This window comes from Janthinobacterium sp. FT14W (assembly GCF_009208755.1).
GTDB lineage: Bacteria > Pseudomonadota > Gammaproteobacteria > Burkholderiales > Burkholderiaceae_D > Janthinobacterium > Janthinobacterium violaceinigrum.
In genome coordinates this window covers 1-110939 of the sequence record NZ_WFLL01000009.1, presented here as the reverse complement: position 1 = coordinate 110939, position 110939 = coordinate 1, and the positions used below count along the sequence as shown (strand labels likewise).

At 64.3% G+C, this 110939-nt stretch carries 107 protein-coding genes; 53 read left to right on the top strand and 54 right to left on the bottom strand.

The genetic code is table 11. From position 1 onward, the window contains the following. The first annotated feature begins 155 nt into the window (after positions 1–155). Positions 156–716, top strand: a complete 561-nt coding sequence (locus tag GCN74_RS09020; protein WP_319633456.1) for a TetR/AcrR family transcriptional regulator — start codon at positions 156–158, stop codon at positions 714–716. 3 nt (positions 717–719) lie between these two features. Here the strand turns inward: GCN74_RS09020 and GCN74_RS09015 are convergent, their stop codons facing one another. Next, complete coding sequence (locus tag GCN74_RS09015) at positions 720–1190, bottom strand: GNAT family N-acetyltransferase (protein ID WP_152256345.1); 471 nt, start codon at positions 1188–1190, stop codon at positions 720–722. 51 nt (positions 1191–1241) lie between these two features. Next, complete coding sequence (locus GCN74_RS09010) at positions 1242–1679, bottom strand: XAC2610-related protein (protein ID WP_152256344.1); 438 nt, start codon at positions 1677–1679, stop codon at positions 1242–1244. On the opposite strand from GCN74_RS09010, the gene GCN74_RS09005 reads away from it, so the two are divergent. Further along, a complete protein-coding gene (locus GCN74_RS09005; RefSeq protein ID WP_152256343.1) occupies positions 1662–1880 on the top strand; it encodes a hypothetical protein in 219 nt (72 codons plus the stop codon). The two genes, GCN74_RS09010 and GCN74_RS09005, sit on opposite strands and share 18 nt — an antisense overlap. 185 nt (positions 1881–2065) lie before the next feature. Further along, entirely contained in the window at positions 2066–2722 is a 657-nt protein-coding gene (locus tag GCN74_RS09000) for a tetratricopeptide repeat protein (protein WP_152256342.1), read from the top strand. Here the strand turns inward: GCN74_RS09000 and GCN74_RS08995 are convergent. The 7 genes from GCN74_RS08995 to GCN74_RS08965 all read right to left on the bottom strand — a co-directional run bounded on the left by GCN74_RS08995 (position 2709) and on the right by GCN74_RS08965 (position 11918). Further along, a complete protein-coding gene (locus GCN74_RS08995; RefSeq protein WP_152256341.1) occupies positions 2709–3689 on the bottom strand; it encodes a ribonuclease Z in 981 nt (326 codons plus the stop codon). The genes GCN74_RS09000 and GCN74_RS08995 overlap by 14 nt on opposite strands. A gap of 46 nt (positions 3690–3735) precedes the next feature. Then, complete coding sequence (locus tag GCN74_RS08990; protein ID WP_152256340.1) at positions 3736–5229, bottom strand: metal-dependent hydrolase family protein; 1494 nt, start codon at positions 5227–5229, stop codon at positions 3736–3738. A 142-nt stretch (positions 5230–5371) separates the two neighbouring features. Continuing rightward, on the bottom strand, positions 5372–6217 hold the full coding sequence (fdhD, locus tag GCN74_RS08985; protein ID WP_152256339.1) for a formate dehydrogenase accessory sulfurtransferase FdhD: 846 nt from the start codon (positions 6215–6217) through the stop codon (positions 5372–5374). Positions 6218–6232: 15 nt separating this feature from the next. Beyond that, the gene (locus GCN74_RS08980) at positions 6233–7153 is read right to left on the bottom strand and encodes a bestrophin family protein (RefSeq protein WP_152256338.1); all 921 of its coding nucleotides are present in this window, start codon (positions 7151–7153) and stop codon (positions 6233–6235) included. Between the two features lie 12 nt (positions 7154–7165). Next, positions 7166–8146 (bottom strand): cytochrome d ubiquinol oxidase subunit II, encoded by a 981-nt coding sequence (locus tag GCN74_RS08975; protein ID WP_193317016.1) that lies wholly within the window; start codon positions 8144–8146, stop codon positions 7166–7168. Between the two features lie 48 nt (positions 8147–8194). Then, a complete protein-coding gene (locus tag GCN74_RS08970; protein WP_152256337.1) occupies positions 8195–9592 on the bottom strand; it encodes a cytochrome ubiquinol oxidase subunit I in 1398 nt (465 codons plus the stop codon). 13 nt (positions 9593–9605) lie between these two features. Next, the gene (locus GCN74_RS08965; RefSeq protein WP_152256336.1) at positions 9606–11918 is read right to left on the bottom strand and encodes an FdhF/YdeP family oxidoreductase; all 2313 of its coding nucleotides are present in this window, start codon (positions 11916–11918) and stop codon (positions 9606–9608) included. Between the two features lie 196 nt (positions 11919–12114). On the opposite strand from GCN74_RS08965, the gene GCN74_RS08960 reads away from it, so the two are divergent. After that, the gene (locus GCN74_RS08960; RefSeq protein WP_152256335.1) at positions 12115–12390 is read left to right on the top strand and encodes a helix-turn-helix domain-containing protein; all 276 of its coding nucleotides are present in this window, start codon (positions 12115–12117) and stop codon (positions 12388–12390) included. A gap of 113 nt (positions 12391–12503) precedes the next feature. Continuing rightward, on the top strand, positions 12504–13586 hold the full coding sequence (moaA, locus tag GCN74_RS08955) for a GTP 3',8-cyclase MoaA (protein WP_152256334.1): 1083 nt from the start codon (positions 12504–12506) through the stop codon (positions 13584–13586). 6 nt (positions 13587–13592) lie between these two features. On the opposite strand, the gene GCN74_RS08950 is transcribed toward moaA, so the two are convergent. Next, positions 13593–15014, bottom strand: coding sequence for a PLP-dependent aminotransferase family protein (locus tag GCN74_RS08950; protein WP_152256333.1), 1422 nt, complete (start codon positions 15012–15014; stop codon positions 13593–13595). Positions 15015–15173: 159 nt separating this feature from the next. Here GCN74_RS08950 and GCN74_RS08945 point away from each other — a divergent pair, with 159 nt between their 5' ends. Both GCN74_RS08945 and GCN74_RS08940 read left to right on the top strand, forming a co-directional pair. Then, on the top strand, positions 15174–16136 hold the full coding sequence (locus GCN74_RS08945) for a Dyp-type peroxidase (protein ID WP_152256332.1): 963 nt from the start codon (positions 15174–15176) through the stop codon (positions 16134–16136). A gap of 58 nt (positions 16137–16194) precedes the next feature. Then, positions 16195–16578, top strand: a complete 384-nt coding sequence (locus tag GCN74_RS08940) for a hypothetical protein (protein ID WP_152256331.1) — start codon at positions 16195–16197, stop codon at positions 16576–16578. A gap of 68 nt (positions 16579–16646) precedes the next feature. Here the strand turns inward: GCN74_RS08940 and GCN74_RS08935 are convergent, their stop codons facing one another. Beyond that, positions 16647–17009: a hypothetical protein gene (locus GCN74_RS08935; RefSeq protein WP_152256330.1), complete on the bottom strand. Its 363-nt coding sequence runs from the start codon at positions 17007–17009 to the stop codon at positions 16647–16649. Between the two features lie 238 nt (positions 17010–17247). Here GCN74_RS08935 and msbA point away from each other — a divergent pair, with 238 nt between their 5' ends. The 3 genes from msbA (at position 17248) to GCN74_RS08920 (ending at position 20942) form a co-directional block, all read left to right on the top strand. Next, positions 17248–19083 carry a lipid A export permease/ATP-binding protein MsbA gene (gene msbA / locus GCN74_RS08930; RefSeq protein ID WP_152256329.1) on the top strand — a complete coding sequence of 612 codons (1836 nt, stop codon included), beginning with the start codon at positions 17248–17250 and terminating at the stop codon, positions 19081–19083. 159 nt (positions 19084–19242) lie between these two features. Then, positions 19243–20367, top strand: a complete 1125-nt coding sequence (locus GCN74_RS08925) for a toxin-antitoxin system YwqK family antitoxin (RefSeq protein ID WP_193317015.1) — start codon at positions 19243–19245, stop codon at positions 20365–20367. Positions 20368–20447: 80 nt separating this feature from the next. Next, the gene (locus tag GCN74_RS08920) at positions 20448–20942 is read left to right on the top strand and encodes a MarR family winged helix-turn-helix transcriptional regulator (protein WP_152256327.1); all 495 of its coding nucleotides are present in this window, start codon (positions 20448–20450) and stop codon (positions 20940–20942) included. Here GCN74_RS08920 and GCN74_RS08915 read toward each other — a convergent pair. Together GCN74_RS08915 and nhaR are read right to left on the bottom strand one after the other, a co-directional pair. After that, complete coding sequence (locus GCN74_RS08915) at positions 20932–22266, bottom strand: chloride channel protein (RefSeq protein ID WP_152256326.1); 1335 nt, start codon at positions 22264–22266, stop codon at positions 20932–20934. The genes GCN74_RS08920 and GCN74_RS08915 overlap by 11 nt on opposite strands. Before the next feature lie 183 nt (positions 22267–22449). Next, positions 22450–23349, bottom strand: a complete 900-nt coding sequence (nhaR, locus tag GCN74_RS08910; protein WP_152256325.1) for a transcriptional activator NhaR — start codon at positions 23347–23349, stop codon at positions 22450–22452. 162 nt (positions 23350–23511) lie between these two features. On the opposite strand from nhaR, the gene GCN74_RS08905 reads away from it, so the two are divergent. Further along, positions 23512–24462: a TerC family protein gene (locus tag GCN74_RS08905; RefSeq protein WP_226938946.1), complete on the top strand. Its 951-nt coding sequence runs from the start codon at positions 23512–23514 to the stop codon at positions 24460–24462. Between the two features lie 65 nt (positions 24463–24527). After that, complete coding sequence (locus tag GCN74_RS08900) at positions 24528–24929, top strand: TerB family tellurite resistance protein (RefSeq protein WP_226938945.1); 402 nt, start codon at positions 24528–24530, stop codon at positions 24927–24929. Positions 24930–24935: 6 nt separating this feature from the next. Here GCN74_RS08900 and GCN74_RS08895 read toward each other — a convergent pair whose 3' ends face one another. Beyond that, entirely contained in the window at positions 24936–25289 is a 354-nt protein-coding gene (locus GCN74_RS08895; protein ID WP_152256324.1) for a YnfA family protein, read from the bottom strand. Between the two features lie 88 nt (positions 25290–25377). Here GCN74_RS08895 and GCN74_RS08890 point away from each other — a divergent pair, with 88 nt between their 5' ends. Then, the gene (locus GCN74_RS08890; RefSeq protein WP_152256323.1) at positions 25378–26664 is read left to right on the top strand and encodes a glycerate kinase; all 1287 of its coding nucleotides are present in this window, start codon (positions 25378–25380) and stop codon (positions 26662–26664) included. Positions 26665–26783: 119 nt separating this feature from the next. Here the strand turns inward: GCN74_RS08890 and GCN74_RS08885 are convergent, their stop codons facing one another. Beyond that, entirely contained in the window at positions 26784–27797 is a 1014-nt protein-coding gene (locus GCN74_RS08885) for a zinc-binding alcohol dehydrogenase family protein (protein ID WP_152256322.1), read from the bottom strand. Between the two features lie 105 nt (positions 27798–27902). On the opposite strand from GCN74_RS08885, the gene GCN74_RS08880 reads away from it, so the two are divergent. The 4 genes from GCN74_RS08880 to GCN74_RS08870 all read left to right on the top strand — a co-directional run bounded on the left by GCN74_RS08880 (position 27903) and on the right by GCN74_RS08870 (position 32946). Then, on the top strand, positions 27903–28817 hold the full coding sequence (locus GCN74_RS08880) for a LysR family transcriptional regulator (protein WP_152256321.1): 915 nt from the start codon (positions 27903–27905) through the stop codon (positions 28815–28817). 87 nt (positions 28818–28904) lie between these two features. Next, positions 28905–30470, top strand: a complete 1566-nt coding sequence (locus GCN74_RS29250; protein WP_226938944.1) for a DUF1800 domain-containing protein — start codon at positions 28905–28907, stop codon at positions 30468–30470. Positions 30471–30485: 15 nt separating this feature from the next. Further along, on the top strand, positions 30486–31676 hold the full coding sequence (locus GCN74_RS29245) for a DUF1501 domain-containing protein (protein ID WP_226938943.1): 1191 nt from the start codon (positions 30486–30488) through the stop codon (positions 31674–31676). Between the two features lie 133 nt (positions 31677–31809). Beyond that, the gene (locus tag GCN74_RS08870; RefSeq protein ID WP_152256320.1) at positions 31810–32946 is read left to right on the top strand and encodes an AI-2E family transporter; all 1137 of its coding nucleotides are present in this window, start codon (positions 31810–31812) and stop codon (positions 32944–32946) included. A 213-nt stretch (positions 32947–33159) separates the two neighbouring features. Here the strand turns inward: GCN74_RS08870 and GCN74_RS08865 are convergent, their stop codons facing one another. After that, positions 33160–33384: a hypothetical protein gene (locus tag GCN74_RS08865; RefSeq protein ID WP_010396348.1), complete on the bottom strand. Its 225-nt coding sequence runs from the start codon at positions 33382–33384 to the stop codon at positions 33160–33162. Positions 33385–33549: 165 nt separating this feature from the next. Between GCN74_RS08865 and GCN74_RS08860 the strand changes: the two genes are divergently transcribed. The 4 genes from GCN74_RS08860 (at position 33550) to GCN74_RS08845 (ending at position 37481) form a co-directional block, all read left to right on the top strand. After that, positions 33550–34284, top strand: a complete 735-nt coding sequence (locus tag GCN74_RS08860; protein ID WP_152256319.1) for a phosphatase PAP2 family protein — start codon at positions 33550–33552, stop codon at positions 34282–34284. After that, positions 34211–35209 (top strand): diacylglycerol/lipid kinase family protein, encoded by a 999-nt coding sequence (locus tag GCN74_RS08855; RefSeq protein ID WP_226938942.1) that lies wholly within the window; start codon positions 34211–34213, stop codon positions 35207–35209. Before GCN74_RS08860 ends, GCN74_RS08855 begins: the two co-directional genes overlap by 74 nt. A gap of 4 nt (positions 35210–35213) precedes the next feature. After that, entirely contained in the window at positions 35214–36032 is an 819-nt protein-coding gene (locus GCN74_RS08850) for a metallophosphoesterase family protein (RefSeq protein WP_152256318.1), read from the top strand. Positions 36033–36296: 264 nt separating this feature from the next. Then, positions 36297–37481: a M23 family metallopeptidase gene (locus GCN74_RS08845; protein WP_152256317.1), complete on the top strand. Its 1185-nt coding sequence runs from the start codon at positions 36297–36299 to the stop codon at positions 37479–37481. Between the two features lie 24 nt (positions 37482–37505). Here the strand turns inward: GCN74_RS08845 and cls are convergent, their stop codons facing one another. Continuing rightward, positions 37506–38882 carry a cardiolipin synthase gene (gene cls / locus GCN74_RS08840; RefSeq protein ID WP_413541534.1) on the bottom strand — a complete coding sequence of 459 codons (1377 nt, stop codon included), beginning with the start codon at positions 38880–38882 and terminating at the stop codon, positions 37506–37508. An 11-nt stretch (positions 38883–38893) separates the two neighbouring features. After that, positions 38894–41005, bottom strand: coding sequence for a site-specific recombinase (locus GCN74_RS08835; protein ID WP_152256315.1), 2112 nt, complete (start codon positions 41003–41005; stop codon positions 38894–38896). A gap of 366 nt (positions 41006–41371) precedes the next feature. Here GCN74_RS08835 and GCN74_RS08830 point away from each other — a divergent pair, with 366 nt between their 5' ends. After that, positions 41372–42433: a porin gene (locus GCN74_RS08830; protein ID WP_319633455.1), complete on the top strand. Its 1062-nt coding sequence runs from the start codon at positions 41372–41374 to the stop codon at positions 42431–42433. On the opposite strand, the gene GCN74_RS08825 is transcribed toward GCN74_RS08830, so the two are convergent. The 3 genes from GCN74_RS08825 to GCN74_RS08815 all read right to left on the bottom strand — a co-directional run bounded on the left by GCN74_RS08825 (position 42421) and on the right by GCN74_RS08815 (position 44967). Beyond that, positions 42421–42996 (bottom strand): DUF3617 domain-containing protein, encoded by a 576-nt coding sequence (locus tag GCN74_RS08825; RefSeq protein ID WP_152256313.1) that lies wholly within the window; start codon positions 42994–42996, stop codon positions 42421–42423. The two genes, GCN74_RS08830 and GCN74_RS08825, sit on opposite strands and share 13 nt — an antisense overlap. Before the next feature lie 65 nt (positions 42997–43061). Next, positions 43062–44609, bottom strand: a complete 1548-nt coding sequence (locus GCN74_RS08820; RefSeq protein ID WP_152256312.1) for a TerC family protein — start codon at positions 44607–44609, stop codon at positions 43062–43064. A gap of 70 nt (positions 44610–44679) precedes the next feature. Continuing rightward, positions 44680–44967, bottom strand: coding sequence for a hypothetical protein (locus GCN74_RS08815; RefSeq protein ID WP_152256311.1), 288 nt, complete (start codon positions 44965–44967; stop codon positions 44680–44682). 286 nt (positions 44968–45253) lie between these two features. Here GCN74_RS08815 and GCN74_RS08810 point away from each other — a divergent pair, with 286 nt between their 5' ends. Next, the gene (locus GCN74_RS08810) at positions 45254–48100 is read left to right on the top strand and encodes a M16 family metallopeptidase (RefSeq protein WP_152256310.1); all 2847 of its coding nucleotides are present in this window, start codon (positions 45254–45256) and stop codon (positions 48098–48100) included. Between the two features lie 72 nt (positions 48101–48172). Here the strand turns inward: GCN74_RS08810 and GCN74_RS08805 are convergent, their stop codons facing one another. From GCN74_RS08805 to GCN74_RS08790, 4 genes are all read right to left on the bottom strand, one after another. Next, positions 48173–48853, bottom strand: coding sequence for an OmpA family protein (locus tag GCN74_RS08805; RefSeq protein ID WP_152256309.1), 681 nt, complete (start codon positions 48851–48853; stop codon positions 48173–48175). A gap of 156 nt (positions 48854–49009) precedes the next feature. Then, positions 49010–49156, bottom strand: a complete 147-nt coding sequence (locus tag GCN74_RS08800; protein WP_010396376.1) for a lmo0937 family membrane protein — start codon at positions 49154–49156, stop codon at positions 49010–49012. A gap of 179 nt (positions 49157–49335) precedes the next feature. Beyond that, positions 49336–49635: a hypothetical protein gene (locus GCN74_RS08795; RefSeq protein ID WP_152256308.1), complete on the bottom strand. Its 300-nt coding sequence runs from the start codon at positions 49633–49635 to the stop codon at positions 49336–49338. 164 nt (positions 49636–49799) lie between these two features. Then, positions 49800–50486 (bottom strand): glycine zipper 2TM domain-containing protein, encoded by a 687-nt coding sequence (locus tag GCN74_RS08790; protein WP_152256307.1) that lies wholly within the window; start codon positions 50484–50486, stop codon positions 49800–49802. 177 nt (positions 50487–50663) lie between these two features. Between GCN74_RS08790 and GCN74_RS08785 the strand changes: the two genes are divergently transcribed. Next, positions 50664–51440 carry a Crp/Fnr family transcriptional regulator gene (locus GCN74_RS08785; RefSeq protein ID WP_152256306.1) on the top strand — a complete coding sequence of 259 codons (777 nt, stop codon included), beginning with the start codon at positions 50664–50666 and terminating at the stop codon, positions 51438–51440. 133 nt (positions 51441–51573) lie between these two features. On the opposite strand, the gene GCN74_RS08780 is transcribed toward GCN74_RS08785, so the two are convergent. Together GCN74_RS08780 and GCN74_RS08775 are read right to left on the bottom strand one after the other, a co-directional pair. Then, complete coding sequence (locus GCN74_RS08780; protein ID WP_152256305.1) at positions 51574–51792, bottom strand: glycine zipper 2TM domain-containing protein; 219 nt, start codon at positions 51790–51792, stop codon at positions 51574–51576. Positions 51793–51974: 182 nt separating this feature from the next. After that, a complete protein-coding gene (locus tag GCN74_RS08775; RefSeq protein ID WP_152256304.1) occupies positions 51975–54017 on the bottom strand; it encodes an AsmA family protein in 2043 nt (680 codons plus the stop codon). 253 nt (positions 54018–54270) lie between these two features. Between GCN74_RS08775 and GCN74_RS08770 the strand changes: the two genes are divergently transcribed. From GCN74_RS08770 to GCN74_RS08740, 7 genes are all read left to right on the top strand, one after another. Then, positions 54271–54675, top strand: coding sequence for a DUF4398 domain-containing protein (locus tag GCN74_RS08770; RefSeq protein WP_152256303.1), 405 nt, complete (start codon positions 54271–54273; stop codon positions 54673–54675). 15 nt (positions 54676–54690) lie between these two features. Further along, positions 54691–55590: an OmpA family protein gene (locus GCN74_RS08765; protein WP_152256302.1), complete on the top strand. Its 900-nt coding sequence runs from the start codon at positions 54691–54693 to the stop codon at positions 55588–55590. A gap of 192 nt (positions 55591–55782) precedes the next feature. After that, entirely contained in the window at positions 55783–56319 is a 537-nt protein-coding gene (locus GCN74_RS08760) for a ferritin-like domain-containing protein (RefSeq protein WP_070224913.1), read from the top strand. A gap of 58 nt (positions 56320–56377) precedes the next feature. After that, positions 56378–56680 carry a DUF883 family protein gene (locus GCN74_RS08755; RefSeq protein ID WP_034786336.1) on the top strand — a complete coding sequence of 101 codons (303 nt, stop codon included), beginning with the start codon at positions 56378–56380 and terminating at the stop codon, positions 56678–56680. 18 nt (positions 56681–56698) lie between these two features. Beyond that, the gene (locus GCN74_RS08750) at positions 56699–57085 is read left to right on the top strand and encodes a phage holin family protein (protein ID WP_070224915.1); all 387 of its coding nucleotides are present in this window, start codon (positions 56699–56701) and stop codon (positions 57083–57085) included. Positions 57086–57160: 75 nt separating this feature from the next. Further along, the gene (locus GCN74_RS08745) at positions 57161–57499 is read left to right on the top strand and encodes a hypothetical protein (protein ID WP_071078646.1); all 339 of its coding nucleotides are present in this window, start codon (positions 57161–57163) and stop codon (positions 57497–57499) included. A 131-nt stretch (positions 57500–57630) separates the two neighbouring features. Beyond that, on the top strand, positions 57631–58785 hold the full coding sequence (locus tag GCN74_RS08740) for a patatin-like phospholipase family protein (RefSeq protein WP_152256390.1): 1155 nt from the start codon (positions 57631–57633) through the stop codon (positions 58783–58785). Positions 58786–58934: 149 nt separating this feature from the next. Here GCN74_RS08740 and GCN74_RS08735 read toward each other — a convergent pair whose 3' ends face one another. From GCN74_RS08735 to GCN74_RS08725, 3 genes are read right to left on the bottom strand one after another with little or no spacing between them, the layout of a single operon-like run. Beyond that, positions 58935–59240, bottom strand: coding sequence for a hypothetical protein (locus GCN74_RS08735; protein WP_152256301.1), 306 nt, complete (start codon positions 59238–59240; stop codon positions 58935–58937). Between the two features lie 44 nt (positions 59241–59284). Beyond that, positions 59285–59437 carry a DUF3309 family protein gene (locus tag GCN74_RS08730; protein WP_152256300.1) on the bottom strand — a complete coding sequence of 51 codons (153 nt, stop codon included), beginning with the start codon at positions 59435–59437 and terminating at the stop codon, positions 59285–59287. Between the two features lie 59 nt (positions 59438–59496). Further along, the gene (locus GCN74_RS08725; protein ID WP_152256299.1) at positions 59497–59949 is read right to left on the bottom strand and encodes a glycine zipper 2TM domain-containing protein; all 453 of its coding nucleotides are present in this window, start codon (positions 59947–59949) and stop codon (positions 59497–59499) included. A gap of 265 nt (positions 59950–60214) precedes the next feature. On the opposite strand from GCN74_RS08725, the gene GCN74_RS08720 reads away from it, so the two are divergent. The 3 genes from GCN74_RS08720 (at position 60215) to GCN74_RS08710 (ending at position 62432) form a co-directional block, all read left to right on the top strand. After that, positions 60215–60769 (top strand): hypothetical protein, encoded by a 555-nt coding sequence (locus GCN74_RS08720; RefSeq protein ID WP_152256298.1) that lies wholly within the window; start codon positions 60215–60217, stop codon positions 60767–60769. Between the two features lie 82 nt (positions 60770–60851). Continuing rightward, positions 60852–61163 carry a BON domain-containing protein gene (locus GCN74_RS08715; RefSeq protein WP_046682432.1) on the top strand — a complete coding sequence of 104 codons (312 nt, stop codon included), beginning with the start codon at positions 60852–60854 and terminating at the stop codon, positions 61161–61163. Between the two features lie 72 nt (positions 61164–61235). Continuing rightward, positions 61236–62432, top strand: a complete 1197-nt coding sequence (locus GCN74_RS08710; RefSeq protein ID WP_413541533.1) for an AI-2E family transporter — start codon at positions 61236–61238, stop codon at positions 62430–62432. Positions 62433–62487: 55 nt separating this feature from the next. On the opposite strand, the gene GCN74_RS08705 is transcribed toward GCN74_RS08710, so the two are convergent. Both GCN74_RS08705 and GCN74_RS08700 read right to left on the bottom strand, forming a co-directional pair. Then, positions 62488–63435, bottom strand: a complete 948-nt coding sequence (locus GCN74_RS08705; RefSeq protein WP_152256297.1) for a YihY/virulence factor BrkB family protein — start codon at positions 63433–63435, stop codon at positions 62488–62490. A gap of 70 nt (positions 63436–63505) precedes the next feature. Beyond that, positions 63506–64531 (bottom strand): OmpA family protein, encoded by a 1026-nt coding sequence (locus GCN74_RS08700; RefSeq protein WP_152256296.1) that lies wholly within the window; start codon positions 64529–64531, stop codon positions 63506–63508. A gap of 471 nt (positions 64532–65002) precedes the next feature. Between GCN74_RS08700 and GCN74_RS08695 the strand changes: the two genes are divergently transcribed. Beyond that, positions 65003–70753, top strand: coding sequence for an alpha-2-macroglobulin family protein (locus GCN74_RS08695; RefSeq protein WP_226938941.1), 5751 nt, complete (start codon positions 65003–65005; stop codon positions 70751–70753). 17 nt (positions 70754–70770) lie between these two features. Further along, positions 70771–72867 (top strand): penicillin-binding protein 1C, encoded by a 2097-nt coding sequence (gene pbpC, locus GCN74_RS08690; protein WP_152256387.1) that lies wholly within the window; start codon positions 70771–70773, stop codon positions 72865–72867. Here pbpC and GCN74_RS08685 read toward each other — a convergent pair whose 3' ends face one another. From GCN74_RS08685 to GCN74_RS29525, 10 genes are all read right to left on the bottom strand, one after another. Continuing rightward, entirely contained in the window at positions 72868–74490 is a 1623-nt protein-coding gene (locus GCN74_RS08685) for a DUF2875 family protein (RefSeq protein ID WP_193317014.1), read from the bottom strand. Between the two features lie 101 nt (positions 74491–74591). Continuing rightward, positions 74592–76907 (bottom strand): DUF3274 domain-containing protein, encoded by a 2316-nt coding sequence (locus tag GCN74_RS08680; RefSeq protein ID WP_152256294.1) that lies wholly within the window; start codon positions 76905–76907, stop codon positions 74592–74594. 92 nt (positions 76908–76999) lie between these two features. Then, on the bottom strand, positions 77000–77659 hold the full coding sequence (locus tag GCN74_RS08675) for a hypothetical protein (RefSeq protein ID WP_152256293.1): 660 nt from the start codon (positions 77657–77659) through the stop codon (positions 77000–77002). Between the two features lie 96 nt (positions 77660–77755). Further along, positions 77756–78064 carry a hypothetical protein gene (locus GCN74_RS08670; protein ID WP_152256292.1) on the bottom strand — a complete coding sequence of 103 codons (309 nt, stop codon included), beginning with the start codon at positions 78062–78064 and terminating at the stop codon, positions 77756–77758. Positions 78065–78168: 104 nt separating this feature from the next. Further along, positions 78169–79515: a sigma-54-dependent transcriptional regulator gene (locus tag GCN74_RS08665; protein ID WP_034758888.1), complete on the bottom strand. Its 1347-nt coding sequence runs from the start codon at positions 79513–79515 to the stop codon at positions 78169–78171. Next, a complete protein-coding gene (locus tag GCN74_RS08660; RefSeq protein ID WP_152256291.1) occupies positions 79502–81418 on the bottom strand; it encodes a sensor histidine kinase in 1917 nt (638 codons plus the stop codon). Before GCN74_RS08660 ends, GCN74_RS08665 begins: the two co-directional genes overlap by 14 nt. Positions 81419–81478: 60 nt before the next feature. Further along, positions 81479–82270, bottom strand: a complete 792-nt coding sequence (locus tag GCN74_RS08655) for an ABC transporter ATP-binding protein (RefSeq protein ID WP_152256290.1) — start codon at positions 82268–82270, stop codon at positions 81479–81481. Positions 82271–82281: 11 nt separating this feature from the next. Further along, entirely contained in the window at positions 82282–83091 is an 810-nt protein-coding gene (locus tag GCN74_RS08650) for an ABC transporter permease (RefSeq protein WP_405002788.1), read from the bottom strand. 27 nt (positions 83092–83118) lie between these two features. After that, complete coding sequence (locus GCN74_RS08645) at positions 83119–84120, bottom strand: ABC transporter substrate-binding protein (protein WP_152256288.1); 1002 nt, start codon at positions 84118–84120, stop codon at positions 83119–83121. A 416-nt stretch (positions 84121–84536) separates the two neighbouring features. Next, positions 84537–84773 (bottom strand): hypothetical protein, encoded by a 237-nt coding sequence (locus GCN74_RS29525; RefSeq protein ID WP_152256287.1) that lies wholly within the window; start codon positions 84771–84773, stop codon positions 84537–84539. Positions 84774–85255: 482 nt separating this feature from the next. Here GCN74_RS29525 and GCN74_RS08635 point away from each other — a divergent pair, with 482 nt between their 5' ends. Together GCN74_RS08635 and GCN74_RS08630 are read left to right on the top strand one after the other, a co-directional pair. Then, positions 85256–85756 carry a winged helix-turn-helix domain-containing protein gene (locus tag GCN74_RS08635; protein WP_226938940.1) on the top strand — a complete coding sequence of 167 codons (501 nt, stop codon included), beginning with the start codon at positions 85256–85258 and terminating at the stop codon, positions 85754–85756. Positions 85757–86038: 282 nt separating this feature from the next. Next, complete coding sequence (locus GCN74_RS08630) at positions 86039–86911, top strand: zinc-dependent peptidase (protein ID WP_152256286.1); 873 nt, start codon at positions 86039–86041, stop codon at positions 86909–86911. Between the two features lie 27 nt (positions 86912–86938). On the opposite strand, the gene GCN74_RS08625 is transcribed toward GCN74_RS08630, so the two are convergent. Beyond that, a complete protein-coding gene (locus GCN74_RS08625) occupies positions 86939–87640 on the bottom strand; it encodes a LytR/AlgR family response regulator transcription factor (RefSeq protein ID WP_152256285.1) in 702 nt (233 codons plus the stop codon). Next, complete coding sequence (locus tag GCN74_RS08620) at positions 87637–89289, bottom strand: histidine kinase (RefSeq protein ID WP_193317013.1); 1653 nt, start codon at positions 89287–89289, stop codon at positions 87637–87639. Before GCN74_RS08620 ends, GCN74_RS08625 begins: the two co-directional genes overlap by 4 nt. A gap of 173 nt (positions 89290–89462) precedes the next feature. Between GCN74_RS08620 and GCN74_RS08615 the strand changes: the two genes are divergently transcribed. From GCN74_RS08615 to GCN74_RS08585, 7 genes are all read left to right on the top strand, one after another. Beyond that, positions 89463–91574 (top strand): serine hydrolase domain-containing protein, encoded by a 2112-nt coding sequence (locus GCN74_RS08615; RefSeq protein WP_193317012.1) that lies wholly within the window; start codon positions 89463–89465, stop codon positions 91572–91574. Between the two features lie 119 nt (positions 91575–91693). Continuing rightward, complete coding sequence (locus GCN74_RS08610) at positions 91694–92524, top strand: transporter substrate-binding domain-containing protein (RefSeq protein ID WP_152256282.1); 831 nt, start codon at positions 91694–91696, stop codon at positions 92522–92524. A gap of 20 nt (positions 92525–92544) precedes the next feature. Continuing rightward, positions 92545–93222, top strand: coding sequence for an amino acid ABC transporter permease (locus GCN74_RS08605; protein WP_152256281.1), 678 nt, complete (start codon positions 92545–92547; stop codon positions 93220–93222). Continuing rightward, on the top strand, positions 93222–93914 hold the full coding sequence (locus GCN74_RS08600; RefSeq protein ID WP_152256280.1) for an amino acid ABC transporter permease: 693 nt from the start codon (positions 93222–93224) through the stop codon (positions 93912–93914). Before GCN74_RS08605 ends, GCN74_RS08600 begins: the two co-directional genes overlap by 1 nt. Continuing rightward, complete coding sequence (locus tag GCN74_RS08595) at positions 93911–94654, top strand: amino acid ABC transporter ATP-binding protein (RefSeq protein ID WP_152256279.1); 744 nt, start codon at positions 93911–93913, stop codon at positions 94652–94654. The genes GCN74_RS08600 and GCN74_RS08595 overlap by 4 nt, the downstream gene beginning before the upstream one ends. Before the next feature lie 126 nt (positions 94655–94780). After that, positions 94781–95347, top strand: a complete 567-nt coding sequence (locus GCN74_RS08590) for a glycine zipper domain-containing protein (RefSeq protein WP_152256278.1) — start codon at positions 94781–94783, stop codon at positions 95345–95347. A gap of 196 nt (positions 95348–95543) precedes the next feature. Further along, positions 95544–95903, top strand: coding sequence for a hypothetical protein (locus tag GCN74_RS08585; protein WP_152256277.1), 360 nt, complete (start codon positions 95544–95546; stop codon positions 95901–95903). Between the two features lie 2 nt (positions 95904–95905). Here GCN74_RS08585 and GCN74_RS08580 read toward each other — a convergent pair whose 3' ends face one another. Together GCN74_RS08580 and GCN74_RS08575 are read right to left on the bottom strand one after the other, a co-directional pair. Further along, positions 95906–96772 (bottom strand): universal stress protein, encoded by an 867-nt coding sequence (locus GCN74_RS08580; RefSeq protein WP_152256276.1) that lies wholly within the window; start codon positions 96770–96772, stop codon positions 95906–95908. Between the two features lie 87 nt (positions 96773–96859). Continuing rightward, complete coding sequence (locus GCN74_RS08575) at positions 96860–97222, bottom strand: hypothetical protein (RefSeq protein ID WP_152256275.1); 363 nt, start codon at positions 97220–97222, stop codon at positions 96860–96862. A gap of 190 nt (positions 97223–97412) precedes the next feature. On the opposite strand from GCN74_RS08575, the gene phbB reads away from it, so the two are divergent. Further along, positions 97413–98159, top strand: coding sequence for an acetoacetyl-CoA reductase (phbB, locus tag GCN74_RS08570; RefSeq protein WP_152256274.1), 747 nt, complete (start codon positions 97413–97415; stop codon positions 98157–98159). Positions 98160–98394: 235 nt separating this feature from the next. Here the strand turns inward: phbB and GCN74_RS08565 are convergent, their stop codons facing one another. From GCN74_RS08565 to GCN74_RS08535, 7 genes are all read right to left on the bottom strand, one after another. Then, a complete protein-coding gene (locus tag GCN74_RS08565) occupies positions 98395–98766 on the bottom strand; it encodes a TraR/DksA family transcriptional regulator (protein ID WP_152256273.1) in 372 nt (123 codons plus the stop codon). A 110-nt stretch (positions 98767–98876) separates the two neighbouring features. Next, the gene (locus tag GCN74_RS08560; protein WP_152256272.1) at positions 98877–99296 is read right to left on the bottom strand and encodes a VOC family protein; all 420 of its coding nucleotides are present in this window, start codon (positions 99294–99296) and stop codon (positions 98877–98879) included. 80 nt (positions 99297–99376) lie between these two features. Then, positions 99377–99838 (bottom strand): hypothetical protein, encoded by a 462-nt coding sequence (locus GCN74_RS08555; RefSeq protein WP_152256271.1) that lies wholly within the window; start codon positions 99836–99838, stop codon positions 99377–99379. Then, positions 99823–100623, bottom strand: coding sequence for a hypothetical protein (locus GCN74_RS08550; protein WP_152256270.1), 801 nt, complete (start codon positions 100621–100623; stop codon positions 99823–99825). The genes GCN74_RS08555 and GCN74_RS08550 overlap by 16 nt, the downstream gene beginning before the upstream one ends. Positions 100624–100711: 88 nt before the next feature. After that, on the bottom strand, positions 100712–101512 hold the full coding sequence (gene otnI, locus GCN74_RS08545; protein ID WP_152256269.1) for a 2-oxo-tetronate isomerase: 801 nt from the start codon (positions 101510–101512) through the stop codon (positions 100712–100714). Positions 101513–101749: 237 nt separating this feature from the next. Beyond that, positions 101750–103105: a DEAD/DEAH box helicase gene (locus GCN74_RS08540; RefSeq protein ID WP_152256268.1), complete on the bottom strand. Its 1356-nt coding sequence runs from the start codon at positions 103103–103105 to the stop codon at positions 101750–101752. A gap of 236 nt (positions 103106–103341) precedes the next feature. Then, entirely contained in the window at positions 103342–103584 is a 243-nt protein-coding gene (locus GCN74_RS08535) for a hypothetical protein (protein WP_152256267.1), read from the bottom strand. Between the two features lie 215 nt (positions 103585–103799). On the opposite strand from GCN74_RS08535, the gene GCN74_RS08530 reads away from it, so the two are divergent. From GCN74_RS08530 to GCN74_RS08515, 4 genes are all read left to right on the top strand, one after another. Beyond that, positions 103800–104453, top strand: a complete 654-nt coding sequence (locus GCN74_RS08530; RefSeq protein ID WP_152256266.1) for a hydrolase — start codon at positions 103800–103802, stop codon at positions 104451–104453. A gap of 68 nt (positions 104454–104521) precedes the next feature. Further along, positions 104522–106372 carry an amidohydrolase gene (locus GCN74_RS08525; RefSeq protein WP_152256265.1) on the top strand — a complete coding sequence of 617 codons (1851 nt, stop codon included), beginning with the start codon at positions 104522–104524 and terminating at the stop codon, positions 106370–106372. A 14-nt stretch (positions 106373–106386) separates the two neighbouring features. Beyond that, positions 106387–106578, top strand: coding sequence for a DUF1427 family protein (locus GCN74_RS08520; RefSeq protein WP_152256264.1), 192 nt, complete (start codon positions 106387–106389; stop codon positions 106576–106578). Next, the gene (locus tag GCN74_RS08515; RefSeq protein WP_152256263.1) at positions 106575–106733 is read left to right on the top strand and encodes a XapX domain-containing protein; all 159 of its coding nucleotides are present in this window, start codon (positions 106575–106577) and stop codon (positions 106731–106733) included. The genes GCN74_RS08520 and GCN74_RS08515 overlap by 4 nt, the downstream gene beginning before the upstream one ends. A gap of 66 nt (positions 106734–106799) precedes the next feature. Here GCN74_RS08515 and GCN74_RS08510 read toward each other — a convergent pair whose 3' ends face one another. Then, positions 106800–107582, bottom strand: coding sequence for an inositol monophosphatase family protein (locus tag GCN74_RS08510; RefSeq protein ID WP_152256386.1), 783 nt, complete (start codon positions 107580–107582; stop codon positions 106800–106802). Between the two features lie 195 nt (positions 107583–107777). Between GCN74_RS08510 and GCN74_RS08505 the strand changes: the two genes are divergently transcribed. From GCN74_RS08505 to GCN74_RS08495, 3 genes are all read left to right on the top strand, one after another. After that, a complete protein-coding gene (locus GCN74_RS08505) occupies positions 107778–108551 on the top strand; it encodes an RNA methyltransferase (protein ID WP_152256262.1) in 774 nt (257 codons plus the stop codon). Further along, positions 108548–109450 (top strand): LysR substrate-binding domain-containing protein, encoded by a 903-nt coding sequence (locus tag GCN74_RS08500; protein WP_152256261.1) that lies wholly within the window; start codon positions 108548–108550, stop codon positions 109448–109450. The genes GCN74_RS08505 and GCN74_RS08500 overlap by 4 nt, the downstream gene beginning before the upstream one ends. 90 nt (positions 109451–109540) lie before the next feature. Next, the gene (locus tag GCN74_RS08495; RefSeq protein WP_226938939.1) at positions 109541–110749 is read left to right on the top strand and encodes an MFS transporter; all 1209 of its coding nucleotides are present in this window, start codon (positions 109541–109543) and stop codon (positions 110747–110749) included. Positions 110750–110939: the final 190 nt, after the last annotated feature.

The window sequence follows — 110939 nt, the reverse complement described above, 5'->3', positions numbered from 1 at the left end:
TACATATATATCGATCGGTATAAATATAGGCGAGTGCGCACCGCGTTGTCAATGACTTCTGTATCGAGTAGTATGTAAGTAGGTGAAGAGGAGGATGGATGGCGCAAATGGGACGGCCGCGTACGTTCGACCGGCAGGCTGCGGTCGAGCAGGCCATGTTTTTATTCTGGCAGCAAGGGTATGAATCGACGTCCTTGAGCCAGCTCAAGGCGAGCCTGGGCGGCGGCATTTCCGCGCCCAGCTTTTATGCGGCGTTCGGCTCGAAGGAAGCGCTGTTCCGCGAGGCGGCGCAATGCTATCTGGACACGTATGCGCGCGTGACGGAATGCCTGTGGGACGATGGCCTGGCGCCGCGCGCAGCCATCGAGCTGGCCTTGCGGCAGTCGGCCAGCATGCAGTCCGATGCGGGCCATCCGCCCGGTTGCATGGTGGCGCTCGGCTGCATGAGCGCGCCGACGGCCGAGCATGCGGCCGTGGCCGCACCCCTCACGGCTTCGCGCGCGCGCACGCGCGCCGGCTTCGTGCGCTGCGTGGAGCGGGGCATGGCCGGCGGCGAATTGCCCGCTGGTACGGATGCAGCGGCGCTGGCGGCCGTCTTCGACAGCTTTCTGTCGGGCGTCTCCATCCAGGCGCGCGATGGCGTGGGCTACGCCGTGCTGGACGCCGCGATCACGCAGATTCTGCGCGTGTGGGATGCCAGCCGCGTGCCGGGCTAGGCGCTAGGCCGTAAAGCGAAACTCCAGCATGTCGTCGCCGTATTTGTCCCTCTCTCCCGTCGAGGTCCAGCCCAGGTAGCGGTAAAAGCCGTACGAACGCGAAGCGGGGTCGTCGGAGCAGCCGAGGAACAGCCGCTGGTGGCCTTGCGCGCGCAGTTCCGTCATGACCCGTTCCAGCATGGTCTTGCCGATGCCCCGGCCTTCGAATTCCGGCAGCAGGGCCAGGACGACGATTTCGCCCGTGTCGCGCGCGCCAAAGCAGTAGCCGACCAGCTGGCCGTCGTGATGGCAGACGTGGCCAGGCAGGTTGCCCGAGCGCATCATGCCGGCCCAGGATTCTGCCGTGATGCCCACTTCCGCCAGGCGTTCCGCAGACACGGCGTTTTGCCGCGTCTTGCCGCGCAAGTCGATGAAGGCGGCCGTATCGTCCGCATTGGCGGCATGGAAGGTGATGGAGGCTGGATGTGTCGTCATGTGATTACTCGCTGGTGTCGTGTCTGTGGCGGGTATGGGGTTGGATAAACCTCATTCCCAGGATTTGCGCATGGTTTGCGCATGGCGCTGCCAGTCAAAGACTTTGCTATTTTCGCTTGCCTGCTGGCCGGGATTGCCGCTATCGATGATTTCATCCTTGACGATAATCAATTCGTTCTTGTCATTCAATCCGTATTCCCGGTAACGCTCGCAATCCTGGGCGCGCCGGGCGATGGCGATTAATGTATTGGCCCGCCACGCATAGCTGTCTTCGTAAAAGCATTGCGCCGCGCAGCCGCAATTGGGGATGCCCCCTTCGATTCTTTGACCGGCTATGTCGATGTTCAGATTCGGAATTGCCGATAATGCTTGATTGAAACTGTATTTTTTCGCTGGCGCATCCCATAACCACACGTCGGAACAGCGTATGCGTCCCTGGCTATCCGTATAGCCGGTCACCCACAGGTCGGCATGGCCGTCGAAATTCATGTCCAGCAGCAGGGCGTGCAAATTGCCCGTGCCGCTGCTGCTGCAACTGCCCTTGATCCACTGGCTGCCGATTTTCAGCCGGTACGTCTGTTTTTCATCGTGATTCGCATAGCGGATATCGGCTGCTTGCCGTACTTTGCCTGTCGCGGCTTTATCCAGATGCAAGGTGCCGCCATAAGCCGAAGTGGAAATCAGGGATAAAAGCAGAGCAATCAGTTTCATGGACATATTCTTGGGCTGGCACGGGGGGACAATGCGCGGATTGCATCGAGCGGAGAATGATCATAACGCATGATTTGGGCTATGCGCCACACCATTTCCTATCGTGCATTCGCGCGTAACAGGGCTGTGTACAATGCGAAAAAATCCCCGAACAAGGAATCTTCATGACGGTTTCCAGCGCATCTTTTAATGAAGCGGGCATTCTCGCTTATAACGACGGTAATTACGCCGAGGCATACAAGCAATTCGACGCGGCCGCCCGCACGGGCGATCCCGCCGGCCAGCATTTATTGGCCAGCCTGTATTACCAGGGCCATGGCGTGGCGCAGGACTTGCCGAAGGCCGTGGAATTATTCACGGCCGCCGCGCAGGCCGGCTTTCCGCCGTCGCTGGCCAATCTGGCCCTGATGTATGCGAGCGGCGATGGCGTCGTGCAAGACATGGCGCAGTCGCTGGCCTACGGGCGCCAGGCGGCCGAGGCGGGCGATGGCCAGTCGCAATTCAACCTGGCCCAGGCTTACCGCAAGGGGATTGATGTAGCGCAAGACTATGCCGAGGCGGCGTTCTGGTACAAACAGGCGGCCGAGGCCGGTTCCCTGTCGGCGCAGAACGAGTACGGCTTGCTGTACGCGCAAGGGCAGGGCGTGGAACTCGATTACGTGCAGGCGTACGCGTGGATCGCCATGCCGGCCGAGGCGGGCAGCGAGCAATCGGTCAAGAACCGCGACCAGTTGCTGGAAATCCTCACGCCGTCACAGCAGCAGGCAGCGCGCGCGCTGGCCGCCGAGTATGCGGCGCAGTACGGCGTCAATCCCCACTGAGCGAGGATTTCGCGGGCAGCCTGGTCAGCGCGCCGGCCGCATCGAGTTCATAGCTGTCGAAATCGCGCGCGAGGAACAGTTCGCCCGAGTAATGCCGCCGCGCTTCCCCTTCCAGCTCGGCCATGCCGTCCGCATGGTGATAGCGGGCGCTGAAGTGGGTGAGGATCAGGTTCGGCAAGCGCACCGCTGCGGCAAACTGCGCCACGCGCTGCACGGAACTGTGCGTGGGACCGGGGCCCACCTTTTGCAGCATGGCTTCCGTGTACGTGGCTTCGTGCACGAGCAGCTGCGCGTCCGCGCAAGCGTCGGCCAGCAAGGCGGGCGTGTCGTTGTCGCCGCCGATCACCACCGTGGCGCGCTGCGTTTCCATCTGGCGGAAAGCGGCGGCGCTCAAGACGCTGCCATCGTCGAGCAGCGCATCCTGGCCCGCCTGCAAGACGCCCCAGGCGGGACCGGGCGGCACGCCCGCCGCCTGCAGGGCCGCTTTGTCCAGCTTCCACCGGCTTGTTTCCAGCGTAAAACGATACGCGACGCTCGGTGCGCGGTGCGACAGCGCGTGGCGCGAGACGCTCAAGCCCGCTTCCTCGTGCACCACCGGCGCGCTGTCCACGTCGATGTGGATCAGCGGATACGTCAAAAACAGTTCCGTGTGCAGCAAGGTGGCGTCGATCCACGCCTTGATGGCGGCCGGGGCGATCAGCAGCAGGGGCTTCTTGCGCCCCGTCATGGAGGCGCTGGCCAGCAAGCCCGGCAGCCCGTAGCTGTGGTCGCCATGCACGTGGGTGATGCAGATGCCCACCAGGTCGTGCACGGACAGGGGCAGGCGCTGCAGCCGGTGCTGCGTGGCTTCGCCGCAATCGATCATCCACCAGTCGCGGTTGTGCGTCGTTTGCAGGGCCAGCGACGTGACGTTGCGGTAGCGCGTGGGCACGCCGGAAGACGTGCCGAGAAAAGTCAGTTTGAACATGCGCGCATTATGCGGCAAGCCACCGTTGTTGCCAACGCGCCAGTCTTCAGCCGGCCAGCGGTACGCTTAATTTATCTTTGTAGATGCGGCCGTTCTTTATGATCAGCAGCAGGTTTTCTTCCGGCCGGGCGAGGAAATCGAGGTTTTTCACGGGGTCGCCATCGGCCACCAGCAAGTCGGCCAGCGCGCCCGGGGCCAGCTTGCCCAAGGTGCCCGGGTAGGGCGCGCGCTGGCCGGACAGGGCCAGCAGTTCGCCATTTTGTCCCGTCGCCTGCGCCAGCAGAATCAAAGGGTCGTAAAAGCGCGTGAGCTTGGCCAGCTGGCGGCCTTGCGTGTGCGTGTTTTTTGCGTTGAACAGGATGTCCGTGCCCCAGCCCGTGCGTATGCCGTACTTTTGCGCCAGCGCATACGCCTTCACCGTGCCTTCGGAGACGATTCTCTGGCTGGCCTTGCGCGCCGCATCCGGGTACACATTCGCATCCGCGTCTTGCAGGAAGGGCTGCAGGCTCCACCACGTGCCCGTGTCGCGCATCATGCGCGCGGATTCGTCGTCCGCCAGCTGGCCATGCTCGATGCTGCGCACGCCCGCGCGGATGGCCCGCTGTATGCCTTTCGGCGTGTACACATGGGTCATCACATAGGTGCCCCAGTCGGCGGCCGCTTCCACGCCGGCGCGCAGTTCGCGTTCCGAATACTGCGTGCTGTCGAGCGGGTCGTACATGGATGCCACGCCGCCGCCCGCCATCATCTTGATTTGCGTCGCGCCCAGCATCAGCTGCTCACGCACGCGGCGCAGCACTTCCGCTTCGCCATCGGCGATCATGGCCATGCCCGCCGTTTCCGCCATGCCCAGCGGCGCATGCGCGGCACGGGGAATGTCCGAACGCAAACGGAAATCGCCATGGCCCGAGGTCTGCGAAATCATGGCGCCGGACGGGAAGATGCGGGGGCCGTCGACGATGCCTTCATCGATGGCGCGCTGCAAGGCAAACGCGGGGCCGCCCGGATCGCGCACGGACGTAAAGCCCCGCAGCAGGGTGCGCTGCGCTTCCTGCGCCGCCACCAGGTACAGATAGCCGATATCGGAGGTCATGGCCGTCACCTGGTTGATGGCGGCCAGCATGGTGTGCCAGTGGGCGTCGATCAGGCCCGGCATCACCAGCTTGCCCTGGCAATCGATCACTTGCGCGCCTTCCACCTTTTCGCCGGCCGGCAGCAGGGCGGTGATCGTCGGGCCCGTCACCAGCACGTGGATGCCGGAACGGGGCGCCTTGCCCGTGCCGTCGAACAGGCGCAGATTGGTCAGCAGCAACGGCCGTTGCTGCACTTGCGGCTGCTGGGCGATGGCGCTGCTGGTGGACAAGCCGATGAAGGGCGCCAGCATGGCGGCCGCGCCGCCCAGGAATTGCCGGCGCCGCATGTCCGCCATCACGCGCTGGTGCAGGATGGTGAAGACGGTGCCGCCGCAGTCGCAGGTGCGCGGCTTCAAGCCGCCCGTCTGCCAGGTGTCCGCCAGATGCTGTTCCTGTGCCAGGGCCATCGCGCCATCCTTTCATCGCTGCCGCGCCGCGCGCTGGCACGGGGGCAATGTTAATAAGTGGAAACAATGGCCATTGAAAGCCTGCCGTGGCGCCAAGTCAAGCGTGCACTTGCTTTACGGCAAAGAATGTAGCATCGGCCGTTCAGGGTGCATGCTGGCCCTTGTTTTCCCCATCTTCCGCCGTGTATTCGACAAAGCCGTCGCGGCGGCAAAAGCTGGCCAGCTGCATGCCGGCCTGGCGCGCGATGCGGATGGCCAGCGAGGTGGGCGCCGAGATCGTGGCGACGAGCCCGATATGCATGCGCGCCGACTTGCGCACCAGTTCATAGCTGGCGCGGCTGGACAGGAAGACGAAGCCGTCATGCATGGCGATGCGGTGCAGGGCCAGGTAGCCGATCAGCTTGTCGAGGCCGTTATGCCGGCCCACGTCCTCGAACACTTTGACGATGGCGCCCTCGGCCGTGCACCAGGCGGCTGCATGCACGCCGCCCGTCTTGTGCATCAGCTCCTGGTAAGGCAGCAGCTCGCGCGCGGCGCGGCCGATGATGGCGCTGCTGGCGACCAGCGGCGGCAGGGGCCGCGTGATCTTTTCCGGCACCAGGTCCAGCAGGGCCAGGCTTTCGATGCCGCACACGCCGCAGCCGGTGCGGCCGGCCAGGGTGCGGCGGCGGCTCTTGAGGCGCAGCAAATCGGGCTGGGCGATGGTCAGCCGCACTTCCGCGCCATCCTCGCCGCAGCACACGTCGAGGTCGTAGATGTCGCGCACGCTGCCGACGATGCCTTCGGTCAAGGTAAAACCGACGGCGAATTCCTCGAGGTCGCGCGGCGTGGCCATCATCACCGCGTGGGCGATGCCGTTGTAGACGAGGGCCACGGGATACTCCTCGGCCGCCATGTCGCGGCCCGCCGTGGCTTCGCTTCCCTGGTGGCGCACGATGGGAACGTCCAGGTAGCCGTCGCGTTCGATGGTGGTGATGTCGCATTCCATGATTTTTTCCTCCGGTTAATCGATCTGATAGCGCGGGCAGGGCCGGATCGAGGGCGGCAGGGGCTCGCCATGCAATTCCAGCAGCGAGCGTTCCGTTTCCCGCGTCATGGCATTGAGGGCCAGGCAGTTGGGCGCCAGGCCGAACGGTTCGGCGATCTGCTGCGCGATGGCTTCCAGCGCAAACAGCGTGTAGGCAACAAAGACGGAAATGAGGGGCGTGGCCACGCCGATGGCATCCACCAGGCCCAGCGGCAGAAGGAAGCAGTACATGTACACGGTGCGGTGCACGAGCACGCCGTACGGATACGGGATCGGCGTGTTCTTGATGCGTTCGCAGCCGGCCACGGTGGCGGCCAGGTCGTTGAGCTGGTGGTCGAGCATCCACAGCAGCTGCGTCTGGCCGCCCTGGCGCAGCGCGGCGTCGTGCAGCATGGCGCGCACCGTGTGCAGCACGGCGACGGGCTTGAAGGTCATGCCCTGCAGCTGCTGTACTTCGGCGGCGGGCAGGTAGCGCGCCAGGTCCTGCTGCGGGTCCGTCTGGCGCAGCTGGTGCTTGAGCGCGTAGACAAAGGCGATCAGGCGGCGCAGCAGCAACTGCTGGTCCAGTCCGCTTGTCTGCTGCGGCAGGTAGGTGATCGCCTGGGAGGCCAGCGCCCGCGCGGCGATCAGCAATTGCCCCCAGATATGCCGCGCCTCGGCAAAGCGCGCATAGCTGGCATTGTTGCGAAAGCCGAGAAAGATCGCCAGGCTGATGCCGACCATGGGAAACGGCGCCGTATCGAGCGGAATCTTGACGCCGAAGATACGGCCGTCCGTCAGCAAGGCCAGGGAACTGACGACCAGCATCAGCAGCAATTGCGGGATGATGGTTTGCAGCACCGAGCCGTTCCAGACGAACAGCATGCGGAACCAGTTGGTGGTAGGCCGAATGATCATATGTGATGTCGCTCAATGCTTGCGGGGCACGACTTTGCCCTCGAAGACGTAGTATTGGAACAGGTTGTAGCCGATCATGATCGGCAGCATGGAACCCATGCCGATCAGCATGAAGATCAGGGTGGGCTCATCGGATGCGGCCGCAGCGATGCTCAGCTTGCCCGGCACCAGGTCGGGGAAAAAGCTGATGGCCAGGCCCGCGAACGAGGCGAGGAACAGCACGATGGCGCCGCGGAAAGGGCCGCGCACGCCGTTCACGTGCACGGTCCACAGGATGTAGATAGACGCGCAGGCGGCGATGCAGGCCAGCGACAGCAGCACGCCGAACACGCCCGGCTGCGCCCAGCGGTCGTGGCCGATGGCGCTGAAGACCATGGTGCCGGCCGACAGCACGATGGCGGCCGCGACCGTCGCCAGCACGCTGGCCGTGGCGTAGCGGCGCGCGGCCGCTTCCAGCACGCCGCCCGTCTTCTTGATCAGATACGTGCTGCCCAGCAGGCAATAACCGGCCACCACGCCCAGCGCCGTGCACGCCGTGAAGACGCCGCTCAGCCAGCCCGGCTGCAAGCCCGTGATGACCTTGCCCAGCACCACGCCCTGCGCCACGGCGGCCAGCAGGCTGCCCGCGCCGAAGACCAGGTCCCACAGGCGCTTGTTGCCGGCCGCATGGCGAAATTCGATCGACGCGCCGCGCATGATCAGGCTGGCGATCAGCAGCATGATGGGGATATACAGCTGTTCCAGCAAGGTGGCGTAGGCGCCGGGAAAGGCGCCGAACAGGGCGCCGCCCACCACCACCAGCCAAGTTTCGTTGGCGTCCCATACGTGCTCGATGGACTGGAATATCAGGTTGCGTTCCTGCTCGCGGCGCGTGAACAGGCTGAGGATGCCCACGCCCAGGTCGAAGCCGTCCGTGACCACGTAAAACACCAGCATCAGGCCGATCAGGCCGAACCAGGCATTGCCCAGCATGGCATGCGAATTCATATCCATTTTATATTCCTCATACTCCTCATACTCCTTGATTGATGGGGCCGCATCTCAGTGCCGGGCCTGCAGCAGGGCGCCCACGGGGTGGGAGGCGTGCGGCGGCAGCAGCGCCACGTCCGGGCCTCGTTGCAGCCATTTCTTGGCGAACACAAAGAAGGTGGCAAACAGCACGATGTAAAACACGCAGAACATCAGCATGCTGCCGGCCACGGCGTGGGCCGCCACGTCGGACACGGCGTCGCGCGTGCGCAGCAAGCCGTAGACGACCCAGGGCTGGCGTCCCACTTCGCGCACGATCCAGCCGCACTCGACGGCGATGTAGGGCAGGGGAATCGTCAGCACCCAGGCCAGCAGCAGCTTGCGGTTGCGCACGAATTCCTGCACCCGTCCGCCCACCTTGCGCCAGGCCACAAAGGTCCAGAACGCCAGCAGCACGAACCACATGCCGATGCCGGCCATGGCGCGGAAGGCGTAGTACAGCAGCGGCAGCGCGGGCGGCTGGTCCGCGCGGGCGATGTCGGCCAGGCCCGTGATCTTGCCCGTGGCGCTATGCGTGGCGATCACGCTGAGCATGCCGGGCACTTCGAGCGACCAGTCGTTCTTCTGTTCCGCCTGGTTGGGCCAGGCCAGCAGCGACCAGGCCGCCCCTTCGCCATCGCGGTTCGTGTGCCAGTGGCCTTCGATGGCGGCGCCCTTGGCGGGCTGGGTCTTGAAGACGTCGACGCCGCTGGAATCACCGAGCCAGACCTGCAGCGGCGCGATGACGAGCAGCAGCATCAGGGCCAGCTTGAACGAGCGGGCGAAGAAGGCCGGTTCGCGGCGCTTGAACATATACCAGGCGGAAATGCCGGCGATGACGAACAAGCCCGTTTCCACGGCGGCCACCCACATATGGCCCACGGCCCAGGCCATGTCGGGATTGAAGATGGCGGCCACGTAATCGGTGACGATGATCTTGCCGTCGGCCACGCGCACGCCGGCCGGCGTCTGCATCCAGGAATTGGCGACCATGATCCAGAACGAGGAAATGCTGGAGCCCAGTGCCACCATGCCGGTGGCAAACAGGTGCACGCCCTTGGGGACGCGGCCCCAGCCGAACATCATGACGCCGATGAAGCCCGCTTCCAGCATGAAGGCCATGGCGCCCTCGAAGCCGAGGATGTTGCCGATGAACTGGCCCGAGTGGTGCGAGAACGGCGCCCAGTTGGTGCCGAACTGGAATTCCAGGGGAATGCCGCTGACGACGCCGACGGCGAAGTTGAGCACCAGCAGCTTGCTCCAGAAGCGCGCGTGGCGGTAGTAGACGGGGTCGCTGGTGCGCAGCCACAGCGCCTCGACGACGAACAGGAACAGCGACAGGCTGATCGTCAAGATGGGCCACAGGATGTGGAAGATGGCCGTCATCGCAAATTGCGCGCGCGACAGGTCCAGGGTATCGAAACCGAACATGGCGTGCTCCTGCTCAGGCGCTGGCGGCCGACGGCGCCAGCAGCACGGGGATGGACTTGAAGGTCGGCGTGCGCGAACCGTAACCCACGCTGTCCAGCGGCACCAGCGGATTGGTTTCCGGGTAGTAGGCGCCGATGCAGCCGCGCGGAATGTCGTATTCGACCAGCAGGAAACGGTCGGCGCGGCGCTCGATCCCGTCATGCCATACGCCGATCAGGTCGACCCAGTCGCCGGCCGCAAAGCCCAGCATGGCCAGGTCGTCCTTGTTGATGAAGACGACGCGGCGCTGGCCGAACACGCCCCGGTAGCGGTCGTCCATGGCGTAGATCGTCGTGTTGTACTGGTCGTGCGACCGCGTGGTCATCAGCACCATCAGGCGCTCGCCATATTGCTGGCGCGCACGGTGGATGGGCGTGTCCAGTTCCACGGCGTTGACGAGGAATTGCGCCTTGCCGCTTTCCGTCTTCCACACGCGTTCGCGCGAGGCGATTTTCAGGTGGAAGCCGCCCGGCTTGGCCACGCGCAAGTTGTAGTCGAAAAAGTCGTCAAACACTTGTTCGATGGAATCGCGCAGCAGCGCATAGTTGCCCGAATAGCGCAGCCAGTCGATCTTTTCGCTACCCAGGGTCGCTTGCGCCATGCCGGCCACGATGGCGATTTCCGAACGCAAATTGGGCGAGGCGGGCTGGTTCATGCCGAACGAGATGTGCACCATGCTCATCGAGTCTTCCACCGTCACGCCTTGCGCCACGCCTTCCTGCACGTCGATTTCCGTGCGTCCCAGGGTGGGCAGGATCAGCGCATCCTTGCCGTGCACGAGGTGGCTACGGTTGAGCTTGGTGGCGATGTGCACGGTCAGGTCGCACGAGCGCAGCGCGTCCCAGGTGCGCGGCGTGTCCGGCGTGGCCATCGAGAAATTCCCGCCCAGGGCGACGAACACTTTGACTTTCTTTTCCAGCATGGCCTCGATGGTGCCGACGGCGTCGTAGCCGTGGTGGCGCGGCGGCTCGAAGTTGAACACGAGGCCCAGGCGGTCGAGGAATTCCTTGCTCGGCTGTTCCTCGATGCCCATGGTGCGGTCGCCCTGCACGTTCGAGTGGCCGCGCACGGGGCACAGGCCCGCGCCCCGCTTGCCGATATTGCCGCGCATCATCATCAAGTTCGACAGGATCTGCACGGTGGCCAGCGAGTTCTTGTGCTGCGTCACGCCCATGCCCCAGGTGGCGATGACGGCCTTGCCCTTCACATAGATCTGCGTCAGCTCCTCGATCTTGTCGCGCGCCACGCCCGATTCGGCCAGCAGCACCTCCCAGCTTTCCGCGCGCAGGTCGGCCGCGAAGGCGTCGAAGCCGCTCGTGTGTTCGGCGATGAAATCGCAGTCGAGCACGCGCTCCTGGCCGTGGGCGACGGCGTCGTCATCGAGCTCGACGACGCGCTTGGCCATGGCCTTGATCAGCGCGAAGTCGCCGCCCAATGTCGGGCAGATGAACAGCGAACAGATGTTGGTGCTGCCGCCCGTCAGCATTTCCAGCGGATGCTGGGGACTGGTGAAGCGCTCCAGGCCCCGTTCGTGCAGCGGGTTGATGGAGACGATGACGGCGCCGCGGCGCGACGCCTCGCGCAATTCGCCCAGCATGCGCGGATGGTTGGTGGCGGGATTCTGGCCGAACAGCAGCAGGGTGTCCGCATGCTCGAAGTCGTCCAGCAGCACCGTGCCCTTGCCGATGCCCACCGTTTCCGGCAAGCCCCGGCTCGTCGCTTCGTGGCACAGGTTGGAACAGTCGGGGAAATTGTTCGTGCCGTAGGCGCGCACGAACAGTTGATACAGGAAAGCCGCTTCGTTGCTGGCGCGGCCAGACGTGTAGAAGGCGGCCTGGTCCGGGTCGTCCAGCGCGTGCAGGTGGTGCGCCACGAGGGCGTAGGCATCGTCCCAGGAAATGGCCTGGTATTTGTCGCTGGCCGCGTCGTACACCATGGGGTCCGTCAAACGGCCATGCTGTTCCAGCTCATAGTCCGACTGTTCCATCAGTTCGGCGACCGTGTGTTCCTGGAAAAACTCGGGGCGCACGCGCTTGCTCGTCGATTCCGCAGCCACGGCCTTGACGCCGTTTTCGCAGAATTCGAACGTCGATGCGTGTTCGCGGTCGGGCCAGGCGCAGCCGGGACAGTCGAAACCGTCGGGCTGGTTTTGCTCGAACAGCGAACGGTAATTGCCCGCGCTGACTTTTTCCTTGAACAGGTTGATGGCCACGTACTTGAGGGCTCCCCAACCGGCCGCTGCATGGGTGTAGGGCGCGATGCGCGCGTCGGACTTTGGCTTGCTCATGATGACTCTCCTGATGATATGCGATGGGACAATCACATGGTAGGGGCGGCGCACTGCCCCGTAGGCGCACAGTTCCGGACAAAAAAACAGAGTACAGATGGGCATGCGGCGATTTGCGTCGCGCCCGCCATGCCGCTGATTTATGATGCGGCTCAGGACGTGCATCGGGCATTGCCAGCATGAAGCGAGGACGAACATGGAACAGGAAGACGGCATCGACGCGGCGCTGGTGGCCTTGCTGGCGCTGCTGTGGGAAGCGCGGCAGGCAGCGCCCGCAAAACCGTGGTCGCTGGCCAAGCTGGCCAAGCGGGCAGGGGTACAGATGAGCACCTTGTTGCGCCAGCTCAATGCGCTGTCCAGCGCGGGACTGGTGAACGTGACGACGGCGGAGAGCGGCGGCGGCAGCGCACAGCTCAGCGCGGCGGGCGCGGAGCTGTGCGCCACGGTATTTGCCGCGCCGCCAGCGCCGTAGGCGCACGGTCCGGCGCGTCTGTACTCTATCGGCCAGCGCCGGACTGTACCTCTTTGCCTGCCCCCATTCGTCCTATGCTGGACCCTGACGAATGCCTATCGAGGGGAAGCACAATGAACACCATCCTGTATCCGCAGCCGGCGCTCCGGCCGCCAGGCCATATCGAACCGTGCGTGGACATGCTGGGGCGCCCCCTGACGGACTTGCGCATTTCCGTCATCGACCAGTGCAACTTCCGCTGCACCTATTGCATGCCGGCCGAACTGTACCCCAGCGATTACCCATTTCTTCCGTCCAGCGAGCGCCTGTCCTTCGCGCAGATCGAGACGATGGCGCGCGCCTTCGTGCGCCTGGGCGTCGACAAGATCCGCATCACGGGCGGCGAGCCGCTGCTGCGCAAGAACCTGGAGCAACTGATCGAGGCGCTGGCGAGGCTCACTACGCCGGACGGGCGCGCCGTGAGCATCGCGCTGACGACCAACGGCAGCTTGCTGGCGGCCAAGGCGCGCTCGCTCAAGGAGGCGGGCCTGGACCGGGTCACCGTCAGCCTCGACAGCCTCGATAAGGGCATTTTCCAGCGCATGAATGGCGTCGATTTTCCCGTCGACAAAGTGCTGCATGGTATTGCGGTGGCGCAATCCGTGGGCTTGAACCCCGTGAAGGTCAACATGGTCGTGCAGAAAGGCGTCAACGACAGCCAGATCGTGCCGCTGGCGCGCCATTTCCGCCACACGGGCGTGGTGCTGCGCCTGATCGAATTCATGGACGTGGGCGGCATCGGCGCCTGGTCGCGCACGCATGTCGTCACGTCGGAGGCGGCGCGCGCGCTGATCGCGGCCGAATTCCCCCTCGTTTCGCTGGGCGAAGGCAAGCCCCTCTTGCACGAAACGGCCAGCCGCTACCGCTACCTTGATGGCGGCGGCGAAGTGGGTTTCATTTCCAGCGTGTCGCAGCCGTTCTGCGGCGACTGCAGCCGGGTGCGCGTGTCGTCGGACGGCAAGCTGTTTACCTGCTTGTTCGCCCAGGACGGTCTCGACCTGCGGCCCCGGCTTGATTCTGCGCAAGGGCTGGAAAGCCTGCTGTGCCGGCACTGGCAGCGGCGCGGCGACCGCTATTCGGAAGTGCGCGGCGCACTGGACCAGGTTGGCGGGCGCAAGCAGTATCCCACCGTGCGCATGTCGCTGGTGGGCGGCTGAGGGCGCCTAGAGGAATTCGGTGATGAGTTTGCCCAGCAGGATGATGGCTTGCTCGATGTCCACGCTCCACGGATAGCTGTAATTGAGGCGGATGCAATGCTTGTAGGCCTGGCTGACGGAAAACATGCGCCCCGGGCCCACCGTGATCTTGCATTCGAGCGCGCGCCGGTACAGCTGCATGGAGTCTATATTGCCGGGCAATTCCACCCACAGCACGTAGCCCCCCTGCGGGTGCGAGATTTTCGTGCCGGCAGGAAAGAAGCGCAGCACGGCGGCCGCCATGATGCGCGCCTGCTGGGCATACGCCTTGCGGGTGCGGCGCAGATGCTGTTCGTAGCCATCGTTTTGCAGGTATTCGGCGATGGCCAGCTGGGGAAACGAGGACGTGGCCAGGGTGTTGAGGAATTTGAGTTCTTCCACCTTGCCCCGGTAGCGTCCGGCCAGGGCCCAGCCCACGCGCTGCGCGGAACTGAGGCTCTTGGAAAACGAGGAGCAGTGCAGCACCAGGCCCTTGCGGTCGTGGGACTTGAGCGAGGACGGGTGGGCGTCGCCGTAATACAGTTCGTTGTAGACGCCGTTCTCGATGGCGGGCACGTCGTGCTGCTCCAGCAGCTGGACCAGGGCCCGCTTGCGCTGGTCCGACATCTGGAAGCCCAGCGGATTCTGGAAGTTCGGCATCACCATGACGGCGGCGATCGGCTGCCGGGCCATGATGTCGGCCAGCGCCTCGATGCTGATGCCTTCATACGGGTCGGTGGACACTTCCACCACCTTCATGCCCAGCCGTTCGACGGCCATCAGCATGGCGTAGAAGGTGGGCGACTCGACGGCGATGGTGTCGCCCGGCTTGGCCACCGCTTGCAGGCACAGGTTGATGGCTTCCGTGGCGCCCACGGTGACGATGATTTCGTCGGGATCGACGGCCAGGCCGTTTTCCAGGTAGCGGCGGGCGATTTCGCGTATCAGCTGCGGGTTGCCCGGCGGCAGGTCGTCCGTCACGTTCCACGCGCGGTTGCGGCGCGCCACCGCGCCCGCGTACTGGTTGATGCGTTCCCAGGGAAACAGCGAGGGGTCGGGGTAGGGCGAGCCCAGCGGGATGGCGTCGTGCAAGCCGATCGAGCGCAGGGTCGACAGCACCAGGCGGCTCACGTGCACTTCTGCCGGCACGGGGCTGGGGTGCGACGCCTGCATGCAGATGGACGGCGTGGCCATGTCGCCGGCGCGGGGGCGCACGAAGTAGCCGGACTGGGGCCGGCTTTCGATCACGCCCATGCTTTCCAGCTTGACGTAGGCGCGCAGCACCGTGGTGATGCTCAGCTTGTGCTGCTGGCTGGTCTGGCGCACGGACGGAATGCGTTCGCCGGGCAGGAGCACGCCCTTGGCGACCAGTTGCTCGATGTCGCCAACGAGCTTTTCATACAGTTTCATGCAATGGTATCCATTTTTATTCTTGCTCTACGTCATTGCATTATCGTTCAATTCATGACTACCTATAGTTACAGTTGTCGCATGTTGCTTAAATAAAACTGGCATCCGGCACTTCCTGGTTTACCATCCACATAGCACATCAAAAGAGGAATATCTGTCATGGCAATTCCACAAAGCATGCTGTCCGTCGTCGCGCGCGATGAAGTGCATTTGCAGTTCAATATCAAGGCAGGCGTCGAACGGCAGCAGCTGTTCAGGGTGCTGGGCAAGCTGTGGGAATCCCAGGTCACGGGCATCCTGGACCCCACCCTGAACCGCCACCATCAGTTGACGGGCGGCACGGCCAACGTGGTGCTGGGTTTTCGGCCCGAGCTGTGGCGCGCCGCGTGTCCCGGCTGCGTGCCGGACAATATGGCATCGTTCGACCACGACCTGGTGGGTGCCAACGGCAAGACGGCGCCGGCCACCCAGCACGATTTCTGGGTCTGGATCACGCAGTCGAACGCGGCCACCCTGTACGACAGCATGCGCACGGCGCTTACCTTGCTGGGGCCTTTCGCCGAGCTGGCCAGCGAGCAGGTGTGTTTTCCCTACCATAACAATGTGACCTTCGACGGCTTTGCCGACGGCGTCGCCAATCCGAATCCGTTCCGCGCCCACGGCGTGGCCATCATTCCCGACGGCGAGGCGGGCGCGGGCGGCTCCACCGTGCTGCTGCAGAAATGGCGCATGGAGGTGGAGCGCCTGCGCGCCTTGCCCGTGCATGCGGCGGAACAGGTGTGGGGCCGCACCAAGGCGGGCAGCCACGAATTGTCGCCGCTGCCCGTCGATTCCCACGTGGGCCGCAATCAGTTCATCCGCGATGGCGAGGAAGTCGATATCGTGCGCCGCAATGCCAATTACGCCAATGCCGGCGAGGCGGGCGTCATGTTTGTCGGTTTTTGCAAGGACATCACGGTGACTATGGGCATGCTGCGGCAAATGTACGGCGTAGGCTATGATGGCATCACCAAAACGGACAGGCTGCTGGATTTTTCCACGGCGCTGTCGTCGGCGATCTATTTCGTGCCCAGCATCGATGCCTTGCTGGCAGTGGGTATCTCGCCGGCGGATCCCGGCTGAGTGCCATCCCGGCGCTTCCGCTTCCCGGTCCCTATTTTTACTTTACAAGGAGTTTTTCATGCGTATTCGTCCCGCCACACTGTTGTCCGCCCTGATACTGGGCAGCGTCGTCTTCAGCGCATCCGCTTCCGCCGTGGGCCTGGGTTTCCTGGCCGATACGCCGATGGCTTACCTGAACAAGAACGATAAGCCCGTCTTCGTGAAAGCCGTCGGCGACGTGCTCAATGACAAGAAGGATGGCGAAACCGTGCAATGGAGCAATGAAGGCTTGCGCAATTCCGTGCGCATCGCCGCCGAGATCACGGCCAGCGACACGCAAAAGACGGACGCGCAAACCTGCCGCAAGGTGCAGGTGGCCCTGAGCGCCAAGGGCCAGGAACAGACTCTCAAGCTGACGGTCTGCAAGGCGGGCGCCGGCGACTGGAAAGTGAAAAAACAATAAGAACCGGCCGCCCTTCCTTGCCGGGAGGGCGGCGCCGCGACGGCTGGCCGCAGTTGGTGCGCGGCTGCCTAGTCGTGGTTGATGGCGGCCACTTGCCGCAAGCTCGCTTCGTCGGTGAGCAAGGTGACCACGGCATTGGTCTTGGCATGCACGCGCACGCCCTTGAGCCAGTCCGGCAGGGCAAGGACGGCGCCCGCGGCGATGGGCAGGATGACCTGGATCACGGGCTCGCTGCCCTTCGGCGGCGTCGCCTCGAAGTCCAGGTCCTGGATGCCGTCCTGCGGCGGCTTGATGTAGACGCGGGGCGCGAGGGTGGCCGCCTTCCAGCCGCCGGAGCTGACTTCGCCGATCGCGCTCACATGCAAATGCGGCGGATGGCTCTTGTCGATGGCTAGGTGCACGGCATTGACTTTGTAGATGGGAACGCTCATGGTATCTCCAGGAAGGGGGCGCGCCGCCAGGCCCGCGGCGCGTAGGGCCAGTCCCGATGCCTCGGCATCGTTAAGCTAGCTCAGCAAGTGTAGGTCGTATTTTCGCCATCACCATCTCCAATTGTCACCATGGCCACGCGGCTGCCGCCAGGCGCGCAAGCCATGCTTCTCTACTTTCTCGTGGGAAAGCCTCCCGCAACGGTTAGAATCACGTTTTACCTTCTTTTTTCCCATCTGCATGCAGCAAAGTCGCCTCCTGTTCTTTCGCCTGGCCGGCCAGTTTCGCCGCTATGGCGCCATCGTTGCCGCCACCTTGCTGGCCGTGGGCGTGGCGTCCGCCACCGATGTGTTGTTAATCCGCCAGTTGCAAAACGTCGTAGACGCCATGCGCGCGACGGCCAGCACGCAGGCCGCGCCCGCGTCCGGCGTGATGGGCATGCTGCAGGGCTGGGTTGACCGTTTCTTGCCGGCACAGGCGGGGCAGGTGGATCTGTGGGTGATTCCCGCCACCATCCTGGGCCTGGCCGTGCTGCGCATGGTGTCGAGCTTCGCCGGCGATTACGGTTCCGTCTGGCTATCGAGCCGGGTGCAGGCGGACCTGCGCGAAAAGATGTTCGCCACCATCATGCGCCTGCCCAGCCGCTTTTTCGATACCACCACCACCAGCCTGACGCAGTCGCGCGTGGCCTTCGACGCCAGCCAGGTATCGCAGGCGGGCTTGAACGTGCTCAACGTGATGGTGCGCGATTCCGTCGCCACCATCGGCTATTTGGTCCTGCTGTTCAGCATCGACGTGAAACTGGCCCTGTTCTGCATGGCCTCAATGCCCATCGTGGCCATCGTCGTGACCCTGGCGGGCCGGCGCATGCGCCACCTGAGCAAGAGTTCCCAGCAAGCCGTGGGCGAGCTGACGTCCGTGCTCGACGAAAGCATAGCCGGCCAGCGCGTGGTGAAAATCTTCGGCGGCCAGGATTATGAACAGGCGCGCTTCGTCGACGTGGTCAAGCGCAACCGCCAGCTGGCCGTCAAGCACGCGGCCACCTCGGCCATGAATTCCGGCTTCATCATGATGCTCGTCGGCATCACGCTATCGTCCGTGATCTATTTCGCCATGCTGCGCGCGCAAAGCGGCGCCATCACGCCGGGCGCGTTTGTCGCCTTCATGGGGGCGCTGATGGCCATGCAGTCGCCGATCAAGAACCTGACCAAGATCAATGAGCCGCTGCAGCGGGGCCTGGCGGCGGCCGAATCCGTCTTCGGCCTGATCGACACGCCGCTGGAACCGGACCCGGGCACACTGGCGCCCGCCACGGTGCAGGGCAATTTGTCCCTGCAGAACGTCAACTTCCGCTACAACAGCGACGACCCCGATGCGCCCACGGCCCTGAGCAACATCTCGCTCGACATCCGCGCCGGCGAAACGGTGGCCCTGGTGGGCGGCTCGGGCGGCGGCAAGACGACCTTGCTGGGCTTGCTACCCCGTTTCTACGACGTCAGCGGCGGCCAGATCCTGCTCGACGGCATCGACGTGCGCGACTATGCCTTGCTGGCCCTGCGGCGCCAGTTCGCCCTCGTCAGCCAGGACGTGATCCTGTTCAACGATACGATGGCGGCAAATATCGCGTATGGCGACCCGGCGCCGGACCAGGCCCGCATCGAAGCGTCGGCGCGCGCCGCCTACGCCCACGACTTCATCGTGCAGCTGCCGCAAGGCTACGCAACGCAGGCGGGACAGAACGGTTCGCGCCTGTCGGGCGGGCAACGCCAGCGCCTGGCCATCGCCCGCGCGCTGTACAAGGATGCGCCGATTCTCCTGCTCGACGAAGCCACCAGCGCGCTGGACACGGAGTCGGAGCGTTCGGTGCAGGCGGCGCTGGAAGTGCTGATGCGCAACCGCACCACCATCGTCATCGCCCACCGTTTGTCCACCATCGAAAGCGCGGACCGCATCGTCGTCATGCAGGGCGGCCGCCTGGTGGAATCGGGCAGCCATGCGGCCCTGCTGCAGCAGGGCGGCGCGTATGCGCGCCTGCATGCGAGCCAGCTGTCGCCCGTCAAGGATGGCGTGGGCTGACGTGTGGCGCGCCTGCCGCGCCCGCGCATGTCCCCAGGCCGGGACCGGACCAGCAGGTCCGGTCCCGGTTTTTTATTTTGGGCGCGGCAATCGTGCCCGCGGCGAACGGCGCTTGCCTTTATGATGGCAGCCGCAATGCAATATGAGCAATGGAGCAACATGAAGAATCAACGGACGATGCGCTGGCTGCTGGCCGCCGCGCTGGGTACGGCCTTGCCGCTGGCGGCCCAGGAACAGCCGGCGGAGAAAACACCAACGCGACAGGAAGAAGACCGCAGCATGTATCTGGATGAAAATTTTATGCCCAGCAGCCAGCGCGGCGCCGCGTATGCGCTGCGCATGCCGCCCGTGCGCGACGAGGTGCTGGGGGCCTGGCATGTGCGGCTCGAATTTCCCGACACGCCGGGCGTGCTGGCCTTTGAAACCTATGCCACGGACCTGGACTTGAGCCAGGTCAAGTTCGTGAAGTTTCGCAAGTATTATTACGTGAATGGCCAGCTGCTGCGCGAAACCTATTTCGATGCCCAGGGCGTGGAGCTGCCCGGTGGCTGCGTGTACTACGAGAATGGCCAGGTCCAGCAGCGGGTGACCGCATTGCCGAACGGGCGCGACAGCATTGCCGAAACGTATCATGACAACGGCCAGCTGATGAACCGCATCACCTACCACGGCAAGCGCATGGCCGATGGCGAATATGTGTCCTACGGCCCGAATGGCAAGGTGAGCAGCCGCGCGCATTTAAAGGGCGGCAGGATGTATGGTTTGCAGCAAGTGTTTTACGCCGATGGCAAGCTGTTTCAGCGCAGCCATTTTGTCGATGACAGGCAGGATGGCGAATTCCTCACCTATGCGCAGGATGGCAGCTTGCGCGCCAGGACGGTGTTCGTGCAGGGCGAAGCCGATGGCTGGTCGTTTGAAAGCCACGAGAATGGCCAGCTGGCGCAAAAGGCGCTGTACCGCAAGGGCAAGCTGCTGAGCATGCAGAAGTGGGGCAGCAACGGCAAGCCGTCCGTCGCCTGGCAGCAGGATGCGCAAGGGCGCGAGCAGGGCGACGTGACGCAGTGGTTTGACAATGGCGTGCGCGCCACGGTCACTCCCATGCTGGACGGCCAGCGCCACGGCTTGCTGCAGGCCTGGTACGATGACGGCAGCCTGCGCCAGATCGTGCCGTACGACCACGGCAAGCAGCACGGCATCGAGCGTCAATGGGACCAGGCCGGCAAGCTGGTGCTGGAACAGGCGTGGCAGGCTGGCGAACCCGTCCCTGCCGCCATTAGGCAGTAGGAGCGCGCCCGCCTTTGCAGGTATCATGTACGGATTCCGGCCCGCCAGCAGGCGCGAAGCCGGCAGGATAACTGGAGGCAATGGTGGTGGAAGCGGAAGTTTCGGCGATGGCCAGGGCGCAAGGCATGGCATTGCAAAACATGCGCGTCGTCATGCGCGCGGCGCAGCGGCACTCGGCGCAAATCGAGAAGCAGTGCGGCGTGTCGGGCGCGCAATTGTGGGTGATGCAGGAATTGCTGGAGCGGCCGGGCCTGCGCATGGGCGAGCTGGCAAGCAAGATGTCTATCCACCAGACAACGGCCAGCAACCTGGTCGACGCGCTGGTGAAAAAAACCTATGTGCGCAAGGCGCGCGACCAGCCCGACCAGCGCGTGGTCACCCTGACCCTGACGCTGGAAGGGCAGGCCGTGATCGCCGGCGCGCCGCAGCCGGCGCGCGGTTTGCTGCCCAGCGCGCTGGCCCAGCTGGACCCCGACAGCCTGGCGCACCTGAACCAGGGCTTGAGCGCCTTGCTGGCCGTCGTCGCCCCCGATGACAGGCAGGCGGGCATGCAGCCGTTTCCGTTTACGATGTAGCGTCCCGGCTGTCCTGCGGCAGCCTGTGCAGCTGCAGCTGCGCCAGCGCCCCGTACAGCGGTTCGCTGAGCACGCGCGACACGGTGCTGGCCACGACGGCGCACGCCATCAGGCTGAGCACCATGCCGTGGCCGTCGACCATTTCCATGACAATGATAAACGCCGTCAACGGCGCCTGCGTGGCGGCGGCCAGGAAACCCACCATGCCCAGCGCGATCAGCGCGGGCGCGTGCGGATAGTGCAGCAGCATGGCGATATCGTGGCCGATGCCGGCGCCGATGGCCAGGGACGGGGCGAAGATGCCGGCCGGCACGCCCGACCATACGGTCAGCCACGTCGCCACATATTTGAAGGCCACGAAGGCGGGCGCCACGTCGGACGCGCCTTCCAGCATGGCGCGCGTGGCCACGGTGCCGCTGCCGAACGTGGCGCCGTGGCTGGCGATGCCGATGGCCGCCACCAGCAAGCCGCAGACGGCGGCGAACAGCACGGGCCGGCCTTTTCTCCACGCGGACAGCTTGCCCAGGGGATTGCCCTTGGCGGACGCCAGCAGCAGGCGCGCGAACAGGCCGCCCGCCACGCCCGCCACTAGGGTCACCAGCAAGCCGGGCAGGGCCAGCGCCAGGCCGATGGGGCCCGGGTGGATGATGCCGAAGTGGGTGGCGTTGCCGTGGATGGAGACGGCCATCATGCCGGCCAGTACGATGCCAGCCACGATGAGGCCGCTGTTGCGCTGCTCGGGCGAGCGTGACAGTTCCTCGATGGCAAACATGACGCCGGCCAGCGGCGTATTGAAGGCGGCCGCGATGCCGGCCGCGCCGCCCGCCACCAGCAAGGAATGGGCGCTCACCTGCGAGTGGCGGGGCAGCCAGCGCCGCGCGGCCAGCATCACGCCGGCCGCGATCTGCACGGACGGGCCTTCGCGCCCCAGCGAGAGTCCCCCCAGCAAGCCGCCCGCCGTCAGGCCTATCTTCGCGGCGCTGAGTTTCAATGAGACAAACAGCGAGCGCTGTTCGGGCGCCACGGCCGGGTCCAGCGTCGCCATCACTTGCGGGATGCCGGAACCGGCCGCACCCATCGCATAGCGGCGCGTCAGCCAGACGAGCAGGGCGGCGCAAACGGGCGTCCACAGCAGGGCAAACCACCAGGCCTTGCCGTTAAAAAACAGAAAACAATCGAGCGCCGTTTCCGCCAGCCACGTAAATCCCACGACGACGAGGCCCGCGATGGCGGCCATGCCGACGACGACGGCGCGCGACCACCACAGGCGCGGGTTGGCGAATTCATGCTTGAAGGCAGAGGGGATGTCGTGCAAGTGCTTCATTGCGGCAAGTCCAGGAAGGGGCGCGCAGGGCGTCGGGAAGACTTGCCATTATAGAGATATATTTGTCCGAATGCTTCTCGTCTGCCTTATTTGTGGGCAATTGACGACAACAGCCATGCCCCGGCTGGAAAATCGGCAAGGGCCTGCCCTTGCGGCGCCAGTTGCGGCCCGGACGCCACAGGCTTACACGAACAGCTCGTGCCGCGCGCTCTGGCTGATGGCGATGGTGGCCGGGTGGCTCAGGCGCCGTTCCGTGGTGATCGCATACACTTGCTCGACGAGGCTGTCGACCCGGCCCAGCGCCACCACGGCATATTGTTCGCAGACCTGGGGCGCGATCACGGTGGGCGCAAAGAACAGGCCGGCGCCGGACTGGCCGAAGGCCTTCATCATGGCGCTGTCGTCGAACTCGCCGACGATGCGCGGGTGCAGATTGTTATCGCCCAGCCATTGCAGCAAGCGGCCGTAGATGGCGAAGTCTTCGCCCGGCAGCAGCAACGGCGCGCCGTCCAGGCACTGGGGAAAGCCGCCCGTCAGGGTGGCGGCCAGCGTTGGCGTGCCGAACAGGGTCATGCCGCTTTCGCCCAGCAAGTGGTTAAAGCCGCGCACGCTCAAGTGGGCCGGCATGGGGCGGTCCGCCATGATCAGGTCCAGCCGGTGCACGGCCAGGTCCGCCAGCAGGCTGGCCAGCCGGCCTTCGCGGCAAATGATGCGCAGCGGTTCGGCCAGGCTTAGCGCCGGCGCGACGAGGCGGCAGGCGATCAGTTTCGAGACGGAATCGGCGCAGCCCACGCGGAACGTGGTCGTCGCCGTGCGCGACTGGTCGCGCACGATTTCCAGCAATTCATCGCCCGTGCTGAAGATGCTTTCCGCATGGCTGAGGATGCGCCTGCCCGTGTCCGTCAATTCCAGCTGGCGCCCGCTGCGGCGGAACAGTTCCACGCCCAGGGTGTCGGCAAACTCGCTGAGCTGCCCGGAAATCGATTGCGGCGTCAGGTGCAGCTGCTCGGCCGCGCGGGCGATGCTGCCCGTCTTGGCCACCATCCAGAAATAGCGCAAGTGCTTGAAGTTGAGTGTCGACATGGTTTCCCCGGAGAATCAATGCATCGAATTTTTCGATGTATTTATAAATTATATTCGATTTGTTCGATGTTTATATTCAGCCTATGATGGCTGCTCAATTCATGCAAGGAGAGTGCCATGGACTACAGAATACAAACAGAGCAGTGCGGAGGCCGCCGATGAATGGCCTGGAAAGTATTGCCCATGTGGGCCGGCTTCATCGTGTTCGTCCTGTTCATGCTGGCGCTGGACTTGTTCGTCTTCGGCGGCAACAAGGCGCACAAGGTGGGTGTCAAGGAAGCGGCGACGTGGTCGCTCGTGTGGGTCAGCCTGGCCCTGCTGTTCAACGGCGGCCTGTGGTGGTATCTGAACGGCACGGCCGGCCCCGAGATCGCCAACCAGAAGGCGCTGGAATTTTTCTCCGGCTACCTGATCGAGAAAGCGCTGTCCGTCGATAACGTGTTCGTCTTCCTGCTGATCTTCAGCGCGTTCCAGGTGCCGATCCAGTACCAGCGCCGCGTGCTGATTTACGGCGTGCTGGGCGCCATCGTCATGCGTGCCGTGATGATCATGGCCGGCGCCTGGGTGGTGAGCGAGTTCAGCTGGGTGCTGTACCTGTTCGGCGCCTTCCTGTTGATTACCGGCATGCGCATGCTGGTGGCGGCCGATGCGGAGCCGGACGTGGCGAACAATCCCGTGCTGCGTTTTGCCCGCCGCCACTTGCGGGTGGCCGATGGCGACCACGGCGAGCGCTTCTTCGTGGCAAAGGGTGGCTTGCGCTATGTGACGCCCCTGTTCCTCGTGCTGATCCTGATCGAGGTGACGGACCTGGTGTTTGCGGTGGACTCGATCCCGGCGATCTTCGCCATCACGACGGACCCGTTCATCGTCTTCACGTCGAACCTGTTCGCCATCATGGGCTTGCGCGCCCTGTATTTCCTGCTGGTGGACGTGGCGGACCGCTTCCACATGCTCAAGTATGGCCTGGCGATGGTGCTGGTGTTTATCGGCGCAAAGATGCTGGTCATGCCGTGGTACCACGTGCCTGTCGAAGCGTCCCTGCTGGTGGTGGCGGTATTGATCGTGTCGAGCTGCGTGGCCAGCGTCTTCATCACCCGCAGCGACAAGAAGTAAAACGGCAGTACGGCGCGCCCCGCGGGGCGGTGGCGCGCCTTTAAACTTACAATGAAAGAGAAATTATGCGTACGTATGCAATGAACAGTCCCCAGGCAGCGGGACGTATCCTGGCCCTGATGATGGTGGTCGACGGCAACCTGGCCAGCGCCGAGCTGCAAGCCATGCACCGCAGCAAGATCCTCGAGCATATCGAGCTGGAGCCGGCCGCCTTCCAGCAACTGCTGCAAGACCTGTGCGACGACATGCTGACGTTCACCGTGCATGGCGCCATTCAGTTGGGCAATGGCGTGATCGACAGCCTGCTGGACGAAATCACGGACCCGGACTTGCGCCGCAAGCTGCTGCAAGCCATGTGGAAGATCGCCGATGCGGACGACTGGCTGGCCGATGGCGAAGCCGTCTTGCTGGCCCGCGCCAGCGCGGCATGGTCGGCGGAAACGAACTTCCGCGCGCATGCCGCCTGATGCACATCAGGCCGTTTTATGGCCCATGGCAATGACGGCAGCGCCCGCCAGGGCCAGGCCCACGCCCGCCACATCGGTCCAGGCGGGCGTGATGCCGTCCACCAGCCACAGCCAACCCAGGGCCGTGGCGATATAGATGGCGCCATACGTGGCATACACCCGGCCGCTGGCGGCCGGATGCAGGGTCAGCAGCCACACGAAGATCAGCAGGCTGATGGCGGCTGGCAACAGCAGCCAGGCGCTGCCCTTGTTGCTCAGCCACAGCATGGGCAGGTAGCAGCCCAGCAGCTCAGCCACGGCCGTGACGGTAAACAGCCCGAAAGTGCGGGCAAGACTGGTCCATTCGATGGCGTCGTTCATTTCATTCCTGTGAGTAATCTTGCCGCCATTGTAGCTGCCGGCTTGCCGGCACTGCTATGATCGAGTCCGGATACCGGAGGAGACACGAATGACGACGACCCCAGCGCCGCGCGCCTTGCTGCAAGCCATGTTCCACGCCGCCGTAGCCGCGGCGCAGCCCTCGCACTGCGTGCCGCCCCATCTGCCGCCCGCACCCAAGGGGCGTTTGATCGTCATCGGCGCCGGCAAGGCGTCGGCCGCCATGGCGCAAGCCGTGGAGCAGCACTGGCCGGGGCCGCTCTCCGGGCTGGTGGTGACGCGCTACGGTTACGCCGTGCCGTGCGCACGCATCGAGATCGTGGAAGCGTCGCATCCCGTGCCGGATGCGGCCGGCATGCAGGCGGCGCGGCGCATGCTCGATCTGGTGGGCAAGCTGCAGGCCGACGACACGGTGCTGTGTCTGATTTCGGGCGGCGGCTCGTCGCTGCTGGCCTTGCCCCTGGACGGCATCAGCCTGGAAGACAAGCAGGCCTTGAACCGCGCGCTGCTGGCGTCCGGCGCCACCATCGGCGAAATGAATTGCGTGCGCCGCCATTTGTCCGCCATCAAGGGCGGCAGGCTGGCGGCCGCCTGCCATCCGGCGCAAGTCGTCACCCTGGCCATTTCCGACGTGCCCGGCGACAAGCTGGGCGATATCGCGTCCGGCCCCACGGTGGGCGATGCGACGACGTGCGACGATGCGCTGGCCATCGTGCGCCGCTACGGCATGGACTTGCCGGACAGCATACGCACAACGCTGGAAAGCGGGCGCGGCGAATCCGTGAAACCCGATGATCCCCGCCTGGCGCGCACGCAGACCACCCTGATCGCCACGCCGCAGCTGGCACTGGAAGCGGCAGCTGGCGTGGCGCGCGCGGCCGGCATCACGCCGTATATATTGGGCGACAGCCTGGAAGGCGAGGCGCGCGACGTGGGCAAGGTGATGGCCGGCATTGCGCTGCAAACGGCTTTGCGGGGCCAGCCGTTTCCCGCCCCCTGCGTGCTGCTGTCGGGCGGCGAAACGACGGTCACCGTGCGCGGCAACGGCCGCGGCGGACGCAACGTGGAATTCCTGCTGGCGCTGGGCATCGCGCTGGACGGTCAGCGGGGCATCCACGCGCTGGCGGGCGACACGGATGGCGTCGACGGCCAGGAAGACATCGCCGGCGCGCTTCTGGCGCCGGACACCCTGCAGCGCGCCTGGGCACAGGGTATCAAGCCCCGCGACAGCCTGGACGACAACGATGGCCACGGTTTCTTCCAGGCGCTGGGCGACAGCGTGATCACGGGCCCGACCTTGACGAACGTCAATGATTTTCGGGCCATCCTGATTACCACTTCAGAAAACGTCAGATAAAACCGTCGCGAGCGGAAGGAGGTTGTGGCCGAGAAGCGCAACCGTACGAAGTACGGGGCCGCCGAGGCGGTGAGCATCGCAGGCCGCAAATTCCGACGCGCAGCAGGTTTTAGCGGCGTTTAGAAATTTTCCAGAACGATCTTGCCCTTGGCGGTGTTGCTTTCCAGCAGGGCATGCGCGCGCTTCAAATTCGCCGCGTTGATCGTGCCGAAGCGCTCGGCCAGGGTGGTCTTGATCACGCCCGCGTCCACCAACTGGGCCAGTTCCTCCAGCAATGCATGCTGTTTGACCATGTCGGCCGTCTGGAACAGCGAGCGGGTAAACATCAGTTCCCAGTGCAGGGACACGCTCTTGCCCTTGAACTTGCGCACGTCGATGTGTTCGGGGTCGTCGATCAGGGCGAACTTGCCTTGCGGCGCGATCAATTCCACGATCTGGTCGAAATGCTTGTCGGTCTGATTCAGGCTGATCACGTAATCGACGGGCGGCAAGCCCAGGCGCGTGATTTCGGCAGCCAGGGGCTGGCTGTGGTCGATCACGTGGTGGGCGCCCAGTTCCTGCACCCAGTCGGCCGTTTCCGCACGCGAGGCCGTGCCGATGATGGTGACGCCCGTCAATTGCCGCGCCAGCTGCACCAGCACGGAACCGACGCCGCCGGCCGCGCCGATCACCAGCAGCGACTTGTCCGCCAGATTCTTGTCGCGGCTGATCTGCAGGCGGTCGAACAGCAGTTCCCAGGCCGTGATGCTGGTGAGAGGCAGGGCGGCGGCGGGCGCAAAGTCGAGGCTGGCCGGCATGTGGCCCACGATGCGCTCGTCGACCAATTGAAATTCGCTGTTGCTGCCGGGGCGGTTGATGGCGCCCGCGTACCAGACCTTGTCGCCCACCTGGAACAGGGTGGCGTCGGGACCCACGGCCGTGACGACGCCGGCCGCATCCCAGCCCAGCACTTCCGGCTGTCCCTCTTTCGGCGCGCGGTTCTTGCGCACCTTGGCGTCGACGGGGTTGACGGAAATGGCCTTGACGGCGACGAGCAGGTCGCGCCCCGTGGCGACGGGCGTGGGCAGCTCGATGTCGAGCAGGGCGTCCGCATCCGTGATGGGCAGGCTGTGGCGGTAGGCGATGGCTTTCATGGTAATCCTTGGTCAAGAGTGGGGAGGCGATGACGTATGATGGTGGCTTTCGCGTCCAGGAAAAAGAGGGCGCGTACCGAAACACTTTCAAAGGAATGCTGAAAATTGCTGCGACTCGATGACTTGCAGGTATTTGTGCGCACGGCCGACCGGGGCAGCCTGTCGGCGGCTGCGCGCGAGATCGGCATTTCGCCCGCGCTGGCCAGCGCCGCCGTCAAGCGCCTGGAAGGGGAGTTGGGCCTGCGCCTGCTGGCCCGCACGACCCGTTCGCTGAGCCTGACGGCGGAAGGCACGCAATATCTCGAGCACGCGCGCGAAGCCTTGCGCCTGCTGCGCGCGGGCCACGATGCGCTGCTGGCCGGCAAGGACAGTTTCGGCGGAACCTTGAAAATTGCCATGCCCTCCGACCTGGGGCGCAACCTGATGCTGGGCTGGCTCGACGAATTCCAGGCGCGCCACCCAAAGCTGCAGTACCAGCTCAGCGTCAGCGACCGGGTGGCCGACATGGTGCGCCAGCAAGTGGACATTGCCTTGCGTTACGGCCAGCAGGACGATTCGAGCATGGTCGCCATGCCCATCGCGCCCGCCAACGACCGGGTGCTGGTGGCGTCGCCCGGCTACCTGCGCGAGCATGGGCCTTTGCTGGCGCTGGAAGACTTGTCGCAGCGCAATTGCCTGCGTTTTGCGCTGGAAGACGGCATGCACGACCGCTGGACCTTTTACCGCCTGCCCCAGCGCGAGCAGGTGACGGTGCAAGTGAGCGGCAGCCGCAGCGCGGACGATGCCGAGCTGGTGCGCCGCTGGGCCGTGGCGGGCCTGGGCATCGCGTATAAATCGCGGCTCGACGTTGCCGGCGACGTGGCCGCCGGCCGCCTGCAGGTGCTGCTGCCCGAGGCGGCGGGCGAGGCCACGCCCCTGCAGCTGGTCTGCATGCACCGGGCGCAGGTGACGCCGCTGGTGCTGCAACTGCGCGATTTTTTGCGCGACAAGTGCGCGGAGTTGTTAAAACAGCATTATTGATTACAACTCGTTGCAAATGGCAATCATGCGCAGGTCAACCTGGGCGTACCCTCAGGCATTCTGCATGAAACCGCTTGAAGGATTGCCATGTACCCCATTCGACTGTTGCCGACGACCTTGATTTCCTTGCTGCTGCTGGCCGGCTGCGCCGGCACGGGCGGCAGCGGCGGCCCGCTGCCGCCCTCCGCCAGCCCGCGCGCCGGCGCGCCGGACAATGCCGCGCAGGGCATCGCCATGCTCGAGCGCGTCAGCTGGGGCGTGAATGCGGGCAGCGTGCGCCAGGTGCAGGCGCAAGGGTGGAATGCTTACCTGCAGGCGCAGCTGCATCCAGGCAAAGCCAGCCTGCCGCCCGCCATCCAGGCGCAGATCGATGCCATGACCATCAGCCAGGTGCCGCTCGACCAGCTGGTGCTGTCCATGGAGCAAAAGCGCAAGGAATCGGCCGCCGTCATGGACGACATGGCGAAGCAGCAGGCGCAAAAGGATTACCAGCAAGAACTCAACCGCCTGGCGCGCGAGGCGGCCACCCGCTCCGTGCTGCTGGACGTGTATTCGCCTAACCAGCTGCAACAGCAGCTGAGCTGGTTTTGGCTCAACCATTTCAGCGTGCACCAGGGCAAGCACAACTTGCGCGCCATGGTGGGCGATTACGAGGCGAACGCCATCGCGCCGCACGCGCTGGGGAAATTCCGCGACTTGCTGGGCGCCACCGTCCACCATCCGGCCATGCTGCGCTACCTGGACAATGAAGCCAATGCCGTCAAGCGCATTAATGAAAACTATGCGCGCGAGCTGATGGAGCTGCACACCCTGGGCGTCAACGGCGGCTACAGCCAGGCCGACGTGCAGGAGCTGGCGCGCATCCTGACCGGGGTGGGCGTGAACCTGGGACCGGATGCGCCGAAAGTCAGGCCGGCGCTGCAGGCGCAGTATGTGCGCCGGGGCTTGTTCGAATTCAATCCGAACCGCCACGATTACGGCGATAAACAATTCCTGGGACACACAGTGAAGGGCAGGGGGCTGGCCGAACTCGACGAAGCGCTCGACCGCCTCAGCCGCAGTCCCGCCACCGCGCATTTCATCAGCAGCAAGCTGGCCCAGTATTTCGTGGGAGACAATCCGCCCGAGCCCCTGGTGGCGCGCATGGCGGCCACTTTCCAGAGCAGCGACGGCATGATCGCCGACGTGCTGCAGACCATGTTCGGCAGCCCCGAGTTCAAGCAATCGCTGGGCAAGAAATTCAAGGACCCCATGCATTACGTGGTGTCGGCCGTGCGCCTCAGCTATGACGACAAGCCCATCCTGAACGCGGGCCCCATGCTGAACTGGCTTTCGCGCATGGGCCAGCCCCTGTACGGGCGCCAGACGCCCGATGGCTATCCGCTGGCGGACGCCTCCTGGGCCAGTCCCGGGCAGATGACGACACGCTTCGATATCGCCCGCACCATCGGCTCGGGCAGCGCGGGCCTGTTCAAGACGGATGGCCCGCAGCCGCAGGAAAAGGTGGCGTTTCCCCAGCTGGCCAGCGCCCTGTACTACCAGTCGCTGCAGGCAAGCCTGAGCCCGGCCACGCGCCAGGCCCTGGAGCAGGCCGCCACGCCGCAGGAGTGGAACACATTTCTTCTTTCCTCGCCGGAAATGATGCACCGTTAGATTAAAGGAGTTGCCATGAACCGTCGTGACCTGTTGAAAGCCCTGGCCGCCGCGCCCCTGCTGTCGCATGCGGGCAGCTTGCTGGCCGCGCCCGCCACGAATGCCCGGCTGCTGTTCGTCTTTTTGCGCGGCGGCTATGACGCGAACAATCTGCTGGTGCCGGTCGGCAGCGATTTTTACTATGCATCGCGGCCGAATATCGCCATTGCAAAACCGGGTGCGGACAATGGCGCCCTGGCCCTGAATGCGGACTGGGGTCTGCATCCGGCCCTGCGCGAGACCATCTATCCCATGTTTAACGGCGGCGAGGCGGCCTTCATACCGTTTGCGGGCACGACGGATTTGACGCGCAGCCATTTCGAGACGCAGGACAGCATCGAGCTGGGACAGGAGATCGGCGGACGCCGCGATTTCCGTTCGGGTTTCCTGAACCGGCTGGCGCAAAGCCTGAACAGCAATCAGGGCAATCACGCCATTTCCTTCACTGACCAGCTGCCCCTGATCTTCCAGGGCGGCGTGCAGGTGCCGAACATGGGGCTGCGCTCCGTGGGCAAGTCGGGCATTGATGCGCGTCAAAGCCAGGTCATCGCATCCATGTACCGGGGCACGCCCTTGCAGCAACCGGTCAGCGCGGGTTTTGCCGTGCGCGACGATGTGAACAAGGAATTGACGGGAGAGATGCAGGCGGCCAACCGCAACGCCATCAGCACCAAGGGTTTTGAACTGGAGGCGCAGCGCATCGCCCGCCTGATGAAAGACAAATACAACATCGGCTTCGTCGACGTGGGCGGCTGGGATACGCATGTGGGGCAGGGCGGCGCCAACGGCTACCTGGCGGGCCGCTTCGATGAGCTGGGACGGGGCCTGGCCGCGTTTTCGCAGGAAATGGGCAGCGAATGGCGCAACACCGTGGTGGTGGTGGTCAGCGAATTTGGCCGCACCTTCCGCGAAAACGGCAACCGCGGCACGGACCACGGCCACGGCAGCGTATTCTGGGTGCTGGGCGGCGGCATCAAGGGGAAACAGGTGGCGGGCGAGCAAGTGGCGATTTCGCAAACGACCCTGTTCCAGAACCGCGACATGCCGGTGCTCAACGAGTACCGCGCCGTGCTGGGCGGCTTACTGCGCCGCACCTTCGGTTTGACGCCGGCGCAACTCGACCACGTGTTTGCCGGCGTCAAACCGGTGGAACTGGGCCTCGTGTAAGCGCCTGCTCCAGCCGCTGCCTGCGGCGGGGCGGGCGCGGGATCGCCATGCCGCCGTGTTACGCTACGCCTGCGCAACCGGCGCGTAGCTAAGTCCCGTCACCGGTCACGGTGCGGGGCACGAATGGAGTGGTATGAGCGATACCCAGCGCGACATCGTCAGCGCAGGCTTTTCCCTGGCCCTGATCGCCGTGACGGCCTTCGTCATGCAGCGTTTCTTTTTGCCGCTCGTGTGGGCGGGCATCCTGTGCGTGGCCACCTGGCCCCTGTATGTGCGCGTGCGCGCGGCGCTGGGCCAGCGCACCATCGTGGCCGCTGCCCTGCTGACCCTGGCGTTTGCCTGCATCTTCATCATCCCCGTGCTGTTCGGCGTGGCGCAGGCGGCGCGCGAAGTGCCCGTGCTGGCCAATTTCGTCGTCCATGCAAATACGGATGGCTTGCCCGCGCCTGGCTGGGTGGCGAACATTCCGCTGGCCGGCAGCGCCATCGGCGACTGGTGGCAAGCCACCCTGAGCCAGCCCCACGGCCTCAGCCACTTCTTTGCGGGCAGCGCCGTGGGCGGCTTTCATTCCGCGCGCGACATGCTGAAAATCCTCGGCGCGGACGTGTTCCACCGCCTGGTCGACTTCGGCCTGGCGTTTTTATGCCTGTTTTTCTTCTACAAGGATGGCGAGGCGTTGACGCGCCAGATCACGGCCGTCGGCAGCCATTTCCTGCGCCCGGAACGGTGGGGCCGCTATGCGCAAAAGATCCCCACGGCCATCCGCGCCACCGTCAACGGCCTGGTGCTGGTGGGGCTGGCTGAAGGCGTGTTGATCGGTATTGCCTACGCCATCGCCGGCTTGCCGTCGCCGGCCCTGTGGGCGTTCGCCACGGGCATCCTGGCCATCATCCCGTTCGGCGCGCCGCTCGCCTACCTGTGCGCGGCCGCCTTGCTGGTGTTTCAGGGCAATGTGGGCGCCGCCATCGGCGTGGCCGTGTGGGGCACCGTGGTGTTGTTCGTGGCGGACCACTTCGTGCGCCCCGGCATGATCGGCAACGCCACCCGCTTGCCCTTCCTGGCCGTGCTGTTCGGCATTCTGGGCGGCGTGGAAACCCTGGGCCTCGTGGGCCTGTTCATCGGCCCCGTCGTGATGGTGCTGTTCGTAACCCTGTGGTACGAAGCGAATGTGTTTGACACGGTGCCGCCCGCCAACGCGGGTGCCAATGTGGATATCAAGCCGGTGGCGACAACACCTGCCAGCCCGGCCGCGCCGGAACGCACGCAGTAATGAGGGGTCGGCCAGCGTGCTGCTGGCCGGTACTGGTGCGCTCCCGGCGTGGCCGGGCGGGGCTTTCAAGCAAGGTCGCCGAAAGCCCCGGAATACGCCGAGAAAAATCGTAGCGAGCGGCAAGGAGTGGTGGCCAGGAAGCGCAGCTGTACTTTGGTACAGCGAGCATCGCAGGCCGCAAATCGCGCCGCGCAGCAGATTTTTAAGGCGTATTTAATGCGCTTTAGATAAGATCAACAACCAACGGCGCATCAGCAGCACTTCAACATAGCCCGGCTCGATGCCCGTACCGCACTCGATCAAGGGATTGACGGTGTAGTAGCGCTTGCGGAAGTCGCGGCAAACGAGGATTTCGCGCTTGCCCATGCGGACGAGGAAAGAGCTTGGGGCATATTCCAGGCCGAACCGTGAGCCAAAACCGCTATTCAATGTTGCCATGACAATTCCTTTGAGGGAGATGTGTTGAACGAGTCATCAGAATAGCATAACTACTGTATGAAAACACAGCTACTGTATGAATAAACAGTATTTTTTTACTGGTGTGGTTTTTTTGATCAGCACCAAAAACAGGAAAGCGAGAGCAGTTTGCAAGAGAAGAATGACATGGGCATGACCACGGGCTGGACCACGAAACTGCGCCGCTTCGTCGAGGCGCGCCTGTCGCCCGAAGGCGAGCTGGGCCTGCATATGACGGTGGGCGTGGCCCTGATGCTGGTGGCCATCGTGGTGTTCCACGAGATCGCCGAAGCCGTCATGGGCATGACCCAGATCACCGTGATCGACCTGCAGGTGGCGCAATGGTTCAACCAGCATGCCGTGCCGTGGATCACCAGTTGCCTGCTGGTCGTCACGCACCTGCATGGCGTGATCGGCGCCATCACCCTGGCCACCTTGCTGGGATGGTATCTGCACCGCAAGGGCGCCACCTACTGGCTGTTTACCCTGGTCATCACCATGCCGGGCGTCATGTTTTTGAACCTGCTGCTAAAGTACATTTTTGTCCGCGCGCGGCCCAGCTTTGACGAGCCCATCCTGCAGACGGCCTTGAGCACGTACAGCTTTCCCAGCGGTCATACGGCCACGTCGACGGCCCTGTACGGCTTGCTGGGCGCCTACCTGATTTGCCAGACGGCGCCGGGCGCCTGGGGCAAGCGCATCGCCATCGCGCTGGCGGCGTTTCTGATGGCGGCGCTGGTGGGCTTCAGCCGCATTTACCTGGGCGCGCATTACCTGAGCGATGTGCTGGCGGCCATGGCGGAAAGCTATGGCTGGCTGGCCATCTGCATCGCCGGCGTGTCGACCCTGCGCCGCCGCCGGCATATCCGGCAAACCACATAAGGGGGGCGATCTGAGCAAGATTGCAGTCATCATCAACGCGGGCGCCGGCTGCGGCTATGCGTCCGACTGGGCGCAGCGGCTGGAAGCGCAGTTCCTGGCCGTGGGCCTGGACGCCGCCATCACCCTGGCCCAAAGCGGGGCCGAGATGATCGCCACGGCCGAGCAGGCCCTGCGCGATGGCGCACCCGTCGTCGTGGCCGGTGGCGGTGACGGCACCATCAATGCCGTCGCCTCCGTCGTCGCCGGCAGCGGCACGCCGTTTGGCGTCTTGCCGTTGGGCACCTTGAACCATTTCGCCAAGGACTTGCATATTCCCTTGACGCTCGATGCGGCCATCGCCAACGTGGCCCAGGGCGTGCCGCACCAGGTCGACGTGGGCGAAGTGAATGGCCGCATCTTCCTGAACAATTCCAGCCTGGGCCTGTATCCCGATATCGTGCGCGACCGCGAAAAGCAGCAGCGCCGGCTGGGAAGGGGCAAGTGGCTGGCCTTCAGCTGGGCCCTGCTGGCCGCCTTGCGCCGCTATCCCTTCCTCGGCGTGCAATTGAAACTCAACGACGCCGTGCATGCGCGGCGCACGCCGTTTGTCTTCATCGGCAATAATGAATACCTGATGGAAGGCTTGAATATCGGCGAGCGCGAGCGGCTCGATGGCGGCCAGCTGAGCCTGTATGTGGCGCAGCGTCCGGGCCGCCTCGGCTTGCTCAAGCTGGCCTTGCACGCGCTGTTGGGCAAGTTGTCGCAAGCCAAGGATTTCGATGTGCTGACGGCCACCGACCTGGAAATCGCCACGAAGCACCGCCGCCTGCGCGTGGCCACCGATGGCGAAGTGACCATCATGAATACGCCGCTGCACTACCGCATCCGTCCCGCCGCGCTGGCCGTGCTGGTGCCTGCGCCGGCCTCGGCACCCGCTGCGGAGTAGCGCCATGCGTACCCTCGTGCATTTGTCCGATTTGCATTTTGGCCGCGTCGACGCAGCCCTGCTGGCGCCCTTGCGCGCGCTGGTCGAACGGCTGGAACCGGACGTGGTGGTGGTGTCGGGCGACCTCACGCAGCGGGCCCGCAGCGCGGAATTCCAGCAGGCGCGGACCTTTCTCGACAGCTTGCCGGTGCCGCAGATCGTGGTGCCGGGCAACCATGACGTGCCCCTGTACAACGTTTTTTCCCGCTTTCTGACGCCGCTGCTGAAGTACCGGCGCCATGTGACGGACGATTTGTCGCCCGAATACGTGGACGCGGAAATCGCCGTGCTGGGTATCAATACGGCCCGTTCTTTGACGTTCAAGGATGGGCGCATCAGCCACGAGCAGATCGATTTCCTGCGAGAACGCCTGGGCCGTTTGCCGCCCGGTTTGACGCGCATCATCGTCACGCACCATCCATTTGACTTGCCCGAGCATTTCGACAAGGATGATCTGGTCGACCGCGCGCCGCAGGCATTGCAGATGTTTTCCGAATGCGGCGTGGATTTATTGCTGGCAGGCCACCTGCATGCCAGCCATGCGGGCGATACCTCGGCGCGCTACAAGATCGACGGCTACGCTGCGCTGATGGTGCAGGCGGGCACGGCCACGTCCACGCGGGGCAGGGGCGAGTCGAATTCGTTCAACGTCATCCGCATCGAAGCCAGCTGCATCCGCGTCGAGCGCTACAGCTGGAGCGACGACAGCGCCGACTTTGACAAGGTCGGCACGGAAGCGTTCGAACGCGAACGCGGCGTGTGGGCCAGCTTGCGGCCGCTGTAAGTCCGATTGGCGGGACATGGTCCCGTGTCATCCGACGCGATTGTTGGCGGTGGCGTTATCGGTGATGCGCAAATGACGCCGCGCTTCCCCCGCCTGTGCCGGCCCGCGCCTGTCGACGCCCATCCTTGCTCGCCGCGCCTGCCATAATTACTCTATGGTAATTTTATGTTTTGGTCATGCTTATCTGCTAAGATTGGCAGTTTTTACTCTGCGGCGACGCGGCGGCGGTCTTGCCCGTGGTGCCCACTTTTCTCCAAGGATACAATGTCAGCCAGATTGTTTGCCCATGCCGCTTGCCTGTGCAGTTTCTTCGGCGCCTCGCCACTGTTGGCTGCCACCGCAGCGGACCTGCCGCCCCCCCGGGGCTGCGATGTGATTGCCGCCGGCGCGCCCGCCCGGGCGGCCACCACCGTGCAGACGACCGTGTTTCCACCGCCCCAGCTCGACATGCGCACGCCGCTGGAACCCACCGTATTGGCCGGCACGGGACGCAATTATCTGCTCTACGAATTACACCTGCATAACTTTTCCGACGAGGCCATGACCTTGCGCGGCCTGGAAGTCCTCGCGGGCAGCGAACGGCAAGCCTTGCTGGCGCTGACAGCCGCGCAGCTGCGGCAGCGCGTGCGCGTGGCCGGCGCCAGCAGCGAGGAGGGAGCGGCGCAACTGGCGGGCGGGCAGGGCGCCGTGGTCTATCTGTGTCTGGCGTTTGACGCCAGCGCCGCCGTGCCGGCCACCTTGCGCCATCGCTTGCTACTCGACGGGGCGCTGGCCGACGGTCCTCCCATCGGCACGCGCCATACGCCGCTGGCCGTGCTGGGACGTCCGCTGCAAGGCACGGGCTGGACGGCCGACAACGGCCCCAGCATCGATTCTCATCACCGCATGGGCGTGTTCGTGGCCGGCGGCATGGCACAGCTCGCCCGGCGCTATGCGCTCGACTGGAAGAAATATCGCGATGGCAGCATGTTCGCAGGCGATGCGCGCGACGTGCGCAGCTATCACGCGTATGGCGAAAATGTGCTGGCGGTGGCCGATGGCGAGATCGTCCAGGCGCGCGATGGCATGCCGGACAATATTCCCCGTACGCCGGCCGGCTTCACGCCAGCCGTGCCCATCTCGATGGAGAATGTTGCCGGCAATGTGGTCACGATTGCGCTGGCTAATGGACAGTTCGCGCAATATGCGCACCTGCAGCCGGGCAGCGTGCAGGTGAAGACGGGACAGCGCGTGCGGCGCGGCCAGTTGCTTGGGAGGGTGGGCAATTCCGGCGATGCGCGGGTGCCGCATTTGCATTTTCAGGTGGCCAGCAATCCCGACATCCTGGCCAGCGAAGGCTTGCCTTTCCTGTTCGATCAGTACCGTCTGAAAGTGGCCGAGAACGCCTGGGAGGCGCGTGCGCGTGAATATCCGATCGGCGATGGCGTCATCGATTTCGGCACGCCCTAGCCGCCGTTCAAGCGGGCGCGGCCGCTACAGCCAGTAATGCATGAAGCGCGCCGCCCATTCCTTCATGCGGTCCGACAGGGGCCGCGTTTCCCACTTGGCCTTGGTGATTTCTTCCGAGTCGCGCAAGTCTTCCTGGAAGGCGTTTTCCATTTCGCGGCCGAAGCTGTCGCCCAGCACAATCACGTTCAGTTCGCTGTTATGCAGGAAGCTGCGCATGTCGATGTTCGTCGAACCCACCGTCGACCAGGCGCCGTCGATGACGGCCGTCTTGGCGTGCAGCACGGCCAGTTTCAAATGGAAGATGCGGATGCCGCCCGCCAGCAGCTGGTCGTACAGCGCGTGGCCCGCGTGGAACACCAGGCCGCTGTCGGACACGCCGGGCAGCACCACGGTGACGTCCACGCCCCGTTTCGCGGCCGCGGTCAGCGCGTCGACCGTCTGCTGGTCGGGCACGAAGTAGGCGGACGTGATGTGGATGGATTTTTTCGCTTCCTGGATGGCCAGGATGTACGCCTTGTAGATTTCAAAGCCGCTGTCCGGTTCGCTGGCCACGACGCGCACCAGCTTGTCGCCCACTTCCGACAGGGGCGGGAAATAATTGGCGTCCGGCAAATCGGCCTGGTCTTGCTGGGCCCAGGTGCGGATGAACAGCCACTGGAAGGCGGCCACGGCCGGGCCCTCCACTTTCACGTGCGTATCGCGCCAGCCCACGTCCTCCTTGTCGGTGGGCTTCGATTTCGAGCGGAACAGCGAGCTTTTCGCATAGGTATCGCTGATATTGACGCCGCCCGTAAACGCCGTCTTGCCGTCGACGATCAGCACCTTGCGGTGGTCGCGGTTGTTGATCTTCCAGTCGTCGCCCTTCAGCTTGGCGGGATTGACGGGGTTGAACGCCACCAGGTGCACGCCGGCCGCGCGCATGCGCTCGAAGAACGCCTGCGGCACGCCCAGGGTGCCCACGCTGTCGTAGATGACGTTGACCGTCACGCCCGCCTGCTGTTTTTCGATGAGCATGTCGGCAAATTTCAGGCCCAGCGGGTCCTGGTCGAAGATATACGTTTCCAGGTTGATGCTGTTCCTGGCCTCGCTGATGGCCTGGAACATGGCTTCCATCGTTTGCGGGCCGTCAAACAGCAGGGTCACCTTATTGCCCTTGATCAAAGGCACGCCCGTGGCCGCTTCCTCCAGCGCGGCCTGGGCTTTCAAGTCCATGCCGGACCTGGCCCAGCGCTTGTTGAGCAGGGCCGCGCGGCTGTTGACGTTCAGTACGGCGCCCTTGCCCGTGATGACCTTGGGCTTGGCCACCGGTTCCAGGGTGGTGTTGAGGTTCTTGACGTTGGGCAGCGAGGCGCATGCAGCCAGGGTCCAGCACAGCATCAGGGCGGTGAGGCAGGGTTGCATGCGCCTGGCGGTCATTTTTGAGCCTTGGTCGTGGGGGACAGGTTTGCCGAGTCATCGGCCAGTGCCAGCGGCGGCGGATTTTTCGAACCGAAGAAGAAGACGATGGGCGATTTCAGGAAGCGCTTGCCCAGAATCTTCAGCAATTGCATGCCGTGCTTGAAACGCACCTGGCGCGAACGCAGGGCGACCCACAGGGCCAGGCCGAAGCTGACCAGCAGATTGGCCGTGCCGATGGCGAAGATGCCCGACAGCGACTTGACGGCCAGTTGCCAGCTCATGTTGTGGTCCAGGCCCACCAGGGCCGTGGCGAAGTTGGCGGCCGAGAAGGTGATGTGGCGGATATCGATCGGTAAGCCGATCAGGAAACCCAGGGTGCCGATGGAACCGAGCAGGATACCGAAATAGAAGTTACCCATCAGGCCGCCCAGGTTGTTTTCCAGGTACAGGCCCAGCCGTTGCAAACGTTCCTGGCCGATGACACGGCCCAGGCCGCGCAATTGTGCGATGCGCTGCGCCCAGCGCGTGTACAGCGCCTGGTTGTCGTAGTAGCCGGAAATCAGGCCCGCCACGAACAGGCAGACGCCGGCGATCATGGCGTAGAAGATGGCGGGGCTGCCGATGGGGTCGATATCGTGCAGCAGATGCATGGCTTTTTCCGGCGTCACCAGGTTGTGCCCCGTAATCGCCTTGTAGCCGAGCGCGATCAGCCATGCCGTGGGGATGGCCGTGGCCAGGTTGCCCAGCACGGCCATGTTTTGCGTGCGGAAGACCTTGTTGATCAGTTCCGCCATGCTGTCGAGGTCGATATTCCGCCCATCCTTGCTGTGCAGGCCCGCGGCGATGCGCGAGGCCGTCATGGCCGGCTGCTTGGTGGCCACCGTGAAGTGCAGCAGGTGGATGAACATGAAGCCGATCGAGTAATTCATGCTGAACATGAACGCCTCGACCAGCGGCGCCGAGCGCAGGTAGGACATCAATATCTTGAACAGGGCCATGAAGCCGATGATGATGCCCGCGCCCGCGGAAGACAGGAACATGGCGCCCATCTCGCGGCGGTTTTCCGCGATGTAGTGCTCGCCCGTGCGGCTGGCGTTTTCCGTCACATTGCGTGCCAGCAAGTTGATATTGTCGGAAAACAGGTCGCTGACCTTGTATTTGTTGTTGTGCGCCTGGATCAGTTCCAGCGCCAGGCCCACGGCGCCCGCGCGGCGGCGGCTGACGGGCTGCGCGTCGAGCAGGTCGGCCGTGGCGTCGACGGTGATGGCGGCGATGTCCACGTTGGCGGAGGCGGGCAGTTCGCCGCTCGTGTCGACGAGGAACAGCAGCTTGCGCAGGCGCTCGATGCTTTGCGCCAGCGCCACCAGTAAATACGTGAGGGGAATGCTGGTGCCCTGGTACAGCGCTTTCTTGCGGATCTTGGCGATGACGGCGTCGCACTGGTCCAGCATCACCAGCAGATGGCGCGCGTCCTCGATGTGCTCGATGTTGCCGTGCAGCAGATTCGTGTAGCCATCCAGGTAGGCGTTCACTTCCGTGTTCTGCACCATGAATGGCGACTGGAACACTTCGATTTCGCTATGGAAACGTGTCAGCTCCGGTTCCAGGCCCATGGCGCAGACGCGGTAGGACAGGGTGCGAATGGCGTCGAGCATGCCCGGCAGCATGATATTGCCGTCGCCGACGGCCAGTTCGATCTCGTCGCTGGTCAGTACGTCGAACAGTTCCAGCCAGTCCGTGGCGGGCACGTTGCTGATCCACAAATAATCGGTCTTCAGGTACAGCACCTGGTCGAGCGCGTCGTTCAGGTATTCGTCGCCCAGGGCGGGCGGCAGCATGCGGTAGGCGATGCGGCGTTTCAATTCCGTGAAAAAACCGCTGTTCGACAGCACGCCGATGTCCGTGTACAGGCTGGCGTGGCGGCGCGCGGCCAGCACGCGCAGCACGTATTCGTGCAGGGCGCGCGCTTGCGCGGGATTACCTTTGAGAAGCTGGCGCAGGGTGCGCACGTTGGCGATCGCGGTAGCGCTGTCGTGGGGGCGCTTGGGACGCAGTGAGTTGAATAATTCCACCAGCAAGTCGATATTGCTGGAGTTGGGGTCAATGCGTTCGAGGATAGCTAGCATGCAGAAAAAACGGGCGAGCCGCTGTCGGTAAAACCAGTAGTGTACCGCCTGCGCGAAACTGCGCAACGTTCGCCAGCGAACATTGCTTTACGGCAGGGCCTGCATTTAACGCCATTTTGCCGCAAATTGCCCCAATCATGGTCAAACTTGCGTGTTGTCAGTGCGCGACGCCGTTCCCGGGGCTAAGCTGAAGTTTCTGTTGTACAACGCACGGATGGCTGGACAAAAAGCGAGGATAAGGTAACACTAAGATCAGACACACAGCGCATGTCCTGATCAATACCGGGAAGTTTCATTCACGTTACCGAGATATTTATCATGAAGACCTCGTATTTTGCGCTTGCTGTGATAGGGATGGGGCCTTGGGTGCTCTTTGCACCGGCCCAGGCCGCCGATGGCGCGGGCGGTGCCGCATCCGGTAACGTTGCCGTGTATGGCGTGCTCGACGCGGGCATCGTGGCCGAACGGGGCTGTGCCGCCCATTGCGCCAGCACCAAGGTGTCGGGCGGCGTCGCCTCCGGCTCGCGCCTGGGCGTGCAGGGCCGCGAAGCCCTGGGCAACGACGTGTCCGCCGTGTTCACCTTGGAAGCGGGCATCGAGAACGACACGGGCCAGTCGGAAGAAGGCCGCTTGTTCGGCCGCCAGGCCTACGTGGGCCTCGACAGCCGCCTGGGCGCGCTGACCTTGGGACGCCAGTACAACCCGCACTACCTGGCCCTGACTGACGTGGCCGACCCGTTCAAGGGCGGCATGGCCGGCAGCGCCAGCAACCTGGCCGGCTACAGCGTGAAACGCTACGACAATACCGTCAAATACGTGACGCCCGCCTTGCGCGGCGTGTCCGCCAGCGCCATCTACAGCTTCGGCGAGTCGCCGTACAGCAGCGCCAACAACCGCGCATATGGCGCCACGCTCGGCTATTCGGCCGGCGCCGTGAATGTCAGCATTTCGCACCAGCGCAAGAATAGCCTGATCCTCGCTTCCGGCACCTTGCCCGCCATCGACATGTCGGCCCGCAACACCTTGATCGCGGCGAATATCGACCTGAAAGTGGCCACCGCCTTTGCCGCCGTGGGCGTGAACAAGGGCTATGGCAGTTCGCCGTGGGACCCCAGCAACGCCTACAGCGCGCTGGCCCTGTCGATGTCGTCCTCGGACAGCCGCGACACCTTGCTGGGCGTGTCCGTGCCCGTGGGCGGCTTCAAGCTGCTGGCGTCCTGGGTGCGCAAGGATGACCGCGACCTGGCCAACCGCGACGCCAGCCAGGTGGCCGTCGGCCTCACGTACACGCTGTCAAAGCGCAGCGATTTCTACGCGTCCTACGCGAAGATCCACAACAAGAACGGCGCCCGCTACACGGTGGGCAATGCCAGCGATGCGGGCCGCGGCGATGCCGCGTTCAACCTGGGTTTCCGTCACGGTTTCTGAGCGTTCCGCGCCTGGGCCGGGCAGCTGGCGCCCAGCCACTTGCCGTTGCTCGTCACATTCACCTGTTCCGGCGCGCCGCGCGCGCTGGTCGTCACCGCCAGCTGCATGTTGAAGGCCTGGTCGCCGCTGAACAGCACCTTGCCTTCGCCGCTCGATTTCGGGTTCGCGCACGTAAACGATACCTGCATGCCGCCCGCGATGTCCGTGTTCTTCGATTTGCAGTCGCCGGGCTGGCCCGTGGGAATCTGCTTGCGCGCGGCTATTTCCGGCGTCACGCAGGCCGTCACGCGCACGGCGCCGTCGGCCGCCACGGTGGGCATGGCCAGGCCGCGGCTGGCCGCCATGGCTTCCAGCTGCTTGCGTTGATCGGGAGGAAGGTTGCCCAGCTGTTGCAGCACCAGGGACATGGCATTGTCCGTGGCCGCGTCCGGCGACGCCATCTTGCTGTCGACTTGCCACAGGCCCGGCTTGATGGCGGGCGACTGCGTGGCGGTCTGGGCGCTGGCCTGGGCGCCGAAGGCGGCGCAGGCCAGCAGGGTCAGGCTTGACAGGGGAAATTTCATCGGGGGTCTCCGTATTGGCAGACCCCAGCATACGGCATGGCAAGCGGGACACGCTTGCCATTGTGTTACAAACTGTGATCGGGCTCGATGCGGCGCACGTCCACGCAGGCGATGCGGCGCTCGTCCGCCTCGACGATTTCATAGCGCAAGTCATCGAGTTCCAGCACTTCGCCCACGGCCGGCATGTTCTCGAAATGCGCCAGCAGGAAGCCGGCCAGCGAGTTGTACTCGCCGTCTTCGCTGACCAGGGTTTCCGTCTCGAACACTTGCTCCAGATAATGCAGGTCCGTGGCGCCGTCGATGCGCCAGTGGCCGGGACCCAGCACTTCCACGTCCGGCTGCTCGTCCTCGTCGGGGAATTCGCCGGCGATGGCTTCGAGGATGTCGATGGGCGTGAGCACGCCCTGCACGGTACCGAACTCGTCGACCACCAGCACCAGCTGGCCGCGCGAGCGCTTCAGGGTTTCCATGGCTTTCAGCACGCCGGCCGCTTCCGGCACGACGACGGCTTCGCGCATGCTGGCCGGGTCGATCTTGCCGTGCGAGACCAGATCCTCGATCAGGTCCTTGCTGCGCGCGATGCCCGCCACATTGTCCAGGTCATCGTTGCAGACAGGAATCATGCTGTGCGGCGTTTCGCGCAGCAGTTGCAGCATCTTGTCGCTGCTGTCGTTGAGGTTGACCCACGACACGTCGCCGCGCGGCGTCATCACGGAGCGGATCGAGCGTTCGGCCAGGGTCAGCACGCCGCTGACCATGTTGCGCTCTTCCACGCCAAAGGCGGAGACGTCGGGCATTTCCTTGACTTCGTGCTCTTCCACGGCTTCGCGGCCCTTGCGTCCGCCCAGCAAGCTCAGCACGGCCTGCGCCGTGCGGTCGCGCAGCGGGGCGTTCGACTGCAGCTTGAGAAAGTTGCGGCGCGCCAGCTGATTGAAGAATTCGATGACGATCGAGAAACCGATGGCCGCGTACAGATAGCCTTTCGGAATGTGGAAGCCCAGGCCTTCGGCCACCAGCGACAGGCCGATCATCAGCAAAAAGCTCAGGCACAGCACGACGACGGTGGGGTGGGCGTTGACGAAGCGCGTCAGCACTTTCGACGCGAGCATCATGACGACGATGGAAATGACGACGGCCGCCATCATCACGTACAGGTTTTCCACCATGCCGACGGCCGTGATGACGGCGTCGAGCGAGAAGACGGCGTCGAGCACGACGATCTGCGCCACCACCAGGCCGAAGCCCGCGTAGACCTTGGGGCCCGCCTGGGCGTGGGTCACCCCTTCGAGTCGCTCATGCAGCTCGGTGGTGGCCTTGAACAGCAGGAACAGGCCGCCCACGAGCAGGATCAGGTCCCGCCCCGAGAACGAAAACATCCATATGGAAAACAATGGCGTGGTCAGGGTGACCAGCCAGGAAATCAGCGAAAGCAGGCCCAGGCGCATCACGAGGGCCAGGGTCAGGCCCAGCACGCGCGCCCTGTCGCGCTGGTGCGGCGGCAATTTTTCCGCCAGGATGGCGATGAAAATCAGGTTGTCGATACCCAGTACGATTTCCAGTACGACCAGCGTCAGCAGGCCGACCCAGATTGTCGGGTCAAATAACCATTCCATGTGTGTAACCTTGTAAAGTCAAATCAATATAAAGCGTGCCTGGCAGCGTCTGCTCCAGGGAAGCATGTTGCTATTGCGTGAAGTGGTGGCGGACGCGCGGCGGCCGGGTGGCCCGCCGCGCGTCCGCTTCGGCAAGTGCTCCCGGTCCCGCTTGCCAAATGATGGCGCAAAACGGCGCCCCCTGGCGCGAGGTCGGGTACAGCGTGATGGGATCGTTGTCGCATTCGTCGGCGCCGCAGTTGTCGCCGGGCAGGCCGGCATGGGCGTCGGCATCGGGGCAATCCGCAACGAGGGCAGGCGTGATGGCAACGCCGGCCGCGTTAGCGTGCTGGAATGGGGAAGGGCTGGCGTAGGCCATGCTGGCGAACGCCTGGGGTAACGCGATGAAAACAAAAAGGCAGAGCAGGACGAGAGCTCGTCTCATATACAGGCAGATAGTTCTGGAACCGCAGAGTATAACACGGGCAGATAACAGCTCGATGACAGGACTTGCGTAAGTGACAAGCATGCCGTAAATTGCGAGAGCAACCATGTCACCGGGCAGCGAAGACGCAGCGCGGGCCCCGTGAGCATTCTTGCGTTCGTATTTCGTTGCGCCCGCTTTTTGCGCTTGTCTAATAACGTAGTGTTACCAGGACTCTGCCTTGAAACCCATTCCCGCCCTCCTGCTTGCCGCCGGCATCCTCTCGCCGTCGTTCGCCTTTGCCGCCACCCCTGTCGAAGCGGCGCCGAGCCAGAAAACCGGCAAGGCTGCACCCAGCCGCGCCGCCGCCGTCAAAGTCACGTCCGTCGAAGGCATCACCGAATACCGGCTGGCCAATGGCTTGCGCGTGCTGCTGTTCCCCGATGCCAGCAAGCCCACCCTGACCACCAACATCGTCTACCTGGTCGGCTCGCGCCATGAAAACTATGGCGAAACGGGCATGGCCCACTTGCTCGAGCACTTGCTGTTCAAGCCCAGCGCCAACTTCGGCGTCAGGAAGGGGACCAAGACCCCCGTCGAGATCCTGAACTCGACGGGCGCCCAGTTCAACGGCACCACGTGGTACGACCGCACCAATTACTACGCCACCTTCCCCGCCAACGACGACAACCTGCGCCAGATGCTGGCCATGGAAGCGGACCGCATGGTCAACGCGGCCATCGACCAGAACGACCTGTGGAATCCGAAGACGCAAAAGGGCGAGATGACGGTCGTGCGCAACGAGTTCGAGATGGGCGAGAGCGACCCGATCGGCGTGACCAGCGAACGCATCCAGGCCATCGCCTACGATTGGCACAATTACGGCAAGTCGACCATCGGCGCCCGCTCCGACATCGAGCAGGTGAACATTCCCCGCCTGCGCGCGTTCTATCATAAATATTATCAGCCGGATAACGCCGTGCTGATGGTGGCGGGCCGCTTCGACGAAGCCAAGGTCCTGGCGCAGATCAATGACTTGTTCGGCAAGATCCCGAAACCCACGCGCGTGATCGAACCCACCTACACGGCCGAACCCGTGCAGGATGGCGAGCGCGCCGTGACGGTGCGCCGCAGCGGCGGCACGCAGTTCGTCGGCGCCGGCTACCACGTGGCGCCATCCGGCAACCCGGAAGCGGTGGCCATCGAGGTGCTGGGCCACGTGCTGACGGACGCGCCGGCCGGCCGCCTGCACAAGGCGCTGGTGGAAACCAAGCTGGCCAGCAAGATCGAATACAACACGGTAAGCAACCTGGAACCGGGCTACAACCTGTTCGGCGCGCTGGTGCCCGTCGACGGCAACCTCGATGCGGCGCAAGCGGCCATGCTGAAAGTGCTGGAAGAGCTGAAATCGCAGCCCGTCACGGATGCGGAAGTGGCACGCGTCAAGCAGCAGCTGAACAAGCAGGTGGAACTGATCACCTCGAACACGGCGCGCATGACGATTGCCTTGACGGAATCGCTGGCGGCCGGCGACTGGCGTTTGTTCTTCCTGCAGCGCGACCAGCTCGACAAGCTGACGACGGCGCAGGTGCAGGCGGCGGCCGAGAAATACCTGAAGAGCTCGAACCGCACCCTGGGCCGCTTCATTCCCACCGATGCGCCGGACCGCACGGTCGTGCCGGCCTACGCCGACGTGGCGCCGCAGCTGGCCGGCTACACGGGCCGCGCCGTGGTGGCGCAGGGCGAAGCGTTCGACCCCAGCCCCGAGAATATCGAAGCGCGCACCACGCGCTTCACCTTGCCGAACGGCTTGAAGGGCGCCTTGCTGCCGAAGAAAACCAAGGGCAGCACGGTCAGCGTCGTGTTGAAATTGCAGATCGGCAGCGAAGAGAGCTTGCGCGGCAAGGCGCAGGTGGGCAGCTACACGGCCAATCTGTTGTCGCGCGGCACAGATAAACTGTCGCGCCAGGAAGTGAAGGACAAGTTCGACCAGCTGGGCACGCAAGTGGCCATCGCGGGCGGCGCCGAGGGCGTCACGGCCACCCTGACGGGCAAGCGCGACAACTTGCCGGCCGCCATGGACCTGCTGGCGCAAGTGCTGCAAAAGCCTGCCTTGAGCGAAACGGAATTCCTGGAATTGCAGCGCGAAAGAGTAGGCCGCGCGGAACAGGAATTGCCTGAACCGCAGCCGCTGGCCGTGAACGCCTTCCGCCGCCTGCTCGACGCCACGCCGGAAGGCCATGTGCGCCATGTGGCCACCCTGCCGGCCGAACTGGCGCAATGGAAAGCCATCCAGGCGGCCGACGTGAAAGCCTTCCATGGCGCTTACTATGGCGCGTCGAACGCCACCTTTGCCGCCGTGGGCGATTTCGACCCGGCCGCGCTGAAGGCGCAAGTGGCCAGCCTGTACGGCAGCTGGAAGGCGCAGCAGCCGTATGTGCGCATTCCCGATGCCGTCAAGTCCGTCAGCGGCGAGAAAGTCGCCCTGGAAACCCCGGACAAAGCCAACAGCGTACTGTTCGCCATCCAGCCGATTCCCCTCAAGGATGACGCTGCCGCCTATCCGGCCTTGCTGATGGCCAATCACATGCTGGGCGGCGGCGCCTTGCGCAGCCGCCTGGCCGACCGCATCCGCCAGAAGGAAGGCCTGTCGTACGGCGTCGGGTCGCAGGTTTCCGTGCCGTCGCGCGAGCCGGCCGGCTACTGGATGGCGTATGCCATCAGCGCGCCGCAAAACACGGTCAAGGTGGAAGCGGCCCTGCGCGAGGAAATCGCCAAGGCGCTGGCCGACGGTTTCACGGAAGCGGAACTGGCCGAAGCGAAGAAAGGCTGGCTGCAGTCGGAAGAGGTGGGCCGCACGCAAGATGCGGGCCTGGCGCGCGAACTGGCCGGCTACCTGGCGCAGGACCGCACCATGGCCTACGACAAGGACCTGGAAGCGAAAGTGGCCGGCTTGACCCTGGCGCAAGTGAACCAGGGCTTGCGCGACTACCTGAAGCCGGCGGCCGTCTCCGTCGTGACGGCGGGCGACTTTGCCAAGGTGGCGAAAGAGGGCGACAGCGGCGCCAAGGCAACGACGTCGAAGTAACTTGTTCTAGATAAAAAAAGCCCGCTGGCAAGTTATTTGCCAGCGGGCTTTTTTAATGCTTGCCCGGCGCGGTTAGCGGGGGGCTAGCTCTGCGACATAGATTTCCACGCGGCGATTGCGCGCGCGTCCCGAGGCATCCGCATTCGAGGCGATCGGCTCGCGTGCGCCGCGGCCTTCCGTGACGACGCGCGTGGGCGACACGCCGCGCATGGACAGGTAGTCGCGCGTGTGGGCCGCGCGTTCCACCGACAGCGGTTCGTTGATGGAATCGCTGCCCGTGCTGTCCGTATGGCCGATGATGCTGACCGTGGTGTTCGGGTTTTCGTTCAGGGTGGCGGCAAAGCGGTCGAGGATGGGGCGGAAGTTGCCCTTGATGTCGGCGCGGTTGGTATCGAAGGAAATGTCGCTTGGAATTTCCATTTTCAGGCGGTTATCGGCCGTCTGCGTCACTTGCACACCGGTACCCTGTGTCGCCTGTTCCATCGCGCGCTTCTGGTTTTCCATGCGGTTCGACCAGATATTGCCCACCACGGCGCCAGCCGCCGCGCCCAGCAGGGCGCCGCCAGCCGTGCGGCCGCTGCTGCCGCCACCGGTGGTGCCGCCGATCAAGGCGCCCAGGCCTGCGCCGATGCCGGCGCCCGTGGCCGTGCCACGTTGTGTCGCGGACATGTCAGCGCAGCCGGTGGCAGCCAGCGCGAGGACCAGCATGCCGATCAGGGATTTGGCGCCGGCGCCGTTTTTCAATGCTTTCATGGATTTTCTCCTTGTTTTGTTATTGGGACATACCCAGGAACTACCTGCACACGTTACTGCAAAATGCGGCGGCTTGCCAGTGCGCGCACCGTACGCAAAAGAGCGGCGCCCGTCTGCACGCGCGCCGCTGCTGTCTGCCTGGGCTGACGGACCAGGCTATAGCCCGCGTCCGCTAATCAGGCGCAGCAGGACCATGATGACCGCGACGACCAGGAGGATATGAATGAAGCCGCCGATGGTATAGGAAGTGACCAGACCCAGCAGCCAGAGAATGATGAGTACTACTGCGATTGTATAGAGCATGATATGTCCTCCGAGAGTAGTGTGTGGATGACGGCTGCCTGGCTGGCAAGCTGCTGGCGTCCGGCGCCGTCATCGGTTCTTGTCATTGCGCGGCGACCGGGTCGCTGAACGCTGATGCCATGACTTATTGTCTACTTTGTTTCTAAAATTTTCTGTACGCTGCCGTACACAACCCTCATTTAGCCTGCCCATTCACCCGATTTGGCCAGCTTCCGCTCGCGCAGGCGCCGTTGCGGCTGCGCACGCCGTTCCGCTTCGCCATCCACGCCCGGTATCCAGGCCAGCATGCCGGCCATGCCGACGGCGCCCGCCAGGCAACTGACCATGCCGCCCGTCAGCAACAGCATGACGCCGGACACGGGCGCGCTCGCTTGTGCCGGCGCCAGGTCCAGCGCGCAAAAGCCCAGCGCGGTGGCCAGCATGCCGCCGCCGATAAAGCCGAGCCAGATCCTGTTGCTGCCTGCCTTGTGGTTTTCCATCGCTGCTCCTTGAGGGACTATCCGTTGAACTTTCCTGAATGCATCATCTCGCGGGACGGCTAGCTCATCTGTACGCCAACGAACATTGCCAAAAAGAAAACGCCCGGACAGGCCGGGCGTGTGTTTAATTTGCAACTAATCGCGGCGGCGCTGCCACGGCGGCGTCAGCCGATGGCGCGCAAGCCGCCGTTGACGACGCGCACGCGGTCGCCCTGGCGCCAGTTGGGCGCGGCGCTCTGGTGCACGGTGCGCGTCTTGCCCGTATCGAGGCGCACGACGATGTTGTAGCTGCGCGTGGCGCGCACGTTGCCTTCGATCTGGTTGCCGGCGACGGCGCCGCCCACGGCGCCCAGCACGGTGGCCAGCTGCCTGCCGTGGCCGCCGCCCACCTGGTTGCCCAGCAAGCCGCCGACGACGGCGCCGCCGGCCGCACCCACGCCGCTGCCTTCGGCGCGCGTATTGACTTCATGGATGGCTTCGATCACGCCGCAATTGCCGCATACCTGCGGTGCGGGTGCCGGCGCTGCCGCCGCGTATTGCTGCTGTGGCGCTTGCTGCGGCTGGCGCACGGGCTGCTGCTGCTGCTGCTGCTGCTGCTGCGCTTGCGGTTGCTGCTGTGACGACATGGCGGCCAGCGGCAAGGCGCCGGCCGGCTGCAAGTCCGCTTGCGGCTGGTTCGCCTGCAGGGTGGCCAGCTGTTCGGCCGAGGCGCTGGCCGCCAATGGCTGGGTGTCGCCCTGGGACGAAGGCAGCCAGCCCATCAGGGCAGCCGTGCCGACGCCGCAAAACAGCAGGACGGCGACGGCGGCGGCAAGCACCAGCGGATGGAGGGATTTGGTCGTGGTGGTCATGGAAGGCTCCTTGATTTTTTAAAATAATGAAAAGGGTAGTGCGTGTTATTCGTGTGTGTTGCCAGTGTGCTGCGTCGCTTGCCCCGCTTCCGTGCGTCACCGTACATACAGGGCCGGTGCAGCATCGTAGGCTAGGTAAAAATTATGTCGAGTTGTAACGACGCCAAGGAAAAAGCAATGCCACCAACGACTGCCAGCATGACCCTGTCCCGCGACGCAGGCCGATCCGGCCTGGGTACGCCCGCGGGCGCGCCCACCGCCGGCAACCGCTTGCTGGCCAGCCTGCCCGAGCACGACTTGCGGCACCTGGCGGCGCTGTTCGATACCGTCACGGTCGAGGTGGGCGAAGTGCTGTACGAACCGGGCCAGCATATCGGCCACATCTATTTCCCTGGCGACTGCCTGATTTCGCTGCTGGCCGTAGCGGAAGGGCGGATGACCTTGGAAGTGGGCTCCGTCGGCCGCGAAGGCGTGCTGGGCGCTTCCGTCGCGCTCGGTCATGACCTGGCGCAAGTACGTGCCGTGGTGCAACGTTCCGGTACAGCCAGCCGTATCGCGCGCGCCGATTTCTGCGCCGAATTCGCCCGGCTCGACTCCCTGCAGCGCCTGCTGTACCGCTACACGGACACCTTGCTGGCGCAAGCCATCCAGATTGCCGTGTGCAGCCGCTTCCACGTGCTCGAGGCGCGCCTGGCCCGTTCGCTGCTGATCACGCGCGATCGCCTGCAGTCGGAAAAATTCCACTTGACGCATGAGTTCCTCGCCCATACCCTGGGCGTGCGCAGGGTCGGCGTGACCAAGGCGGCCAGCGCGCTGCAACAGCAAAAACTGATTAGCTACAGCCGCGGCAATATCGAAATCCTCGATTCTGCCGGCCTGGAAGCCGTTTCCTGCCGCTGCTACGAGCTGGTCAAGGACAGCGGCGCCATCGGCATGGCCAACGTCTTCGTCTGACTTTTTCCGCCGCTCTCCGTCTGGCTGGCCTGCCGCGTGCCGGGCTGCTGCCTGCATGTCTGCTTCCCTGTGCCGCAAACGCAAAAAAGCGGGGCGGGCGCCTGGGCACCCACCCCGCTTTCCCCGCCAGCGATTACTTCGGCTTGACCTGGTTGCCGATCACGCCGCCGACAGCGGCGCCGCCGACGGCGCCGACGGCGCTGCCGCCCGTCAGCACGGAGCCGGCAACGGCGCCGACACCGGCGCCGATGGCCGTGTTTTTATCCTGGCGCGACATGTTGGCGCAGGCCGTCAGGCTCAGCAGCAGGGCGGCAACGGAAGCGGTAGCGGCGAGTTTTTTAATGGTTTGCATGATAGTTCTCCTATGAATTCGGACCTCGTGGCGCCGGCGAGGTATGGGCCGGAAAGACTTCGTATCGCCACGTCTTGGGTGTTTCAGGCACGGTCACAGAATAGGATTGTGATAAGGCAGGGTCTGTTCGGCAACGCACATAGGTGTGTAACAATTGTAATTGCCCACGGCGGCCATGCCGTTCAGCGCCTTTGGCGCGGTGTCTTGCCCGGCTTCGGCGCCACGGGTTTGACGCGCGCCTGGGCCAGCAGGGCCGCGCATTCGCTGTCCTCGCCCGGGCCGGTATTTACCAGCGGCGGCAGCGCCGCCACGGGCGCCACCACGGCCAGCGCCAGGGCGCCGCCGGCGCGCAGGGCCAGCACGCCCTTGTCGACGCTCACGTCGGGCTTGCTGAAGGTGCCCCGCACATACAGGGGCGAGCGCAGCGAAAAGACGCGCAAGCCCTTGCTGTCCGGCTGCAGGGTCAGGTCCAGCTGTTCATTGTCCAGGTTCACGGTGCCGTCGACATGCAGGACGGCATCGTCCGTGTCGACGAGGAACTGGCGCGTGCGCATCAACCCCTTGGCGACGACGAAATCGGCGGCCATGCAGTTCAGCTTGACCTGCTTGTCGCCCACCAGTTTGGTCAGCACGATGCTGCCGATATTCAAGCCCATTTCTTCCAGCAGCAGCTTGCTGATGCTGCCCCGGTTGATCAGCGCGCGCACTTCGCCGTTCGAGCTGCCCAGCAGGCTGGCGACGGAATTGCCCGTGGCCGACAGCGAGGCGTCGCCATTGATCTCGCCCACGCTGGCCTGCAGGGCGGGCAGGCGGGGAAACAGCTGCTGGATGTGCAGATGGCGGGCGCTGGCCTTGAGTTCGGCCGCGATGCCGTTGGCGATGACCTTGCCGCTGCCGTCGAGCTTGATCTGCGACGTCAGGGTGCCGCCCGCCACGTTGAAGTTGAGCGGTGTCAAGGACAGCACGCCGTCCGTCAGCACCACATGCGTGTCGAGCTTGCTGATCGGCAGCTCGGCGTCGCGCGTGATCTTGTCGGCCGTGTAGCGCACGTCGGCGTCCAGGCTGGTCCAGCGCTCCGTCTTGAAGGTTTCCACGGGCAGCACGCGGCCGGACGGCTGCGTGGACGGCACGCCCCGCTCCTTCTTGCTGGCGCTGGAGTCGGCGCCCACCAGCGGGCCCAGGTCGGAAAACTGCAGCAGGCGCGAGTGCACTTCGCCCGTCAGGCGCTTGCGCGGCTTGCTGGCCGAAAACGCCAGCTTGCCGCTGATGTCGCTGGAACCCACCTTGCCGCTGAACTGGTCGTACACCCATTCGCCGCCGCCGGGCGCCAGGGTGCCCGTCAGATGGCCTTCCGTGCTGAAGTGCGGCGTTTCCGGCAGCAGCACGCCCGTCAGCGGATACAGGCGCGCCATGCTGGGGCCCGCTATCTTCAGGCGCACGTCGAGCGCGGCCAAGTCCGCCGGGCGCGTCAAGGTGCCTTCGATGGCCATGCTGCTGCCGCCTGCGCGCATGTCGGCCTGGATGGGGAAGGGCGTGCCCTGCTGCTGCAGCGACAGCACGCCGCCCGCCTTGCCGCCGCCCTTGACCCCTTCGCCGCGGTATTTGCCCGACAGCGTCCAGGCGATGCCATAGCGCTTGTCGTCCGTCAAAGTATCGACATCGGCGCGCATCGCCGTCTGCGTGACGGCATCGTCCAGATATACGGTACCCTTGCTGAAGACCACGCTCTGCAATTCCAGCTGCCACGGCGACGGCTGGTCCTGCCTGTCGAAGGTCCAGTTGTTTTTGCCATCCTTGCTGCGCAGCAAGCGCACCTGCGGCGCATCGAAACGCAATTGCGGGATGATGATTTTCTTGTCCAGCAGGGCCAGGGGATTGAGCGAAAACGCCAGCTGGCTGACGGTGGCCAGCTGCGCCGCCTCGCCATCGGCTGCCGCCATGCTGCCCGGGTTGCCCAGGTGTACATCCTGCGCCTGCAGATGGGGCCAGGGCAGGTAGTCGCGCCAGCTGGCGCGGCCTGCGGCATTGTCGGGCTGCTGCCACGTCAGCGACAGGTCGCCCGCGATGGCGAACGGGCGCCCCAGCGCTTCGCTGGCACGCCCGTTGAGCCAGGGCTTGGCGCGGTTCCAGTCCATATTGAGCAGGACGACGGCGGCGGCGACGGGCACGGCGATCAGTACGGTGGCGCTGGCGAGGGCGATTTTCTGGCGGCGGGAGAGCGGCATAAGCTGATTCTTTCTGGACAAGTAGTCACGATGCTACAGGAATCGCCCTGAAGCCGGGTCCGTTTCAGGTTTTGCTGGCGGGCACGTGCGCTGGCGCACGTTGCCCATGCAAGTATTGTCGATTTCCTACCCTATGTGCGGCACCGAACGGATATGCGGGGTGCCGCGGCCTATAACGTCATACATCAAACGCCGTTCCTGATTCCTTCCATGTATGACTTATATCGTTGCCTCTTTCTCCAGGAGAAGAAAAATGACAAACCGAGATTCCAGCAAAACTCCCTTGGCCGCCCTGGCCGCCTGCCTCGGCGCCGTTGTCCTGATGACGGGCTGCTCCAGCCTGAAAACGCCAGCCACGGCTGACGTCGCCGTGTCGCGTGCCGCCGTCGATAACGCTGCCAGCGCCGGCGCTGCCGACCTGGCGCCCGATGAAATGCGTTCGGCCCGCGAAAAAATGCGCATGGCCAACCAGGCCCTGAAAGACCGCGACTACAAGACGGCGCGCGACCTGGCCGACCAGGCGCAAGCGGACGCCAAGCTGGCGCAAAGCAAGGCCAACTCGGCCAAGGCCACCAGCGCCGCCGATGAAATCAACGAGAACATCCGCGTCATGCGCGAAGAACTCGACCGTGCCAACCAGCAAGCCCCGAAACAATAAGAACAGGATCCCACCATGAAAAAAGCTCACTGCACCTCCATTCCCGGCCTGCTGGCCATGGCCGCTCTTGTTGCCGCCTGCAGCTCCGCACCGACCACCACCAGCCTGCTCGACCAGACGCGCGGCGACTACATGGCGGCGCAATCGAACCCGCTCGTATCGACCTATGCGCCACGCGAATTCCGCGAAGCGAGCGCCGCGCTGGAAGCGGCAAACGCGGCCGCCACGCGCCAGGATGACAGCGAGAAGGTCGACAAGCTGGCCTACCTGGCCAAGCAAAAGATAGCCACCGCGCAAGAAGTCGCCAAGCAGAAGGCGGCGGAAGCCGATATCGCCAATGCGGGCAAGCAGCGCGACCAGTTGCGCCTCGATGCGCGCACGCAGCAGGCCGACCAGGCCACGGCGCGCGCCCAGGCGGCGCAAGCGGATGCGGAAGCGGCCAAGGCCCAGGCGCAAGCGGCGGAAGCATCGGCCCGCGATGCCACGGCCCGCGCCGCCGCGCTGGAAGTGCAGCTGGCCGACCTGGCCGCCAAGAAAACGGAACGGGGCATGGTCATCACCCTGGGCGACGTACTGTTCGGCACGGACAAGGCGAACCTGACGGCCGATGGCGCGAACACGGCGCGCAAGCTGGCCGACGTGCTGAAAAACAACCCGCAGCGCACCGTGCTGATCGAAGGCTTTACGGACAGCACGGGCGGTTCCGCGCACAACCTGGAATTGTCGCAACGCCGCGCCGAGTCCGTGCGCAATGCGCTGCTGGAGCAAGGCATCAGCCGCGACCGTATCGCCACGAAAGGCTATGGCGCCGCCTATCCGGCCGCCGGCAACGACAATGCGGCGAACCGCCAGCTGAATCGCCGGGTGGAAATCGTCTTGTCTGAAGATAACACGGCCATTCCCGCCCGCCGTTAACACACCAGGCCAAACCTGCTGCGCGTCGCGACTTGCGGCCTCCGATGCTCACTGTGCTATAGCACAGCTCCGCTTCCCGGCCACAATTCACTGCCGCTCGCAACGGTTTTGCCTGGTGTTTGATTTGTTAGCAGGCAGCACCGGCTGCTACCTGGCCGGTGGATACCCATGCAAGACTTGAAAGGAAGCATCATGACCCAAACATCTGTTGAGATTCCAGCTGGCATCGATACGGCCGCCATCCGCGCTGCCGCCAAAAACCTCGATGACGGCGCCGTGACGGCCGGCTACCAGGGCGACCGCCAGGAGTTGATCACCCTGCTGAATGGGGCGCTGGCCACCGAACTGGTGTGTATTGCGCGCTATAAACGCCATTACTACACCGTGAGCGGGCGCGACAATGGCACCATCAAGGCCGAGTTCCTCGAGCATGCCCAGCAGGAGCAGGAACATGCGGACTGGCTGGCCGAACGCATCGTGCAATTGAATGGCAAGCCAGATTTTAATCCTGCAACATTGCTTGCGCGCAGCCATGCCGAGTATGATGACTCCGAAGACGTGCAAAGCATGGTGCGTGCCAATCTGATCGCGGAACGGGTCGCGATCGAATCGTACCGCCAGATGATCGTGAAAATTGGCGACAAGGACCCGACGACACGCCATTTGTTGATCAAAATCATGGCTGTCGAGGAAGAGCACGCCGATGATATGCGCGATCTAATGGAATAGTGTTTTTGAGTAAAGTAGGTATAGTAACTACATTCATCCATAGCTAAGGAGCTAAACCATGTTGGAAAACAATATCACCACCGTCAATAACGATGTCAAAACCCTGGTCAAGGATGCGCAAGCCCTGTTCAGCGCCGCTGCCGCGCTGACCGGCGAAAAAGCCGATGAAGTGCGCGTCAAGGGCATGAAAACCCTGGATGCCGCCCTGGCCAAGGCGCACGAAGCGCAAGCGTCGGCCATCGTCGCCACCAAGCAGCTGGCCTCCCAGGCCGATGGCTATGTCAAGGAAAACCCATGGCGCACGGTGGCTGTCGCCGCTGGCGTCGGCGTGCTGGTCGGCTTCATCCTGGGCCGCAAGTAATCCACTGTCAGGAGCGATATGGACAAGTCTGCTTCGTCTCACCAGGGGCCGGGATTGATCGGCTCGGTCGCCGGCCTGGCCAAAAACGCCGTCGGACTGATGCTGTCGCGGCTGGAACTGGCCACCATCGAGCTGTCGGAAGTGCGCAATCACATGCTGCAGCTGGTGGTCATTTTCGCGCTGGCGACAGTGGCGGGCTTGTTTGCCATCGCTTATGGCAGCGTGCTGATCGTCTTCCTGGCCTGGGATAGCCTGGGCTGGAAGATCCTGGCGATCATGACGGTCGTGTTCGTACTGCTGGCCATCGCCCTGGTCATGTATGCGCGCGCCATGCTGCGTCAAGGAAAGCTCTCCATGCCCGCCACCATGGCGGAATTGAAGGCCGACCGCGACATGCTGATGTAAGCTGCTGGCGGGAACCTGCCGGACCCGTGCCGGCGCGGGGCTCGCCATGTCCTGCCTGCCTTACGAGGAGAATTCATGTCGGAAAACGACAAACTGGCGGCGCAAGCCGCCCGCAAGCGCCTGCTGATCGCCCAGGGCGAAATGTATCGCGTGGGTATCGTGCATGCGCGCGCCAACGTGGGCTATGCCCTGCGTCCCGAATCGCTGCTGCAGGGCGTGGTCGAGACGGCGGTCGGCTTTGCCGGCCACCGCGTCGAATCCCTGCTGGCGCCGGGCGGCATGCGTTTGCAAGGGGCCATGCCCTATGTGCTGACGGCATTGTCGTTTATCGGACGCAAGAAGCTGGTCAAGCCGGCCCTGGTCCTCGTGGCCGTGGCCGCCGTTGCCGCCAGCTGGCTGCGCCGCAAGCGCTGACGCTGCAATGCCCGGAACGCCGTCATCGACGGCGTTTTTTTTTGCCTGTCCCCAACGTCCGGCGCACGCGTGCACAATCCCTTACAATGATTCACACCGCATTCCGCGCGGTGGACAGAGGGGCCATCTTGATGACGAATTCGACGACACCGATCAATCAGTTAAATCCCTCGCGCCTGCGTATCGTGCTGGTGCTGCAAGGGGGCGGCGCGCTGGGCGCCTACCAGGCCGGCGTCTACCATGCCTTGCACGAACATGGCCTGGCGCCCGACTGGGTGGTGGGCACCTCGATCGGCGCCATCAATGCCGCCATTTTGGCCGGCAACAAGCACGAGGACAGGCTCGTGCGCCTGAAACAGTTCTGGCAGCGCGTGGCGCACCGCGACAGCATCGACATGACCCTCGTCTCGGACCAGCAGCGCCGCTCGAACATCTGGCTGGCCACGCTCGATACGGTGCTGCGCGGCGTGCCCGGCTTCTTCAAGCCCCGTTCGTTCAGCCTGTTTCCGGCAGGAATCGCCGTCAAGCCGGAAGAAGCCAGCTTCTACGACACCAGCGAGCTGGCCGGCACCCTTGAGGAACTGGTCGATTTCGATTACCTGAACCAGCCCGGCGGCATGCGCCTGACGGTCAATGCCCTGCGCGTCAAATGCGGCAGCCTGATCAGTTTTGACAGCCAGCAGCAGCCCCTGACGGTCGAGCACATCCGCGCCAGCGGCGCCTTGCCGCCAGGCTTTGCCGGCGTGCGCGTCGATGGCGACCTGTACTGGGATGGCGGCCTGTATTCGAATACGCCGCTGGAAACCGTGCTCGACGACACTCCCCACGTGGACACCCTGGTCTTCATGGTCGACCTGTGGAGCTCGGAAGGGCCGGAGCCGACCACCCTGGATGAAGTGCAGACGCGGCAAAAGGACGTCACCTTCGCTTCGCGCTCGAAGCGGCATATCGAGGATTACGTCAATACGCATACCTTGCAGCACAAATTGCGCGAACTATACGCCAAGCTGCCCGACAGCGCGCACAACCGCCAGCAGACGGAAGAGCTGGTAGCGCTGGGCTGCGACAGCACCATGCACATCGTGCGCCTGCCGTATGCGGGGCGCGACTGGCACATGGCGGCCAAGGACATCAATTTCTCCAAGGGCTCCATCGAATGGCGCTGGGAGCAGGGCTACCAGGACGCCTTGCGCGCGATCAAGGCGGCCGGCTGGCTGGCCTTCGTCACGGAAGACACGCCGCTGGTGGTGCACGAGTTGCCGCCCTACGAGCGCGACGCCGCCTAGTGACGCCGGTCAAAACCTGCTGCGCGTCGGTCTAGGCGGCCTGCGATGCTCACCGGCTCGGCGCCCCCGTACTCAGTACGGTTGCGCTTCTTGGCCACCTCTTGCTTCCGCTTGCGACGGTTTTGTCAGGCGTTGCCAGGCACGGCTCCTCACTGCGGATGGGCTGCTTCGCGCAGTTTTTCCGCATTCGCCATGTCTTGCCGGTAAGTGTCTTGCGCCCCCCTCAGACAGGTGGTGCGCGTGGCGGACGGTTCCGAACGGCAGGCTTTTTTGGCCTCGGCCAGGGCGGCGGCGATTTCCTTGCGCAAGGTGCGCAGCTGGGCTTGCGCCGTGCTGTCTTCCTGGTACCAGCGTTGCGGGTCGCCCGGCTGCCGCGTCGTCGCCGTCTGGGCCAGTGCCAGCGGTGCCAGGCTGCAGGCGAACAGGGTAGCCAACAGTGTGTTGTGGATAGTCATGATATTTCCTCCTTGAAATAAAAAAGGCGCCGCAGCGCCTTTTTTTACAACCTGCCCGTCATTAATAGCAGGATCAGTATCACTACGACGAGGCCGGCGATACCGCTGGGGCCGTACCCCCAGTTGCGGCTATGCGGCCAGGTAGGCAGGACGCCGACCAGGGCCAGGATCAAGATGATCAGAATGATGGTGCCCATGGCATCTCCTTGTTGGTGCAGGCTCCGGCCCAGGCTTGGGGGCAAGCCCTGCCGGCGGATTAATAGCGGTAGACGCGGCCGTCAACGATGCGCACGCGATTGCCTGGGCGCAAGTCATTCGCGTTGTCCTGCACCACGGTGCGGTATTCGCCGTTATCGAGGCGCACGCTGATCTGGTAGCCCTGCGCTTGCTGCCGGCGGCCTTCCACCTGGTTGCCCACGACGCCGCCGGCCACGGCGCCCGCCACGGTGGCCGCCGTGCGTCCGCCGCCCGAGCCGATGGTATTGCCCAGCAGGGCGCCCGCGATGCCGCCCACCACGGCGCCGGCGCCGCTGGTTTGTCCGCCGCCCTGCACGAGCTGGATGGAATCGACGGTGCCGTACATGGCGGACTCCGGCTGGTTGGCTGGATAGTATTGTTGCTGTGACTGGTAAGAAGGGCCGGTGGCACAACCGCTCAGTACGGCGGTGGCGGCGAGCATCAGTGCAGCCAAGGTGGCATTGGTTTTCATTTTATTCTCCTGACGAGGTGAGGGTGTAGTGCCATCTTAGTCACGTCCCCGTCCCCGGTCTGTACGCTGCCGCACGCACTTATTTATTGTGCAAATCATATCTTTGCCTGGGGCGATCAAGCAAAACGTTGTTATTTCTCCCTGTCTGCCTCCCGCTTTCAAAATAAATTACTTGTGTACGGCAGCGTACAGAAGAGTGGCGACTATCCACGTAAAACGGTAGTCATGCCAAGCAGACATGCTTGTCGCCACCAGGGAGAAATACATGAACAAGAATAAGCTCTGCACCGCCATCGTCGTCAGCCTGGCGTGCGCCGCCTGGGGCGGCCAGGCAGTGGCCGCCACGCCGGAAGCGAAAGCCGCCTACAAGGCTGCCAATGAGCAGGCGGGCCTGAATTACAAGCTGGCCCATGCGGAATGCGAGAAAATCACGGGCAACCCGAAGGATGTCTGCATCGCCGAAGCGAAGGCCGTGCGCGCCTACGATGAAGCCGTGGCCCAGGCGCAATACACGAATACCTTGCGTGCCTATACCAAGGCACGCGTCAAGATTGCCGATGCCAACTATGACGTCGACCTGGCCCGCTGCAATGCGCTGACGGGCAATGACAAGGATGTCTGCGTCAAGCTGGCCAAGTCCACCAAGGTGGCGGCCCTGGCCGACGCCAAGGCCGACAAGAAAGTCATCGAAGCGCGCAGCGATGCGCGTGAAGCAAAAAGAAAAGCCGAGTACAAGGTCGCCACAGAAAAATGCGATGCATTAGCCGGCGCAGCCAAGGATGACTGTATCAAGGCTGCAAAAACCCAGTTTGGCTACTGAACGCCATCCGGCGCGCAGTCACCACACTGGTATAAGAAGCTCATTGTGAGCACATTGATTGACCACTCCTAAGGAAACCACCATGAAATTCACTAAATCGATCGCTACCGGCCTCTTCGTCGCTTCCCTGTTCGCCGTTGCAGGCTGCGCTTCCACGCCAACCAAGGAAGGCACGGGCGAATATATCGACGACGCGGCCATCACGACCAAGGTCAAAGCCAGCATCTTCAACGAGCCTACCCTGAAATCGACGGAAATCAACGTTGAAACCTTCAAGGGCGTGGTCCAGCTGAGCGGCTTCGTGGCCCAGCCATCGGATGCCGCCAAGGCGGGCGAAGTCGCGCGTGGCGTCAAGGGCGTGAAGTCGGTGAAAAACGACATCCGCGTCAAGTAATGGCATGACTTGCCGCAGCGGTCCGCCCCATGGCTGGCGCTGCGGCCCACCACCGACCGTCGCGGCAATCGCATGCATATCCAGCCTACAGATACCCCGCCCGAGCCGGTGGCGGCTGCCCCCACCGAGCCTGCCGGGCCACCTCCCGGTACGCCCGTGGAGCAGCCAGACGCATCCCTGCGCCTGCCGCTGCACGTCAACGCGCGTGGCATGGCCTTGGGCATCATCGCTACAGTCAGCTTCATCTATGCGCTGCAGTGGGCACAGAAATTCCTCATTCCCGTTCTCTTCGGCATTTTTATTGCCTACACCCTCAATCCCGTCGTCGCCTGGCTGGAAAAACTGCGCGTGCCGCGCGCCATCGGCACCACGGCCGTCACGGCCCTGATCCTGTTCGGCTCCATCGTCGTGGTCGAGAGGGTGCAGGGCGAATTCGAATCCATCGTTGAAGAGTTGCCGGCCGCCACACATAAACTGTCGCGGCTGATCGCCGCCAATACGGGCGGCAAGAACAGCACCTTCCAGAAGATGCAGGCCGTGGCCAATGAAATCGAGCAAGTGGCCGCCGGCGCCGAAGCGCGCCGCAACAACCGCCGCGCCGCCGCTGCCGAGGCGCCCAATTTCAAGATCATGGACTGGGTCTGGGCCGGTTCGCTGGGCCTGGTGGGCTTTCTCAGTCAGGCCACCATGGTCATCTTCCTCGTGTTTTTCCTGCTGCTGTCGGGCGACACCTTCAAGCGCAAGCTCGTCAAGCTGACGGGACCGTCGCTGAGCCGCAAGAAAGTCACCGTGCACATTCTGGAAGACATCAATACCTCGATCCAGAACTATATGTTCATGCTGCTCGTCACCAACGGCTTGCTGGCGCTGCTGATGTGGATCGCCTTGCGCGTGATCGGCCTGGAAAACGCGGGCGCCTGGGCCATCGTGGCAGGCTTGCTGCACATCATGCCGTATTTCGGGCCCTTGCTCATCACCATCGCCACGGGGCTGGTGGCATTTTTGCAGTTCGAATCGCTGGAAATGGTCTTGCTGGTGACGGGCACGTCGATGGCCATCGCCACCCTGGTGGGCACTTTCGTCACCACCTGGATGACGGGACGCATCGCGCGCATGAATCCCACGGCCGTGTTCATCAGCCTGCTGTTCTGGGGCTGGCTGTGGGGCGTCTGGGGCTTGCTGCTGGGCGTGCCCATCATCGTCATCGTGAAGGTGGTGGCCGAGCGCGTGCAGGGCATGGAAGTGGTGGCCGAGTTGCTGGGAGAATAGCGCTAGCGCAAGGAAAACGGCGCCCGCGGGCGCCGTTTTTTCATGTTGCCCCGGTTCAGGATTGGTGGCGCTTCAATATCTTGACTTGCACGTCGCCATCGTCAGTCTTCGGCATGTCCTTCATGCTGCCCAGTTGCAGGGCGAATTGCCGCGTGAACTCGGCGCCCAGGAAAAAGATCTGTGCCGAGTAATACACCCACAGCAGCAGGGCCACCAGCGAACCGGCCGCGCCATAGCTGCTGGCCACGCCGCTATTGCCGATATACACGCCAATCGCATATTTTCCCAATGAAAACATGAATGCCGTGCCCAGGGCGCCGATCAGCACGTCGCGCCAGGACAGGCGCACGCGCGGCAGCATTTTATAGATGACGGCAAACAGGCTGGCGATGACGGCAAAACCGATCAAATTCGACAGGATGGTAAACAGCACGGCCGTATCTTTCCATACGCCTTCCCAGAAATTGGCGAGGATGGCCATGGCCGCGTTGACCACCAGCGATACCATCAGCAGGAAGGCCAGTACCAGTACCAGGCCGAAGGACAGCAGGCGCGTGCGCAGCATGTCCCAGGCGCCCGCTTCCTTCAGCGGCGGCACTTGCCATATCTCATCGAGACTGGCTTTCAGTTCGGCAAACACGCTGGTGGCGCCAAACAGCAGCAGGGCGCTGGCGATGAGGGTGGCGATGCGCCCCTGGTCATGGTTCTTGGCGCCGGCCAGCACCAGCTGGATGGCTTCGGCGCCCTGCGTGCCCAGCAAGCCCTGCAGTTGCCCCATCAGCTCGCCGCGCGCGGCGGCCGGGCCATAGAAAAAGCCCGCGATGGCAATCACCAGCACGAGGATGGGGGCGATGGAAAACAGCGTGTAATAGGCGAGGGCGGCACCCTTGCTCGAGGCACGGTGCTCCAGCCATTCGGTGACGGAACCGACGATGACACTGCGCATTTGCTTGCTGAACGGCGCCAGGCCGGCCAGCCTGGGATAGCGGGTAGAAAAATTCATGGTGGCTTTCAATGCAAAAAAGGGGCGCGAGCCCCTTTTTTTATTCACAAGTGGCGTACCACTGTTGAGCTTACTGCACGCGGCGTTCGATGGTGATCTGTTCCACTTCGACGCGGCGGTTCGGTTCCAGGCACTTGATCAGGTCGGCACGCTTCTTGTTATCGCAGGTGACGACAGGATTGGTGGAGCCCTTGCCTTCGGCCGTCAGGCGGTTGGCGGCGACACCGTGGGCGACCAGGTATTCCTTGACTGCGTCAGCGCGCTGCTGCGACAGTTTCAGGTTGTACTTGGGCGAACCGATGCGGTCGGCGTAACCACTGATGACGACGTTGTTGACGTCCGGTGAGGCGTTCAGCACGCGGGCAATCTCGTCGAGCTTGGTCTGTGTCGGACCCAGCTTGGCGCTGTCGAACGCGAACAGCTCCGTTGCCGACATCGTCACTTTTTCAAAGCGTGGCGGCGGCGGTGGCGGTGGTGGCGGCACAACCACGACGACTTCTTCACGCACTGGCGGCGGTGGCGGTGGCGGCGGCGGTGCAGGCGGTTTGTCGAACGCGTAGTTCAGGCCCACGGTGACATAGTAGTTGTTGGACTTGCTGCTGGGGTCGAAGGTGTTGCCACGCAGGAAACCGTGCACATTGCGCACGTCAGCCTGGACGGACAACTGATCCGTGATGCTGGACTGGAAACCCAGGCCCACGCTGGCGTACGGCGAGCTCTTGCTGCGTTCACCGAAGGCGAAGCTGGTGTCCTTGTCGCGCTGCATGCCGGCACCGACCAGCAGGAAGGGGCGGAAGGCTTTGCGCGAGAACATGTACAGGCCGTCTACGCCCAGCGTGTTTTGCTGGTAGCGCTGGCCGCCATCCTTGGAGCGGGCGTACGTGGTGCCCAGCTGGATATCCCAGTCTGGGGAAACAGGCTTACCGAAACGCAAGCCTGCGCCATAGCCGGTTTTATCCGTGGCAAAGTCGGAATCTGGCTTGAGTGCGTTGATGCTAGGTTGAATATACCAGGAGGGATTGATTTCCTGGGCCTGTGCGCCGAGGGCGGAGCACAAGACTGCGGCGGCAACGGCGATTTTTTTTAGATTATTCACAAGTAACTCCCAACGTTGATAAGAGATTTTCTCTACAGCATCAAAGCGACATCTTGCTACACGTGCTATTGCTTGAGATAGACAACAATTCCAGGTGCGCCCGTCTTGCGATAAATGCACTGCTGTTGGACTAAGAATACGATTCCAGGTTCGCGTGGTCGGTGCGTTGGCGCACAAAGCATTGTTGTATATCAATGGTGTTGCTGATTCACGACAAAGACTTTGGTGTTGAAAAAAACTAATTTGCTAGGTGGAACTTTTACAAGCACGGCCATTTCCAGGCGCCGCGGCAGAGGCAATCGAACGACTTGTTACCAGCGTGCCACTGTATATTAGCAACAATGATGAGCTTGATAACTAATATTACATTGATGTTGTATTCCTGCCGCGTTCTGTTGGTTTGCCGGGCTTGTTCCAGGCAACTTTTACGCGCTGCAGCCAGCTCCGCCACTTTTCATCAAGGAGTTACCCGTGTTTGACCTTCCCCGTGTTTTTTCTTCCCCGCTGTCCGGCAGACTGGGCCCGCTATGTCTGCTGGGCTTGCTGCTGTCGCCGGCTCTGGCTATGCCGGCCTGGGCCGACAGCGGCGTATCCCTGTTTTCGCCCAGCGGCACGGTCAAGGCCGTACGCCAGGTGCGGGCCCAGTTCGCCACGCCGATGGTGCCGTTCGGCGACATGGGCTTGCCAGCGCCGTTCGCCATCGATTGCGGCAAGGCGGAGCCTGCCGTGGTGGCGGGTGCGGGACGCTGGGCCGACGAGCGCAACTGGAACTTCGATTTCGAGCGGGACTTGCCGGCCGGCGTGGCCTGCAGCTTTACCTTGAAAGGGGGGCTGAAGGACCTGGCGGGCCAGCCGCTGCAGGGCGCGGCGTCCTACCGCTTTTCCACGGGCGGCCCGGCCATCGTCGAGGCCGTACCGTATGACGGCCAGCCGTATATCGATGAAAACCAGATCTTCGTGCTGGGCCTCGACGCCGCGCCGAACGAGGCCAGCGTGGCCGCGCACGCGTATTGCCGCGCCGATGGCATCAATGAAAAGATTCCCGTGCGCTTGTTCAAGGGCAAGGAACTGGAGCAGGTCCTGACCCTGCGCAAGAGCTTTCTCGACCGCTACCTGACCGTGTACTTCAAGAAGCGGGGCACGGTGTGGAAAGTGGGCATGCCCGTGGCCAGCAAGGGCGCGCCGCCGCTGCCCGTCACCGTGCTGCAATGCAAGCGCAGCTTCCCCGCCAATGCCAAGGTGTCGCTCGTGTGGGGCGAGGGCATCGCCAGCGCCAGCGGCATCGCCACGGACAAGGCGCAAACCCTGCAGTACAAGACGCGGCCCGACTTCACGGCCAGGTTCAGCTGCGAACGCAGCAATCCCAAGGAGCAGTGCATTCCCTTCCTGCCCATGCGCGTGCAGTTTTCCGCGCCCGTGAAAGCGTCGCTGGTGCGCGCCATGACCCTGACAGGCGGCGGCAAGACGTATGCGCCGACGATTTCAAAAGACGAGGAAAAGGCGGAATTCCTGTACGGCGCCGCCTTCAACGGTCCGTTTCCCGTACAAGCCAGCCTGGTCCTGAACCTGCCGCCGAAACTGACGGATGACGCGGGCCGCGCCTTGCTCAACCGCGCGCGCTTCCCCATGACGGTGCGCACGGGCGAGCAGCCGCCGCTGCTGAAGTTCCCGGCCCCGTTCGGCATCATCGAAGCGAAGGGCGACGGCTTGCTGCCCGTCACCGTGCGCAATATCGAGCCCGTGCTGTCGGGCAAGGAAATCGCGCAGCCAGCCGCTGCCACGGGCGCCACCTTGCGCGTGCCCGACAATGACGACAAGTTCATCATCGAGTGGATGCAGCGCCTGGCCGGCAATGGCGAGGGGGGCGAGTACTGGCAGCCCTACGCCCAGTATGCGGGCAACATGGGCAAATCCGTGCTGGCGGACGCGTCCGGCACGCGTCCTCTCAGCCTGCCGCGTCCCGATGGCAGGAAAACCTTTGAAGTGATCGGCATCCCGCTGCAGAAGCCGGGTTTTTATGTGGTCGAGCTGGCCAGCCCCATCCTGGGCAAGGTGTTGCTGGGTAAACCCACCACGGCCTACATCCGCACGGCCGCGCTGGTGACCAACCTGGCGGCCCATTTCAAGCATGGCGCGCAATCGTCGCTCGTGTGGGTGACGTCGCTGGACAAGGGCGCCCCCGTTGCGAAAGCGCAAGTGGCCGTGCGCGACTGCGCCGGCAAGCTGCTGTGGCAAGGCGCCACGGGCGCGGACGGCGTGGCGCAGATTCCCGGCGAGCTGGCCAATTCCAGCTGCAAGAACAATGGCCGCTATTTCATCAGTGCGCGCAGCGGCGGCGACATGACGTTCACCCTGTCGGACTGGGTGGGCGGCATCGAAGCCTGGCGTTTCAACTTGCCCACGGACGACACGCGCGCCGACAACACCCTGCTGGCCACGGTATTCGACCGCACCTTGCTGCGTGCCGGCGAAACCGTGCACATGAAGCATTTCATCCGCAAGCACACGGAGCAGGGCTTGAGCCTGGTGGACAAGAACAACGGTCCCGGCAGCGCCACCTCCGTCGTCATCACGCACCAGGGCAGCGACCAGAACTATCAATTACCCCTGCGCTGGTCGGCCAGCGGCACGGCGGAAAGCGACTGGGTGATTCCCGCCGACGCCAAGCAGGGCGAATACAGCGTGACCATGGCAGGCCACCCTTCCGGCAGTTTCCGCATTGAAGCGTTCCGCGTGCCCACCATGAAAGCCGTGCTGCAGGGGCCGAAGGCGCCCGCCGTGCAGGCAAGGCAGCTGGCCCTCGATGCGCAGATCACCTACCTGGCCGGCGGCGCCGCCACGAATGCGCCCGTCAAGCTGCGCACGGTGCTGCAGGACAAGAGCGTGACGTTTGCCGATTATCCCGATTACAGCTTCAGCAACGGTGACGTGAAGGAAGGCCTCGTCAAGCAGGGCACGGGCTATGACGACGATGACGGCGCATGGCCGGACGAAGGCAATGGCATGCCGGCCGGCGCCGGAGCCACGGCTGCGCGCACGCAAAGCCTGACCCTGGACAAGGCGGGCGGCGCGCGCATCGTCATCGACCAGTTGCCGCAGCTGGCCGCGCCGCGCGACCTGGTGGCGGAAATGGCCTTCCAGGATGCGAATGGCGAGACGGCTTCCGTGGCCACAAGAGTGCCGCTGTGGCCATCGAACTATGTGATCGGCATCAAGCCCGACGCCTGGGCCCTGAGCAAGGATGCGTTCAAGTTCACGGTGGCCGTGCTGGGCACCAATGGCAAGCCCGTGGCAAATGCGGCCGTCGCCGTCGACTTTTTCCAGCGCAACAGCTATTCGCACCGCCGGCGCCTGATCGGCGGCTTCTATGCATATGAAAACAGCAGCGAAGTGGTCAAGCTGGGGCCCGCATGTTCGGGCAGGACGGACAACAAGGGTCTCTTGATTTGCGACGTGAAGGCGCCCGCCAGCGGCAATCTGATCCTGCGCGCCCGCACGCAGGATGGTGCCGGCAATGCGGCCGTCGCCAACCGCGAAACCTGGGTGGCCGGCAGCGGCGACTGGTGGTTCAACGCCAGCGACAATGACCGCATCGACGTCTTGCCTGAAAAGAAACGCTATGAACCGGGCCAGGAGGCGAGCTTGCAGGTGCGCATGCCGTTCCGCTCGGGCACGGCGCTGATCACGGTCGAGCGCGAAGGCATCCTCGACACCTATGTGCGCCAGCTCAATGGCCGGGAACCGGTGGTGACGATCCCCGTCAAACCGAACTATGCGCCGAATGTGTATGTGTCCGTGTTTGTCGTGCGGGGCAGGGTCGACGGCGTGCAGCCCACGGCCCTGGTCGACCTGGGCAAGCCGGCCTACAAGATGGGCATCGCGCCCCTGAACGTGGGGTGGCAGGCGCATGAGCTGAACGTCATGGTCGTGTCCGACAAGGAAGTGTATAAAACGCGCGACAAGGCGGAGGTGTCCGTGCGCGTGCGCCGCGCCGACGGAAAAGCCTTGCCCGCCGGCGCGGAAGTGGCGCTGGCGGCCGTCGACACGGGGCTGCTGGAACTGATGCCCAACGATAGCTGGAAGTTGCTCGATACCATGATGGCGCAGCGCAGCCTGCAGGTGGAAACGGCGACGGCGCAGATGCAGGTGATCGGCAAGCGCCACTTCGGCCGCAAGGCGTTTCCGGCCGGCGGTGGCGGCGGCAAGGGCGCCAGCCGCGAACTGTTCGACACCCTGCTGTTCTGGAAGGGCACCGTCAAGCTCGACGCCAAGGGCGAAGCCACGGTGCAAGTACCGCTGAACGACTCGCTGACGGGTTTCCGCATCGTTGCCGTCGCCAGCGCGGGCCAGGAATTGTTTGGCACGGGCAGCACGGATATCCGCAGCTCGCAAGACTTGATCCTGATGTCGGGCTTGCCGACTCTCGTGCGCGAAGGCGACCAGTTGCGCGCGGGATTCACCGTGCGTAACACCTCGGCCGCATCGTTGAGCGTGGAACTCAATGCCAGTGCAGCCGGCAAGGCCTTGCCGCGCCAGAGTTTGACCTTGGCGGCGGGCGAGGCGCGCGAAGTGGGCTGGGATTACCAGGTGCCGCTCGGCGCGCAACAGATTGTGTGGGAGATCGGCGCAAAAGCAGGAAACCATACGGATAAACTGAAAATCACGCAGAAAGTGGGCCAGGCCACGCCCGTGCGCACGTATCAAGCCACCTTGCAGCAGATCGACAAGCCCGTCAATATGTCCGTGCAGATGCCGACCGGCGCCTTGCCGGGCCGGGGCGGCCTGCAGACGAGTTTTGTGGCCAGACTGGGCGGCGAGCTGCCCGGCGTGCGCGAGTACATGGCCGCCTATCCGTACACCTGCTTCGAGCAAAACACGTCGAAGGCCATCGCCCTGCAAGATCAGGAAGCGTGGAACAAGCTGGCCGCCAGCCTGCCCGCCTACCTGGACAGCGATGGCATGCTGAAATACTTCCCCATCATGGAGCAGGGCAGCGACAGCCTGACAGCCTACGTGCTGTCGGCAACGAAAGAGGCGGGCTATGCGATTCCCGAACAGACCAAGAACCGCATGGAAGAAGCCTTGACGGCCTTCGTGCAGGGCCGCATCGTGCGCCGTTCCGCGCTGGACACGACGGACCTGGCCGTGCGCAAGCTGGCCGCGCTGGAAGCGCTGTCGCGTTCCAACAAGGTGCTGCCCGATGCCCTGGAGAGTATCAGCATCAACCCGAACCTGTGGCCGACCTCGGCCGTCATCGACTGGAGCTTGCTGCTGCAACGCACGCCGAGCCTGGCGCGCCGCGATGCGCTGCTGGCCGAGGCGCAGCAGATCCTGCGCAGCCGTTTGAACTTCCAGGGCACGACCATGGGCTTTTCCACCGAGCGCAAGGATAACTGGTGGTGGCTGATGGTGTCCGGCGACGTCAACGCCAACCGCCTGCTGCTGGCCGTGATGGACAATCCGGCGTGGAAGGACGACATCGGCCGCCTCGTGCGCGGCAGCATGGGTCGCCAGAAGAAGGGCCGCTGGGATACCACGGTGGCCAACGCCTGGGGCACCCTGGCCATTGCCAGGTTCTCGGCCAAGTTCGAGTCCACCCCCGTGACGGGCGCCAGCGCCGTCAAACTGGGCAGCGATACCCAGGCGCTCGTGTGGAATGGCGCGGCGAAAGTGGGCCCCGTGCTGCAAGCGTGGCCGACAGGCACGGATACCCTGGGCCTGGCGCACAGCGGCACGGGCAAACCGTGGGCCACCGTGCAAAGCCTGGCCGCCATCCCGCTCAAGGCGCCCGTTTCCAGCGGCTACACGATCAAGAAAACCATTACGCCCGTGGAACAGAAAACGACGGGCGCCTGGTCGCGCGGCGACGTCTACCGCGTGCGGCTGGACTTGTCGGCGCAGGCGGACATGAGCTGGGTGGTGGTCGACGACCCGATTCCCGCCAGCGCCACGGTGCTGGGCAATGGCCTGGGCCGCGATTCGCAGCTGCTGACGGCCGGTGAAAAATCCACGGGCTGGGTCTGGCCCACGTTCGAGGAGCGGGCCTTCGACGCCTTCCGCGCCTACTACGCCTTCGTGCCGAAGGGCACGTGGAGCGTGGAATACACGGTGCGCCTGAACAATGCGGGCGACTTCAGCCTGCCCGCCACGCGCATCGAAGCGATGTACTCGCCGGAAATGTTTGGCGAGTCGCCGAATGCGAATGTGAGGGTGGGGCAGTGAAGAAGTTGATTGTTGTCATGGGTTGCATGCTGTCCGGCTCTGCGCTCGCGCAAGCGGTGCTGACGCCGGCCCAGGTGCAGGCCGCCTACCGCAGTTCGGAAGCGCAGTTGCTGGACCGCAGCGGTGCGCCCCTGCAATCCTTGCGCGTGGACATGAAAGTGCGCCGCCTGCCCTGGGTGCCGCTGGCCGACATCTCCCCCGCCGTGCAGCAAGCCGTGCTGCTGGCGGAAGACCAGCGCTTCATGCAGCATGGCGGCGTGGATGTGTCCGCGCTGGCCACGGCGGCCTGGGACAATCTGTTTTCGAAAAAGCCCCGGGGCGCCTCGACCATCACCATGCAGCTGGCGGGCCAGCTGGACGCGGACTTGCAGGCGTCCTCGGGCGGACGCAGCCTGCGCCAGAAGTGGGACCAGATGCGCGCTGCCCAAGCCATCGAGGCCAGCTGGAGCAAGGCGCAGATTTTCGAAGCGTATTTGAACCTCGTGTCGTTCCGCGGCGAGCTGCAAGGCATCGCGTCCGCCTCGTACAGCCTGTTCGGCAAGGCGCCGTCGGGATTGAACCAGACGGACGGCGTCATCCTGGCCAGCCTCGTGCGGGCGCCCAACGCGCCGCCGGCCACCGTCACGCGCCGCGCCTGCGCGCTGGCAAAAGAGTGGCGCCTGGACAGCAGCTGCCAGCTGATCGGCCAGCGCGTGCAGACGGCCCTGCAGCGCAATGCGCTGTACGCGGAGCTGGCACCCGCGCCGCAAGTGGCGCAGCAACTGCTGAAACAGCCGGGCGCGCAGGTCGCCAGCACCCTCGATGGTCCCTTGCAGCGTTTCGCGCAGGAAAATCTGCGCCAGCAACTGGCGTCCTTGCGCGAGCGCAATGTCAACGATGGCGCCATCATCGTGCTGGACAACCGCAGCGGCGAGGTCCTCGCCTACGTGGGCAATGCGGGCGGCAGCCATGTGGACGGCGTGGCGGCCCTGCGCCAGGCCGGTTCCACCTTGAAACCGTTTTTATATGAACTGGCCATCGAGCGCCGCCTGATGACGGCCGCCTCCGTCATGGACGATACGCCGCTCGACGTCGCCACGGCGTCCGGCATGTATGCGCCGCAAAACTACGACCGCAACTTCAAGGGCTACGTCAGCGCCCGCACCAGCCTGGCCAGTTCCCTGAACATTCCCGCCGTGCGCACGGTGCTGCTGACGGGACAGGAGGGTTTTTACAACCGCCTCAAGGAAGTGGGCCTGTCCAGCCTGACGGAGCCGGCCGAATACTACGGCCCCTCGCTGGCGCTGGGCTCGTCGGAGGTGAGCTTGCTGGAACTGGCCAACGCCTACCGTGCGCTGGCCAATGGCGGGCTGTACAGCACGGCCAGCCTGCAGCCGGGGCAGGCTGGCAAGGACAAGCGCCGCGTGATGGCGCCGGGCGCCGCCTTCATCGTGGGCGATATCCTGGCCGACCGCGCCGCGCGTAGCATGACCTTCGGCTTGCGCAATGAGCTGGGGACGAATTTCTGGAGCGCCGTCAAGACGGGCACGAGCAAGGACATGCGCGACAACTGGTGCATGGGTTACTCGGAGCGCTACACGGTGGGCGTGTGGGTGGGCAATTTCGATGGCAAGCCCATGTGGGACGTGTCGGGCGTGACGGGCGCCGCGCCCGTGTGGCGCGACGTGATGGATTACCTGCACAAGAGCGTGCCCAGCCATGCCCCGAAGGCGCCGCCCGGCGTGCTGCAGCAGATGGTGGCGTACCAGCCCGCGCTGGAAGCGCCGCGCCGCGAATGGTTTATCGCCGGCACGGAAAGCGCCGTCATCGCCGTCGTGGGCGACACCGTGAAGCCAGCCGCCATCGTCTACCCGGCCGAGGACAGCATCCTCGCCATCGACCCCGACATCCCGTCCGCCCTGCAGCGCGTCTTTTTCCAGGCCCAGGGCAGCCGTGATTTGCGCTGGGTGCTCGACGGCAAGGACATGGGCGGCGCTGCGGAGAGCATCAGCTGGCGCCCCGTACCGGGCAAGCACGCGCTGGCCCTCGTCGACGCTGGCGGCAAGACGGTGGCGCAGGTGGCGTTCCAGGTGCGGGGGAATGCGCTGGCGCAGCTTGCCGCACCGGGTAAATAATCAGTTCGATGGATAATTCGCCGGGTCGATGGCTGGCGTGACGTAGTGCCGCAGCACGTCGCCGCCATGCGGATGCTGTTGCGTGCGGCGTTTTTCGTCCGATGGGGGGCTGATCAGCACAATGGTCGCTTCGTCCGGGTTGCGCAGGTTCACCACGGCGCTGGCGCCGCCGTCGCGGTAGCTGCCCATCACGCCGATGGCCATCTGCACGAACAGCGTAGCCGCGCCCGTGTTGCCCAGGCGCTGGTCCATGTATATCCATTGCTGCGGCTTGCCGCTGTCGAGTTCCGTGCCGCCATCTTCCGCATGTTTCAACAAAGTCTTGTGCAAGGCGATCAGCTGCGCCTGCTTGCCGCCCGTGGCGGCGACCAGGCGCGCCGGCGCGGTGGCACGCTCGCTTTCCGGCAAGCTGCGCAAGGCTTGCTGCCAGCCCGCCTGCAGGGCGTGTTCGCGCTGGTCGCGGCGCGTGAGCGGTTTGCCGTGTTCATCCGTCATCCTGACGAACGTGGGCCGGTGGATGAAGCCGAAGGTCGGCAGGCGGTCCAGCTGCGCCAATTGTTCCTTGTTGAAGGGCACAGGAAACCAGGGCGTGGGCTGCCATTCTTTCGGCGGGTGATAGGTCTTGTGCTGGAGCCTGTCGAGCATGCTGAAGCTGCCCGTGCCGCGGATATCGGGACGTTGCGCGAATTGCGCGGCGACGGGCAGCCATTCGGCGATTGAGGGCTGGCGCTGGGTAAAGGCCCTTGGGTCTTCTTTTTTGTCTGGATGGGGCACGGCCCGCATCAATTCGTCATATGCCAGATACAGGCGCCGCGCCACGCCGTAGGTATTCAAGTCATCGACGCTGTCCTCGGGCGGCGCATCGTCATACGCAAACTTCCGCACGGCGTCGATGCGCTCGCGTCGGGCCAGCACGAACAGGGCGGAGGCGTCGGGCATTTCGGGGATGTAGTAGCCGTCCTTGAGCAGTTCAGGGCTGTTGGGAAGGCGATTGATATCGCGCGACTCCATGCCATCATGTGAGTTCAGTATGATGTATGGCACGTCAGGATGGGCGTCAAAAAATGCGAAAACATCTTCCAGAATATGCTCGGGATGTTCATCAAAGCGTCGTGGCCCCGCTACAAACAAATGCCAGTGCATGCCGGAGGAGGCGGTGCTACCCGCCAGGCCCATAATGGGAAAGTGAGGGGTATCTTGCAGCGCAGGATCTGCAATGGGACCTTCTGCGTTAAATATGGGTACACCAAAATACATGGGCGTGTTCAGTGCGCCATTTTCCAGCGAGTCACCTGCACGCCCACCACTGATGCCGGCTTTGTCCAGGCTACTCCAAGGATATTTCTTCGGATCTTGTTCACGGATGCTTGCATAGGCGTTTCCCTTTTGTAGCGCTTCCCACAGTTTTCCCTGCCGATATTTGTCCACGGTGACGCCAAGACCGATAACTTCCAGTACATACTCGCGTTTTTCCTGCTCGCTGGGTACCGCCTGCTGCACTTGTGGCGTGGCAACCGCCGCAGGTTTGGACGAGTGCAGCCAGCGCGAACCGAGCAATGTGGCTGCCACGATGGGCGGGATCAGCAAGAACCATTGCAGGTGCTTCCATATTTTGCTGCGCATCGTGAACTCCAGCAAGAAAGGGGATGGAATGAGCATTAGTAGCAGTGCCAACACGATGGCAGCTGCACCAAACGAATACTGCCAGCGTGGGAATAAATTTTTCATCTTGGAATATCGTCGCTTGATTTATGGACGACCGGAGTGATGACCGACTCAGTGCGCCTACCGTTGACTATTTCACACACGACGGTGGAAGGCAGGCCAGCATGCAACGCGGGGACACACGCGGGGAGCTCTCCCGAACTGTAGTAGTCTGCATTGCCCTTGATGATGGCTTTACGCATCGCCGGCTCTGTAGACAAATAGACTGCAAATTTTTTCGCAAATGTATCCCACTTCAATATCGATGGACGTGGTATTTTGTCATTTGTTTTTAAACGCCAATCCGCCACCGCACACAAATATTCATAAAACCTCGGATCGCTGCTCGCCTTGCCCCCGCCGATGGCCACGTCATACGCTGTCACGTTGCGGTGGTTTTCCGCGTTGCCGATGATGGCGCCATGGAAGGATTTGGGGCTGACCTCGTTCTGCCAGCGCTGGCGCGCCTCGTTCGGGGTTTCTTCGCGGTCGACAATCAGCCTGTCGCCGCCACCCGGGTGGCGCGAGACGCGGTCGAGCTTGCATTGGTCGCCCGCTTCCTTGCCCAGGTTCAGGGCCTTTTCCACTTGCTCGCGCTCGCCCGCGCCGAACATGCCGGCGCCATGCCCGGGGATGCGATGCTGCCGCGGCCGCGGGTCGGCGATGATTTCCTGCTTGCGCATCGCCAAGCCTTGCCTGCTGGTCACCGCGATGGCCGCATCGATCGGGTCGACTTCCTCGCACGGTCCTTGATGGTTGCGCGGCAGCCTGGCTTGCATGGAGTCCTTCGGGAAATGCGCGGGTTTGACCTCGCCGCCATCGAGCACGGCCGCCCTGGGCGCGCGAAGCGCTTCCCCATTGATTGTGCGCAAGCCTTTGCGCCGTTTCGCTTCCGTGGAAAAAACATTCCATTTGCCGGGTTGGACGGGGGGCCATTGTGCCTCGACATGATTGCCGCGATGGCCCCGATTGGCGCCGGCCACGTGGGCATGGTCGTCCTCGCCCTTCAGGCGCAATGCGAAGTCGTGCGGCGGCAGGCCGACCAGCACGGGGCCGCTGTTTTTGCCGGTTGCATCGAGTCGTTGTTTATTGGTGAAAACACGCTGGTAAAACCCGGGGCCCAGTTCCTTCATGGGCTGGCGCTCCTGGAACTCCTTGTCCCACTGCGTGTGGCCGTCACGCCAGATGCCCTTGTCCGTCTTGCCCTTCGTTTTGGACAGGCCATGGCCATCGTGATAATCGGGCACGCCTTGCCAGCCGATACCCTGCATATTGTCCAGCGCTACAGTCATGTCTTCGGGGCAAAAGTACAGGTAAACCTTGCCCCGGTTGTCGCGGTCCGCTTCCGCGCGCCATGCCGCGCCCGCCATGCCATGGCATATCGTGTGATCCTTGATGTGCGCGAAAGCGGGTGTGGCATGTTTTTTTTTGACCACGCCCTGGACGATTTGCACCAACGTTTGCAAGCGCGCATGGAAAGTCTGGCGGTTGTTGATGGCGTCGTATTGGCCTTCCATCACCGCATCCTGGCCGCCGCCAAAGATGCGGCTCGCTTCTGCCGCGCCGAAAAACATCGTCGTGTCTTCCACCAGGCTGTAGGGCGGATGCGTGAGGATCAGCGTGTCGGCAGGCCGCTTGCCCTCGTCGAGCAGGAAGGCTTGCGCCAGCAGCGAGATCAGGCAGCCCTGGCTGTGCGCGACGATGGACACCACGTCGTTGCTGTCGTAGTCGCGGATCATGGCGATCAGCGCGGCCAGGCGCTTGGCGGCCAGCACCATGTACATGCGGCCCGGCGCCGTCATCAGCGGACGCACGGGGTCGCCGCCCACGTCGTAGGGCGAGAACAGCCCCTTGTTCCACATGTCGGGCAGGGTGTTGGTGGCATTGCCGAACGGACCGCCGTTCTTCGACATGTCCTTGTCCAGGCGGTTGCCGTAGCGGTCAGTGTTCTGGCCGTTGACCACTTTGCTGGCGTTGCCGCGTTCTCGAAAGCCCCAGTAAAACGGAATGACAGGGCTGTACGTCGCCTCATCAGGCTTGCGCTTGAAATACACGTCGTCCGGATCGGCTATGGTTTCACGCTTGTCGGCCTCCTGCGGCAGGCGGTAGGTGGCTGGGGTGAAAACGTGGCCGCTGCCGTACATGCGCGCATCGAGTCCCTGGCACAGGCCCTTTTCCACGGCGCCAAAGCTGGTGCCCACGTCGTTGACGCCATGGATGACGATGATGTTGCCCGGCAGTTCCGGGCGGATGCGCACGATGGCTTCCTGCATGCGGTCGCAGTGCAGCAGGGCGGTGCTCTTGCCGCTGGTGTAGGGAAGTTTGGGATACGCCATCGCCGCTCCAGGCTGACCAGAAAGGTCAGTGTAGAGGGGCGGGATGGCGAATTAATTGCGTTTACGCAAGCTTTACGGAAAAGAATGCGGTCTTACGGCGCACTGATGATGTTGGTCAGCGCTATGCGGTACGCGGGCTGCACGTCGCCATCCCGGTCCAGCTTGTCCATCATGATCACGCCGTAGCCTTGCGCGTACCACACGTATTCGCCGCTCTTGCCCTTGCTTTTTCCGCCGACGTCATGCAGTTCGAACTTGCAGGCGTCGGGGAAGCGGCGGCCGCCCAGTTCCAGGCGTTCCCAGCCCAGGAAGGTGATGGAGAAATCGCGCTTGTCCGTGCGCGTGGAGGTCGTGATCTTGTCGGACAGGCCCGCCAGCGGGTAGTGGGTGCTTATTTGCGTGTCCGTGAACTGCACGCGCACTTCCTGGCCGGGGCGCATGTTGGCGGGGATGGCGGACTGCGGCGTATAGACGTTCTTGCTGCGCACGGTGCCGTCTTCGTTGTAATGGATGGCGCCCGTCAGGAAGACCTGGCCGTCGCGGATATCCTGGTAGGACGTGGCCAGCAGCACGCCGCCGTCGAGGATCAGCTGCGTGCCCTTCTGTTTCTTGCCCTCGAAGCTTTCCTCGACGTTGACTTGCGCGTCGCCATTGTTCTTGCTGAACTTGATGCCCGTCGTCAGTTCCATGCACTGGCCCACCGTGGGCGCCGCCTGTGCACCGGCGGCCGCGAATACGCTGGCTGCCGCCATTCCACACCATGCTGCTTTCATTGTCATCCTGGCTATCTTGAAAAGCGAGATGATAGCGTGCCGTGGAGCAATATGGCGCAGCGCTGGATGCAGCGCTTAGCGGGCCGGCGCGACGGGTGTCGCTGGCGGCGCGGCGGCGGGCCCGCTGGCGGCCGGGGTGTCCGGCGTGGCCACGGGCTTGCCGCGCCGCGTGCGCTTGTCCGTGCGCGTCTTGCCGGGCTTGGCGTCGTGCACCAGCTTGCCTTTGTTGTCGAGCTTGTCGGACTGGTCCGATTGCTGGCCCGGGTCCCTGGCATTGTTGGTGTGGTTGCCCGTCTGGTTCACATTCGTCGTCGACTGGGCTTGCACCCAGGCGCCGCCGACGGTCATCAGGGTGGCGGCCAGCAAGAGAGCGGCGGTTTTCATGGCGGTATCCTGTGCGAGCGCTGAGATGAGCTTGCATTGTCACACAGGAGTCCGCCCGCACGGGTAGGACGCCGCCCCATGGCCGTGTCGGCTGCTTGCTCAGCTTATCGGAACTGTTCCGTCGAGATATCGAAGCGCTTGAGCTTGTCGTACAGCGTTTTCTTCGGGATATTCAGGCTGGCGGCCGCGTCGATGACGTTGCCGTTGTGGCGGCGCAAGGCTTCCTCGATGATGGAAATCTCGAAGGTGTCCACTTGTTCGGCCAAGGACGCCTCGCGGCAGCCGGCCGGGCTCAGGGTGTCGTCGAGCAGGCCCAGCACGAAGCGGTCGGCCACATTGTGCAGTTCGCGCACATTGCCGGCCCAGCGCTGCGCCATCAGCGAGGCGATCAGTTCGCCGCTGACGAGGGCGGCCGGCTGGCCGTAGCGCAAGGCTGCCTGCAGCACGAAGAATTCGAACAGCAGGGGGATATCCTCGCGCCGGTTGCGCAGTGCGGGCAGAGTCAGGCTGGCCACGTTCAGGCGGTAATACAGGTCGGGACGGAACTTGCCCTGTTCGGCCAGCACATTGAGGTCTTCTTTTGCGGCGGCAATCACGCGGAAATTGACGGAAATCAGTTTGTTGGAACCGAGCCGCTCCACCTGCCGTTCCTGCAGCACGCGCAGCAGCTTGACTTGCAGGGCCAGCGGCATGCTTTCGATTTCGTCCAGGAACAGGGTGCCGCCGTTCGCGTACTCGATCTTGCCGATGCGCTGGCGCTGCGCGCCCGTAAACGCCCCTTCCTCGTGGCCGAACAGTTCCGACTCAAAAATCGATTCGGGCAGGGCGCCGCAGTTGATGGCCACGAACGGGTGGTCGCGCCGCTCGCTGAAGTCGTGCAGGCAGCGGGCGATCAGCTCTTTTCCCGTCCCCGTTTCGCCGAGGATGATGATGTCGGCCGACTTGGGCGCCAGGTTCAGCACCAGCTGGCGCACCTTGGCCATGGCCGCGCTGCGGCCCACGATGCGCGCCTCGATGCCGACCCGCTGCTCGAGCTGGCGGCGCAAATTCATGTTTTCCAGCACCAGGTGACGCTTGTCGAGCGCGCGGCGGCACACTTCCACCAGCAGGTCGGCGGAAAACGGTTTTTCGATGAAATCGTAGGCGCCACGGCGCATGGCGCCCACGGCCATCGACACGTCGCCGTGGCCCGTGACGAGGATGACGGGCAGGCTGGCATCCTGCGCTACGGCGATATCGAGCAGTTTCAAGCCATCCATGCCGGGCAGCTTGATATCGCTCAATAAAATGCCGGCAAATTCGGGCACCAGGTAGGGCAGCGCTTCCTCGGCCGTGGCGACGGCCGTCACTTGCAGTCCCGCCAGTTCCAGCGATTGCCGCGCGCCCTTGCGCACGACGGCATCGTCTTCCACCAGCAGCACTTGCATGCCCTCAAAATTATTCTCGTGCATCGGGTGTTTCCTCTGTCTCTGTGTTCTTTTCCCCGGGCGCGCAGCTCAGGGTGATGGTAAATTGCGCGCCGCCCCCTTCCTGCGCGCTGCGGTTGCGCACGGCCAGCGCGCTGCCCGCCGCGCGCAGTATGCCTGCGCTGATCGACAATCCCAAGCCCAGCCCGTGTTCCTTGGTGGTATAGAAGGGGTCGAAGATCTTGTCCAGCGAAGCGAGCGGGATGCCGGGGCCATTATCGGTGATATGCAGCACGGCGAGGCTGCCTTCGCGGCGCACCTGGAACCAGATCTGCACGGGCTCGCTTTCCGGCACGGCATCCATGGCATTGGTGATCAGGTTGGTAAACACCTGTTCCAGGCCGATGGCGTTGCACAGCACGATGATGTCGTCCTCCAGCCAGCTTTCATGCAGGGTCAGCCGATGCGAATGCTTGCGCGTGCGGATTTGCAGCATGGTTTGCGCGAACGCCTGGCGCACGCTGACGGGCTTGCGGGCATCGTCGCTGCGCCGCGCAAAGCCTTTCAGTTGCGACGTCACGTAGCCGAGGCGCTTGACGAGGTCGGAAATGGTGGACAGATTGTCCAGCGCATCGTCGATGCGTCCGCGCGCCAGGAAGACCTTGGCATTGTCGGAAAACGTCTGCAGGGCGGCCAGCGGCTGGTTCAGCTCGTGCGTGACGCCGGCCGCCATCTGCCCGATGGCTGCCAGCTTGCCGCTTTGCACCAGTTCCGCCTGGGCGTAGCGCAGGGTCTGCTCGGCCCGCTCGCGCTCGGCCACTTCCGCCTGCAGGCGACCATTCGCGTGCACCAGGTCGGCCGTGCGCTGCTCGACCTTGATTTCCAGCTGTTCATAGGCGCGTGCCAGGGTTTGCTGCGCGTTGAGCCTGTCGGCGATGCGGCGCCGGCGCTGGCGCGCATACATCAGGGCCAGCAGCAGCAGGGCCCAGCCCAGCGCGGCGGCGACGGCCGCATTGCGCGCAGCTTCGTTAACCTGGTCGAGTTCGGCCAGCACGGTGATCTGCCATTGCAGCGGACCCAGTGCGCGGTTCACGGCCAGATAGTCCACCTTGTCGGCACTGCCGGACAGGGCGGGGGTGTCGCCCGTCTGCGGGCGTTCCAGTGTCATCACGCTGGCGCCATCGGCAAACTGGCGCCGCAAGCGGTGGGGCAGGATGGGCAGGTTTTCCTGCAGGAACTGGCGCTGTGCGTTGATATCGTTCTTGGCGGCCGGCGACAGGGGCGCCAGGGTCTTGAACTTGAAGGCGGGTGTGGTCGCCAGGATCAGCACGCCGTTCGCATCCTTGACCCAGATTTGTTCGCCCGCGCCGGGCGTGCGCCACGATTGCTCGATCCAGTCCAGGTTGACCTTGGCGGCGACGATGCCGATGATGCGCCCCTTGCGCTGCACGGGCTGCGAAATGAAGTAGCCGGCCTCGAACGTGGACGCGCCGATGCCGTAGAAGCGGCCGATGCCGCCCGCGATCGCATCCTTGAAGTAGGGCCGGAAACCATAGTTGACGCCCACGTAGGAGCTGCGGTCTTGCCAGTTGCTGGACGCCAGGGTCGTGCCCTTGTCGTCGAGCACGTAGACGGCAAAGGCGCCCGCGCGGCGGTTCATGTCGACCAGGTAGGCGTTGATCTGCGTGACTCTGTCGGCGCTGGGCTGTTCCAGCAGCTGCGCCACCGCATCGCTCTGGGCCACGGCCAGGGGCAGGAATTCGTATTTGTTGAGGGCGCCGCCGATGGACGCCGCGTACAGTTCCGCGCGCGAATCTAGCGTGCGGTGCAATTCATCGAGCTGGCGCTGCTTGACCCAGGCATACGACGCCCACGTCAGCACGACCAGCGAACCCACGGCCAGCAGGGGGGGCAGCGCCGGTTTCAGGGTCCATTTGCCGAATGCCATGGTGCTCCGTGTGTCTGTTTAGCAATGCGGGGTCAGACCCGGCGGGTCTGACCCCATTACTTAGTCTGCAGTACTTGCCATGGTCTCGGCGTTGTGATGCCGCTGCTGCTCTTCCATCACCATCTCGCCCAGCATGCGCTTGAGGCGGTTGAACTCCGGGTCGCTCGGGTCGCGCGGGCGGGGCAGTTCGATGGCCACGTCGCGCTTGATGGTGCCGGGACGGTAGGTCATGACGATGGTGCGGTCGGCCAGGTAGATCGATTCCTCGATCGAGTGCGTGACGAACACGATGGTGGTGCCGAAGACCTTCCAGATTTTCAGCAGCTCATCTTGCAGGTTGCGCCGCGTCAAGGCATCCAGCGCGCCGAACGGTTCGTCCATCAGCATGATCGGCGAATCGAGGGCCAGCACGCGGGCAATCGCCACGCGCTGGCGCATGCCGCCCGACAAGTCTTTCGGGTAGCGGGCACGGAATTCCGTCAAGCCCAGCATGCTCAGCAGCATGTCGACCCGTTCCCTGATCTCGGCCGGCGTCTTGCCGGCGATTTCCAGGCCGAACGCGATATTGCTCTCGATGGTCATCCACGGGAACAGCGCGTATTCCTGGAATACCATGCCGCGGTCGGGACCGGGTTCGGTGATCAGCTTGCCGCCGGCCAGGATCTGGCCCGACGTCGGCTGCGAAAAGCCGGCGATGGCGTTGAGCAGGGTCGACTTGCCGCAGCCGGACGGCCCCAGCAGGCAGATGAATTCGCCGCTGGCGATTTCCAGGTTGATATCCTTCAGGGCGATGACGTCGGCGCCGCCCGTGGTGAAGATTTTATTGACTGCATTGATATTGATCGTGGTCATGGCCGTTCCTCTCAGTGTTCCAGGCCGCGGTGCCACTGCAGCAAATGATTATTCAGGGCATTCATGGCCATGTCGATGGCCAGGCCGAACAGGCCGATGGTAAACATGCCGGCGATAATCTTGTCAGACCAGAAATATTCGCGCGCTTCCAGGATGCGGAAACCCAGGCCGCTGTTGACGGCGATCATTTCCGCCACGATCACGACGATGAAGGCCGTGCCCATGCCGATGCGGGCGCCGGCCAGGATGTAGGGCGTGGCGGCCGGCAGGATGACGCGGCGGAACATCGTCATCTGGCTGGCGCCCAGGTTGCGCGCGGCGCGGATGTAGATGCCGTCGACCTGGCGCACGCCGGCGATGGTATTCATCAGCACGGGGAAGAAGGAACCGATGCTGATCAGGAAGAAGGCGGGCGGGTTGCCCAGGCCGAACCACAGAATCGCCAGCGGAATGTAGGCGATCGGCGGAATCGGGCGCAGCACCTGCACCAGCGGGTCGAAGAGTTTATAGATGGTCTTGTTGGTGCCCATCAGCAAGCCCAGCGGCAAGGCCAGGCCCGCGCCGATGGCGAAGCCGCCCAGCACGCGCGACAGGCTGGCCCAGGCGTCATGCGGCAGTTCGCCGGAGAACAGCCACACCAGGTAGTTGCCCGATTCGGGCGTGTACGCTTCCAGCGGTACCAGGTATTCATACCACTTCACCAGCACGGCCACGGGCGAAGGCAGGATTTGCGGGTTGATCCAGCCAAACGTGGACATGGCTTGCCACAGCAGCAGCACGGCCACGGGCACGGCGGCGCCGTGCGCGAAGCGTTTCATCATTTGAATATTCATCGTGACACTTTCAGATTAGCGTGGAGCGTAGGACTTCTTGGCTTTTTCCAGCAGGTCCAGCTTGACCCAATCCTGTGCGGCAGGCGGCTTGGCCATGCGGCCCACGCCGAATTTCACCATGTAATCGGTGGTCAGCTGGACGTGGCTCTGCGTGATGTCTTCCGTGAAGATGGCGTTGTCGATGGCATCGCGGTAATCCTCGGACGTGATCTGGTTCTTGAACATGGATTCGCGCACGTATTTTTCCGCCAGTTTCGGATCGGCCAGGAAGGCCCGCGTGGCGGCGACGAAGCAATCCATGAAGCGCTGCGCCACGGCAGGTTTCTCTTTGTACATCTTTTCCGTCATCACGAGGGCGCGCACGGGCTCGCCCAGCGGCGTGTCGTAGGGCTTGATGATGGCCGAACCGTATTTCTTGTGGATCGCTTGCGTGGAGTAGGGCTCGGACTGGCTCATGGCGTCGATATCCTTGGTCAGCAGCGCCTGGTTCAGGTCCGGGTAGCCCATGTACAGGATCTGCACGTCCTTGCCCGGCTTGTCGGACCAGGTCAGCTTGGCCTTGGTCAGTTCGGCAAACAGCAGGATTTCCTGCGGGCCGCCGCGCGTGACGCCGACTTTCTTGCCTTTCAGGTCAGCGATGCCCTTGATGTTCAGGTCGGGACGCCCGACGATCTGCACGCCGCCCTTGGCAAAGCCGCCCACCAGGTACACGGGCAAGCCCGTGGCGCGGCCCGTGATGGCCGCTTCCAGCGCGCTGGCGGACACGTCGACCTCGCCGGCGATCATGGCTGGCACGATGTCGAGGCCCTTGGCGAAGATGCGCTCTTCGATCTTCAGGTCGTATTTGGGCGCGATTTCCTTCATGTAGGCGACGGCGCCGTAATGGGCGAATTTCAGGTTGCCCAGGCGGACGGTATCGGCCGCGTGGACGGCCAGCGGGAATTGCGCGGCCAGGGCGACGGCGACGGCCAGGGCCTTGGTGTTCAGGAAGGACGAGATGCGGAAGGTGCGTGCCATGCTGTTGTCTCCAAAAGGTAGATGGTTTTATATGGGGTGAAGCTGCCGCTCTGCGGCGGTTATGAAAATATAAAAGCATCTTCCGTGCCAGTGGAGCGCATTTTGACGTTTATTGCAAGTGATTGTTTATAAAGGTTTAATTTGAATCTAGTGAAAATGGGAAATGGCGATATTCCGCCTTTCCGCACGACGAGGGGAAACGTTGTGCGGATTGCCGCATTCCTGGCGGCCGGCGCGATGGCCGCTGGCGCCGTGCACGCACGTCAAGACACGGACCAACATGCGGGTGAACCTTCGGCGCGCGGCCGACTCCAAACGTAAAAAAACGCGTTGCAAACAGGCTGGCAACGCGTAACTCCCCCGTGGAGTAGGGGCGGCGCCGCGCGGGCGCCTGATCGATCGCCGTCGGGCGGCTGTTATTTGGGCGCCGTGGCGGGCGGCAGTGCGGGCGCGGTGGCCGGATCACTCAGGGGCGCCGGCGGAATCGTGCTGCCCGGACCGGCTTCCGGCGTGGCCGGCGCGACGGGGGCCGGCATCGCCTGCGGGACGGACGCGGGGTTGGGCGCCGTTTCGGGCAGCGGCGCCTCGGCCGGTTTTTTGCAGGCGGACAGGGTGAGGAGGGCGGCGGCGGCCAGCAGGGCAGGCAGGTTCATGATGGTTCCTTTGCAAGTATCAAGATGAGCGCGGTGCGGGCGGCGCGGGCGGTGGATGACCGCGCGCCGCGCGTGAAGCTTGAATTTATGGCACGAATGCCGATGCTTCTGTTCGCCATTTCACCTTGAACGCAGAAATGTCGGTCCGTGTAGCGATGGCAAAAAATAGATATGAAAGAGAAATAATTCATAGAGGAAATATTTTTCACTTTCTTGCTTCTAATGTTCGTTAACGCACAGACCAAGGGAGAGCGCGGTGGCATTCTGTGTCCAGACGCTCAGGATTCGTAGCGTTCTGGTATAAAAATTGCCAAGAACTTAACAATCCGGGCTACCGGCAATCGTTTAAAAGGAGTATTCAAATGCATGCAATGACTCAGTCTCACGTGAAGAGCGAATTAAAGGCAGCGCACCAGGAACTTCGTAGCCCCGAAAAAGGCTCGCAAATGGTAGAACGCGCAGCACCCATCCCCCCGGAACGCATGAATCCCATTTCCATGGCACCGATCGAGCGCGTGCGTTCGACGTCGGCCACCCTGCGTCGCATCGAAAACATGCAAAAGCTGATCGGCGAATTGTCGCTGCACGAGATGCTGGCCGATGAAATCGCCTGGTTCCTCAAGTTTTCGCCATCGGGTGCCCGCAAATACATCCGCGACCTGCGCGAAGCGGGCGTGATCGAACTGGCACGCTACATCGAAGGCACGGCCACCTACCTGGGCAAGGCAGTGTACCAGCTGACGCCGGACCCTGAGCGCGTGCGCGCCTTCCTGGCCGCCATCGTCCAGCCGAAACGCGAAGGCGCGCCACCGCGCAAGGACCGTCCCGGCCTGCGCGAGCAAAGCATGGCAGGCAGCGGCCGTCACTTCCACATCCTGGCCGATGACACGCATTACGCCATCCGCGTCAACCGCGGTCCCGTGACGCGCGATCCGCTGGTCGCCGCCCTGTTCGGTGCGCCGCAGCAAAAAACTGCCGAGTAATAGTTACGGCGCCTGAACGGCCGCGTGGCGGCTGGCGGGCGTCGCTTGTGGTTCGTATTGTCAGACGCATGTCGAAAGCCGGGTTGCGACCCGGCTTTCGGCGTTGCGCCGAACCGTCCGGGATGCGCCGATTGAATGTAGTCTGATTGAAAAGACTGCAAGCATCCCCATGTGGGCTGGACTGCTGCCCGCAACGCGCGGGTTCACTTGAAGGAGCTTGTCCTTGTCTGCCTACGCCGCCTTGTTGTACTCCTGCCCCCTGGCCTTGAAACGGGCCGCCGCATGAACCCGCTGCTGTGGATCGCCCTCGTCACGGTGGCCATCGTCTTTTCGCTGTGGTTCCCCCGCTGGCGCCTGCAGCGTGCCCTGGCCAAGCCCTTGCCGCCCGCAGGCCTGGCCGTGCTGGAAACGAATATCCCCGTGTACAAGCGCATGCCGGCCCCGCTGCAGGAGCAATTGCGCCGCCTCGTCGTGCAATTCCTGTACCAGAAGAAATTTGTCGGCTGCGGCGGCCTGGAGATCACGGACGAGATGCGCTATACCATCGCCGGCCAGGCGTGCTTGCTGCTGCTCAATCGCCAGACCCAGGTGTATCCGGAACTCGACACCATCCTCGTGTATCCCACGGAATTCATTGTCACGCGCAATGAAGTGGGGCCGGGCGGCGTGGTGACGCCCTCGGCAAATGGCTTGCTGGGTGAATCCTGGGGCGATGGCCGCGTGGTGCTGGCCTGGGACCACGTGCAGCGGGGCGCGGCCGACTGGACCGATGGCCACAATGTCGTGCTGCATGAATTCGCCCACCAGCTCGACAGCGAATCGGGCGCCGCGAATGGCGCGCCCTACCTGCCCAGCGTGTCCAGCTACCGCAGCTGGGCCACGGTGCTGTCGCGCGACTTCGACAATCTGCGCCATGACGCCATGTACCAGCAGCAAAGTGTGATGGACCATTACGGCGCTACGAATCCCGCCGAATTCTTTGCCGTGGCCACGGAAACTTTCTTTGAAAAGCCGTATCAGATGGCTGAGCACCATGAAGAGCTGTACGCGCAATTCTTGCAGTACTACAAGGTTGACCCGCGCGACTGGATGGCGCCGCCCGTGGAGCCCGAGCACATGGCATCGCCATTCCCCAACTACGCGCCCCACTGGTAAGGGGGAACTTCAGTCCAGCAGGAAACTTCAGCCCAGCAGCCGCTGTTTCAGAGCAGGATAGCTGCTGCGCGAGACGGGGATGCCCGTGCTGGTCTGCGTGTCGAGCGCATATTTGCCGCCCGCCCCGATCTGCAGCCGCTTGAAGCCCAGGCTGTTGACGATGTAGGAGCGGTGCACGCGCAGGAAGTGGGGCGGCAGCAGGGCCATGAGCTTGTCGATGGCCAGGTCGTGAAAGCAGTGTTCGCCGCTGCGCAGCACGATGTTGCTGTAGTGGCCGTCGGCCTGCACGTGGTCGATGTCGGCCATGGCGATCCATTCCAGCACGCCCCGTTTCTTGACGGCCAGGAAACTGGCGTGCGCCGCGCCCCGGGCCGGCTGGTCCGTATAGCGTTGCAGCGCCTTGTGCAGCCGTTCGCGGCTGAATGGCTTGGCAACGAAGTCCAGCACGCCAAACTCGAAGGCCGTGATCGAGCGCTCGCCGTGGGCCGAGACGATGATGGTCTGGAACGGGGCGCTGCCGGCCCGGCGCAGCAAGTCATAGCCGTCCGCGCCATGCAGGTTCAGATCCAGCAGCAGCAAGTCGACCTTTTCCCGGGCCAGGGCGGCCAGCGCTTGCGGCACATTGTCATGCAGCGCCAGCGTGGCCAGGCGCGCGCCGAAATGCGCGCGCACCTCGCGTTCGAGGCCCCGCGCGATCAGCGGTTCATCTTCCAGTATCAATATATTCATGGCGCCGCCGGCAAGGTAAAAATGAGGCGCCAGCCTGCCGGATGCTGTTCGCTGACATATTCGCTGGCATAGCGGGCATCGTCGCCGAACACGGCGTGCAGGCTGGCGCGGATGTACTGTTCGCCCATGCCGCTGCCCGCATGCGGGCGCGTTTCCCCTTCGGGCAAGAGCAGGGTGAGCACCCGCGTTTGCGCCAGCCTGGCGCTGCGCAGGATAAACAGGGCGCCGCGGCGGTAGCGGTTATGGCTGAACGCATTTTCCAGCGCCGTCAGCAAGATGGCGGGCGGCACGGTGATGCCGGCCGCCTCGCCCTCGAGCTGCAGGCTGCACGGCTGCTGCAGCCGCGTGCCCATGATGCTCAGGTAATTCTCGCACAGGGCCAGTTCCTGCGTCAGGGCGATGCTGGGCTGCTGGGCAAACTCGTTGAGCATGCGCAACTCGGCGCCGAGCGCCTCGATGAAGGTTTCGGCCGCCTGCGGCGACTGCGCATTGAGTTCGCCGATCAGGCTCAGGGAATTCATCAGGAAATGCGGCTGCATGCTTTTGCGCAAGAGCTGGTTTTCCAGCTGCTGGGCGCGCACCGCCTTGCTGCGTTCATGCAAGAGCTGCGCCAGCAATTGCGCGCACAGGGGCAGCAGCAAAAAGCACACGACGAGGGCGAAGCCGCCTTCGGCAAACTGGCTGCCCGTCAGCAGGAACAGGGCGCACGAAGCGAGCGCGATCAAGGTGCCGCCGCGGCTGCCCGGCAGGCGGCGCCACAGGGCGCCCAGGTTGAGCGCCAGGCTCGCTGCCAGGCCCGCCAAAAACATCTGCCAGCAGCGCGCATCGAAATGCGCGGGCAGCGCGCCGGCCAGCGCGGTGCACGCCAGCAGCACCGCCGCCGCCAGCGGCCAGCGGGGCAGGCGGTAAGCCGCATGGAAATACAGGGGCAGCAAGGTGGAAAACAGCCAGGTCAGGGCGCTGACGGCATACAGGCGCGGCAGGTGCCAGGGATAGGCATAGCCTGTGATGCTGCGCCAGATTTCCACCACCAGCAGCAGGGCCGCCGCCAGGCACAGCGCGGCAAACATGGCCCAGTGCCGCTGCCGCTGGTACAGCAGGGTCAAGGCGAGGAAGAGCAGGGCGGCGGCGACCAGCGCCCCGGCCAGCAGCAGCGGCGGCAGCCTGTACCAGGCCAGCGCCGCGCGGTAATCTTGCCGGTCGACCAGGTACAGCGCATAAAATGGCGACGTCAGGTGCGCCGGCACCTGCTGCATCGACAGCAGCAGGCGCAGGTGGTGCGTGCCCATGGTCAATTGCTGGGGCCGCAGGTGGATGGCGAAATCGATGTCGCCCGCGCGCTCCCCGCTGGCCTGGCGGGCCGGCTGGCCATTGCTGCCGATCAGGACGCCGTCGAGCCACAGCTCGCTGGCGGCCAGCGCCGACAGCACCAGCAGCTGCGTCGACGGCGGCGTGGCGGCCAGGGACAGCGCGCGTTCCACGCACAGCAGCTGGCCTGGCCGGACCAGCTGCTGCAGCGCAGCGGCGGGCGCAGACGGCGGATTGCCGCAGGTGCGCCAGCCTTCGTCCAGCGACAGCGGATGCATGGCGCTGGCGAAAGCGGGCAGGGCCAGGCAGCACAGCAACAGGTAGCGGAAGAGGGTGGGCATGGCGGGCATTGTAGCTGCTCATTTGCTACTCTTTTGCAACTTTTTTGCTGTCGCCAGTGCCGTTCATGCAGGGCTGGTGCATTTCGTGCACGGCCCGCCAACGGTGTGTGAAAGACACTTACCATGCATCAGCGCCGTGCTGTGCACACGGCCCTCACCATGGAATAACGATTATGCAAAGCAGCAAATACTACGGTTTCGCCGGCGCGCTGGCGCTGTTCTGCGGCGTGGCGCAGGCCGCCTCCGTTCCCTCCGCTGCCCCCGCTCCGGCGCTGGCCGCGCGCCTGGCCGCTTTCGACGGCTGGGTCGCCCAGCGCATGGGCACGGAGCGCATCCCCGGCGTGACCGTGGGCTTCAGCCAGGGCGACGTGGAATGGGTAAAAGGCTACGGCTATGCGGACCTGGAAAACCGCGTGCCGGCCACTGCCCGGTCCAGCTACCGGCTGGCGTCCGTCACCAAGCCCATGACGGCGCTGGCCATTTTGCAACTGGCCGAGCAGGGCAAGGTCGACCTGGATGCACCCGTGCAAGCCTATGTGCCGTACTTCCCCGTCAAGCCGTTTCCCGTCACGGTGCGCCAGCTGCTGGGCCACCTGGGCGGCATCGATGCCTACCGCGACAGCAGGGTGGAGCAGCATTTCAAGGAGCACAAGGATACGCGCCAGTCCATCGCCGTCTTCGAGCAGTTCGACCTGATCGCCGAACCGGGCACGCGCTACCGCTACACCAGCTACGGCTACAATTTGCTGGGCGCCGTCATCGAGGGGGCCTCCGGCGAAAGCTATGGCGGCTACATGCGGCGCCACGTGTGGGGGCCGCTGGGCATGGACGCCACCGTGATGGATGACCCGGACGCCGTGATCGCCCACCGCGTGCGCGGCTACCGGCTGGACGGCAAGGCCTGGAAGAATTCGGAATTCGTCGACATCAGCAGCCGTTTTTCGGCCGGCGGCACGCGCGCCAGCGTGCCCGACATGCTGGCCTTCGGCAGGGGCGTCCACGACGGCAGGATCCTGTCGGCGGCCAGCGTGGCCGCCATGGTGCAGCCGATGGCCACGCGCGCGGGCCGCTTGACGAACTACGGCATGGGCTGGGAAATCCTGCCCACGGGCGGACGCTACGCCATCGCCCACGGCGGCCAGCAGCCGGAAACCGTCACCTATCTGTACAGCTTTCCCTCGCGCAAGCTCACCATTGCCGTCGCCGCCAATCTCGAGCGCGTCAATCCGGAAGGCTTCGTGCAGCGCCTGTTCGAGGTGGTGACGGGCGAACCATGGCAGCTGAAAACGTATATCGCCGATGCGGGCGCGCAGCGCGCCTACCTGGTGGCGCTAGGCCTGTTCGAGGAAGGACGCGCCTATGCCGAGCGCACGGATCAGGCGTATGCCGATGCGGCCGCCACGCGCGAGGCATTCATGCAAATCAACCGGCAGGCGCTGGCGCCCGACGCCCAGGCGGCGCGCGCCTACATCGAAGCGGCCCGCCATCCTGCGGGCGGCCGCGTGTTCCTCACGGCCGGCGCCAGCATGGCCGCGGCATTGCGCGCATCGGGCGCCGACCTGAACAACTATGCGCGCGGCGGCGCGCTGGCGTTTGCGCGCGACTATATCCGCTTGTCGCAAGGTGCAGCGGGCGGCATGCCGCGTTTCGATCCCAGCTTCGAGCACGCCATCGTGACCCTGGCGGCCAGCTGGGACCGCACGGCCGCCACCGCCTGGCCGGCCGCCTCCGCCTCCATGACCGCCCTCGATAGCCAGCTGCGCACGGCGTTCCGCGGCCAGCGCGCCTATCCCGATTTCGTGCCCGAACTGCAGGAGCTGGCGCAAGCGTCGGCCGCGCGCGGCGAGGCGGAGGCGGCGCTGGCGGCCAGCCGCCTGGCCGTGGAACTGTATCCGCTCAGCGAGCGCGCGCATGCGCTGCAAGGCTTGACCCTGCTGCGCGCCGGCAAGACGGAGCCTGCGCTCGATGCCCTGCGCCTGGCGCTGGCGCGCGATCCGCTGGGCGCGGCCAGTCCGGCGGCGTTGAATGGGGAAGCGTATCGGCTGAAAGGCAGCGGCGCCGTCGCGCAAGGCATGGCCGTGCTGCAGGCGGCCGCCAGCCTGCATCCGCGCGACGCGAATCTGCAGGACAGCCTGGCCGAGTTTTATGCGGAGCAAGGCTTGCGCCCGCAGGCGGTACAAGCCTACCAGCAGGCGCTGCAGCTCGATCCCCGCTATCCGGGCGCCGCGGGCGCCAGGGCGGCGATCATCCGCCTGGGCGGCGAGACGAAGGCGCTGGCGCCTTAGCTGGTGTCTTGGCTGATGCCTTAGATGAATTCTTCATAAGCAAGGGTGAAAAGATTCCTTTTTGGAAATAAGGGCGCTGCGGTCTAATGGCGGCATTCATTGTCCACCAGAGGAATCCCATGCAGACCCGTCTCCATTTCGCCGCCCTGTTATTCACCAGCATCGCCTTCACGCAGGTGGCGCAAGCGGACCAGCTGGCCGCCATCAAGGCCAAAGGCGAGCTGGTCTGCGGCACCCTGGGCACGGACGAGCCGAACAGTTTTATCGATGCCAAGTCGCGCCAGCTGGTCGGCTATGAGGTGGACCTGTGCCGCGCCATCGCCCAGGGCCTGGGCGTCAAACCGGTGATCAGGCAGCTGGCCGTGGCTGCCCGCATTCCCGAACTGCAGCAGGGCCGCATCGATATCCTGACGGCGTCCTTGACGCACAACAAGGAACGCGAAGCACTGATCGATTTCTCCCTGTCCACGTTTTATACGGGCCAGCGCGTGCTGGTCAAAAAAAGCAGCAATATCACGACGGTTGCTGGCCTGGCCGGCAAGAAAGTGCTGACCGTCAAGGGCGGCACGCAGGAACCGAATATCCGCAAGGCCGTGCCCGGCGTGGACGTGGTGACGTTCGAGACGGCGGGCCAGGCCTATCTGGGCTTGCAGCAAGGCAAAGGCGTCGGCTATGTCGACGATGAAGTGTCCTTGCTCAACAACTACGCCAAGCTGGGCGCCGCGCAAAAAGACTACGTTGTGCTGCCGCAAAACATCAGCCAGGAAGTGTTTGCCTTCGGCATCCGCAAGGGCGAGACGGGCGTGAAAACCGCCGTCGACCAGGTGCTGCGGGGGCTGGAAAAGTCGGGCGAGGCGGAAAAACTGTTCTTCAAATGGTATGGCCCGACGAGCAATGTGAAGTTCCAGAAGCGCACATTTAAAATTGAATCGGACAAGATCGACGCCTGAACCTTGCCTGACTCTTCCGCATGTTTGATCTGAACTTTTTGCTGGCCGGCGATTACCGCGACTGGCTGCTGTCCGGCTTGCTGCTGTCCTTGCAACTGATGGGCATCACCTTGCTGTTGTCCTTGCCGCTGGCGTGCGGCGTGGCCATGCTGCGCCTGGCGCCGTCGCGCCTGCTCAACGGGCTGGGCGCCGCGTACGTCGAGCTGATCCGCAACGTGCCCTTGCTGGCCCACTTCCTGTTCTGGTATTTCGGCGCGCCCGAACTGCTGCCCGACGCCTGGAAGGAGCACTTGTACGCCGGCAATATCGAAGCCGTCAGCGCCATCACGGCCCTGACCTTGTACACGGCCGCCTACATGGCGGAGGACATCCGCAGCGGCATCCGCGCTATTCCCGTCCAGCAATTCGAAGCGGGCCGGGCGCTGGGCTTCAGTTTTCTTTCCACCATGCGCCTGTGCATCGTGCCGCAGGCGCTGCGGCTGGCCGCGCCGCCGCTGCTGTCGCAAACCCTGAACCTGTGGCAAAACACCAGCATCGCCACCGTCATCGGCGTGGCCGAGCTGATGTACCAGACGCAGCGCGTGGAAGCGGCCTCGTTCCGCAGCGTGGATGCGTTCGTCTTCGCCAGCGTGGCTTACCTGGCCGTCTCCCTGCTGATCGCCAGCCTGGCGGCCTTGCTGCAAAAAAGGGTGTCCTGATGCTGGAACTGATCCACGATTACTGGCTGTATTTTCTCGTCGGCCGCTATCCGGAGGGACCGCTGGGCGGCCTGGCGCTGACGGTGCTGCTGGCCAGCCTGGCGCTGGTGCTGAGCCTGCCGTTCGGCTTGCTGCTGGGCCTGGCGCGCCTGAGCCCCTGGCGCCTGCTGCGCTGGCCCGTCGCCGCGCTGATCCACGTGGTGCGGGGCATCCCCTTGCTGCTCGTTATTTTCTGGGCATATTTCTTCCTGCCCAGCATCACGGGCCATGAAAGCGGGCAATTCGGCACCATGCTGGCCGCCCTCGTCATCTTCGACGGCATCTATCTGGCCGAGATCGTGCGCGCCGGCGTGCAAGCCGTGCCCCGGGGACAGGTGGAAGCGGCCCGTTCCCTGGGCTTGAGCTACCTGGACAGCATGCGCACGGTGGTGCTGCCGCAGGCGCTGCGCCACATGCTGCCCTCGCTGGTGAACCAGTTTGTGTCGACCATCAAGGAAACCTCGCTCGGCACCATCATCGGCCTGGCCGAAGTGTCGTTCATCGCTTCGCAAGTGAACGGCCTGGTGCTGACCAAGCCCGTGCAAGTGTATTTCCTGCTGGGCATGACGTATTTTGTTTTATGTTTCAGCCTGTCGCGCGCCGCCTTCTGGCTGGAGCGGCGCCAGGCGCGTCTCCTGAAAGCGGCTGCATGATTACCTTTGACAACGTCAACAAATACTACGGCGACTATCACGCCTTGAGCGGCATCAATGAACACGTGGCCAAGGGCGAAGTGCTGGTCGTGTGCGGCCCGTCCGGTTCCGGCAAGTCGACCCTGATCCGCACCATCAACCGCCTGGAGCCGATCGCGTCGGGCCGCATCACGGTGGCGGGCCAGGACATACACGCGCCGGGACTGGACGTGAATGCCTTCCGCTCGCACATCGGTTTTGTATTCCAGCAATTCAACCTGTTTCCGCACCTCTCCGTGCTGGACAATTGCGCGCTGGCGCCGCAGCGCTTGCGCGGGCTGAGCCGCAAGGAAGCGCAGGAACGGGCGCTGGCCCTGCTGGAACGGGTGGGCCTCGCGCACAAGGCGCACGCCATGCCGGCGGCCCTGTCGGGCGGGCAGCAGCAGCGCGTGGCCATCGCCCGCGCGCTGGCCATGCAGCCGCCGCTGATGCTGTTCGACGAGCCCACCAGCGCACTGGACCCGGAAATGGTGGGCGAGGTGCTGCAAGTGATGCGCGACCTGGCGCAGGGCGGCATGACGATGGTGTGCGTCACGCACGAGATGGGCTTTGCGCGCGAAGTGGCGGACCGCGTCTGGTTCATGGACCACGGGCAAGTGCTGGAGCGGGCTGCGCCCGAGGACTTCTTTGCGCGGCCGCAACATGCACGCGCCCGGCAATTCCTGTCCGATATCCGCAGCCCGTTCAGCGCGAGCGCGTGAATGAGCGCATGATTGCGCATGGGAGTGAGCGGCTGTGTGCGCAAGCGAACGGTATCCCGGCGTTGTCCGGCGCACGCTATCGAGGCGGCGCATGGTGCGCCAGCAGCCGACGAGGAGGGCCGTATCATGTCACGCATCATCGCAGGTCATTTTCAGTTGCAGCAACAGATAGACGCCGCGCGCGCCGCCCTGAACCAGGCGGGCTTTTCCGACAGCCGCATCAGCGCCTTCTTTGTCAACCAGCCGGGCCAGCACGATCTGCACGCGCTGGGCGGCGACCGCGACACGTCGCCCGGGGCCCGGGAGACGCCGGAGGGCGTGGTGGAGGGTGTGGCCGTCGGGGCCGCCGTGGGGGCGGGCATCGGCGCGGCCACCAGCCTGGCGACGGGGCCGCTGGGCCCCGTGGTGGGGGCGCTGGTGGGCGCCCACGTGGGATCGCTCTACAGTTTCAACAAGATGAAGGAAGCGGGCGAAGCCGAGAAGAACGGCGAAAACGACGGTGAAAACCGCCGCCAGCCACGCCATCCGGGCATGCTGATCGCCGTGGCGCTGGGAGGCCTCGACGAGCGCGAACGGGCGCTCGAGGCGCTGCACCGGCTGGGCGCCGAGCATATCGAGGAAGCGGAAGGCACGATCGCCAATGGCGACTGGCACGACTTCGATCCGCTCAGCATTCCCGTGCTGGTGGCGTGAGGCAGGGCGCCAGCCGTGCCATGTGCATAAATGCCGCGCTGCACGAAATTTAGGTATGATTCTTGTTAGTATTGCCAATTATTGGTAAACAATGCCGACAGGGATAGTTTCCGTGCGCCCGAAGTGACACTGGACCCAGGTGACTGCCCGTAGTACTTGCCTCGCATGCTAACGAGTGTGGATAGGAGGGCGCGTCATGACACAGGCATGGTTCATTCTGACACGGGCCGACGGGCGCGACATCTGTGCGCCCTCGCCGGCACAGCTGGCCGATGCGCTGGCCGAGGTGTACCGTGGCGGCGCCGTCACGCCCGACGGCAGCCCGGCCGCCGTTTTGTTGCGCTTTGGCTACGACGACGGCTTGATGTATCAGGTCGAGGTCGCTAGCGGAGGCGAAGTCACTTTCGAGGAATGGTCGGACCGCGATTGCGAGATCGCCCTGGCCCGTCCGCGCCACATGTCGGCCTTGCCGCAGGGCGAAGCGCTGCAGCTGTGGCAGTGGCTGGCGCAGCGCCAGGTGGCGAAGATCCGCAGCCAGCCCTGGCAGGGCGGCTAGCCCTAGTGTGCCATCAGCACGGGAATCGTCATGCTCTGCAGGATCGTGCGCGTGACGCCGCCCAGGATGGTTTCGCGCAGGCGCGAATGGCCATACGCTCCCATCACCAGCAAGTCGGCCGACAGGTCGGCCGCCTGCGACAGCAGCGCGTCGCCGATGTCGCCGCGCCGCACGCCGCCGCCATCGAGCAGATGCAGCCGCGCGTCCACGCCGTGGCGCGCCAGGTAGTGCAGCAGTTCGGCGCCCGGCTGTTCGCCGTGCTCGGCCGCATGTACCTGGGCGTCGAAGATGGCCACGTGCACCTGTTCCGCGCGCTGCAGCAGGGGCAGGGCGGCGCTCACGGCGCGGCTCGCTTCCTTGCTGGCATTCCAGGAAATGAGCACATGGCGCGCGGCCGCCGGCGGCGCCAGCCGCGGCAGCGGCGGCGCATACGGCACGATCAGCACGGGGCGGCCCGCATGCAGCAGCACATAGGCGGGAAAGTCGCGCATCACGGACGGCGATTTATCCTTGGCATTGTATTGGCTGATCACCACCAGGTCCGCATAACGGGCCAGCAGGCTGATGCCGCCTGCCGCTTCATCGTCGAGCACGCGCTGTTCGAACGAGGCGACGCCGGCCGCGCGCACCTGCTGCTCGAAACCGTCGAGGGCGCGTGTGGCCCGCTCCCGCAGGAAATTCAGGTGCAAGCTCAGGTTCGGGTCGGCGTCGAGGTCGGGCTGGTTCTGGTACAGCAGGCGCGACACGCCCGTCAGCGCCACGCCCGTCAGGTGGCCGCCGCAAGCCTGGGCGATGCTGGCGGCCGCGTCAATGCGGGCGGCGCGCCCGCCGCTGTCGTCGATGTGGAGCAATACGGTTTTATACGTCATGGCCTGGCCTCTCGCTGTGGAGTAAGCCCCATTCTGGCACAGTCACGGGCAACGGCCGCGCACGCGTGCGGCCGCTGCCCAGGCCCGTCAACTCATGGCGATGATGATGATGTCGGCGTCGCAGTTGCGGTAGTGAATCACGATGACGATGACGCGCCGCAATTGCGCCGCCTTTTGCGCCACCTCCGGCATGGTGCGGCTGGCGCGGTTCTTCATGCTGACCTGCACTTGCGAAGCATCGCTGACGGGGATGCCCATGGCCTTCAAGGCGGCCTTCGGATTGGCCATCAGGGCCAGCGCATGCTGTGGATCGAGCTCCGCCTGATGCACGGATTCCACCTCGCTCGTACCGGGATTGATATCGTTGAACAAGTCCCTCAATGCCTCTGTGTCGTCCTGGATTTCCATCGCGTTCTCCCTGTGATTCCTGCCGTCAAGCAAGGTTTGCACGACTTGCCTGTCGAGGTGCCATCACCTCATGGGGAAGTATGCTTTCGATAATTTTTCCTGCATGGATGCCGCGCAGACGGACGCTGCAATACGCAGGCTCAGCTCTTGATCTGGCGCAATGCCCGCATCAAAAGTGCCACCTACACTTGATGCCACGCACAACAACCATAACAAGCGGGGAGAGACAACGATGAAGGAACAAAAGGTAGCACTGGTCACGGGCGGCATGGGCGGACTGGGTACGGCCTTGTGCCGGCGCCTGCATGGGGCGGGCTTTGCCGTCGTGGCCGCGCACACGCCGGGCAACGCACGCGTGGCAAGCTGGCTCGACGAGCAGCAGACGCAGCAGTATTATTTTCATCCTCTGGCCGTCGATGTGAGCGATTTCGATGCCTGCAGCGTCGCCGTGGCGCGCGTGCTGGCCCAGTTCGGCCGCATCGACGTGCTGGTCAATAATGCGGGCATCACGCGCGACCAGAGCATGCGCAAGATGGAGTTGCCGCACTGGGCCGAGGTGATGCGCACCAATCTCGACAGCCTGTTCAACATGAGCAAGCAGGTGCTCGAGCCCATGCTGGCGAAGCGCTGGGGCCGCATCATCAATATCTCGTCCGTGAATGGCCAGAAGGGCGCGTTTGGCCAGTGCAATTACGCGGCCGCCAAGGCGGGCGTGCATGGCTTCAGCAAGGCGCTGGCGCTGGAAGTGGCGCGTCACGGCATCACCGTCAACACGGTTTCGCCCGGCTACCTGCGCACGCAGATGGTGACGGCCGTGCCGGCCGATATCCTGGAGACGAAAATCCTGCCGCAAATCCCCCTGGGCCGCCTGGGCGAGCCGGACGAGGTGGCGGCCCTGGTGGCTTACCTGGCGTCCGACGAGGCGGCGTTCGTCACGGGCGCGAATATCGCCATCAATGGCGGGCAGCACATGAGTTAGGCAAGCTGGCAGCTTGCAGGAGGGCAATGGCAGTAGAGGAGACCCGTCCGCCCAGCCGGCACGCACGATGCTGGCGGGGGATGAAAGGCAGCAGCAAGGAAGGAAAGCAGGGGGCAGGGCAGCGATGCCTTGCCCTTTGTCATGAAGTCAGGAAGCCTTGATGCTTTGATGCTTTGATGCCCTGATGCCTTGATGCAATGGCTGGCGAAGCGGCGTTGCCGCGCCGCTGCCCCGTCTAGCGCTGGGCTTTTTCCAGCCGCGTCTGGCAATCGATGCACAGGCGCGCTTCGGGGCGCGCGTTCAGGCGCGACAGGCCGATGGCTTCGCCGCAGTTGTCGCACAGGCCATAGCTGCCATCGGCAAACTTGGCCAGCGCGTGCTTGATGATGGCCAGCTGCGCCAGGTTGTGTTCGGCCGCTTCGCTGACGAGGGCGTTCAAGGTGCGCACGCTGGCATTGTCGGCAGGCGAGGCTTCGATTTCATTGAGCAGCGAGGCGCGCGCGTCTGCCTCGGCCGCTTCGTTCTCGATTTGTTCCTGCAGCGCCAGCTTGCGCTGCTCCAGTACGCCCTGCAGGCGCTGCAACTGCTCTTGTGGCAATCCATTCATGGCCGTCACCCGATAGAGGTCTCTCCCGATATGGTAGTCCAAGATTGGCGGCTCTGCTTGCGCTACTACCCGCGCCGCGTTTGACGCGGCGCAGGCAGGCTAGGGCCGTTCTATGCTGGTTCTTTCAGGCAGTTGACCATCCACGCTACGCCGAACTGGTCTTTCAGCATGCCGAAGCGTTTGGCCCAGAACGTTTCCTGCAAGGGCATCTGGATGTTGCCGTCACGGGCCAGCGCGTCGAAAGCCCGTTCCGCCTCCTCCGGCGTGTCCAGGGTCAGGCAGACGGAGCTGCCGCTCATGCCCTTGGCGCCATCTTCGCTGCAGCCGCCGTCCGAGCCCATCAGCATGGTGGGGCCCAGCTGCACGGAGCCGTGCATGATCTTGTCGTACCAGTCTTCCTTGACCTGGTCCTGGCCCGGCGAGCCCCGGAACGGCATCAGGCACAGGTCTTCGCCATGCAGGTGCTGGCGGTAGTATTCCAGCGCTTGCGCGCAATTTCCATTGAATTGCAAATACGGTTCGATACGCATATTGGCCTCCTCTGGTGGTCCCGCAGGCACGATTGCCATGCGGGGACGTCCCAGTATAGGCGCCCGCCAGCCAATTTCAATCAGTCCGGCGCCATCTCTTGCAAGCGCTCACGCACCTTGTCCAGGGTATTGAGGATGCGCTCGGGATTGCCGGCGAGGACGGCGCTGCCCAGGTGCAACAGGCTCGTCGCCAGGCTGATCCAGTGCCGCGCGTCGTCGTTGCGGGCGATGCGCAGGCGCACCGTGTCGAGCAGGCCGCTGAGCTGGCGCTGCGCCGTTTCCAGACCGGCCACCGTGTGCCCGGCCGCATCGGCATACAGCTGGTTGGCTTGCTGGCGCAAGGCCACTTCCAGGGCGAAGACGGCCTGTGCCTGGCTGTGGCTGATGCCGTTTGCCCCCTGGCTGGCGCGCTTGCGGATGGCCCGCATGACGGCGCCGTGCAGGGTGACGGCCGCCTGCGACAGGCTGTCGGCCAGTTGCTCGACGCGCATGGCGCTGCTGAGGGCCGCTTCGCGGCGTTCGCTGCCTACCGATCCGTCCATCTTGCCTCCGTGGTGGTGAGGGTGGCGGCCAGGTGCGCGTGCTCGCGCCCCAGCGCCGCCAGTTGCCGGCGCGCCAGGGTGTGGCGCAGGCCAAACAGGCGGTATTCCTCCGTTTTGCTTTGCTGCATGTTTTTCGCCAGCACGGCCAGCAGGCGCTGCTGCGGCGTGTCCGCATACGCGATTTCCACGTCGAGCAAGCCGAGCACCATGTCGCGCTCGTTGTCGCCGCTCTTGTCGTACAGGGCCAGCAGGCTGTCGAGCGCAGCCAGCAGGGCTTGCAGCGGCGCATCGCCGTCGTGCAGCACGTGTGCCAGGTCCGCCTGCTGGCGGGACGCGCCGCCCAGGCGGGACAGTTGCTGCAGCAACAGGGTGTAGGCGCTCACATGGCGGTCGTCGATGCCGCTGCCCGGCCAGGCGCGGATGGCCGCCCCGGCGCCGGCCAGTTCGGGCTGCACGTCATACGCGCCGGCATCGGCCAGCCGGCCCAGCGCCTGCAGGTACAGGCGCACGGCTTGCGCCAGGCGCGCCACGTCCGCGTGCGCGGCGCGGCGCTGCGCATCGAGCAGGCGTTCGCGCGCATCTTCGGCTGGCGACAGGTAGGGGCGGGCGCGCTGATAGCTGTCCACGTGGCGCTGCGACAGTTCGCTGAAGGCGTTCACGGCATCGGTGCCGGCGGCCAGCGCGCGCACTTGCGCCAGCTCCGCGCGCGGGGCGGCGCAGCCGCACAGCACGACAGCCAGGAGTAGCTTGAGGGCGCGGCGATGGGGGGCGGACAGGGCGGACACGGCACCTCTCGATAGGAAATACTGTATGGAAAGGTATTGTGGTGCCGGCCCGCGCCGTCCGCCTTGTGCGGGCGCAAGCGCGCTGCGATCAGGCGCCCATGGCGCCCGCGGTACTCGTCAGTTGCTCGCGCCAGCCCAGTCCCGCGACGGTGTCGCCGGCGGGGCGGTATTCGCAGCCGACCCAGCCGGCATAGCCGACCTGGTCCAGCAGCTTGAACACGTGGCGGTAGTTGATCTCGCCCGTGCCCGGTTCGTGGCGGCCCGGCGTATCGGCGATCTGGATGTGGCGGATCAGGTGCAGCATGGCGCGGATGGTGTTGCTCAGTTCCCCTTCCATGCGCTGCATGTGATAAATGTCGTACTGCAGGAAGATATTGCTGCGCTGGCAGTCGGCGATGATGTCGGCCGCCTGCTGGCTATGGTTCAGAAAGTAGCCGGGCATGTCGTAGCGGTTGATGGGCTCGATCAGCACGTTGATGCCGTGCGGACGGCAGGCGTCGGCCGCAAATTGCAGGTTGCCGATCAGGCTTTGCCGCGCCCGCTCCAGGCTCATGCCGGGCGGTACGATGCCTGCCATGCAGTGCAGCTGCCTGGCCCCGAGCGCCAGCGCATAGTTGAGCGCCAGTTGCACATTGCCGCGAAATTCCTCGCCCCGGCGCGGATCGCAGGCGATACCCCGCTCGCCGTGTTCCCAGTCGCCGGGCGGAAAGTTGAAGAGGGCCAGCTGCAGCCGGTGGCGTTCCAGCCGCACGGCAATCTGCCGCGCCTCGACGGCATAGGGAAACAGGAATTCGACGGCATCGAAGCCCGCCTCCCTGGCGGCGGCAAAGCGGTCCAGGAAGGGCAGTTCGGTAAACATCATGCTGAGGTTGGCGGCGAAGTTCGGCATGGCAGCACGCAGGTGAGGACGATGTCCACTATCCTAGCCCAAATCGGCAAATGGTGGCGTGCATGAAAAAACCGTCCCAGGAACAAGTCCTGGAACGGTTTTTAGCCTTGCGGTCAATACATGGTTGAAAACCGTAGCGAGCGGGAGTGATATCGGTTCGAGTAGCACAGCCGTACTAAAGTACGGCGCGCAACGGAGAATCGATAGCGCCCCGCGCAGTAGGTTTGCAACCGTGTATTAGCGGCCGCGGCCGCCGGAGCGATGGTTCGCCGCGGAGCGCGGCGCATTGCCCGAACGGTTGCCGCCGCCCGATGGGCCGGCGCTGCGGGGCTTGGCGCCGCCGCCGCCGGTTTTCACGCGCACGACCTGGCCGGCCGGACGCGGATTGCGGTGGCCGCCGGTGCCGCTGCGCAATTGCACAGGCTGGGCGCGGGCGTTCAGGTCCGGCTCGAAGCCAGCGATCACTTCGCGCGGCAGGGTTTGCTTGATCAGCTTTTCGATGTCTTTCAACATTTCGTGCTCATCCACGCAGACCAGCGACACGGCTTCGCCCTTGGCGCCGGCACGGCCCGTGCGGCCGATACGGTGCACATAGTCTTCCGGAATGTTCGGCAAGTCGTAGTTGACGACGTGCGGCAACTGGTCGATGTCGATGCCGCGCGCGGCGATGTCGGTGGCGACCAGCACTTGCAGGGTGCCATCCTTGAACTCGGACAGCGCGCGCGTGCGCGCCGACTGGCTCTTGTTGCCGTGGATGGCCAGGGCGCCGATGCCGTCCGCGCCCAGCTGCTCGACCAGTTTATTCGCGCCATGCTTGGTGCGCGTAAACACCAGCACTTGCGTCCAGTTGTTCGACTTGATCAGGTAGGACAGCATCGGGTGCTTCTTGTCGCGGTCGACGGGATGGATCTTTTGCTTGATCACTTCCACGGTCGAATTGCGGCGCGCCACTTCGATCATGGCTGGCTTGTTCAGCAAGCCGTCGGCCAGGGCCTTGATCTCTTCCGAGAACGTGGCCGAGAACAGCAGGTTCTGGCGTTTCGGCGGCAGCACGGCCAGCACTTTCTTGATGTCGCGGATGAAACCCATGTCCAGCATGCGGTCGGCTTCGTCCAGGATCAGGATTTCCACTTTCGACAGGTCGACGGTGCCCTGGCCCATATGGTCCAGCAAGCGGCCCGGCGTGGCGACGAGGATGTCGACGCCGTGCTTGAGCTGCTTGATCTGCGGGTTGATGCCGACGCCGCCGAAGATCACGGCCGAGTTCAGCTTGGTGTACTTGCTGTAGGCGCGCACGCTTTCCTCGACCTGCGCGGCGAGTTCGCGCGTCGGTGCCAGGATCAGGGCGCGGATCGGACGCGTCGAGGTGTTGCTGGTGATGGCCGCGCCATTGGCGTCGGTCGACAGGCGGTGCAGCACGGGCAGGGTGAAGCCGGCCGTCTTGCCGGTGCCGGTTTGTGCGCCGGCCAGCAAGTCGCCGCCAGCCAGCACGGCGGGAATCGCCTGCGACTGGATCGGGGTCGGCACGGTGTAGCCGTGTTCGGTAACGGCACGTACGATAGCGTCGGACAATCCGAGGGAGGAAAAGGACATGGTAACTTTATTGTGAGATCGGCCTGTCGCCATCGTGGGGCGCCAGTCGCAGGCAATCAGATTAGGGGTCGAAAGACAGCGGCAAGGGGACTGGTCATATGTGCCGCACACGCGAAGTATAACAGCCTGGCAAAAACGCGCCTGTTTTGTTTCAAGTTTGCAATGCCGCAAGTAAAGAAAAGGGACTGGCGCGACTGCCCTTGCGACTGCCCTTATCAGTTGTCATGGCATTGCGCCTAGTCGTCGATCTCTTCGACGACGTAGCGCACGCCCTGGGCATCGAGCCACGCGCGCACGGCGTCCAGGCCGTGCCATGGCGCCGGGCGCAGGTACTGGCACACATACAGGCCGGCGTCCGTCAGCCTGGCGTCCGTGCCGGGCATGCCGCCGGCCGCCTGCGGCAGCGCCGCCAGCAGCTGTTCCAGGTGCCGGCGCTGGCCGGCCGTCAGGCTGGCCGCGATCCTGAATTCAAACCCCATGTTTTCCTCCGTGCGATTGGTTGCGGTGCGCGTATTTTATATCATCGAAAAAATTGAATATAGCTTGGCATTCTTTCCGTTTTTGTTTTCGTTTTTGTGCGTGCATACTGCATATCACTGACACGCAACATGACAGCGCAAGAAGAAAGGCGCTAGATTGTGCGGGCCGGATACCCCCATTTTGATATTCAATTATTTTCACTGAGGAAAACATCATGCCGATCGCCACCGCCCAAGCCGCACAAAAACTGCTGACCCCGAACGACCACACCCTGATCATGATCGACCACCAGTCGCAGATGGCGTTCGCCACGCGCTCCATCGACCTGGCCCTGCTGCGCAACAACGCGGCGCTGGTGGCCAAGGCAGCGGCCGAATTCAAGGTGCCGACGATTTTGACAACGGTGGCGGCCAAATCGTTCTCCGGCCCCATCTTCGATGAAATCCAGTCCGTCTTCCCGCAGCAGGCGCCGATCGACCGCACCACCATGAATACCTGGGAAGACCCGCGCATCGCCGACAAGGTGAATGGCTACGGCAAGGGCAAGATCGTGCTGGCGGGCCTGTGGACGTCCGTCTGCATCGTGGGTCCGGCCCTGTCGGCGCTGGAGCAGGGCTTTGAAGTGTACGTGATCGCCGACGCCAGCGGCGACGTCTCCGACGAAGCCCATGCGATGGCCATGCAGCGCATGCTACAGGCGGGCGCGCAGCCGCTGACGTCCGTGCAATACTTGCTGGAACTGCAGCGCGACTGGGCCCGCGGCGAGACCTACAATGACACGGTGGCGACGGCCGTGGCGCACGGCGGCGGCTATGGCCTGGGCCTGATCTACGCCAAATCCATGTTCAACGCCAGCGAAGGCCATTGATTTTCAGCGATGTATCAGCCCCGCCAGCCGGCGGGGCACCGTCCCGCACCTGATTTCGGAGATTTAGCATGAGCGCAAGCACGATTTTACTCAATGGCCGTTTCCACACGGTCGACAGGACGCAGCCGCTGGCGTCCGCCGTCGCCATCGCCGATGGCAAATTCCTCGCCGTGGGCGACGCTGAAGACGTGATGCGCCATCGGGGCCCCGCCACGCAGGTGATCGACCTGGCTGGCCGCACGGTGATTCCCGGCCTGAACGACTCGCATCTGCACCTGATTCGCGGCGGCTTGAACTACAACCTGGAATTGCGCTGGGAAGGCGTGCCTTCGCTGGCCGACGCCCTGCGCATGCTCAAGGAGCAGGCGCTGCGCACGCCGCACCCGCAATGGGTGCGCGTGGTGGGCGGCTGGACGGAATTCCAGTTCGCGGAAAAGCGCATGCCGACCCTCGATGAAATCAACGCGGCCGCGCCCGACACGCCCGTCTTCATCCTGCACCTGTACGACCGTGCCCTGCTGAACCGCGCCGCCCTGCGCGCCGTCGGCTACGACAAGAATACGCCGAACCCGCCCGGCGGCGAAATCGTGCGCGACGGGGCAGGCAATCCCACGGGCCTGCTGATCGCCCGGCCGAACGCCATGATCCTGTATGCGACCCTGGCGAAAGGCCCCAAGCTGCCGCTGGAACTGCAAGTCAATTCCACGCGCCAGTTCATGCGCGAACTCAACCGCCTGGGCATCACCAGCGCCATCGATGCGGGCGGCGGCTTCCAGAATTATCCCGAGGATTACGCCGTCGTCGACGAGCTGGCGCAAAAGGAGCAGCTGACCATCCGCATCGCCTACAATCTGTTCACGCAAAACAAGGGCGCGGAACTGCAGGACTTCCAGAAGTGGACGGGCATGGTCAAGCCGGGCGACGGCACGGATTTTTACCGGCATAACGGCGCCGGCGAAATGCTGGTGTTTTCCGCCGCCGACTTCGAGGACTTCCTCGAGCCGCGCCCGGAACTGGCGGCCGGCATGGAAGACGAGCTGGAAAAGGTCGTGCGCCACCTGGTCGAGCAGCGCTGGCCGTTCCGCCTGCACGCCACCTATGACGAATCGATCGGCCGCATGCTCGACGTGTTTGAAAAGGTCAACCGCGACACGCCGTTCGGCGGCCTGCACTGGCTGTTCGACCACGCGGAAACCATCAGCCAGAAGAATATCGACCGGGTCAAGGCGCTGGGCGGCGGCCTGGCCATCCAGCACCGCATGGCCTTCCAGGGCGAGTATTTCGTCGAGCGCTACGGGGCCGAGGCGGCGAAGGCCACGCCGCCCGTGCAGCGCATGCTGGACGCGGGCGTGCCCGTGGGCGGCGGCACGGACGCCACGCGCGTGGCCAGCTACAACCCGTGGACGGCGCTGTACTGGCTGGTGTCGGGGCGCACCGTGGGCGGCCTGGCCCTGACGGATGCGGCGGGCCGCTTGTCGCGCGACACGGCGCTGGAACTGTGGACGGCCGGCAGCGCCTGGTTTTCCAGCGAGCAAGGCAAGAAGGGCCGCATCCGCGAAGGCATGCTGGCCGACCTGTCCGTGCTGTCGGCCGATTACTTCAGCGTGCCGGAAGAGGCGATCAAGTCCATCGAATCCGTGCTGACCATGGTGGGCGGCAAGGTCGTCTACGGCCAGGCGGAATTCACGACCCTGGCGCCGCCGCCTATCCCCGTGCTGCCCGAGTGGTCGCCCGTGCGCACGGTGCCGGGACACTACCGGCCCGCGGCCAGGCCGGCGCAAGCCGCGCTGCCGCACCAGTGCGCGGGCGCCTGCGGCGTGCATGCGCATGCGCATGACCGGGCGCGCAAGTCGGCCGTGCCGATCAGCGATTTTTCCGGCTTCTGGGGCACGCTGGGCTGCAGCTGCTTCGCTTTCTAGGGGAGGACAGAGCCATGCGCTACAAGAAAGTCATCCTCGGCCTGCTGCTGGCCTTTGTCGTGGGCTTCGTGTGCCAGCTGGCGCGCATCCCCGTGCCCGCGCCGCCCGTGCTGAGCGCCGCGCTGCTGGTGTTCCTGACCAGCTGCGGCTACTGGCTCACGGGCCTGTACCTGCAGCGCCGCGCATCGGAACGGGAGGCGCCATGAACGTCATGCTGGCGGGATCGGTACTGGGCTTGCTGGTGGGCGCCGTGTGCCGCTGGTTCGACCTGCCATCGCCCACGCCGCCCACGCCCACCGGCGCGGCGATGGTGGTGGCCATGACACTGGGTTTTGTCGTGGCGGGGCAGCTCAGCCCCTGAATGCAAAAAAACCGGCCAGGGCCGGTTTTTTTGTGGGTGCCGCGCGCGCAGCAGGTACGCGTAACGTTAGGCGAAAGGCGTCAGCAGGGTGATCATCTGGCCAAAGATCTTCGGGCTGGCGGCGATGACGTCGCCCTTGTACAGGTAGTCCGATTCGCCGGAAAATTCACCGACGATGCCGCCCGATTCCGTGATCATCAGGGCGCCGGCAGCGATATCCCAAGGCTTCAAGCCTTTTTCGTAGAAGCCGTCCAGGCGGCCGCAGGCGACGTAGGCCAGGTCCAGCGCGGCCGAGCCGGCGCGGCGCACGCCCTGGCTGCGTTCGGCCATGATCTGGTACATTTTCAGGTATTCGTCCAGTGCGCGGGCGCTGCCAGCCACGTAACCGGTGCCCAGCAGGGCGTTCGAGATACGGTCCAGCTTGGTGACGCGGATGCGTTTTTCGTTCAGGTAGGCGCCGGCGCCCTTGGTGGCCGTGAACAGGTCGTTGCGTACCGGATCGTAGATGACGGCTTGCGTGATGACGCCGCGATGCGCGAGCGCGATCGAGATGCAGTATTGGGGGAAGCCGTGGATAAAGTTGGTGGTGCCATCGATCGGGTCGATGATCCACTGATATTCATTCTCGTCGTGCGAGTTGGCGGAAGCGCCCGATTCCTCGCCCAGGATCGCGTGATCCGGGTAGGCTTTGGACAGCACCTCGATGATGGCCTGTTCGGCCGCCTGGTCGACGTCGGTGACGAAATCGTTATGTTGTTTTTCCGTGACGACGACGCGGTCGAGGTCGAAAGAGGCGCGATTGATGACGGCGGCGCCGCGGCGGGCGGCTTTGATCGCCGTATTGAGCATTGGGTGCATGTGAGCTTCCGTTAAAAGCACGCGACCGCCCGTGGCCGCCTTGCGGCGCCGGTACGATAGAGTGCAAGAATGAATTAAAGAGCGGAGCGGTGCCGAAGTGGTTAAAATCCCGGCCTGGAGTCAGCGTTTTGTGACTCCGTTTCCCGAAATTTCCTGTATCGATACCGCGCAATAGCGCTATTTTAAATGAATCTGCCCGAAATCAACACGTCTCTTTTCAAACGCCTGCGATTTATTCTTGTCGAAACTAGTCGCTCTGGCAACATTGGCGCCGTCGCCCGCGCCATGAAAACGATGGGTTTTTCCGATCTGGTGCTGGTCAACCCCCGTTTTCCCGATGCCTTGACGGATGCGGAAGCGGTGGCCTTCGCCAGCGGCGCGCAGGATATCCTGTCCGGCGCGCGCATCGTCGGCTCCATCGCCGAAGCGCTCGAAGGCTGCAACTACGCGGCCGCCGTCTCGGCCCGCCTGCGCGAATTCTCGCCGCCCGTCACCACGCCGCGCGCGATTGCCGGCCAACTGGCCGCCGGCGCGGAGCTGCACGCGGCCGTCATCTTCGGCAACGAGCGCTTCGGCCTGCCCAACGAGATCGTCGAGCAGTGCAATGTGCTGATCAACATTCCCGCCAATCCCGAGTATTCCTCGCTGAACCTGTCGCAGGCGGCGCAGGTGGTCGCCTATGAATGCCGCGTGGCGGCCCTCGATGCGGCGGGTGAAGCGCCAGCGGCCAGCGCCATCGGCTTCCATGGCGACGCGGCCAGCCTGGCGCAGGTCGACGGCATGTATGCGCACCTGGAACAGGCGCTGGTGGCCATCGATTTCCTCGACGCCGACAATCCGAAAAAACTCATGCCCCGTCTGAAACGCCTGTTTTCGCGCACGGGGCTGGAGACGGAAGAGGTCAATATCCTGCGCGGCATCGCGCGCCACATCCTGGCGGTGGCGAAAAAAGCGCCATGATCGGGACGCGGCTGCTGCGCCAGTTCATCGCCGTGGCCGAGGAACTCAATTTCCGCCGCGCGGCCGAACGGCTGCACATGGCGCAGCCGCCCCTGTCGCAGGCGATCCTGCGGCTGGAAGAGGCGCTCGGCTATCCCGTATTCGAGCGCACGAACCGCAAGGTCAGCCTGACGCCGGCGGGCAGCGCTTTCCTGGCCACGGCCCGCCAGGTGCTGGCCAGCCTGGACGAGGGCGTGGCCGCCACGCGCCGCGTGGCGCAGGGCATCGAAGGCCATCTGCGCCTCGGTTTCATCCACATCACGCCGTATGCCCACGTGCTGGCGGCCTTGCGCGCCTTCCGTGCCGCTTCGCCCGCCGTGCAATTCACCTTGCGCGAAGCGTCGACGCAGCAGCAGGTCGAGTGGCTGGAGCGGGGAGAGATCGATATCGCGCTGCTGCGCGCGCCGGGACGCAGCACGCCGGGACTGCGCTTCGAGCGCCTGTCGGGCGAAGACATCGTCATTGCGCTGCCATCGGGCCACCGCTGCGCGGGGCAGCCGAAGGTGGACCTGGCGGACCTGGCCCTGGACGACTTCGTCGCCTCGCCGCGCGAGCTGGGGCAGGGCTTTCACGACCAATTGGCCAGCCTGTGCCTGCACGCGGGCTTCGTGCCGAACGTGGTGCAGCAGGCGCGCCGCCTGCAAACGGTGCTGGGCCTGGTGGCGGCCGGTTTCGGCGTGGCCCTGCTGCCGGCCAGCCTGGCGGCGTCCATGCCGGCGGGCGTCGTCATGCTGGCGCTGGCAAGCGGCGCTCCGGAGCCGCTGCGCCAGCTTGACCTGTACATGGCGTGGGACCCGCGGTGCGCGTCGCCCGTGCGCGAGCGGCTGCTGGCGCAATTGCGGCAGTCATCCCCGCCGTGAGACGTTGAAAGTCTCGTTTCAAGACAAATAAGATATTTTACAGATAGTGGTCCACGGGCCAGCATGGCGGTTTGATTGCCAGGAACTGCCATGTCCTTCGTTTCATCGCGCAGCAATGCGCTGCCGTCCGCCACGCTGCCATTCTCCATTTATCTGCTTTCCCTGTGCAGCTTTGCCTTCGGCCTGTCCGAATTCATCGCCGCCGGCTTGTTGACGCCGATGGCGCGCGACCTGCACGCCAGCGTGGCGGCCGCCGGTGGCGCCATTGCCGCGTATGCGCTGGGCGCGGCCATCGGCGCACCCGTGCTGACGGCCATGCTGGCGCGCCGGTCCACGCGCCAGGTGCTGGTGGCCACCATGCTCGTGCTGGCGGCCGGCAGCGCAGCCATGGCCGCCGCGCCGGTGCTGGACGCGCTGCTGGGCGTGCGCTTTGCCGTGGGCCTCGCGCATGGCGTGTTCATGGCCGTCGCCTCGCATGCGGCCACCAGCCTGGTCGATCCTGCCCGCGCGGGCAGGGCCCTGTCCATCGTCTGGCTGGGCCTGACCCTGGCGCTGGCGGGCGGCGTACCGCTAGGGACGTGGCTGGGCACCGTGTCGTCGTGGCGCGCGGTGTTTGCCGCCATCGGCGTGCTGGCCCTGTGCGGCGGCGCGGGCTTGCGCTTCGCCATGCCGGCCGCGCGCCAGGATGCGGGTGCCGCACCGGCCCTGGCCAGCCTGCGCGCCATCCTGCAGCCGCCCCTGCTGCTGGCGGCCGGCGTGGCGGCGCTGGTCAGCGTGGCCACCTTCAGCTTTTTCACCTACGTTTCGCCTTTCCTGCTGCAGCTGGGCGGGCTCGATGGGCGCTGGCTGGGCGCCGCCATGCTGTGCTTTGGCGCGTGCGCCATCGGCGGCAACCTGCTGGGCGGCTGGTGCGCGGACCGCCCGTCCGCGCTGCGCGCCGCCGTGCTGGCCCTGGCCGCGCTGGCGCTCAACCTGCTGGGCTTTTATCTGCTGCGCGCCCATCCCGTGGCCTTGCTGGCCCTGTGCGGCACCCTGGGCTTGCTGTTCTTTGCCCTCGTCACCCTGTCGACCATGCGCTTGCTGCGCCTGGCGCGGCAGCATTGCCCGGGCAGCGACGCCGTGGCGGCGGGTCTGAATATCGCCGCCTTCAATGCGGGCACGGCCGCTGGCGGCGCGCTGGGCGGTGCCCTGATCGTCGCTTTCGGCTTGCCCAGCATCGCCATCGGCGGCGTGCTGGCGGCGCTGCTGGCCATGCTGCTGCTGTGGTTCCAGTCGCGCAAACTAGATGCGCCGCTCTAGTTTTTGCGTTCAAACGCCCCCTGCCTTTGGCGTACACTGGCCTGCAAAAGGCGGTATAAAACAAGGGGATACGGGATATGCAACGCAGATCGTTTCTGAAACTGGGCTTGCTGGGCGCCTGCGCGCTGGCCGCCGGCGGCGCCGCCTACCGGCTCGTGCGCGGACCGGCGCCCCCCGGCCGCTTCGAGCT

Coding starts and splice junctions, on each gene's coding strand:
- GCN74_RS08600 (WP_152256280.1), top strand. CDS start 93,222: ATGCTGGAACTGATCCACGATTACTGGCTGTATTTTCTCGTCGGCCGC.
- GCN74_RS09005 (WP_152256343.1), top strand. CDS start 1,662: ATGGCCGTCGAAATTCATGTCCAGCAGCAGGGCGTGCAAATTGCCCGT.
- GCN74_RS08835 (WP_152256315.1), bottom strand. CDS start 41,005: ATGCTAGCTATCCTCGAACGCATTGACCCCAACTCCAGCAATATCGAC.
- GCN74_RS08685 (WP_193317014.1), bottom strand. CDS start 74,490: ATGCGCAGCAAAATATGGAAGCACCTGCAATGGTTCTTGCTGATCCCG.
- GCN74_RS08800 (WP_010396376.1), bottom strand. CDS start 49,156: ATGCTCTATACAATCGCAGTAGTACTCATCATTCTCTGGCTGCTGGGT.
- GCN74_RS08725 (WP_152256299.1), bottom strand. CDS start 59,949: ATGAAAACCAATGCCACCTTGGCTGCACTGATGCTCGCCGCCACCGCC.
- GCN74_RS08900 (WP_226938945.1), top strand. CDS start 24,528: ATGCGTACGTATGCAATGAACAGTCCCCAGGCAGCGGGACGTATCCTG.
- GCN74_RS08850 (WP_152256318.1), top strand. CDS start 35,214: ATGCGTACCCTCGTGCATTTGTCCGATTTGCATTTTGGCCGCGTCGAC.
- GCN74_RS08945 (WP_152256332.1), top strand. CDS start 15,174: ATGGCAATTCCACAAAGCATGCTGTCCGTCGTCGCGCGCGATGAAGTG.
- GCN74_RS08885 (WP_152256322.1), bottom strand. CDS start 27,797: ATGAAAGCCATCGCCTACCGCCACAGCCTGCCCATCACGGATGCGGAC.
- fdhD (WP_152256339.1), bottom strand. CDS start 6,217: ATGGAATGCGACATCACCACCATCGAACGCGACGGCTACCTGGACGTT.
- GCN74_RS08655 (WP_152256290.1), bottom strand. CDS start 82,270: ATGACCACGATCAATATCAATGCAGTCAATAAAATCTTCACCACGGGC.
- GCN74_RS08650 (WP_405002788.1), bottom strand. CDS start 83,091: ATGATGAAACGCTTCGCGCACGGCGCCGCCGTGCCCGTGGCCGTGCTG.
- GCN74_RS08720 (WP_152256298.1), top strand. CDS start 60,215: ATGAACAAGAATAAGCTCTGCACCGCCATCGTCGTCAGCCTGGCGTGC.
- moaA (WP_152256334.1), top strand. CDS start 12,504: ATGAACACCATCCTGTATCCGCAGCCGGCGCTCCGGCCGCCAGGCCAT.
- GCN74_RS08510 (WP_152256386.1), bottom strand. CDS start 107,582: ATGCTCAATACGGCGATCAAAGCCGCCCGCCGCGGCGCCGCCGTCATC.
- GCN74_RS08715 (WP_046682432.1), top strand. CDS start 60,852: ATGAAATTCACTAAATCGATCGCTACCGGCCTCTTCGTCGCTTCCCTG.
- GCN74_RS08895 (WP_152256324.1), bottom strand. CDS start 25,289: ATGAACGACGCCATCGAATGGACCAGTCTTGCCCGCACTTTCGGGCTG.
- GCN74_RS08785 (WP_152256306.1), top strand. CDS start 50,664: ATGCCACCAACGACTGCCAGCATGACCCTGTCCCGCGACGCAGGCCGA.
- GCN74_RS29250 (WP_226938944.1), top strand. CDS start 28,905: ATGTACCCCATTCGACTGTTGCCGACGACCTTGATTTCCTTGCTGCTG.
- GCN74_RS08565 (WP_152256273.1), bottom strand. CDS start 98,766: ATGAATGGATTGCCACAAGAGCAGTTGCAGCGCCTGCAGGGCGTACTG.
- GCN74_RS08870 (WP_152256320.1), top strand. CDS start 31,810: ATGAGCGATACCCAGCGCGACATCGTCAGCGCAGGCTTTTCCCTGGCC.
- GCN74_RS08925 (WP_193317015.1), top strand. CDS start 19,243: ATGAAGAATCAACGGACGATGCGCTGGCTGCTGGCCGCCGCGCTGGGT.
- GCN74_RS08660 (WP_152256291.1), bottom strand. CDS start 81,418: ATGGCATTCGGCAAATGGACCCTGAAACCGGCGCTGCCCCCCCTGCTG.
- nhaR (WP_152256325.1), bottom strand. CDS start 23,349: ATGTCGACACTCAACTTCAAGCACTTGCGCTATTTCTGGATGGTGGCC.
- GCN74_RS09015 (WP_152256345.1), bottom strand. CDS start 1,190: ATGACGACACATCCAGCCTCCATCACCTTCCATGCCGCCAATGCGGAC.
- GCN74_RS08710 (WP_413541533.1), top strand. CDS start 61,236: ATGCATATCCAGCCTACAGATACCCCGCCCGAGCCGGTGGCGGCTGCC.
- GCN74_RS08790 (WP_152256307.1), bottom strand. CDS start 50,486: ATGACCACCACGACCAAATCCCTCCATCCGCTGGTGCTTGCCGCCGCC.
- GCN74_RS08970 (WP_152256337.1), bottom strand. CDS start 9,592: ATGTTCGGTTTCGATACCCTGGACCTGTCGCGCGCGCAATTTGCGATG.
- GCN74_RS08520 (WP_152256264.1), top strand. CDS start 106,387: ATGCGCTACAAGAAAGTCATCCTCGGCCTGCTGCTGGCCTTTGTCGTG.
- GCN74_RS09000 (WP_152256342.1), top strand. CDS start 2,066: ATGACGGTTTCCAGCGCATCTTTTAATGAAGCGGGCATTCTCGCTTAT.
- GCN74_RS09010 (WP_152256344.1), bottom strand. CDS start 1,679: ATGAATTTCGACGGCCATGCCGACCTGTGGGTGACCGGCTATACGGAT.
- GCN74_RS08795 (WP_152256308.1), bottom strand. CDS start 49,635: ATGGAAAACCACAAGGCAGGCAGCAACAGGATCTGGCTCGGCTTTATC.
- GCN74_RS08750 (WP_070224915.1), top strand. CDS start 56,699: ATGGACAAGTCTGCTTCGTCTCACCAGGGGCCGGGATTGATCGGCTCG.
- GCN74_RS08845 (WP_152256317.1), top strand. CDS start 36,297: ATGTCAGCCAGATTGTTTGCCCATGCCGCTTGCCTGTGCAGTTTCTTC.
- GCN74_RS08675 (WP_152256293.1), bottom strand. CDS start 77,659: ATGGCGGCAGCCAGCGTATTCGCGGCCGCCGGTGCACAGGCGGCGCCC.
- msbA (WP_152256329.1), top strand. CDS start 17,248: ATGCAGCAAAGTCGCCTCCTGTTCTTTCGCCTGGCCGGCCAGTTTCGC.
- GCN74_RS08755 (WP_034786336.1), top strand. CDS start 56,378: ATGTTGGAAAACAATATCACCACCGTCAATAACGATGTCAAAACCCTG.
- GCN74_RS08890 (WP_152256323.1), top strand. CDS start 25,378: ATGACGACGACCCCAGCGCCGCGCGCCTTGCTGCAAGCCATGTTCCAC.
- GCN74_RS08995 (WP_152256341.1), bottom strand. CDS start 3,689: ATGTTCAAACTGACTTTTCTCGGCACGTCTTCCGGCGTGCCCACGCGC.
- GCN74_RS29525 (WP_152256287.1), bottom strand. CDS start 84,773: ATGAACCTGCCTGCCCTGCTGGCCGCCGCCGCCCTCCTCACCCTGTCC.
- GCN74_RS08625 (WP_152256285.1), bottom strand. CDS start 87,640: ATGAATATATTGATACTGGAAGATGAACCGCTGATCGCGCGGGGCCTC.
- GCN74_RS08505 (WP_152256262.1), top strand. CDS start 107,778: ATGAATCTGCCCGAAATCAACACGTCTCTTTTCAAACGCCTGCGATTT.
- GCN74_RS08630 (WP_152256286.1), top strand. CDS start 86,039: ATGAACCCGCTGCTGTGGATCGCCCTCGTCACGGTGGCCATCGTCTTT.
- GCN74_RS08500 (WP_152256261.1), top strand. CDS start 108,548: ATGATCGGGACGCGGCTGCTGCGCCAGTTCATCGCCGTGGCCGAGGAA.
- GCN74_RS08645 (WP_152256288.1), bottom strand. CDS start 84,120: ATGGCACGCACCTTCCGCATCTCGTCCTTCCTGAACACCAAGGCCCTG.
- GCN74_RS09020 (WP_319633456.1), top strand. CDS start 156: ATGTTTTTATTCTGGCAGCAAGGGTATGAATCGACGTCCTTGAGCCAG.
- GCN74_RS08775 (WP_152256304.1), bottom strand. CDS start 54,017: ATGCCGCTCTCCCGCCGCCAGAAAATCGCCCTCGCCAGCGCCACCGTA.
- GCN74_RS29245 (WP_226938943.1), top strand. CDS start 30,486: ATGAACCGTCGTGACCTGTTGAAAGCCCTGGCCGCCGCGCCCCTGCTG.
- GCN74_RS08820 (WP_152256312.1), bottom strand. CDS start 44,609: ATGGAATGGTTATTTGACCCGACAATCTGGGTCGGCCTGCTGACGCTG.
- GCN74_RS08915 (WP_152256326.1), bottom strand. CDS start 22,266: ATGAAGCACTTGCACGACATCCCCTCTGCCTTCAAGCATGAATTCGCC.
- GCN74_RS08815 (WP_152256311.1), bottom strand. CDS start 44,967: ATGGCCTACGCCAGCCCTTCCCCATTCCAGCACGCTAACGCGGCCGGC.
- pbpC (WP_152256387.1), top strand. CDS start 70,771: ATGGGTTGCATGCTGTCCGGCTCTGCGCTCGCGCAAGCGGTGCTGACG.
- GCN74_RS08585 (WP_152256277.1), top strand. CDS start 95,544: ATGACACAGGCATGGTTCATTCTGACACGGGCCGACGGGCGCGACATC.
- GCN74_RS08595 (WP_152256279.1), top strand. CDS start 93,911: ATGATTACCTTTGACAACGTCAACAAATACTACGGCGACTATCACGCC.
- GCN74_RS08860 (WP_152256319.1), top strand. CDS start 33,550: ATGGGCATGACCACGGGCTGGACCACGAAACTGCGCCGCTTCGTCGAG.
- GCN74_RS08935 (WP_152256330.1), bottom strand. CDS start 17,009: ATGAGCGTTCCCATCTACAAAGTCAATGCCGTGCACCTAGCCATCGAC.
- GCN74_RS08740 (WP_152256390.1), top strand. CDS start 57,631: ATGACGAATTCGACGACACCGATCAATCAGTTAAATCCCTCGCGCCTG.
- cls (WP_413541534.1), bottom strand. CDS start 38,882: ATGCAACCCTGCCTCACCGCCCTGATGCTGTGCTGGACCCTGGCTGCA.
- GCN74_RS08770 (WP_152256303.1), top strand. CDS start 54,271: ATGACAAACCGAGATTCCAGCAAAACTCCCTTGGCCGCCCTGGCCGCC.
- GCN74_RS08940 (WP_152256331.1), top strand. CDS start 16,195: ATGCGTATTCGTCCCGCCACACTGTTGTCCGCCCTGATACTGGGCAGC.
- GCN74_RS08495 (WP_226938939.1), top strand. CDS start 109,541: ATGTCCTTCGTTTCATCGCGCAGCAATGCGCTGCCGTCCGCCACGCTG.
- GCN74_RS08735 (WP_152256301.1), bottom strand. CDS start 59,240: ATGACTATCCACAACACACTGTTGGCTACCCTGTTCGCCTGCAGCCTG.
- GCN74_RS08865 (WP_010396348.1), bottom strand. CDS start 33,384: ATGGCAACATTGAATAGCGGTTTTGGCTCACGGTTCGGCCTGGAATAT.
- GCN74_RS08525 (WP_152256265.1), top strand. CDS start 104,522: ATGAGCGCAAGCACGATTTTACTCAATGGCCGTTTCCACACGGTCGAC.
- GCN74_RS08620 (WP_193317013.1), bottom strand. CDS start 89,289: ATGCCCACCCTCTTCCGCTACCTGTTGCTGTGCTGCCTGGCCCTGCCC.
- GCN74_RS08615 (WP_193317012.1), top strand. CDS start 89,463: ATGCAAAGCAGCAAATACTACGGTTTCGCCGGCGCGCTGGCGCTGTTC.
- GCN74_RS08825 (WP_152256313.1), bottom strand. CDS start 42,996: ATGAAATTTCCCCTGTCAAGCCTGACCCTGCTGGCCTGCGCCGCCTTC.
- otnI (WP_152256269.1), bottom strand. CDS start 101,512: ATGCCGAACTTCGCCGCCAACCTCAGCATGATGTTTACCGAACTGCCC.
- GCN74_RS08580 (WP_152256276.1), bottom strand. CDS start 96,772: ATGACGTATAAAACCGTATTGCTCCACATCGACGACAGCGGCGGGCGC.
- GCN74_RS08730 (WP_152256300.1), bottom strand. CDS start 59,437: ATGGGCACCATCATTCTGATCATCTTGATCCTGGCCCTGGTCGGCGTC.
- GCN74_RS08855 (WP_226938942.1), top strand. CDS start 34,211: ATGGCTGGCTGGCCATCTGCATCGCCGGCGTGTCGACCCTGCGCCGCC.
- GCN74_RS08960 (WP_152256335.1), top strand. CDS start 12,115: ATGGAACAGGAAGACGGCATCGACGCGGCGCTGGTGGCCTTGCTGGCG.
- GCN74_RS08610 (WP_152256282.1), top strand. CDS start 91,694: ATGCAGACCCGTCTCCATTTCGCCGCCCTGTTATTCACCAGCATCGCC.
- GCN74_RS08705 (WP_152256297.1), bottom strand. CDS start 63,435: ATGAATTTTTCTACCCGCTATCCCAGGCTGGCCGGCCTGGCGCCGTTC.
- GCN74_RS08515 (WP_152256263.1), top strand. CDS start 106,575: ATGAACGTCATGCTGGCGGGATCGGTACTGGGCTTGCTGGTGGGCGCC.
- GCN74_RS08920 (WP_152256327.1), top strand. CDS start 20,448: ATGGTGGTGGAAGCGGAAGTTTCGGCGATGGCCAGGGCGCAAGGCATG.
- GCN74_RS08980 (WP_152256338.1), bottom strand. CDS start 7,153: ATGATCATTCGGCCTACCACCAACTGGTTCCGCATGCTGTTCGTCTGG.
- GCN74_RS08560 (WP_152256272.1), bottom strand. CDS start 99,296: ATGCGTATCGAACCGTATTTGCAATTCAATGGAAATTGCGCGCAAGCG.
- GCN74_RS08745 (WP_071078646.1), top strand. CDS start 57,161: ATGTCGGAAAACGACAAACTGGCGGCGCAAGCCGCCCGCAAGCGCCTG.
- GCN74_RS08780 (WP_152256305.1), bottom strand. CDS start 51,792: ATGCAAACCATTAAAAAACTCGCCGCTACCGCTTCCGTTGCCGCCCTG.
- GCN74_RS08760 (WP_070224913.1), top strand. CDS start 55,783: ATGACCCAAACATCTGTTGAGATTCCAGCTGGCATCGATACGGCCGCC.
- GCN74_RS08975 (WP_193317016.1), bottom strand. CDS start 8,146: ATGGATATGAATTCGCATGCCATGCTGGGCAATGCCTGGTTCGGCCTG.
- GCN74_RS08540 (WP_152256268.1), bottom strand. CDS start 103,105: ATGTCCTTTTCCTCCCTCGGATTGTCCGACGCTATCGTACGTGCCGTT.
- GCN74_RS08590 (WP_152256278.1), top strand. CDS start 94,781: ATGTCACGCATCATCGCAGGTCATTTTCAGTTGCAGCAACAGATAGAC.
- GCN74_RS08950 (WP_152256333.1), bottom strand. CDS start 15,014: ATGAAACTGTATGAAAAGCTCGTTGGCGACATCGAGCAACTGGTCGCC.
- GCN74_RS08665 (WP_034758888.1), bottom strand. CDS start 79,515: ATGCACGAGAATAATTTTGAGGGCATGCAAGTGCTGCTGGTGGAAGAC.
- GCN74_RS08965 (WP_152256336.1), bottom strand. CDS start 11,918: ATGAGCAAGCCAAAGTCCGACGCGCGCATCGCGCCCTACACCCATGCA.
- GCN74_RS08905 (WP_226938946.1), top strand. CDS start 23,512: ATGGCCTGGAAAGTATTGCCCATGTGGGCCGGCTTCATCGTGTTCGTC.
- GCN74_RS08990 (WP_152256340.1), bottom strand. CDS start 5,229: ATGGCCCTGGCACAGGAACAGCATCTGGCGGACACCTGGCAGACGGGC.
- phbB (WP_152256274.1), top strand. CDS start 97,413: ATGAAGGAACAAAAGGTAGCACTGGTCACGGGCGGCATGGGCGGACTG.
- GCN74_RS08535 (WP_152256267.1), bottom strand. CDS start 103,584: ATGGGGTTTGAATTCAGGATCGCGGCCAGCCTGACGGCCGGCCAGCGC.
- GCN74_RS08805 (WP_152256309.1), bottom strand. CDS start 48,853: ATGAAAGCATTGAAAAACGGCGCCGGCGCCAAATCCCTGATCGGCATG.
- GCN74_RS08635 (WP_226938940.1), top strand. CDS start 85,256: ATGAATCCCATTTCCATGGCACCGATCGAGCGCGTGCGTTCGACGTCG.
- GCN74_RS08670 (WP_152256292.1), bottom strand. CDS start 78,064: ATGAAAACCGCCGCTCTCTTGCTGGCCGCCACCCTGATGACCGTCGGC.
- GCN74_RS08765 (WP_152256302.1), top strand. CDS start 54,691: ATGAAAAAAGCTCACTGCACCTCCATTCCCGGCCTGCTGGCCATGGCC.
- GCN74_RS08555 (WP_152256271.1), bottom strand. CDS start 99,838: ATGGACGGATCGGTAGGCAGCGAACGCCGCGAAGCGGCCCTCAGCAGC.
- GCN74_RS08530 (WP_152256266.1), top strand. CDS start 103,800: ATGCCGATCGCCACCGCCCAAGCCGCACAAAAACTGCTGACCCCGAAC.
- GCN74_RS08605 (WP_152256281.1), top strand. CDS start 92,545: ATGTTTGATCTGAACTTTTTGCTGGCCGGCGATTACCGCGACTGGCTG.
- GCN74_RS08680 (WP_152256294.1), bottom strand. CDS start 76,907: ATGGCGTATCCCAAACTTCCCTACACCAGCGGCAAGAGCACCGCCCTG.